Here is a 114,670-nt window from a genome sequence, read left to right on the forward strand (position 1 = left end):
AAAGCGTGGTCACCACCATGCACGACATTCGCTCGGGCTCTCATCGGGTCGCCGACATCGTCGGCACCATCGACGCCATCGCCTTCCAGACCAACATCCTGGCGCTGAACGCCTCGGTGGAGGCGGCGCGTGCCGGCGAGCACGGCCGCGGCTTTGCGGTGGTCGCCGAGGAAGTGCGCAAGCTGGCCAGCCGCTCGTCGGAGGCGGCCCGCGAGATTCGCGAGCTGATCGACGCCTCGCTGAATCAGGTCGGCTCGGGCACCGAACTGGTGGATGAGGCCGGCCAGGTGATGCAGGAACTGGTCACCTCAGTCGCTCGCGTCAGCGACATCATGGACGAGATCGCCTCGGCCACCAGCGAGCAGAGCCACGGCATCGGCCAGGTCAACGACGCCATCAACCAGATGGAACAGGTGACCCAGCAGAACGCCCAGATGGTGCAGCAGGCCGCCTCGGCCTCCAACCAGCTCGAGGCCGAGGCCAGCCGTCTGGCCGCCACCATGAGCCGCTTCCAGCTGGCCGACAGCGGGGCCGATGCCGACCACAGCCAGGACGAACTGGCCCGCTGGATGCCGGCACTGCGATCGAGCCAGCGCGACGCCGAGGCCAGCCGCCACGCCGGGCAAAGACCCGGAGCCGGCCAGACCAACAGCAACACCAGTACCAGCACCAGCCAGCACGACAGCAGCAGCGACGACGAGTGGGAGTCGTTCTGACGACCTCACTCCGGGCTGCCCGGGGTCGCCCCTAACGACCCCGGGCAGCGCCCGCGACAACCACACAAGAAAACGACCATGCAGGGGGCAAGATGCGAAACAATCAACCGACCACCCAGCGGGAATTCGTGCTCGACGACGATCATTTCCTGATCTCCCGCACCGACCTCCAGGGCCGGATCACCTACGCCAACCCGGCCTTCGTCGAGGTCAGCGGCTTTGCCCGCGACGAACTGATCGGCGAACACCATAACGTGGTGCGCCACCCCGAGATGCCGCCGGCCGCCTTCGCCGACCTGTGGAAGTGCCTGCAGGCCGGCAGGACCTGGCAGGGGCTGGTCAAGAACCGCCGCAAGAACGGCGACTACTACTGGGTCAGGGCCAGCGTCTCGCCGCTGGAAGAAGGCGGCGAGGTGGTCGGCTACGCCTCGGTGCGGGTCAAGGCATCTAGCGACGAGATCGCCCTGGCCGAGCGCGCCTACGCCGACTACCGCGCCGGCAAGCGCCGCCCCCGCTACGCCCTGCGCCAGGGCCAGCTGCGCCGGCGCGGGCTTTTCGGTGCCCTGGGACGACTGAACCTCAAGAGCATGAAGGCGCGTCTGATCGGGCTGATCGGGGTGGCGGCGGTGCTGCTGGCGGCCAGCGGTGCGATCGGGCTCTACGCCGAGCGTCAGTCGGTGGGCTATTTGGCGTCCATCCACCAGGACGGCCTGCAGGACGTGGCCAGCCTGCAGCGCATGGATCAACTGATCACCCAGGGGTATTCGTCGCTGGTGGGCAAGGAGCGCATGGCGCTGATGGACAAGCGTGAGGAGCACGCCGCCGAGCTTTCGGTGATCCAGCAGAGCCTCGGCGGACTGTGGGAGCGCTATCGCGAGCGCGAGGTCAACCAGACCGCCCTGGCCGACATCTTCGAGCGCCAGCTCAATGAGTACCTGGAGAACTCCCTGGGCAAGTCGATCGAGATCCTCACGGGTGAAGACAGCTACGAGGTGTTCGTCGCCCTGCCCAACCACATCGGTGTGGTAGAGGCCGAGGGCAAGGCGCTGTCCGACCGGGTCACCACTTTGATCCAGGACAAGCAGGCCGCCGCCAACGCCCTGGCGGCAAAAGCCAGCCAGATGCAGCAGACCATGCTGATGGTGCTGGCCGGGGTGCTCGGTGCGGGCCTTTTGCTGCTGGTGCTGATCGGTGGCCTGACCCTGCGTGCCATGCTCAAGCCGCTGCGCGAAGTGGAGCGTTTCAGCCTGCAGATCGCCTCAGGCAACCTGGGCGCCGAAGTGCCCAGCGCCCGGCGCGACGAGATGGGCCGCGTGATCGCCGGCCTCGACGTGATGCGCAAGAGCCTCGGCAGCATCATCGGCGACGTCAACAAGGCCATCGGCCAGGTCACCCCGGCGGTAGCCGATATCGCCAGGGGCAACGAGGACCTGTCGGCGCGTACCGAGCAGCAGGCGTCGTCGCTGCAGCAGACCGCCGCCAGCATGGAAGAGATGACTACCACCGTCGCCCACAACAGCGACAACGCGCGTCAGGCCAGTGGTCTTGCCTCGGACAACGCCGAGCGCACCCAGGCCACCAGCGAGCTGATGCAGCGCCTGGTGGGCAACATGGGCGAGATTACCGAGGGCTCGCGCAAGATGGCGGAGATCATCTCCACCATCGATGCCATCGCCTTCCAGACCAATATCCTGGCGCTGAATGCCTCGGTGGAAGCCGCCCGGGCCGGCGAGCAGGGTCGTGGCTTTGCGGTGGTGGCCGGCGAGGTGCGCAAGCTGGCCGGCCGCAGCGCCGACGCCGCCAGCGAGATCCGTGGGCTGATCGACGACGCCAACCAGCGGGTCGACGGCGGGGCCGAACTGGTGCGCCAGGCCGAGGCATCCATGACCGAGGTCATGGAAGCCACCACCCGGGTCAATGACATCATGGCGGAAATTACCGCCGCCTCCAACGAGCAGAGCAACGGCATCGTCCAGATCAACCAGGCGGTGACCGAGATGGACCAGGTGACACAGCAGAATGCCGCCCGTGTCCAGACCTCCGCCGCCGCCGCCTACCAGCTGCGTGCCCACAGCGAGGCACTGGCCTTCGCCATTCGCGCCTTCCGCCTGAAGGGCTCGGCCCAGGAAACGGTGAGCGAGAAGCGCGAGCGTCAGGAACCACGGACCGACGACAGTGCGCCGCGACGCGAGCCGGCGCCCGCCGCCCAGACACACCATGAGGAGTGGGAAGCCTTTTGAACGAGCCCCTGGCACCACCAGGCAGCTGGAGCACGAGCGAGGGGATCCCCTCGCTCGAGCGTGACCTGCTGCTGACCGAGCGCGACTTCAGCCGCATTCGTCAGCTGATCCATGAGCGGGCCGGCATCGTGCTGGCCGAGCACAAGCGCGAGATGGTCTACAGCCGTCTGGCCAAACGCCTGCGCCATCATGGTCTGACCCGCTTCAGCGACTATCTGGAAAGACTCGAACGACGTCCGGATGCCAGGGAATGGGAGGCGTTCACCAATGCCTTGACCACCAATCTGACGGCCTTCTTCCGTGAGGCCCACCATTTTCCGCTGCTGGCCGAGCACGCCAGTGGTCGTACCGGCGGTTACCGAGTGTGGTGTGCCGCCGCCTCCACCGGCGAGGAGCCCTACTCCATCGCCATGACGTTGAGCGATGTCTTCAGCGGCAATACCAGCAAGTTCGAGGTCATCGCCACCGATATCGATACCGACGCCCTGGCCCGGGCCCGCGCCGGGGTCTACAGCATCGAGCAGCTCTCGCGGCTGGATGAGGGCCTCAAGCGGCGCCACTTCCTGCGTGGCAAGGGCCGCCACGAGGGCATGGCGCGGATTCATCCCGACGTCAGCCAACGTGTTGCGTTCCAGTCGCTCAACCTGCTCGCCCCGAGCTGGGGCATGGAAGGCAAGTTTGACGCGATCTTCTGTCGAAACGTGATGATCTACTTCGACAAGCCGACCCAGACGCGGATCCTCGAACGCTTCGCACCGCTGCTCAAGCCCGACGGCCTGCTGTTCGCCGGCCATTCGGAGAACTTCTCCCAGATCAGCGACGCCTTCCGTCTGCGTGGCCAGACCGTCTATCGACTGGCCGGACGCTGAACGACGCCTAAAGATCCCTCCCCGGCAGCCGATAACACAGATACTGGCCCATCCCCCTAGGAGAGCTGCTTGAGCGCCCCCAAGATCAAGGTGTTGTGCGTCGATGACTCGGCCCTGATTCGCAACCTGTTGAAGGAAATCATCCAGTCCCAGGCGGACATGGAGGTCGTGGCGGTGGCGCCCGATCCGCTGGTGGCGCGGGATCTGATCAAGCGCCACAACCCGGACGTGCTGACCCTGGACGTGGAAATGCCGCGCATGGATGGCCTCGACTTTCTCGAGCGGTTGATGCGGCTGCGCCCGATGCCGGTACTGATGGTGTCGTCGCTGACCCAGGCCGGCTCCGACATCACCCTGCGCGCACTGGAGCTGGGTGCGGTGGACTTTGTCGCCAAGCCGACCCTGGGCATCCGCGACGGCATGCTCGACTACGCCAATGACATCGCCGCCAAGATCCGCGCCGCGGCACGCTCGCGCCCCCGCCAGACGCGCCCGAACCAGGAGCCGCCCAGGCGCCTGTCGGCACCCATCATCGGCAGCGAGAAGCTGGTCGCCATCGGCGCCTCCACCGGCGGTACCGAGGCCATCCGCCAGGTGCTCGAGCCGCTGCCGGCGGCGAGCCCCGCCATCATCATCACCCAGCATATGCCCGGCGGCTTTACCCGCTCCTTCGCCGAGCGCCTGGACCGGCTGTGCCAGATCTCAGTCAAGGAGGCCAGCGACGGTGAGCGCCTGCTGCCCGGCCACGCCTACATCGCCCCGGGTGACATGCACCTGGAGCTGGCCCGCAGTGGCGCCAACTACATCGCCCGACTGCACGACGGGCCGCCGGTCAATCGCCACCGCCCCTCGGTGGACGTGATGTTCGACTCGGTGGCACGCCTGGCGGGCGCCAACGCGGTGGGCGTACTGCTCACCGGCATGGGCAAGGACGGAGCCGCCGGCCTTGTGAAGATGCGCCAGGCCGGCGCTTCCACCCTGGCCCAGGACGAAGCCAGCTGCGTGGTGTTCGGCATGCCGCGGGAAGCCATCGCCCTGGGAGGGGCGGACGAAACCGTCGCCTTGCCTGAAGTGGCGCCGAGGATTCTCGCGCTGGTCGCCGCCGCTGGCCGTGCCCAGCGCGTCTGATGGTCGCCCAGGGAAGGGCGTATTCGCTCAAGGAGTTCACCGTGTCACTACTACGCAATATTCGCCTGCACACCCTGATGATCGTGATGCTGGCCAGTCTGCTGGTCGCCTCGGTCATCGGCCTGGGGATCGGCATGCTGAGCAGTCACAAGGCTGCCGACACCCTGTCGCTGCTCAACCGCATCAACGTCGAGCAGCTCAACGCGGTCAATCGCGGTGACGCCCTGCTCAACGAGGCACTGCTGGAGATCGAGGTCGCCGCCACCAGCCAGCAACTGGATCGGCTGGACAAGGCCCAGGAGCTGATCGTCAGTGCCGAGTCCCACTTCGACCGTTTCGCCGCCGTCCCCCGCACCCCCCAGGGCGAGGCCGTCGGCGGGCGCATCGAGGACCGCTACCCGGTGGTCATGGACGGCGCCGTCAAGCTGATCGAGGCACTGCGCGATGGCGACAGCGAAGGCTTCGAGGCCGGTAGCCTGGCGCTTGCCCCCGAACTTGCCGAGCTCAACCAGGCACTCGATGCGTTCAGCAGCTACGCCGACGCCCGCGGCAACACCATCGTCAGCGACTTCGAACGTCAGTCACGCCTTGACCGCGGGCTGGAGCTGGCGGCCCTGGCGATGATCCTGCTGGCCATCGCCGGCGCCTACCTGCTGTTGAAAAGCCTGGTGATCAAGCCGCTGGCACGGGCGGTGGAGAGCCTGGACGCCATCGCCCACGCCGACCTGTCGCGACCGATCCAGGTGCGGGGCGACAACGAGATCAGCCAGCTATTTCGCGCCATGCAGGAAATGCAGCACAAGCTTGGCCAGACCGTCAGCGAGGTTCGCCGGGGCGGCACACGCATGGCCAGCGGCAGCCACGAGATCGCCTCGGGCAATGTCGATCTGGCGACCCGCACCGAACAGCAGGCGGCCTCCATCGAACAGACCGCCGCCAGCATGGAGCAGCTCACCACCACGGTGTCCCAGAACGCCGACAACGCCGGCCAGGCACGCCATTTGGCAAGCCAGGCTTCAACCACCGCCGAGCAGGGTGGCCAGGTGGTCAGCCAGGTGGTGGAGACCATGGAAACCATCAGCCAGGACTCGCGCCAGATCAGCGAGATCACCGGGATGATCGACGCCATCGCCTTTCAGACCAACATCCTGGCGCTCAACGCCTCGGTGGAGGCGGCACGGGCCGGCGAACAGGGCCGCGGCTTCGCGGTGGTCGCCGGCGAGGTCCGCAGCCTGGCCAGTCGCAGCGCCGAGGCCGCCGGTCGCATCAAGTCGTTGATCGAGACCTCCACCAGCCGCGTCGACGGTGGTACCCGACTCGCCCGCCAGGCCGGCGAGACCATGGCAGAGGTGGTCAGCTCGGTGCGCCGGGTGCTCGACATCGTCGACGAGATCGCCGTGGCCTCCCGCGAGCAGAGCGACGGCATCGGACAGATCGGCCAGGCGGTAGTACAGATGGACCAGACCACCCAGCAGAACGCCTCGCTAGTGCAGCAGGTGTCACGCGCCGCCGAAGACCTGGCACTGCAGGCGCGCCAGCTGGCCGCCGAGGTGGAGGTGTTCCGCCTGCCAGCAGGGCTCGAGACAGATAGCCCCGTGGCGCTGGCAAGCGCGCCGGGGCAGTCGCTGACCGCGAGCACCGGCAGCGTCCCTGACGACCTCGATGACGATGGCCGCAGCACAGACAGCAGCGATGGTCGCCGCGAGCCCGAGGCCCGCGCGAGCCAGCGACACGACGAAACCGAATGGGAGGCCTTCTAGGCCTCCCCCAAGCGATAACGACGACGAGGACCCGTATCAATGGCCGACAAGAACATGCGCATCCTGGTGGTGGACGACTTTCCCACCATGCGCCGCATCGTGCGCAGCCTGCTCAAGGAGCTGGGCTTCACCAATGTGGAAGAGGCCGAGGACGGCCAGGACGGCCTGGCAAAACTGCGTGAAGGCGGTTTCGACTTCGTGGTCTCCGACTGGAACATGCCCAACCTGGACGGCCTGGAGATGCTCAAGGCCATCCGTGGCGACGATGCCCTGAAGTCACTGCCGGTCCTGATGGTGACCGCCGAGGCCAAGAAGGAAAACATCATCGCCGCGGCGCAAGCCGGCGCCAACGGTTACGTGGTCAAGCCGTTCACCGCCGCCACCCTCGAAGAAAAACTCAACAAGATCTTCGAAAAGCTCGGTATGTGACGCCCTGGCGCCACGAGGAGACAACGATGACACAACAGCAGATCGCCAGCGCCGCCCCCGGGCCCAACGCCCAGGGCGACGACCTGGTCCAGCGCATCGGCCAACTGACCCGCATGCTGCGTGAAAGCATGCGCGAGCTGGGCCTGGACAAGGAGATCGAAAAGGCCGCAGAGGCCATCCCCGACGCCCGTGACCGCCTTAGCTACGTTGCCACCATGACCGAACAGGCGGCAGAACGCTCGCTCAACGCCATCGACCGCGCCCAGCCGCTGCAGGATAGTCTGAGCGAACACGCCAAGGCGCTGGACGATCGCTGGCAGCAGTGGTTCGACGCCCCCAAGGAGCTCGACGAGGCCCGCGACCTGGTCAGCGACACCCGTGCCTACCTGACGATGGTGCCGGAGAACACCCAGGCCACCCAGAAGGAGCTGCTGGAGATCCTGATGGCCCAGGACTTCCAGGATCTGACCGGCCAGGTGATCAAGCGCATGATGGACGTCATCCGCGAGATCGAGGACCAGCTGGTGCAGGTGCTGATCGACAGCGTGCCCGAGAGCGAAGCCCGTGAAAGCCTGCGCCGGCGCAACGAGGATTCGTTGCTCAACGGCCCCCAGGTCAAGCCTGAGAGCAGCGACGTGGTGGCGAGCCAGGACCAGGTCGACGACCTGCTCGACGAACTGGGTTTCTAGCCGCCTCGCCGAGGGCCGCGCGCCTACCATCCCTTCCCGGGATCAGACAGGGCTTCCCCCATCAGGGGGTAAGCCCTCTTTCTCGTCACCTTTTCGGGCCTTTGAACTGGCCTGCCCAAGGGACAATGGGCCATACCAGAACTTGTGCCCGTTGATCCCCCATGGCCGACAGCTCCAGCGATCAGGAAAAGACCGAAGAGGCCACCCCGCGACGCCTTGAGAAGGCGCGCGAGGAAGGCCAGGTAGCGCGTTCGCGGGAACTCGCCACTTTCATGCTGCTGCTCGGCGGCGTGGTCGGGCTGTGGTCCATGGGTGCCATGCTCTACGGCCAGCTGGGCAGCGTGATGGAGCAGGCCTTCCTGTTCGAGCGCCGCGAGGCCATGGAGACCATGCCGATGCTGTCCCAGGCGCTGGACCTGGGCAGTCGCACCCTGCTTAGCCTGATTCCGCTGTTTCTGCTGCTGACCCTGATCGCGCTGGTGGCGCCGGCGCTGCTCGGCGGCTGGCTGGTATCGGCCAAGGCACTCAAGCCCCAGGCGTCGAAGCTGAACCCGGTCAAGGGCCTCAAGCGCATGTTCTCCACCCACGCCCTGGCGGAGCTGGGCAAGGCCATCGCCAAGTCGGTGCTGGTGGGCGGTGTCGGCCTGGGCTTCGTCTACCTGCATCGGGGCGAGGCGCTGAGCCTGATGGAATTGCCCATCGCCGCGGCGCTGGCGGCATCGATGAAGCTGGCCGCCGAGGCCAGCGCGCTGATGGTGCTGACCCTGGTGGTGGTGATCCTGATCGATGTGCCCTACCAGCTATGGAGCCACGCCAAGAAGCTGCGCATGAGCAAGGAAGAGATCAAGCAGGAGCACAAGGAGTCCGAGGGCGACCCCCAGGTCAAGGGCCGCATCCGCCAGCAGCAGCAGGCCATGGCCCGAGGCCGCATGATGAGCCAGGTGCCCGACGCCGACGTGGTGGTCACCAACCCCACCCACTACGCGGTGGCGCTGAGCTACCGCGAAGGCAGCATGGGCGCACCACGGGTCGTCGCCAAGGGCGCCGACGCGGTGGCCGCGCGCATCCGCGAGCTGGCCGGTGAGGCCGGCGTGCCACTGCTCGAGGCGCCGCCCCTGGCGCGCACCCTGTACCGCCACGTGGACCTGGATCGCGAGATTCCCATGGAGCTCTACACCGCGGTGGCCGAGGTGCTGGCCTGGGCCTTCGGCCTCAAACGCGCCGCCAGCGAAGGCGAGACACCGCCGCCCGCCCCAGAATCCATCCAGGTGCCCGCCGAGCTGGCCGTGGCCGCCTCCACGCCAGAGCGCAATGTGACAGCAGACGAGAGACAACCATGACCCCAGCGCCTGACCACAGCGCCATCGCCAGCCCGGCGGGAGACCACGGATGAAGCCGTTGTCCCAGTACCTGACCCGCCGCGACTGGATGGCCGAGATCCCGATGAAGGTGCTGGCCGGCCCGCTGTTGATCATCATGATCCTGGCGATGATGATCCTGCCGCTGCCGCCCTTCGCCCTGGATCTGCTGTTTACCTTCAACATCGCCCTGGCGGTGATGGTGCTGCTGGTCAGCATGTTCACCGAAAAGCCGCTGGACTTCGCCGCCTTCCCTGCGGTGCTGCTGTTCACCACCCTTCTGCGGCTATCGCTCAACGTGGCCTCCACCCGGGTGGTGCTGATGAATGGCCACGAAGGCGGCGACGCCGCCGGCAAGGTCATCGAGGCCTTCGGCCAGTTTCTGGTCGGCGGCAACTTCGCGGTGGGTCTGGTGGTGTTTTTGATCCTGGTGATCATCAACTTCATGGTCATCACCAAGGGCGCCGGGCGCATCGCCGAAGTGGGCGCACGCTTCATGCTCGACGCCATGCCGGGCAAGCAGATGGCCATCGACGCCGACCTCAACGCCGGTCTTATCGGCGAGGAAGACGCCAAGCGGCGGCGCGCCGAGGTGGCCCAGGAGGCCGACTTCTACGGTTCCATGGACGGCGCCAGCAAGTTCGTGCGCGGCGACGCCATGGCCGGCCTGATCATCATGGTGGTCAACGTGCTGGGCGGGCTGATGATCGGCCTGATGCAGTACGACATGGCCTTCTCCGACGCCGCCCGCACCTACATCCTGCTGACCATCGGCGACGGACTGGTGGCCCAGATCCCGGCGCTGGTGATCTCCACCGCCGCCGGCGTCACGGTGTCCCGGGTCAACACCGACCAGGACGTCGGCCAGCAGATGATCAGCCAGCTGTTCGTCAATCCCAAGGTGCTGATCCTGGCGGCCGGGGTGATGGGCCTGCTGGGCCTGGTGCCGGGCATGCCCAACCTGGTGTTCCTGCTGTTTACCGTACTGCTTGCGACCCTGGCCTGGTGGCTGACCCGCCAGTCCGAGAAGCGCCTGGTCGAAGAGCAGGAAAGCGCCGCCCCGGCGCCCCCCCCGGAAGCCCCGGAGGCGAGCTGGGACGACGTCCAGCTGGTCGATACCCTGGGCCTGGAGGTCGGCCACCGGCTGATTCCGCTGGTCGACGCGCGCCAGCAGGGCGAACTGCTTGGCCGGATCAAGAGCGTGCGCAAGAAGTTCGCCCAGGAGGTCGGCTTCCTGCCACCGGTGGTGCATATCCGCGACAACCTGGAGCTGGAGGCCTCCACCTACCGGGTCACCCTGAAGGGCGCCGAGATCGGCCGCGCCGAGGCCTGGCCCGGGCGCTGGCTGGCCATCGACCCCGGCCAGGTGTCCGGCGAGCTGGACGGCACCCCGACCCAGGACCCGGCCTTCGGCCTGCCGGCGGTGTGGATCGACGCCAGCCAGCGCGAACGCGCCCAGGTCTACGGCTACACCGTGGTCGACGCCAGCACCGTAGTCGCCACCCACTTGAACCACCTGCTGCACCGCCACGCCTCCGAGATGCTGGGGCGCCAGGAGGTGCAGAAGCTGCTCGACAAGCTCAGCGCGGAGCAGAAGTCGCTGGTCGAGGAGGTGGTGCCCAAGGCGCTGTCGCTGACCGCCTTCACCCGGGTACTGCAGCAGTTGCTGGACGAGGACGTGTCGATCCGCGATCTGCGCACCATCCTCGATACCCTGGCCGAGCACGCGCCCCATCAGCAGGACCCCAGCGAGCTGACTGCCCTGGTGCGCATCGCGCTCGGCCGCGCCATCACCCAGCAGTGGTTCGCCGGACAGGAATCGCTCAACGTCATCGGCCTCGAGCCCCAGCTCGAACAGGTGCTGCACCAGGCCATGAACGGCAACGGCGCCCTGGAGCCGGGCCTGGCCCAGACCCTGATGGACCAGACCGAGGCGGCGCTGGGCCGCCACGAGGCCACCGGCGAGCCGCCGGTGCTGGTGGTCACCCCGAGCCTGCGCCCGGTACTGGCACGCTTCCTGCGCCGCCGTCTGCGCCACCTGGTGGTGATGTCCCAGGCCGAGATCCCCGACGACCGCATGCTGCGCGTCACCCATCAGGTCGGGGGAATGTGACCATGCTCCCAGCCTTGATCCTTGCCCGGAGAACCCAGTGTGCGCCGAGACGCCTGGCGACACTCGCCCTGCTGGCGCTGTGGCTGATCGCCGCCGGCGCCCAGGCCTTCCCCGGTGCCTGGACCGCCAACGCCCCGCGCATGACCGTCGCCTCGAGCCAGCTCGATCAGTCGTCGCGACCGCTGACGCCGCCCTCCGCCAGCGTCGAGGGCGTGATCGAGCGGGTGGTGTGGCGCTACCACGCAGCGCCTGGCGCCCGCCTGCAGGGTCGCCTGTGCCAGGGACAGCGCTGCCTGCGCCTGAAGGCCGCCCGCGGCAGCACCGAACACTTCGCCGGCCTCGACGCCGCCGGCTCCTTCGTCTTTCGTTTTCGTCTCCTGGATGGTGAATCGCCGCTCGTTGTCGACGGCATGAGCGTGATCGTCAACCACCGTTGAGGCTGTCCCAGAGGAAAGTGCCATGTACACCGCACAAGGCAGAATGGAGCATCAGTCCCAGCTCGAAGCCTACCTCCCCATGGTGCGTCGCCAGGCCCTGGCGCTGCAGGTCAAGCTGCCCGCCGGGGTCGACCTGGATGACCTGATCCAGGCCGGCATCGTCGGCCTGCTGGAGGCGCTGGGGCGCTTCGATGCAAGCCAGGGCGCCCAGTTCACGACCTTCGCCAGCCAGCGGGTGCGCGGCGCCATGCTCGACGAACTGCGCAGCCGCGACTGGCTGCCGCGCAGCGTACGCCGCCAGGCCCGGGCACTGGACGAGGCCACCCGCGAGCTGCAGCAGCGCCTCGGCCGCCCCCCGGAGGAACACGAGATCGCCGAGGCGCTGGACATGGACCTGGTCAGCTACCGACGCCTGTTGAGCGACGTCAACAACGGCCAGCTGATGCCCTTCGAGGAATTGCTCGCCGAAGGCAACGAGCATCGCTTCAGCGACCAGATCGGCATAGCGCCGCTGGCCGAACTGCTCGACGGCGAACGCCGCGAGGCGCTGGTCGCCGCCATCGCCGAGCTGCCCGAGCGAGAAAAACTGCTGATGGCGCTCTACTACCAGGAAGAGCTCAACCTCAAGGAGATCGGCGCCGTGCTGGGAGTCAGCGAGTCCCGGGTGTGCCAGATCCATAGCCAGGCGGTGAGCCGACTGCGCGCGCGATTAAGCGAGCACTAAGCCACCCCGACCACATAGCGATGAAAACGAAAAAAGAAAAGTGGCGGAAAAACGGTAGGTTAGAAAGAACGACCAGGCTGTCCCATAGCCATCTCTTATCAGGATTATCAGGCCATTCAATTTATCCAATTGCTCGTTTCTGCGTAAGGTGAGCCCTGTCTTCAGACAATACACCCATCGCTCAAAGGAGACGGGAATGTCCCTGATCAACACCGAAGTCAAGCCGTTCAAGGCCACCGCTTACCACAACGGCGAGTTCGTCGACGTCTCAAGCGACGACATGAAAGGCCAGTGGAGCATCGTCTTCTTCTACCCGGCCGACTTCACCTTCGTCTGCCCGACCGAGCTTGGTGACCTGGCGGACAACTACGAAGAATTCAAGAAGCTGGGCGTCGAGATCTACAGCGTCTCCACCGACACCCACTTCACCCACAAGGCCTGGCACGACAGCTCCGAGACCATCGGCAAGCTGCAGTTCCCGATGATCGCCGACCCGACCCTGACCATCTCGCGCAACTTCGAGGTGCTGATCGAGGAAGACGGCCTGGCCGAGCGTGGCACCTTCGTCATCGATCCCGAGGGCAAGATCCAGATCGTCGAGATCAACGCCGGCAACATCGGCCGCAACGCCGAAGAGCTGCTGCGCAAGGTCAAGGCTGCCCAGTACGTCGCCGCCCACCCCAACGAGGTGTGCCCGGCCAAGTGGAAGGAAGGCGAAGAGACCCTGGCGCCGTCCCTGGACCTCGTCGGCAAGATCTAAGCCTTGTCCGCAAGATCTGGCACTTGACCGAAAGTGTCTTGAGCAAGATGTGACTGCGCCAAGGCAGACTGACTCAGCCTTAGTGTCCCTTGTCGCAGTCACGGCGCCTCGCTAGAGGCGCCCGTCACCCCTGAGGTGACACCCTTTTCCCCACCGGGTCGTTCGTCTCGGTCGTCCTACCAGTCGCTTATGCGAGATCGGGCCCTTTTCAGGGATTGAGGGGCCCGGTGGGGATTCTGCGGCCCAATGATCGGCCAGTTCGCCGATACCGGCACTACGCCCCCGCCGCAGACCACCATTTTCCGATTTTTATCAGGATTGCCGCTGTCATGTTGGACGACTCTCTCAAGCAACAGCTGAAAGCCTATCTCGAACGTGTCACCCGCCCCTTCGAGCTTGTCGCCACCCTCGATGACGGCGACAAGTCCAGGGAACTCCACGGCCTGCTCAGCGACATCGCCGCGCTCAGCGACCACATCAGCCTGTCCACCGAAGGCACGGACCCACGCACGCCGTCGTTCGCCCTCTATCGTGATGGCGCCCCCACCGGGGTGGTGTTCGCCGGCATCCCCATGGGTCACGAGTTCACCTCGCTGGTGCTGGCACTTCTGCAGGTCGGCGGGCATCCGCCCAAGGCCAGCGACGAGGTGATCGAACAGATCCAGGCGCTGGACGCGGACATGCACTTCGAGACCTACTTCTCGCTGTCCTGCCAGAACTGCCCGGACGTGGTCCAGGCGCTGAACCTGATGGCCATCCTCAATCCGCGGATCTCCCACGACGCCATCGACGGCGCCCTGTTCCAGGACGAGGTCGAGGCCCGCGAGATCATGTCGGTGCCGAGTGTCTACCTCAACGGTGAGCCCTTCGACCAGGGCCGCATGACCCTCGAGCAGATCCTGGCCAAGGTCGACACCGGCGCCGAAAAGCGTGAAGCCGAGAAGATCAGCGCCAAGGAGTCCTTCGAGGTGCTGACCATCGGCGGCGGTCCCGCCGGCGCAGCCGCCTCCATCTATGCCGCGCGCAAGGGTATCCGCACCGGCGTCGCCGCCGAGCGCTTCGGCGGCCAGGTGCTCGACACCATGGCCATCGAGAACTTCATCTCGGTGCAGGAGACCGAAGGGCCCAAGCTTGCCACCGCGCTTGAAGAGCACGTCAAGCAGTACGACGTCGACATCATGAACCTGCAGCGTGCAGAAGCTCTGGTGCCGTCAAGCGAGCCGGGCGGCGAGCACGAGGTGCGCTTCGCCTCCGGCGCCAGCCTGCGCACCAAGACGCTGATCCTGGCCACCGGCGCCCGCTGGCGCGAGATGAACGTGCCCGGCGAGGCCGAGTACCGCAACCGCGGCGTAGCCTACTGCCCGCACTGCGACGGCCCGCTGTTCAAGGGCAAGCGCGTCGCGGTCATCGGCGGCGGCAACTCCGGCGTCGAGGCGGCCATCGACCTGGCCGGCATCGTCGCCCACGTGACCCTGTTCGAGTTCATGGACGAGCTGCGTGCCGACGCCGTGCTGCAGAAGAAGCTGCGCAGTCTGCCCAACGTCGAGATCATCTCCGGTGCCCGCACCACCGAGATCAACGGCGACGGCAACCGCGTCACCGGCCTGAGCTATGAAGAGCGCGCCAGCGGCGAGCTCAAGCAGGTCGAGCTGGAAGGTGTGTTCGTGCAGATCGGCCTGGTGCCCAACACCGAATGGCTCAAGGACTCGCCGATCGAGCTGTCCGAACGCGGCGAGATCGTCACCGACGCCCACGGCATGACCTCGGTCCCCGGCATCTTCGCCGCCGGCGACGTCACCACCGTGCCCTACAAGCAGATCGTCATCGCCGTGGGGGCAGGTGCCACCGCCGCCCTCGGCGCCTTCGACTACCTGATTCGTCAGTAAGGTCGAGCCCTCGACCACGACAAAGCCGCGTTCCCTGAAGACACCGTCTGGCTTCCCTGGCCGCGGTGTCCACGACCAGGAAGGTCGTGACTAGCCTGCCGCCCTTCGGGGCGGTTTTTTTTCGTCTATTGATCGCCGTCCACTAGTACGCCGTAGCATCACGATGGTGTGTCACGGCACCCTGCTTGACGACGGTCGACATCACTTCAGCGCATCTCCGACACAGGACACATGCCGCCGCCCTTCGGGGCGGTTTTTTTTTGGCCTGTTGGTCGTGCAGGAGAGACCAATGTCAGTTCGATGGTGTCAGTCGATGTTCGACCATGGCACTTGCGCGACCCGAATGTCAGCGGTAGACAGCTTGCCTACGGCGTCGGCTTCGCTAGTTCGACGGCGTCAGCCGGTTTTCGACCATGGCACTTGCTCCGCTGATGTCCGGAAGGCACTCGCCCTGGGCGAGTCGCTCGAGGATGCGTTCTTCCTGGCGCTGCAGTTCCAGGGTGTGGTCGATCACCGCGTCGACCTCCGAGGGCGGCAGCACCACCACTCCATTCTCGTCGGCCAGCACCACGTCACCAGCGGATACCACCACCCCACCGACGCTGACCGGCAGGTTCATGGCGCCGCCCTGGTCGGCGAGCTTGGTGGTCAGCGACGAGACACCGCGGCTCCACACCGGGAAGCGCTTTGCGCGCAGGGTTGCAAGGTCAGTGGCGGTGCCGTCGATGATCACCCCGGCCAGTCCCAGGCGCGAGCCGACTTCGGTCAGCACCCCGCCCCAGCAGGCGTGACGACGATCGCCCTGGCGATCGATCACCAGCACATCGCCGGGACGCAGAAGGCGCATGGCGTGGTTGAGCAGGGTGCCGTCTCTCGGCGGCAGCGACAGGGTCACGGCGACCCCGGCCACCCGCACCTCGTCGAGCTGGCAGCGGATCTCGGGGTCGATGAAGCCCTCTTCGCGGAAGTGGCCGATGGTGGCGGTCTCGCACTCGAGCAGGCGCTGATGGCGGGCGGGGTCCAGCGGGGCGGGCAGGTCGGCGATGGTGTACACAGCGTTTTTCCTTATATCAGGCTCGGCAGCCAGGTGATCAGTCCCGGCACCCAGTACAGCATCAGCATGCCGAACAGGAAGCACAGCACGATCGGCCAGGCGGCGGCGTAGATGGTCGGCATCGACACCGAGGGTGCCCCGCCCTTGACCGCGAACAGGTTGTAGCCGAACGGCGGGGTCAGGCTGCCCACCGCCAGGTTGATCAGAAACAGCGTCCAGAACCACACCGGATCGAAGCCGTAGGCCTTGACCAGCGGGGCGTAGATCGGAATGACCACCATCATGAAGGCGATCTGGTCGATGAACATGCAGGCGACCAGCGGGATCAGCATCAACAGCAGCAGCATCAGGCCGGTGTCCAGATCCATGGCGGTGGCGGCGGCCACCAGCCCGGAGGTGGCACCGGTAAAGGACAGAAGCTGACTGAACAGCTTGGAGCAGGCCAGGATGGTGATGATCATGGCGCTGATCGACAGCGACGACAGCAGCGCCTGGCCGGCCATCTTGAGGCTGAACTTGCGGTAGTAGAAGGCCACCAGAATGGCCCCGAGCACGCCGGTGGCGGCGGACTCAGACGGCGTCGCCACCCCCAGCATCATCAGCCCCAGCACCGAGAAGATGATGATCGAGAACGGCGCCATGTTGGCCAGCGCCCGACCGCGCTGGCGCCAGTTGCCACCCCCCGAGTCGTCCACCGCCGGTGCCCGCGACGGGTCCAGCATCATGCGCACCACCACGTAGGTCACGAACAACCCGGCCAGGAGCATGCCCGGAATGATGCCTGCGATCAAAAGGCGAGCGATGGAGACGTCGACCATGGAGCCGATGATGATCACCAGAAGGCTCGGCGGGATGATCGGTGCAAGGCCGGCGCCGCCGAGGATCAGGCCGATCGACAGGCGGTCGTCGTAGCCACGCTGCTGCATCGTCGGTAGCGCCGAGCGGCTGAGCATGGCGGTCACCGCCAGGGCCGAGCCGGACAGCGCGCCGAACAGCGTCGACAGGGCCACCACGAAGAAGTACAGGCGGCCCTTGATGCGTCCCATCAGGGTGTCGAGAGAGTCGAAGATGACGTCGATGGAGCCCGAGCGGAACAGCAGCTCGCCCATCAGCACGAACAGCGCGATGGTGGTCAGCGTCTCCGAGGTGACGGTGTCATAGACGCTGTTGGCAAACAGGCCGAAGCCGGCGCTGCCCATCAGCCAGAAGGTGCCGGCCACGTTGATCGCCAGAAAGGCCACGAACACCGGCACGCCGAGGGCGAACAGCCCCATCAGCAGGGCGACGGCCAGGCCCAGGGTGACATACCACTCCATCGTCTACGCCTCCTGCCGTGGACTTTCGCTGGGCCACTCGACGGTGGCGGGCAGCAGCGCGCGCCGCAGAAAGTGCAGCGCGGTATTGGAAAAGCCGTAGCCAATAAAGCTCGACACCCACACCTTGGGGATATCGAGCCCCATAGCGGTGGTGGTGCCGCTGGCCAACTGGCGAAGGCTCTCGCTGATCAGCATCCAGGCTGCCAGCGCACACACCGCCGCGGTCAGCAGCGAGGTGAAGCGCTCGAAGCCCTGTCGACGGGCGGCGGGCAGGCTGTCCTGCAGCACGCTGATGGCGATGTGCCCACGGGTCCGGGCGAGTTCCGGCATGGCCAGGCTGGCCGACAGGCACAGACAGTAGGCGACGATGGAGCTCGACCACAGGGTCGGGGCGTTGAAGAAGTAGCGGGCCACCACTTCGATCCAGAAACACACGACGATGCCACACAGGGTGGCACCGCCGAGGTAGAAGCCGAATCGCGTGAGGCCATCGTGCCAACGGGCAATGGTAGCCAGCATGGGAGCGATCCGATCAGGGGGTCATGTCGTTGCTTTCGGCGATCTCGCGCATCTTGGCCACCGCCTCCGGCGACTTGTCGAGGCCGAGCTGCCAGATGCCTTCGGTCACCAGTTCGTCGAGACGCTCGGCGTCTTCCGGGGCGAACTCGGTTTCGTGCATGCCGAGCTCCCGCAGGCGCGCCCATTCCTCGACCGCCAGTTCGTCGAGCACCCCGGCGATCTCGCTTTCCAGCGCCTCGCCCTGGGCCAGCAGCACCGACTGCTGCTGCTCGTCGAGGCCATTGAAGGTGTCGAGGTTCATCAGCAGGTAGGTATAGGTCTGGCCGAAGGTGGGCTTGGAGAAGTAGCCCGCCACCTCGTGCCAGCCAAGATCCTCGACGCCGTTGAGGCCCCAGGCAGCGCCGTCGATGACGTTACGATCCAGTGAGGAGTAGACGTCGCCGCTGGACATCAGCACCGGTGTGCCACCCAGGCCCTGGGTCACGTTGGTGTAGGTGGGGCTGCCGCGCAGACGACGTCCCTCGAGGCCCGGCGAGCCTTCGATGGGTTCCTTGAGCACGTACTGGAAACCGCTGGAGCCGAGCGGCGGAATCGCCAGCAGCTTCAGGCCCAGCTCGTTGTAGTGGCTGTCGATGAAGTCCCACAGGCCAGACTCGCGGGTCTTGGCAGGATCGACGAAGACCCCGTCCATGGCCGCACCGACACCGGTGGTGTTGGTGTGGTAGGCGCCGTGGGTGTAGAGCAGATCGAACACCCCCACCGAGACCGGCTGCAGCTGTTCGAACGGCGGCACCACGTCGGGGCCATTGAGGCTGATGGAGACCTCGCCGTCGCTGGCGCCCTGGACCTTGTCGATGTAGCGCTGGGCGACTTCACGGGTGTAGGCCGAGGTCAGGTCGTAGCTCGACAGCATGCGCAGATCGGTGGCCTGGGCTTCGGGTGACAGCGCCGACAGTGAAAGGGCAGACAGCGACAGCGCGGACACGGTCAGGATGGAGCGGGAGAGTCGGGACAGGGAGCGATTCATGGTCTTCCTCGCGTTTATGGTTGTTATCATCCGTGGCCGAGGCGGGATGCGTCCGGCAGAAGGATCTTCGATACCACTTCAATCTAGTCAGGCCGACACACCGGGGTCAATGGAAAGGCACCGATCGAGTTTTTCGATTTTTAATATGTAGAATTTACGGAACTTATACAACAAAATGAAAATATAAAAACCAGAAAAATAAAGAGCGCTATCTTGTGAAAAATCTCGTATTAAAGGGCTATTATCTCGAAGTGTTTTACGCAAAACATGATGAGACAAAACCCCAATAACTCCTGATAAACTATATAATACAATGACCTATATAAAACACCTTCTTTCGTATAGACGCCCGCCCAGCTCCATCGTCGTTATTGCCACAGGCGACAATTTCGACACCCTATCGGCCACCTTTCAGCAGAAGAACAACTCTTTCCAGCAAGAAGGGATCGGCTCGCCTGGCCGGTTACCCTCGACCAGGCCGAAGCTGGCAGGAGGTAACCCATGCCCGGCAACGGCCGACGGTGTATTCTCTGACAACAGCTTGGCCAACCATACACAGGCCAACATCAGGGCGACTTCGACGAGGACAGATCGTCCCCACGAGCACCTCTTGCTGACAGAAAAGAAAGGAGCCGGTGATGCGGCCGATTCACGACACCCTGGACTGGAACCTGCTTCGGACCTTTATCGTCATCGTGCAGGAAGAGAGCGTGAGCAAGGCGGCGGTGCGCCTGTACCTGTCTCAGCCGGCGGTGAGCCTGTCGCTGAAACGGCTGGAAGAACGGCTGGGCCAGAAGCTGATCGAGCGCGACAGTCATCGCTTTCGGGTGACCCAGGCGGGTCAGCTGGTGTACCGCGAGGCGGTGGATATCTACGCCAATGTGGCACGCCTGGCGGCCTCGGTGGGGGAATCGGACCCGGAGGTGGCCGGCCACGTCTCGCTGGCCTTTATCACCGGTATCCAGTGTCGCTTTCTCGATAGCGTGCTGGCGGCCTTCCATCGTCGCTATCCGCAGATCACCTTCGAGATCGAGGACATGTCGAGCCAGGAGGTGCAGCACGCCCTGTCACAGCGCCAGAGCGCGCTGGGTATCTGCCTGGCACAGAGCTGCCCGGACAACCTCGACAGCCAGGTGCTGGCGCGCCAGCGCTATCGGCTGTACTGCGGGCGCAGCCACCGCCTGTTCGGCCGCGACAGCCTGCCCATGGAAGAACTCAAGCAGGAGGCCTACGTGTCCTTCGGCAGCGAGCAGCTCGACGGGGTGCTGTCGCCGCTGGCGGTGTTCCGCGCCCAGCACGGCCTCAAGGGCCCGGTGGTGGGGCAGTCCAGTCGTCTGCAGGAGATCCAGCGCATGGTCATGGCGGGCTGGGGCATCGGCTGCCTGCCGGAGCACCTGGTGGCCCGGCAGGTGGCGGACGGCGAGCTGTGGCCGCTGCCGCCCTACGACGGCGTGGCCGGCATCGACCTGCACCTGATGTGGCACCGCGAAGGCCGCGCCAGCGTGGCGGAGACAACCTTTATCGAGTTCTTCCTCACCAGCATGGCCAAGGTGCCCATGGAGCACCGCCTGACCACCGGTATCGACGTGGCCGACGCCGCCCAGGCGCCCCTCGCCTTTGACGATATGCCCTGACGAACGAGGATTGGAGCTGAGCCGGGTACACCGACGTCGCCGGTCCTCCCCATTCCACCAGCAAGACTCTTTGCACAGGTGTCTCCTGGGTCGTTTCGCGTTTGCACCAGAACGCGCCCTGCCCGCCCCTCGTCGATAACGCCTGAACTCAACATTTTGCGGCACATCTTGGACGACATGGATGTTTCTGATGTAAGCCCCCTCTGAAAGCACCTTCCGCCTGCTGTCCCGGCCTCGCCTCGCCAGTAGGATCCTCCAGAGTCGGACCACGGCGTCGTTCAGGGAGGATCCACCGTGCCATCTACCCTCGTTCCTTCATCCCCATCTCATGAGCTGCCATCGGTATCTGGCGACCAGCCAAACGTGACCGGAGGGCACTGAGGATGGATGACGGCATGATCCCCGGGCAAAGGCCCTTTCCCACCGAGGCCATCGCGGACACTGGCCAGCGCCCGGCCGTGCCGACCGAATTCACCGCCGATGAGCACGGGGGCGGCCTTATCCCCCTGAGGGAACACCTCAACCATCGCCGGGTGATCACCGCCGAGCCCTACAGCGAAGGTGAGACCCCGGAAGCCGTGATCATGATGGACGTGGAGGAGGGATCCGTCACGGTACTCGACGTGGTCGTCCAGGCCGCCTACATGCTGCCGGTGGTCGGTAACGTCATGGCCATCGGCGACGTCGCCCGCGACGTGGTTGACCTCGATGGCAACGACGCAGACGGCACGCCGAACTACCAGAACGTCTGGCTCTGGGCGGTGCTGGTGATCGACGCCATCGGTCTGGTGCCCGCCTTTGGCAACGCCTCCCGACCTGCACGTGCGGGGATCCGCGAAGGCATACAGGCGTTTGCCCGCGGTGAAGGCGTCGACATCGCCGCTCAGATTCTGGTCAACCAGGCCAGCGGTGCGGCGATGGATTTTCTGGCAGAACTCGAATCCAAGCTCGAGGAACAGAAACCGAAGCTGTTGCGCGAAATTGACACCATCGTCGGCAAACTCGCCGAGTTCATCAACAACCCCGCTTCGAGTACCATCGCGGCCTGTGGTACACCCGCGTCACCGACGCCGACGGCGTGGTGACCTTCTACCGCTACAACGATCACAACCAGATCGAGTCGATCACTCACCCCTTCCACCCGGCGTTGGGCAGCGAGCACTGGCGCTGGGACGAGCACGGCCGGCTGATCCGCCATATCGACGGCGAGGGACGCACCACCCACTATCGCTATGACGACCAGGGTCGGCTGATCGAGACGGTCGATCCCCAGGGCCTGAGTACCCGCATCGACTACGACGACAAGGGCCTGCCGGTGCGCGTCACCGAGCCTGACGGACGCGAACGCTCGCTGCGCTTCGATGAACGCGGCCTGCCGCTGCAGGAAATCGCCCCGAGCGGGCGTGTCACCACCTTCCGTCACAACGCGCGCGGCCTGCCCACGGCGATGACCGACGCCGCCGGCAACACCTACCAGTACCGCTGGAACGACCAGGGTCGGCTGACCAGTGCCAGCGACTGTTCACGCAAGACCACCCAGTTTCGCTACGACCATCGCGGCTGGCTGATCGAGCGCCGTGACGCCGCCGGGCATCGCACCCATTACACCCGCGACGCCACCGGCCTGCTGCTGAGCGTCGAGCACCCCGACGGCGCCATCGAGCACTTCTCCCACGACGGCGATGGCCGGCTGACCCAGTATCTCGACCCCACCGGGCAGCGCACCCGCTATCGCTACAATGGCAAGGGCCAGCCGATCGAGCGCCGCGACCCCATGGGCCAGCGTTTCGCCTACCACTACGACCGCCTGCTGCGGCTCTCGGCGCTGACCAACCAGAACGGCGACCGCTGGCAGTTCCGCTATGACGGCGGTGGCCGACTGATCGAGGACACCGGCTTCGACGGGCGCACCCGCCACTACCGCTACGACGATGGCGGCGCCCTGATCGAGCGTCGCGAAGGTGAGCTGGTCACCACCTTCACCCGCGACGCCATGGGCCGGGTGCTGGAGCGCGAGAGCCAGCGACCGGGCCAGCCCGCGCTGACCACCCGCTACGGCTACGACCCGCTGGGACGCCTGACCCGCGCCGCCAGCCGCCACAGCGAGACGCGCTTTCACTTCGACACCGCCGACAACCTGATAGCCGAGGTGCAGCGTCATCAGCTGCCCAACGGCGGTGACTACTCCAGCGTCACCCGCCACACCCACGACGCCCTGGGCAACCGCGAGACCACCACCCTGCCCGACGGTCAGACCCTGGCCTGGCTGCGCTATGGCTCCGGCCATGTCCACGCCATGACCCTGGACCAGCGTGAGCTGATGGCCTTCGAGCGCGACGACCTGCATCGCGAGGTGCGCCGTCACCAGGGCAGCCGCGAGGTCGAATCACGCTTCGACCCGCTGGGACGCCTGATCGAGCAGCATATCCGTACGCTAGAGCCGCCCGATGCGGATGGACCCGGACATCCCGCCGGCAAGCACCCCACCGTCAGGCGTCAGTGGCACTACAGCGCCAACGGCCTGCTCAGCCAGGTGGACGACAACCTGCGCGGCACCACCCGCTACGGCTACGACCCACTGGGCCGGCTGCGCCAGGCAAGCGCCCCAGGGCTTGAGGAAGTGTTCGCCTTCGACCCGGCCGGCAATCTGGTCGATCCCGTGCCGCCAGAACGAACCAGCGAAAGCGGCAGCAACACCCCGCCCTCCGACGCCACCCGCTGGCTACGCGAGCGTCCCCGCGATCACCTCGACCACGGGTCCGAGGAGCGCATTCGCCTCGATTACCCAGGCGCACCAGCCAGCCTGTCGCCGGCCATGGGCAACCTGCTCAAGCGCTACGCCGGTACCCACTACCACTACGACGCCAGCGGCAACCTGACCCGACGTATCGCCCCCAGCGGCGAGACTTGGCACTACCAGTACGACCCCGAACACCGGCTGATCGAGGCCTGCCACTACCCCCATGCACCCGCCGCGGGCGATGACACCCTGCCGCGCATGCGTGCCCGCTACGCCTACGACGGCCTCGGCCGACGGGTGTGGAAAGAGGTGAACCGCCAGGGCCAGCCCAGCGAGCTGACGGTGTTCAACTGGGACGGTGACCTGCTGCAAAGCGAAGAGCGTTTTGTCGGTGGCCTGCCGCCGCTGTTTCGCCCCGAACGGCTCGAACTGGCCCGCGAGAACCCCGAGCGGCCTCACTCGCTACCCATCGCCCAGCGCTGCCATCGGCTCGAGTACCCCAGCCTCACCCCCGAACGGCGGGTAATCTACCTGTTCGAACCCGACAGCTTCGTGCCCGCCGCCAAGCTCGAGAACCGCTTCGAGGCCGTCCACACCCGCAGTGGCACCGGCGCGGTGCTCTACACCGAACACCAGCCAACCGAGCCGACGCTCTACAGCATCCACACCGACCACCTCGGCACCCCGATGGAGCTGGCAGAATGCGACGGCAAGCTCGCCTGGGTCGGCCACTACCGCGCCTGGGGCAAGCTCACCCAGGCCAGTGACGGCCACGGCAATCCCAGCACCACCGACAACCCCCTGCGCTTCCAGGGTCAGTACCTGGATGAAGAAACCGGGCTGCACTACAACCGCCATCGGTACTATGATCCAGAGACGGGACGCTTCACCACCCAGGACCCGATAGGACTGGCCGGCGGCGAAAACCTGTACATGTACGCCCCCAATCCGACAGGATGGGTGGATCCGCTGGGGTTGAGTCGGTGCTCTTGTGCTGAAGGTCACGGGCCAACTGTCGGAGACCTCAGAAGATCAGGACAGAAAGATGCACACCACATAATTCAAGATGCGGCTGTACGCGATATACCTGGCTACAAGACTAATGATGCGCCTGGCTTTCAATTACCTGGGCCTGCATCATCTGTTGGATCTTCTCATCACACAGCTACTCAAGTTCAAAGACAGGCTGGAGGTGGAACATATGGAGCGGAAAGAAGAATCGGCTACAAGGCTCTGCGCAGGGCTGGAGTGAGTCAAGATGAGGCTCGAAATTCCATCCTTAGAGCAGATGACTACTTTCGCAGCATCGGAGTGGAACACACAACACAAACACGCATCCCAGGAAATCGCCGGTAGATAATCATGTGCAACGCTGAAAGAAAAATCAGAGATGAGCTTCAAGAAGTCATTTCACTTCTTGTGCAAAAAAAGTACATAGAGCTGGAAGAAAAATCCGGAGGAAATCGCTTAAAAGCATATGAAATAGAAAGTGCTATCAACGAGTATGGCTGTGATCTAGCATATCCCCCAGAGCGCGAATTTGACTCTATAAACATGATTGAGGTTTTTGACTCAGATCCGAGACGGTGGTCTGTGCGTTTTGACCTATGGTCAGAACAAGAAGGAAAATCAGACTTAAGCATAGAGCTGACAATAATTGAAGCAAGCAATAAAAATACAGTCGTTGAAATTGATGATATACACGTCCTTTGATGGACTCTTCGTCTTCGGATGTGGGGTTTAACTTGGAGAATACCGTGAACTTTGCCGGCGGCGTCCGGGAAGTAGGACGGCGACAGCGCCTCGGTCAGCCGTTGCCAGGGCACCACGGCCTCCATCTGGGCCAGGAACCGCTCGCGACGGGTGACCTTCTTCTTGTTCTGGTGCTCAGCCTAGGCGAAAGAGATCTGCTTCATCGGTTGGCTCTGGTCAGACGGTGGCAGGAAAGCCAGATTCTACCCCGCCGATGGCTGCAAGGCCGCTGTGGCGGGATTTATGCAGCGTTTCCCTAGGTATCAGGTCCCGGATGATTAATTACACGCTTGGTGAATAGTTCAGGACGCCTTTTCTGCCAGTCCTTCATTGCAGCAATCGGGGCCTGGTGCTTCAAGGCCTTTTGCGGAATGTGGTGATTGTACAGCCAGCAGTAGCGCTTTAACGTCTCTTCCAGATCCTCTCCGGAAACATAGCGGCGAGTCGCCAATACGTCACTGATATGGCCATTGAAGCGCTCGACCATCCCGTTGGTTTGTGGATAGCCCGGTCGAATCAGACGGTGCTCCACGTGGTGCTCCGCACATGCCTGGTCAAATGGATGCTGGCCGGTAGGCTTGCGCTCTCCACCCGAGGTGAAACGATCGGTAAAGCTCTTACCATTGTCCGTCAGCACCTTTTGGATCTTGAACGGGGCCTTCTCAACAACCCGATGGAAAAAGGCTCCAGCATCGCTTGCCGCCTGGCTGGATCGCACCTCCAGATAGACCCAGCGCGTAGCTCGGTCGATGGCAACGTACAGATAGCGGCGCTGCGTCTCATCAGGCATCTGCGGCAGATATTTGATATCGATATGGAGGTAGCCCGGTTCGTAGTCTCGAAAGGGCTTGGGCGTTTCCTTCTTGCCCTCCTGATCCCTCTTAGCCAATTGGGCCAAGGTGGGCACCTGGCGGCGTTTCAACATCCGGTGGAGCGCCGCTCTGGATAGCGTGGGGTGCAAGAACTCCCGGGCGACAACGAGCAGGTCGTCGAGCCCGAGACGAAGGAATTCGCGTGCCGCAATCAGCACCTCTTCCTGCTCGTGGTTGAGCGTTGCATTGAGGTTGTGACGGGTGTGGGGGCGATCATAGACATCATCGCGGTGCCGCCACCGACGTATCGTCATGTCACTGACACCAAAGCGCTCCGCCAGCGCCGTATCGGTAACGTGAGCGGGAGCCGCCTGGATCTCAGCGCGGATCTTCGGGGTTGTAGTGGCTTGCTTATGAAGCTTGATGTCCACGGCAATGCTCCTAGATGAATTGACGGAGAAGCCCTCGGGCGGCTATCAACCCGCCTCATTCATGGGGCAGGCCTGAAAACGAAGATAGCGGATGGTATTCTCTTAAAAAATCAGTGAGTTCCGCCAAGAACCTGATCAAAGAGAGCCATCCGCTATGGGTGAAAGACTATCCACCTGGATTCCCTCTTGCAACCGCTCGGTCCGTGTCGAGCTGAGCGGCCAACGAACCACGAGTGATAGCGGCGCGCTGTTGCTCCGCGAAGCCCTCGATCGCAGTGGCGTTATCGATGCGCTGGAAGACAATCTGGTTGACCCGCGCAATCCGCTACGTGTTCGTCACTCGCTGGCAAGCCAACTGCGAACCGTGATCTTGCAGCGTGCGATGGGGTGGATCGACCTTAGTGATACCGACACGCTCCGTCATGACCCGCTCTGGCAACTTGCCTGCAGTGATGCTCGCGGGCTGGCCCCGTTGGAGCAAGATCGGCCATCTCAAGCCACGCTGTCGCGCTTGCTGAACTGCCTCGGTCACAGCGACAACATCGATACCCTGCACGAAGGACTGATGCGATTGGTGGTTTGGCGTCTGGTCTCGCTGACCAAGGGCGACATCCCGAAGCAGTTGACCCTGGATGTCGATGGCTTGCCGATTGAGGTCCACGGCCACCAAGGGGGCTCAGCGTTTCACGGGCATTATCAGGCACGGATCTACTCACCGCTGATCGCTTCACTGGCCGAGACTGGCGACATGGTCGGCGGCCTACTGCGCGAAGGTAACGCCGGCCCAGCCGAGGATGCTGATACCTGGATACCACACCTGGTCAAGCGGCTTAGCGCGAGCACCGGAGCCCAGGTGCGGGTTCGCATCGACGCAGGCTTCACCGACAACGCAACACTGGAAGCCCTGGAAGATCGGGATATCGAGTACCTGGGCCGGCTGCGTAGCCACACGGGACTGCAGACGCTAGCAGAACCGTATTTGAAACGCCCGCGTGGCCGCCCGCCTGAACAACCTCGGGAGTGGTGTTATGACCTGTCCTATCAAGCCGGCTCATGGCCTGCGCCACGACGCGTGGTGCTGGTGGTGCAGGAACGTCCCGATGATCTGTTACTGCACGCCTTCTTCCTGGTCACCAACCTCGGCAAGGTCGAGTGGCCGGCCAAGAGGGTGCTGGCACTCTATCGCAAGCGTGGCAGCGCTGAGGCGCACATGGGCGAGTTGAAGTCGACACTGGACGTGCATCTGTCCTCGACCGATCGCGGCGCCTCGACGGTTCAACAGGTGATGGCCCGCAACACGGTGAATCTCTTGCTGAGCCTCTACGCCTATCAAGTCCTGCATGGGCTGCGACGGCTGCTGGAAAGCCAAACACATCAGGGGTGGAGCCTGGCGCAGATGCGTGAGCAGATCCTCAAGGTGGCGGCGACACTCTCGCTGCATGCCCGACGCGTCACAGTGCACCTTGGCGCCGCCGCCGACAAATGGTGGCCGACATTGCTAAGGGGGTTGCCACGGCTATCCGCACTGGTCTGAGACTGGTCATCATCACACTCTCATTCGTCGACAGAGCAGCCGTATCCGAAGCTGTCAGGCACGGCTACGCCGAAGCCAGATGATGATACAAAACTGCGATAAGGACGCCAACAGAAGGTCGATTTAGTTATAAGAAAACCGGCGACCATGCGGCCGCTCAACGGTAAAGAGGGCCGATGCCGAGATTTTCCGGCGCAGCAGGCTCATTCAGCACTCAGATGAATGAGGCGGGATCAAGGGATAACTCCTTTTAGTCAATTGAGCATCCGAGACACTACACTTAGATTCATTCACTCCCAAACCTCGAAGAGCCATACTCAAGCAAAAACCAGAACCATGCCCACTCAAAATACATACTTATCACAAAGCACAAGAAAGCAACATTAACCAACATCCAAAAAAAAGCATAGCGATTCCTCTTTTTATCAACAAAACTTTTCTCCCTACTTATCACTTTTCCAGTATCAATAATCCTATCCAAATCCTTAGGATCAAGTAAGTCCTCATACCGCCCCCTAATAGCCCTATATTTTTCAAGAAGCCTATTTCTATCGGAATTAACCTCCATTAACGAGACAAATAAATACACGCACGAAAAAACAAACAGAAAAACACTAACCTGAACAACCTCAAGTGTAAAAGCATTTGACTCATTGCTCCGGGCAATAACCCTAAGTAAAAAAACACTAATCAGAAATGTGGCAAAAGACCAAATCCCTGTCTTAAACATTGAAAACATGTTTTTTGTTATTTCTGAAGCCTTATCCGACTGAGATTGCATAAATTCTGATATTTTATTTTTAATATCAATATACTGCTTCACATTCTCCTTAAGATAAAGATCATACCCTGACCTAATTGATCTTGAAGTCCCTTTTTCAATCGACAAAATAGATTCACTTTCTAAATGAATCGACATGACATTTCGGGCAATACCTATTTTGTCAGAAAAATTTCCACCCAAATACACCCATTTATATATTTCTCTCAACTCGTCACCATTAGCCCCCAAAACATCTGATAAACCAACCACCCCAGACACTGTCTTATAGCCCTTAAGATTGTAGCTAAGCGAACTCTCTTCCACCAAAGAGAAGTCCGATAGGAAAATAACTAAGGAAAATATAGAAAGCTCATAAAAGTGCTTGCTCAGGCTTTCTGGAGCCTTGCCTTTAAGTATAAAAAAATCTTCCGGCAAGAAATCGAACTGCGAAGAATTGGCAAAATGACCACACTTATTTCTATTATCAATAGCCTTGTGCCTTTCCAGCTCATCACCAGGGGAAATTGATATATCTTGAGCCACTGATGAGAAAGATAAAGAGCGTGTCTCAAATGGTGAAACATCACTCCAAACCTTAACATTACCGAGACCAGAGGAAATATATCTCGACCAAAGAGAGAACCTTCCCTCCAAACCCAATTCACTTAAATAGGACGAAAACGCACTGATTGAGAATATATTTAGTGGTCCGCCTTCTGGCTTTACAACTCTCAGCTCAACTTTTACCTTTCCGCCATCTCCAGCCACATCCTCCAGCTCGTCAAGCTTTTTATTGATATCATCAACACTGCTCCCTGAAACATAAATTGGCTCACTGTACTCTACCTCAAATATAAGGTTGACTTCCATGCCAGCATCAACGGCTTCCACCAACCTTTTTTCGAGCAGGAGCCTCTTCTCTGATGGTATGCTATCAATATTAACGCCAAAAATATCTGCCTTACATATTTCAGGATTTTCTGAAACATTCAGTGCTGGGTTAGCGGTCACACTCTTAAAAACGTCATCCAGAAAAGACATAGGGCTCAACCCCCACTCCTAGGATCTCTACTCTTAAACTCTTCGTAACCAGCATCAGAATATATTTTAACAAACTTCCCCTTGCTGTCTTCGTCAGCACTAATCTTCGTCCTCAGATCCTCCACCTCACCACTAATCCTTAACTCAAAGTTCTGATCCAAGAATATCTTTTTTATTATTTTTGCTTTAATCACACCTGGGGCAATGTCAAACTGCGTTTCAAAAGGTTTGTAGGATGACTCGGGCAGTTTTCTGAATGCATCCAAAAAACCAGGGAACTTCTCTTTAAAGACCTCGGACTCTGGCTTATGCTTTGCCACTTTTTCAACCAAATCGTCGAATGCTAAAGACTCCTCATTCCTAAAATGACCAACAATTTCGTTTCTTAAAAACCAGTAATCTACCGAAGAAACTTTTTTGACTTCTCGATTCAGAAGCCTTTCTATAGACTGGAATGCATTCTTTGTATTAGTTTCCGAATCCGTTAGCTGAGCTGCAACAAGAAAATAGCGATACCAGTACTCAGATATGGTTGGCTTGCTATCAGACAAAATTAGCTCTTCACAAACTTTTTCGTTATTAAACGTCGCCACAGCCGTTTTTTGTAAGCGCGCCTTAGATGCAGGAAGCCCACTCTTCAACTCTAACTCAGACTCATCAAAAAAATCGTCATCGTCAATTTTTGTTATTACAAACTTCACCTTCCCCTCGTGCTTGATTTTTATTTGTAGCAGCCCCCCCCTTCGAACCTTTGTTCCGAGCTTATCAACCCGTTCCTGAACATCTGCCTCAATGTCATAAAGTTTCTTAGCTATCTCAGACGACTTATCGCCCCAATCTCCCCCATCCAAAATATCGACAAGCGAAGAAGCAACCAGCTCTCCCATACTTTGAAATCTAAAATACCTTGCCCTAGAGCTTTCAAACAGCTCCTTAAGGACTCTTTCAGCGTACTTTTTCAACCCAGAAGCTGACCCATCTACAGCCAAAACAACTGGGCCAACCTCTTGAAGATCAACTCTATGAAGCGAATACTCCAAAACATCAATGTCAGCCATGCCTAACCCTTGTTTTCCAGACTCAATAAATCATAGCAAATCACCTCTAACAAACAAGCAGCAGGCAAGAAGAAATACTCCAAATCAACAGCCTATATTCCTTGCCAGATCTAACTTTTTAGCGATAGTCAATACTGCCTCGAGCTCTGAGCAGCCCTGCTCGCGCATCACCCGCATGCGCTCGGCCTTCTCCTCACCCCGCCTTATTCATGGGGCACCCGAGTTCGACAGTTATAAGCGTAAGCTATTGATTAACCTGAAAACGCCTTTTCAAAATTGCCACTACAAGCGCGATACGCTCGGTGCCGGCAGGCCAATCGCTTCGAAAAGATCACGTTGTTCAGGCTTCAATTTGGTCAGGCCGCTCGCTGTCTCGCGACGGAGAAGCAGGACCTGGTGGAACTGAATCTTGCGGGCAATTTCTAGTGCCCGTGTCGGCGAAAGCCCGTAATCACTGGCTTTCAGTCGCAACCGCAGCACGCGGTGAAGCACCAAGGCAAGGAAGCAGATCAGCGCATGCGCACGGATGCGGTCCGGCAACCGATGGTAAACCGGCGCAATCTCGATATCGCTCTTCAGCACTCGGAATCCGCGCTCGATATCCGCGCTCGATATCCGCCAGCGCTCGGTAGCGCTCGACGATTTGCTCAGGCTCGTGATCCGCCATGTTAGTGACCATCAGCAGCTTGCCATCCATCATCCTGGCGCGATCCAGCGCACGTTGATCAAGCACGTAGTTGAATGTTTCGGCAGTCAGGTCGACTTTGAGAATATGGCCGAGATGAGCGTCAGAGACGGCCTTGTGGAACCTGGCCGTCACGCCGGGATCGGAGAGCTTTCTGCCACGATAGCGGCGTCCGGCATCCTGGTTATCCAACTTTTTAAACCACTGGCGCGCATCGGCCTGAAGCGCCTCAATCTTCTGATCCCGTGCGGTTGTCTGAACCGAGGCAGCTTCTGGCCGGTGCGCCACGATCAGTCGATGCCCCTGCCAGGCTATCTCGCCATAAGCTTCGCTATCGGCGTCCAGGCAGTGTGTCTGATGAAACGCCTTCAATAACTCGTCGAACTCACCGTAGCGGCGGCCCGGCACGGCCAGGATGAATTCCAGGGCCTGCCCCTCGATACGCACCGCGGACAGGGCTTGCAGGTTGTCTAGTGATAGCAGGCCTCGGTCAGCGACGAGCACGACGCGCCGTACCTTGAACCGCTGGGTGACGGTCTTGATTGTTGGCAGCAGTGTCTTGGTTTCCGCGATGTTGCCGTCGAATACCTCGTGATGAATCGGAAGGCCTTCTGCCGTCTGGACGACGCCCAGCATGAACTGGCGAGCGATGCCGCCTTCCTTCGAGGGCCCGTAGTGACGTACATCACCCTCGACCGATGTCTTGCCTTCCGCTCGGATCGTCGTGAGATCGTAAAAGACGATCGACAGATCCTGATCGATCAACGGTTTGAGTTGCTGTGCCAATACATCATTGAGATTGAGCGCCTCACTGCAGTCCGCCAAGGTGTCCATGGTGCGCAACAGGTGCTGATGACGGATCGAGGCCGTGTCGACATCAGGCACCAGAACATCCTCCAGCCAACGCAGCACACCGAGTTTTGAATCGGGATCACAGAGGCGGTTGAACACCATGATCCGCAGTAATCGCTCGGCATCGAACTGTCGCTTGGTACGTAGTACGCGTCGGAAGGCGTCATCCAATCCAAGCTCTTTCCAGAGTGACGTCAGTAGCCATGTATCGCCAACGGAGCGCGCCGGCGCGAAGTCAGCTTCGCCGGTGCCTTCTTCAAGCGTTGGCTGGCCGGACACGCGTAACAGACCATTGATCAGCGCGCTGGACTCCCCGGCCGTGACGGCCTCGAGGCGACCCAACGTCGCGATCACGCGTTGGCGAGGTTTGCCGGCCTCTTCGCGGAAAGACTCAACGAGTTTCACGTAGCGACGCGGGCCGGATTTGGTGACTTTAACGAACATGTCATCACCATAGATCGCCTATCTCAATACTGGCAAGGCACTAAGTGTCAGGTCCCGGATGATTAATTACACGCTTGGTGAATAGCTCAGGACGCCTGTTCTGCCAGTCTTTCATCGCAGAAATGGGGGCTTGGTGCTTCAATGCCTTCTGCGGGATGTGATGATTGTACAGCCAGCAGTATCGTTTTAGCGTTTGCTCCAGGTCTTCTCCGGAGACATAGCGACGCGTCGCCAAGACGTCACTGATACGGCCATTGAAGCGTTCGACCATTCCGTTGGTTTGAGGGTGGCCCGGTCGAATCAGGCGGTGCTCCACTTGGTGCTCTGCACATGCCTGGTCAAACGGATGCTGTCCGGTGGGCTTGCGCTCTCCACCAGAGGTGAAGCGATCCGTGAAGCTCTTGCCATTGTCCGTCAGCACCTTTTGGACCTTGAACGGGGCCTTCTCAACGACCCGATGGAAAAACGCTTCAGCATCGCTTGCCGCCTGGCTGGAGCGCAGCTCCAGATAGACCCAGCGCGTAGCTCGGTCGATGGCAACGTACAGATAGCGGCGCTGCGTCTCATCAGGCATCTGCGGCAGATATTTGATATCGATATGGAGGTAGCCCGGTTCGTAGTCTCGAAAGGGCTTGGGCGTTTCCTTCTTGCCCTCCTGATCCCTCTTAGCCAATTGGGCCAAGGTGGGCACCTGGCGGCGTTTCAACATCCGGTGGAGCGCCGCTCTGGATAGCGTGGGATGCAAGAACTCCCGGGCGACGACGAGCAGGTCGTCGAGCCCGAGACGAAGGAATTCGCGTGCCGCAATCAGCACCTCTTCCTGCTCGTGGTTGAGCGTTGCCTTGAGGTTGTGACGGGTGTGGGGGCGATCATAGACGTCATCGCGGTGCCGCCACCGACGTATCGTCATGTCACTGACACCAAAACGCTCCGCCAGCGCCGTATCGGTAATGTGAGCAGGAGCCGCCTGGATCTCAGCGCGAATCTTCGGGGTTGTAGTGGCTTGCTTATGAAGCTTGATCTCCATGGCAATGCTCCTGGATGAACTGACGGAGAAGCCCTCGGGCGGCTATCAAAGGATAGCTCCTTTTGGTCAATTGAACATCCGAGACACCACAACTAAGGAAAAAACGTGTCACTACAAGAAATTTCACTCGGATACGCTAAGCCACTGAATTCTTAGGGCTCCGGTGTCGATTTCAGGCCAAAATCGGCCTGGAAGTGTCGAACTCGGGTGCCCCTGCTCAGCGAGTCTTCAGAGGCTTTAATCCGTCGCTACACGGGCCTGGACCAGGGCGCTGGCGCGTCTTTCTTTACCGGCGTTAGCGCGGCTTATGCAATGGCACTAGCGCGGCTTATGCAATGGTGCTATCGCGCCAGGGCAGCCTCGCGGATGGCGCTCAGGCGCTTGCCCGGGGCGATGCCGTCGGCCTCGTAGCGCAATTCGATCAGCGCCGGACGGCGTTCACGCTCGGCGAAGGCCAGGGCGCGCTCGAAGGCGGCGTCGAAGTCCTCGTCACGCTCGACGATCTCGCCCAGGCCACCGTAGGACTCGACCAGGGTGGTGAAGGCCGGGTTGGTGAAGGTCAGGGCGATCTCGCGGCCGGGGAAGTCGTTTTCCTGGTGGGCACGGATGGTGCCCCACATGCCGTTGTTGAACAGAAGGATCACCAGGCCGACGTCGTACTGCAGCGCCACTCCCAGCTCCTGCAGGTTCATCTGGAAGCAGCCGTCACCGGCGAAGCACACCGCCGGGCGGTCGGGGTGCTCGAGCTTGAACGAGATCGCCGCCGGCAGGCCGTAGCCCATGGAGCCCACCGTCGGCGCCAGCGAGCTGCCGAGCCCAGCGAAGCGCACATAACGGTGGGCGTACAGCGCATAGTTGCCGGCCCCCACGCTGATGCAGCCCTGGCCATCCAGGCGACGATCGACGCTGGCGGCGACCTTGTCGAGACTCAGCGGCCCCGGGGCCGGCTGGGGCTCAAGCGTCGCCAGGTAGTCGGCACGCGCGGCGCGGGTCTGGTCGGCCCAGCGCGGTGAGGTGTCCGGCGCCAGTCCCTCCAGGGCGGCGGCGAAGCCCACCACGTCGGCGTTGATGGCAAGCTCGGCATGATAGACCCGGCCCAGCTCTTCGGGATCCGGGTAGACGTGCACCAGCGTCTGGCGCGGGGTCGGCGACTGGATCCACGAGTAGCCTTCGCTGGTGGCCTCGCCCATGCGGGTGCCGACGGCGATAAGCAGGTCGCTATGCTCAAGCCGCTCGCGCAGGGCGTCGTCCATGGCGAAGCCGACGTGGCCGACAAAGCGCGGGTCGCGCTGGTCGAAGCACTCGAGCCGGCGCCAGGCCACCCCCACCGGAAGCTCGAAACGTTCGGCGAAGGCCGCCATCTGGGCCTGAGCCTGTGCCGTCCAGCCGCTTCCACCGATCAGCAGGAAGGGCCGCTCGGCCTCGGCCAGACGCGTCTTGAGCGCCTCGAGCTGAGCCGCGCCGGGGTGGGAATGCAGCTTGGCCATGGGCTGGGCGTCGGCCACCTCGGCTTCGCCCCACAGGGTGTCTTCCGGCAACGCCAGCACCACCGGACCGGGACGCCCGCTGGTGGCGACGCGATAGGCCCGGGCGATGTACTCGGGGATACGATCGGTGGCGTCGATCTGGGCGACCCACTTGGCCATGGGGCCGAACATGCGGCGGTAGTCGATCTCCTGGAAGGCCTCGCGCTCGACGAAGTCGTTCCCCACCTGGCCGATGAACAGAATCATCGGGGTCGAGTCCTGAAAGGCGGTATGCACCCCGATGGAGGCGTTGGTGGCCCCCGGGCCACGGGTCACGAAGCAGATGCCCGGCTCGTTGGTCAGCTTGCCGTAGGCCTCGGCCATGTAGGCGGCGCCGCTTTCCTGACGGCAGACGATGGGCTCGATGGCGCCCCGATGCTCGTTGAGGGCGTCGATGCAGGGCAGGTAGCTTTCCCCCGGCACCAGGAAGACCCGGCGGGCGCCGTGGGCGCGCAACTGGTCCATCAGGATCTGGCCGCCATTACGGCGCGCAAGGGACGTGGTTGGCGAAAGCGTGGAGGCTGGCAGGCTCATGTCAGGGTTCTCGATATCGTTGTTGGTGGTAAAGACGGTTCAGGCGTCTGTCAGGGCCCGGTGCAGCGGGGCGATCTGTTCGGGCAGCACCACGCAGCGGGCACGAAAGCCCCGCGCCATGGCCCACTTCAGGTCTTGCTCGAAGCCCTCTCGATAAGGCCAGGGGCCGTCGATGGCCAGACACTCGGCCTTGGCGCAGGCGTCGACGAAGCGCTGGCGCCAGGGCGCCAGGACGCTGGCCCGCTCGCCTGGCTCGGCGGCGGCGGCGATGCCCAGGTCACGCGACAGATCGCCACTGCCGAGAAGCGCCGCGCTTACCCTCGGGCTTGCCTTGAGGATCTCCGCTGCGGCGCCCACACCGGCGGCGCTCTCCAGCGTCGGTATCAGCGCGGTACATCCCTGTTCGAGGCCGACGCGACGCTCTTCGCGGGCCAGCGCCAGGGCCAGCAGCACGATGTCCATGGAGGACTCGACCTGGGGCAGGAAGATGGCGGCTGGTCGTGCCCGCATCAGCGCCGCCAGCTCGCCCTTGCCGCCCTGGGTCAGCGGGTTGATGCGCGCCATGGGCAGCCGCTGGTGCTGCCGACAGCGCTCGGCGAAGGCGACAAAGTCGTCGCAGGCCCGGCGGCGATCGGCGGCCGGGGTGAACTCCTCCAGGTCGACGATGATGGCCTCGGCGCCGCTATCCAGCGCCTGGTCCAGGCGTGCCGGGTCATGCCCCGGCACGAACAGCCAGCTGCGACACTGGGCCAGGGACGAAGGAGTCGGAATCAAGGACGCCATGGGTCACTCCATCAGGTTCGGCAGGAACAGCACGATGTCGGGCACGAAGGTGATCAGCAGCAGTACCGCGACCATCGCCCCGAGCATCAGCCCCAGGTAGCGCAACGACTCCATCACGCTGATTCCGGCGATGCGGCAGGCGGCCATCAGGTCGACCCCCAGCGGCGGGGTGTTGGCGCCGATCGCCAGGTTCACCGTCAGCAGCACCCCGAAGTGCACCGGGTCGATGCCGTACTGCACCAGCAGCGGCATGACGATGGGGGTGATGATGATGATGATGGCGATGCTTTCCATGAAGGAGCCGAGCACCAGCAACACCACGGTCAGCAGCAGCAGTACGCCGTAGCGGCTGTCGGTGATCTCGCCGATCAGTGTGGCGATGGCCTGGGGCACCTGTTCGTAGGTCAGGCCCCAGGCGAACATGCCGGCGGCACCGATGATGACCAGAATGGCGCCGGAGGTCTCCGCGGTGGCGATGACACTGTCGACGATGTCCCGAAGGCTCAGGCTGCGATAGACCAGGGTGCCGACGATCAGCGCATAGACGATGGCCGAGGCGGCGGCTTCGGTGGGGGTGAAGACGCCGAAGCGGATGCCACCGATGATCAGCACCGGCACCAGCAGCGCCGGCAGGGCGGCGATAAAGGCACGCTTGCGCTCGCCGGGCTCGGGCCGGGTACCACCGGACCAGCCGTTGCGGCGTGACACATAGATGGCCACCCCCACCAGCGCCAGGGTCAAAAGCAGGCCGGGAATCACGCCGCCCATGAACAGCTTGCCCACCGAGGTGTTGGAGGTGGTGCCGTAGACGATCATCACGATGCTCGGCGGGATCACCGTGCCGATGGAGCTGGCGGTGCCCACCAGGGCGCTGCTGAAGCCGCGGTGATAGCCGCTGCGCTGCATCGCCGGCAGCAGCATGCTGCCGATGGCGATGACGTCGGCAACGCCGGAGCCTGACAGCGCCCCGAACATCATGCAGGCCAGCACCGCGACCACCGCCAGGCCGCCGCGGATGTCGCCCACCAGCGCCATGCACAGGCGCACCAGACGCTGGGTCAGTCCGGCGTGATTCATCAACTGGGCGGCCATCACGAACAGCGGAATGGCCAGCAGGGTGAAGCTCTCCATGCCCGCCACGAACTGCTGGGCAGAGACCATCATCGGCGCCGCGCCGAACATCAGCAGATAGGACAGCACCGCCAGGATCAGGCCGAAGGCGATGGGAATGTCGATCAGGATCGCCAGGGCGAAGACGCCCACCAGGGTCAAGGCACCAAGGGTCATGAGGCGTCCTCCTGTGGCAGCGGCTGGCGCGCCAGCAGATGGTCACACTGCGCCAGCGCCATGCCGGCGCAGCACACCGGCACCGACAGATACACCAGTCCCGCAGGCAGCTGCAGCGCCGTGGTCGTCTGGCTCATGGTCAGCCAGGCCAGGTCCCAGCCGGCCTTGGCCAGCAACAGCAGCATCACCAGCAGCAGCAGGTCGGTGGCCCGGGTGATCCCTCTGCGAACGGCGGGGGAACTCACCAGCAGCGGCATCAGTCCGGCGCTGAGGTGGCTGCGCTTGTAGGTGCAGGCCACACCGGCCAGCAGCGCGGTCCACACCAGCACCAGCTGGGGCAGCTCTTCGGCCCAGTGGGGCGGCGCCCCCACCACCCAGCGCATGAACACCGAGTAGGCGACCAGCGCCGCCAGCAGGGCGGCGCCGATGCCGGCCAGCGCCAGGCACAGGCGCGAGACGAGACGCGCCACGGGATGCAGCAGGCCGTGCACGGTCATCGCGCTCACTGCCCTTCGCGATAGCGCTTCACCAGCGCCATCAGGTCGCTGCCGAAGACGTCTTCGTAGTCGGCCCAGACGCCCTGGACGGCGGCATTGAACGGCGCGGTATCGACCTCGTTGACGCTCATGCCTTCGGCCTCGAGCTCGGCCACCAGGCGCGAGTCGTCCTCCTGGGTCATCCGGCGCTGTTCGTCACGCCAGTCGTCGGCCAGCTGCTGGACCGCCGCCTGGTCGTCCTCGGACAGGCGCTGCCAGACGTTGTTGGCGACGGTCAGGCAGGCCGGTGCCCATACGTGTCCGGTCAGCGAAACGTAGTCCTGGACCTCGAAGAAGGACGAGGAATGGATGATCGACAGCGGGTTTTCCTGGGCGTCAAACACCCCCTGCTGCAGCGCCGAGTAGAGCTCGCCGAAGGACAGCGGAGCCGGGCTTGCGCCAAGCGCGGTGAAGGTATCCAGTCGCATCTTGTCCGGGGTTACCCGGATCTTCAGACCGGCCAGGTCCTCGGGGGTCTCGACCGGGCCCTGGTTGTTGGTGACGTGGCGGAAGCCGTTCTCCCACCAGGACAGGATCTTCATGTTGTAGTCGGAGGCGATGGCTTCCAGCGCCTCGCCCAGCTCACCGTCGTAGGCGGCGTAGGCGTCCTGGCGGTCCGCCCAGGAGTAGGGCAGCTCGACGATGCCGAAGCGGGCGTCCAGCGGCTGGAAGGAGCCGCAGCCGATCACCCCGGCGGGCACGCTGCCGATCTGCATGCCTTCGACCATGGTCTTTTCGTTGCCGAGCTGGCCGCTGGGGAAGACCTGGAAGTTGACGCGACCCTCGGTGGCCTCGCGCACTTCGTCGGCGAAGCCTTCAGCGGCGATATGCCAGCTATGGGTAGGGGCCAGCACGTGGCCGAGCTTGATGTCGAGGGCCTGGGCCGAGGTGGAAAGACCGGCGAAGGCGCCAAGCGCCAGCAGGGGGAGCATCCTGGAGGTCATGGGGGTACCCGTTGAGTCGTTGTGATTGTGATCTGGGCCCGCCACCGCTTTGTTGACGGCAAGACAGGCGTCACTTGAGACTCGGCCAGGTAGGCGTATTAGACAATTTTCAAGATTTTATGCTTTGCATAAGCCTGATTTATGCAAAGCCATTGGACAGTGGTCAGGGTGGCCCTTCGACAGGCCTCGGGCGGCAACCACAAGCGCTTGCAGACACTTCTTTAACGCACTGTTCAAGAACCATTTTTCTGGCGCAAATGGGGGCATTTGCGGTTGTGATTGGCGCCGTTGACGGCTCCACGGCGATAGTCAATCCAGCGTGGTGGTCAGCGTCGAGGCTGGCGCCAGCGTAGGATGAGAACCACCGCCCTGTCGGCCAAGAATTACAAGGAGCCCCTATGCAACTGCCCTCTCTGATCGAGATCCCCAACGGTGAAAAGGTCACCCCCACCTTCAGCGACGCCGAGATGCAGGGCCGCCTAGCCCGTCTGCGCCAGCACATGGCCGAGCAGCAGGTCGACGCCGTGGTCCTGACCTCCTATCACAACATCAATTACTTCAGTGACTTCGTCTATTGTCGCTTTGGCCGCGACTATGGACTGGTGGTGACCCAGGAAGGCTTTACTACCGTCACCGCCAACATCGACGGCGGCCAACCGTATCGGCGCAACCGTCTGGGCGACAACATCGTCTACACCGACTGGCAGAAGGACAACTTCTTCAAGGCCATCATGCGGCTATGCGAAGGCAAACGACGCATCGGGGTGGAGTTCGACCATCTGACCCTGGCCAACCGCGACAAGCTGGAAAGCGCCCTTGGCGAGGTGGAGCTGGTCGACATCGGCGTACCCACCATGCAGATGCGCATGATCAAGTCCGCCGAAGAGATCGCACTGATCCGTCAGGGCGCGCGTATCGCCGACGTGGGCGGTGTCGCGGTACGCGACGCCATCGCCGCCGGGGTGCCCGAGTACGAAGTGGCGCTGGCCGGCCAGAGCGCCATGGTGCGCGAGATCGCCAAGACCTACCCGCAGAGCGAGCTGATGGACACCTGGGTGTGGTTCCAGTCCGGCATCAACACCGACGGCGCCCACAATCCGGTCACCAGCCGTCGCGTGCGTCCCGGCGACATCCTGAGCCTGAACACCTTCCCGATGATCTCGGGCTATTACACGGCGCTGGAGCGCACTCTGTTCTGCGAGCACGCAAGCGATGCCCATCTGCGGCTGTGGGAGATCAACTGCGAGGTCCATGAGCGCGGACAGCAGCTGATTCGCCCCGGCGCCCGCTGCAGCGACATCGCCCACGAGCTCAACGAGATCTTCGCCAGACACGACGTCCTCAAGTACCGCACCTTTGGCTACGGGCACTCCTTCGGCACCCTGAGCCACTACTACGGCCGCGAGGCGGGTCTTGAACTGCGCGAGGACATCGACACCGTACTGGAGCCCAACATGGTGGTGTCGATGGAGCCCATGCTGATGATTCCCGAAGGCCAGCCCGGCGCCGGTGGCTACCGCGAGCACGACATCTTGGTGGTCAAGGAAGACGGAGCCGACAATATCACCGGCTTCCCCTACGGGCCGGCGCATAACATCGTGGGTTGAACCGATCCGGCGATCACCGGCCGGGACGTGACATGGGGGGCCGCTCGCCCCCCATGTCGGCGAGCCCGGCCCTGAGGTAGTCCAGCACGTGGTGCGCCGCCACGGACAGCTCGCCGGTCTGGTAGTGCAGGCCGAAGGTGACGCGCCCAAGCTCGGGCAGCCGATCCGCCCCATCCACGCAGTGCAAGTGGTCGGGGCTGACGCTGCGCGCCAGGGCGGTCACGCCCAGGCCCTCCTCCACCGCGGTGAAGATACCGAGCAGGCTGGTACTGGCGTAGCTCACCCGATAGGGCATCGCCCTGGCCCTCAACGCCGCTTCCGCCGCAGAGCGGTACAGGCACCCTAGGGGATAGGTGACCAGAGGCAGCGGCGCTTCACCCTCCAGCAATGCCGTGTCGCCGACCACCCAGACCAGGTCATCTACCCGGATATCCCGAGCATCGCGATCATCGTCGACCCTTTCCGGCTCCATCACCAGGGCGATATCGTAGTGGTGCCTGTGAAAACGCTGGAGTATGACCCTGCTGATCTCACAGTCGACCTCGACCTCGATATTGGGGTAGACCCGCGCCAGATTCCTCAGCACTCGCGGCACAAATGCCAGCTCGAAATCGTTGGGAATACCTAGCCTTACCTTGCCACTGACGCCCCCTCCGCAAAGCTTCTCCACCAGCCGGTCATTGATCGCCAGCATGGCCCTGGCTTCCTGGTAGAGATAGTCACCATCCTGGGTCATTTCCAGCTGACTTCCGCGCAGAAACAGGCGAGTACCCAGCATCTCCTCGAGCTTCTTCATCTGCAGGCTGATGGCGGGCTGGGAACGCCCCAGGCGCTCTCCTGCCGCGGTAAAGCCTCCCAGCTCATTGATGGTCACGAAAGTACGCAATAACTCACTCGGTATCGTCTTCAACCTGGGGCCTCATTGGCATAGATCATGCATCGATTTGTCGTTCTTATTGGTCGCATCAGCGGCAAGAAAATACCTTGAATCTGTCGATGGAAATCGACGCTACCTCTCGACGACTGCCGATTGTCGACGTCCAACAACAAACAATAGAGGCTTCCTCATGAACTCCTGGGTATTGACCACCTTTGCCATTCTAACGCTCTACATGCTGATTCACACCGGTGCAGCCTACCTGCGTCGAGAACTCAAGGCCCGCCAACCGAGGTGACGCACATGGACTCCTTTACCCTGTTCAATTGGGCGCTTCTGCTGATGACCTTCGGCCTGATGCTCTATCTGGGCTACCTGTCCTCGCGGCGCATGCACAAGGATGACGCCGCCGGCTTCCTGGTCGCCGGGCGCTCGCTGGGGGCCTTCGTCGGTGCCGGTACCATCGTCGCCACCGGATTCAGCGGCTGGGGCTTCATGGGCTCGCCCGGGGTCACCTACCAGTTTGGTGCCATCGAGGTGCTGGGCAACTTCTTCTTTGCACCGGCGATGGTCATCGCGGTGCTCTACTTCGCCCGCTTCATGCAGCGCAAGGCGATCGAGATGGGCAGCAACACCATCCCCGAGTACATCGGCCAGTCCCACGGCGGCGGCGCCATGGGGCGAGTGCTGCAGGCGGTATCGGCGATCATCACCGTGGTGCTGCTACTGGTCTTCCTGACCAGTCAGATCAAGGCGGTGGGGCTTCTGGGGGCCAGCTGGCTGGGCATCGAGCTCGACCAGAGCGCCATGCTGATGGTCGGGGTGATCATCCTCTACACCATGCTCGGGGGGCTGGCCGCGGTGGCCTGGACCGACACCATCATGGTCTGGGGCATGGCCCTGGCGGCGGTCATCATCGTCATCCAGATGCTGACCACCATTGACGTGAACGAGTGGGAAAGCGGCTTGAACGCCATCGACCCGGAGCTGTTGAACCCGACCAACGGGGCCCACTACGGCGCCTCCAGAGGCAACGTCTTCCTGGTCCTGCCCTACGCCTTTCTGTTCGCGGCGGTGCTGCCGTTCATGGCGATCCGCTTCCTGGCCTTCAAGCCCGAGGTAAAGCTGCACAAGGTCGGTATCTACGTCGCGGTGCTCGGCGGCCTGCTCAGTCTGATTCCGCTGGTCGGGCTCTACGTCAGGGTCAAGCTGCCGGGACTGGCGGACCCCGACAGCGCCATGCCGGTCTATCTCGAGCAGTTCATGCATCCGGCGATCCAGGGCGTCATCACCTTGTTCATCATCTTCGCCATGAAGTCCACCGCCAACTCCCTTTTGCACACCGTGGCCTCCAGCGTCTCCCACGACCTGCGCCTGGCGATCTTTGCCGAACGCCAGCCTTCGGCACGGCGCGTCCTGGGCCTGAACCGGGCCGCGGTACTGGTGCTCGGCGTGCTGGCGCTGCTGATGATGCTCTACGCACCGCCTTTCATGCTGTCCTGGCTCGGCATCCTCGGCACCGGCACCCTGCTCGCCAGCCTGATCGGCCCGGTGTTCATCTCGACCTTCTGGCAGGGCTCGGCCTGGGGGGCGCTGGCGGCCATGCTCGGCGGCTTCTTCACCAGCGGCTACATGATGCTGTTCGCCGATGTGGGCTGGTTGATCGGTCCGCTGACCGGCTGCGTGGTGTCGTCGGCTCTGTATATCGGCGTGACCCTCGTCGGCCGTAGCCATCGCGCCCATGCCCGCCATCCGAACGCATCCCTCCCTGACCACCCTGCTTGACCGAAAACATCCCCCGACTCGCCTTCAGGACTAGAGCTCTGAGGTTCGGGTAAAAAGACAGGCCGCCCTCCGGGGCGGCCATTCTCGTGAAACCTCCGTCATCCAGTGAATATCTGGGTCAAACCTGAGCATCAGGGCCGAGAACCCGCTGCTCTCATGACCCAGATCACTGGTGCGAAGCGCTTTAGCATATTCCTCTCAACTTGACGCTTTCATGGGTCGATAACCCTGGCATCGCTGCTAATCGGAGGCAGTCTGAGCGATGAGCAAGCCAGGAAATGACTTCGCTCATGCCATGACTGCCGGTTGGCCCCTCCCAGCATGAGCCCTCTGCCAATGACATCACTCCTTGATCGCCTGACCATGGGAAGAAAGTTCTTCCTGGTGCTTTTCTTGCCGCTGCTTTCCATCCTGTGGATGACGCTCTCCACGGTGCTGGAACGTCAGGCGGTCGTCACCCGGATGGACAATCTTCAAGAGGTGGCGATCCTCGGGCGACATTCGGCCAATCTGGTGCACGAACTTCAGCGCGAACGGGGGATGACGGCCGCCTTTCTCAGCAGTCAGGGCCGCAACTATCATACAGAGCTACCGGTGCAACGTGAGGCGACCAATACCCAGGCCGAATCATTTGACCGCTACATCGCTGACATCGATTTTTCCCACCACGACCCTCGAATCGAAGCACAGGTCGATCTGGCAAAGCGTCTGCTTGAGGAGAAGGATGACCTACGGCGCAAGGTCGATGGTCTCGACATATCTGCCGAAGCATCGACGGACGCTTATACCAACATCAACGAGGCGCTGATCGATATCGTCGCCAAGCTGACCTTTGGCGTCGATCAGGGAGAAGTCGCCCGTCAGCTGACGGCCTACTATGACCTTTTGAACATCAAGGAGCTGGCCGGCATAGAACGGGCGGTACTGGCGGCATCTTTCAGCGCCGACGCGATATCGCCAGCAATGTTCAGGAAGCTGCTTTCGTTGATCGTGAAGTCCGATGTGCACAAGAAGAACTTCTTCGAGCTTTCATCACCGAGGGTTCAGGAGGAGCTCAAGACGCTGACCGACAGCGCACTTGGCGAGCGTTTGAATGCCATGCGCAGCGTGGTCCTCGAAAAGGCCTCAAGCGGCGGCTTCGGTATCGATCACCAGGAGTGGTTCGAGGCCCAGACCGAGTATATCGATGGCATTCAGCAGATCTCCCGGTCGGCAGAGCAGTACCTTCTGGCACGTATTGGCGACTTGCAGAAAGCGTCCTTCAGCTACCTGCTCAAGCACGCCCTGGTCATGCTTGCCGTCCTGCTCGTCACCCTTGCCTTTTCGATCATCACCGCCCGCAGCGTGGTTCGCCCCCTCAAGGCTGCCCTGGCAGATATCCGCGAGCAGAAGGATGACCTGACCAAGCGACTGGCGGTCCCCGGCAAGGACGAGCTGTCGCAGCTTTACCGCGCCTTCAACGACTCGCTGAGCAATATTGCCAGCCTGGTGGTCAACCTCAAGAAAAGCGCCAGCGCCGTCGAGGCGGTCAGTGGAGAAATCACCCGGGGCAACCAGGACCTGGCGAGCAGAACGGAACAGCAGGCGGCCTCACTGATCCAGACCGCTTCCAGCATGGAGCAGATCACCGCCACCGTGAAGCAGACCTCTGATTCCGCTCGCCAGGCGCAGGAAATGACCCGTGAAGTCGCCTGCCGCGCCAACGACCTGAGCCAGACCGCCGCCCAGACCCGTACGGCCATGGAACAGATTCGCGACGCCAACCAGGAAGTCACCAGGATCGTCGAGGCCATCGACGACATCGCCTTCCAGACCAATATTCTGGCCCTGAACGCTTCGGTGGAGGCTGCACGCGCCGGCGACCAGGGTCGAGGGTTTTCGGTGGTGGCCTCGGAGGTGCAGAAACTCGCCAGCCGCTGCGCAGAGGAAGCCACCCTGATCCGCCGGTTGATCACCACCAGTACGCAGCGGGTCGACAAGGGTGAGCGACTGGTGACCTCCACCAGCGAGGCGCTGGTCACCATCTCCGAGCATGCCCAGCAGACGGCGACCCTGGTGTCGGAGATTTCCACCGCGGCGACCGAGCAGTCGCTGGGTATCGAACAGATCACTCAGGCACTGGCGCAACTCGAGGACGTCACCCAGCGCAACACCGGCCTGGTCGAACGCGTTGCCACCGCCAGCGAGTCCCTCGACAAGCGGGCTCGCGACATGGCCTCGCTGGTGGGCCGCTTCAAGGTCGATGTGCCAACGGCCCTTCACGCCACGTCAGAAGACGGGCCGCTTATCGGCTCACCCCAGGCCACCCTTGTCGACTGCCACGCATAGGCCCTACAGGTTCCCCGCCTTGCCGCCCTTCCGGGCGGCTTTTTTATCAGGCATGGAACCCATTCAAACAAAACCTCGTTTTATTTTTAATGAATCATCTTTGACAATATTGAAACGCAATTCTAGCCTTGCTGATGCCACCCCAGCACAACAAGGAACAACGCCGTGCTCGAACACGACCATCTCAGCCGTTTTCTCTCCCATCGCCATTCACTTTGCCAGCCCCTTTACCAGTCCCTTCGACACCCCCTTCGCAAGCCCCTGATCGTCGCGCTGTCGGCCCTGGCGGTCTCCTCCTTCGGTGTATCCTCCATGGCCGCCGCCGAGGGTACGCCACCGGCCCAGGTCTTCGACCTGACGACCTGGAAGTTGACCCTGCCCATGGACGCTGACGGCGACGACGACGTCGACGAGATATCGGTCGGCGAGCTTCAGTCCTATCAACATCCGGACTACTACTATCTGAACGACAACAATCATCTGGTCTTCGTGACCCCCAACAGCGCCTTCACCACCCCCAATTCCAGCAATGCGCGCACGGAACTGCGCCAGATGCTGGCCGGCGCCGACGACGCCTTCGGCCCCAAGGCACCTGAGCAGAACTTTGCCCTCGCCTCCCACCCCGAGGCTGACCACTACGCCCAGATCGGCGGCTACCTCGATGCCACGCTGCGGGTCGATCACGTCGCCGAGCGCACCGACAAGCCCGACCGGGCAGCGGCCTACTCGGTGGTCATCGGCCAGATCCACGCCGGCAAGGACGAAGCGGTGCTGGCCCAGGACAATGGCTTCGGCCACGGCAACGAACCGCTGAAGATCTACTACAAGAAGTTTCCCGACCACGAGACCGGCTCGGTGTTCTGGAACTACGAACGCAACCTCGAGAAGGATGACCCCGAGCGCATCGATATCAGCCACGCGGTGTGGGGCAACGACTGGAGCGGCAGCGAGGATCCGGGCGAGGCGGGCATCGCCCTGGGCGAGAGCTTCCGCTATCGGGTCGAGGTCAAGGACGACGTCATGCACCTGACCTTCGCGTCAGACGGCCACCCCACCCGCACCTTCGAGCAGAACCTGGCCGACAACGTCGGTCCCGACGGTGAGGTCGACGAGGCCGATCATCCGCAGGGATACGCCGGTGACTGGATGTACTTCAAGGCGGGGTCCTATAACCAGTGCAACACCAAGCCGGAATCTGGCGCCTGCCTGGGTACCGGGGTGTGGGAGACGGACCAGCAACACGGCGACTACGCCCAGGTCGTGTTCAGCGAGCTGGATAGCGGCCCGGTCGAGTAAGCGTCCAGCGAGCGCCCGGTAACGTCCACGCCAGAGAAGAGCAACGTCCACGCCAGAGAAGCGTAACGTTCACGCCAGGGGCGAAGCTGCCGCTCGCTCCTGGCCTACGGCGCTCGGCAACAAAGGCCGACTTGATCCAGATCAGCAAAGACGCTTTCGCCTCAAGGGCGAACTTCGGCAGAAAACCGTGCACTTTCAAGCATGTGCTCGTGCAGCAATGGGCAAATTCAACGGCAGTGAATGGCCCGATTCGAACGCTCGATGCCCCCCTGCCGACCTACCATCCAGACATGAAAAAGGGCCTACGACAGTGTCGTAAGCCCTTGAATTCTATGGCGCGCCCTAAAGGATTCGAACCTTTGACCTTTGCCTCCGGAGGGCAACGCTCTATCCAGCTGAGCTAAGGGCGCGCGGTGCCGCCTGAACCTGTCACGCGGCGAGCCATATCCTACCTTGCGCACCCGCTGGTGTCCACCCAAGGCCGTGCCCGAGGCCCGTGGCGCCACCTTCCCGGCGACGGGCGACATTTTCCCGTCTCGAGCGATCTCGCTATACTGCCGGCACAGCGTGACGCCCGGCGATAGGGACGATGGCCGTGCTCGGCGCCACCAACAATAACTTCCATCAAGCGACCGTTACAGAGGTGGTGAGAGTGAAATCCAGCAAGCTGATCATGGGGTGTCTGATCACCCTGGGCCTGGGCTCCGGCCAGGCGATGGCACAGGACGATGCCGAGCGTGACGCCATGGCCGAGCGCCTGGCCCCGGTAGGTTCTGTGTGCCTCGAAGGCCAGGAATGTGGCAGCGCCATGGCCGCCGCGTCAGGCGGCGGTGACGCCGCAGCGTCGGGCGGTGGCGTCGATGGCGAAGCCGTCTACGGCGGCATCTGCATGGCCTGCCACGATACCGGCGTCGCCGGCGCACCCAAGCGCGGCGACGAAGCGGCCTGGGCCGAACGCACCACCAAGGGCTTCGACACCCTGCTGGATCACGCTCTTAACGGCTTCAATGCGATGCCGGCCCGTGGCGGCAACCCGAACCTGTCCGATGAAGAAGTCCATGCGGCGGTGGCCTACCTGGTCGAGCCGGTGATGGAAGTGCCGTCAAGCGACGCAGGCGCCAGCGAGGCGGCCCCTGCCGAAGAGACAGCATCGGATGACAGCGCCGCTGCCGGTGAAGCAGCAGCAGGTGAGGACGCTGCCGCCACCGTTGCGGCTGGCGACGAAGCAGGTGGCGACGACGCCGCTGCGGCCGATGCCGGCTCTGCCGAGGTCGACCCGGCGGTGGCGGCCATCGATGGTGAAGCGGTATACGGCGGCATCTGCATGGCGTGCCATGAAGCCGGTGTCGCCGGCGCCCCGGTTCGCGGTGACGCCGCCGCCTGGGAGCCGCGCCTGGCCAAGGGCATGGACACCCTCTATGACCACGCCATCAACGGCTTCAACGCGATGCCGCCCAAGGGTGGCAACCCGAGTCTGTCCGATGACGAGATCAAGGCGGCCGTCATTTACATGACCCAGTAAATCGACTCACGCGATATAGCAGCGGGGCGCCCATGGGCGCCCCGTTTGCGTTGGTCTGCTGGCGAGGCCTGGTCCTGCACTCGGGTCGTGCCAAGCCTTGATGCCATCGGGCTTATCCACAGCCCATGGCGAGCCAGCGGCTGTGGATGGATTCAGTCCAGCAGCGAGCGCAGCCCGGCGATGGCGCTCTTGCCCCGCTCCTGCTTGCGCTCGGGGTCCTCCCGGTCGGCGCGTCCTTCCCACTCCAGATCATCCGGCGGCAACTCGTCGAGGAAGCGGCTCGGGGCGCAGTCCATCAGCTCTCCGTAGGCCTTGCGCTGGCGCGCCAGCGTCATGGTCAGGGTGCGCCGGGCACGGGTGATGCCGACGTAGGCCAGGCGGCGCTCTTCCTCCACGGTGCCGGCCTCGATGGAGTTGCGGTGAGGCAACAGCTCTTCCTCGAGACCCATCAGGTAGACGTGGGGGAACTCGAGGCCCTTGGAGGCGTGCATGGTCAGCAATTGCACACGATCCGAGTCATCTTCTTCCGCCTGTTGCTCGAGGATATCGCGCAATACCAGACGCGAGATCGCCGATTCCACGTCGTCGGTTTCGGTATCGGTGCTGGCGGTGTTCTCTTCCGGATCGGCCTGCATCGACTTCTCGAGCTGGTCGATCAAGATCCACACGTTGGCCATGCGCCGCTCGGCGATGGTGGGGGCGCTGGCGTTCTGGTAGAGCCAGGCCTCGTAGTCCATCTCGCGCATCATCTCGCGGATCGCGGCGATGGCATCACCCTGATCCATGCGTCGGCGCACGCCATCGATAAAGTGGGTGAACCGCGTCAGGCGCTCCACCGCGCGGGCCGGCAGCTGCTCGGCCAGCCCCAGCTCGTGACAGGCGGCGAACAACGAGACGCCGCGCTCGGTGGCGTAGTTGGCGAGCTTCTCCAGGGTGGTCGGGCCGATCTCGCGACGCGGCACGTTGACGATACGCAGGAAGGCGTTGTCGTCGGCCGGATTGATCAACAGCCGCAGGTAGGCCATGGCGTCCTTGATCTCGCCCCGGGAGAAGAACGAGGTGCCGCCGGACAGCTTGTAGGGAATCTGGTAGTGCTGCAGCTTCAATTCCAGCAGGCGCGCCTGGAAGTTGCCGCGGTAGAGCACCGCGAAGTCGCGCCATTCGGCGCGCTCCTTGATCCGGCGAGTCAGGATCTCGCTGGCGACCCGCTCGGTCTCGGCCTCCTCGTGGCGCGTGACCACCACCCGGATCGGATCGCCCTGGCCCATGTCCGACCACAGGGTCTTGTCGTAGACGTGGGGGTTGTTGGCGATCAGGGTGTTGGCGGCGCGCAGGATGGTGCCGGTGGAGCGGTAGTTCTGCTCCAGCTTGATCACCTTGAGCCGCGGAAAGTCCTCGCCCAGGGTCACCAGGTTCTCCGGCCGGGCACCACGCCAGGCGTAGATCGACTGGTCATCGTCGCCGACCACGGTAAAGGTCTGGCGCTCGGCCATCAGCATGCGCACCAGCATGTACTGGCTGACGTTGGTGTCCTGATACTCGTCCACCAGCATGTAGTGGATCTTGCGCCGCCAGCGAGCCAGCGCCTCGGGGTCGTCGCGCAGCAACACCACCGGCAGCAGGATCAGGTCATCGAAGTCCACCGCGTTGTAGGCCTTGAGGTGGCGAACGTAGGCCTCGTAGACCCGGGCGGCGTACTGCTCGTCTTCGGTGGCGGCGTGGGACAGCGCCTGGCCGGGCAGGATCAGGTCGTTCTTCCAGTTGGAGATCACTCCCTGGACCTGATTGATCTGATCGGCGTCGACCTGGGCGTCCTTGTTCATCAGGTCGCGCAGCAGCGCCTTGGCATCTTCCGGATCGAACAGCGAAAAACCCGGCTTGTAGCCCAGCGCCTTGAGCTCGCCGCGAATGATGTTGAGGCCAAGCGTGTGGAAGGTCGACACCGTCAGGCCGTGGCCTTCACGCCCCTGCAGCATCGAGCTGACCCGCTCCTTCATCTCGCGGGCGGCCTTGTTGGTAAAGGTCACCGCGGCGATGCGCCGGGCGCTCATGCCGCACTCCTGGATCAGGTAGGCGATCTTGGTGGTGATCACGCTGGTCTTGCCGGAGCCGGCCCCGGCCAGCACCAGGCAGGGACCGTCGATGAAGTGCACGGCCTCGCGCTGACGCGGGTTGAGGCCACGGATGCGTTCACGGATCGTCTTCACAGGTGCATTCATGCGTCGTCCTGGGCGCCGGGCTGGACATCGAGTCGCGCCGCGCCGTCGAAATCGAGTTGTCGCCAGGCCTCGAACACCAGCACCGCACAGGCGTTGGACAGGTTCAGGCTGCGGCTGTCCGGCAGCATCGGGATGCGCAGGCGCTGCGCAGGCGGCAGTGAATCGAGCATCGCCTGGGGCAGGCCACGGGTCTCGGGGCCGAACACCAGGGCGTCGCCAGAACGATAGTCGGGCTCGTGGTAACCACGCCGCCCGCGGGTCGAGACGGCGAAGACCCGAGAAGGCGAAACCTCGTCGATGAACGTCTGCCAGTCGGCGTGTACCCGGACCCGCGCCCACTCATGGTAGTCCAGCCCCGCGCGCCTGAGGCGCTTATCGTCTAGGGTAAAGCCTAACGGCTCAATAAGGTGCAGGCGAAATCCGGTATTGGCGCACAGGCGTATCAGATTGCCGGTGTTCGGCGGAATCTCGGGTTGATAGAGCACCACGTCGAGCATTGGACATCACCAGGATCGCGGCGGAGGACGATGTGAGGCAGGGAGATCACCGAGGCCCTCCTGGGAGGAAGACCTCGGCGCAAGGAAGCTATAGCGACTCAGGCGCTGACGCCGTAGCGTTCGCGGTAGGCGCGGATGGCCTCGGCGTGGGGTTTGAGGGTATCTCCCCCGCTCTGTTCGAGGTAGGCCAGCACCTGGTCGAGGCCGACGATGCTGACCACCGGGATGCCGAACTCGGCCTGCACCTGCTGGATGGCGCTCTTGTCGGTGTCGTCGCTGGCGCGCTCCTGGCGATCCAGCGCCACCACCACCCCGGCGGCCTGGGCGCCGGCGCCGTCGATCAACCCCATCACCTCACGGATCGCCGTACCGGCGGTGATCACGTCATCGATGATCATGATGCGACCGTCGAGTGCGGCTCCGACGATGTTGCCGCCTTCGCCGTGGTCCTTGGCCTCCTTGCGATTGAACGCAAAGGGCAGATCACGGTCATGATGGTCAGCCAGCGCCACGGCGGTGGTCGCCGCCAGCGAAATGCCCTTGTAGGCCGGACCGAACAGCACGTCGGCCTCGATCCCGCTTTGCTCGATGGCCTTGGCGTAGAAGCGCCCGAGGCGCGCCAGGGCGCGGCCGGTCTTGAACAGGCCGGCGTTGAAGAAGTACGGGCTCACCCGCCCCGACTTCAGGGTGAACTCACCGAAACTGAGCACGCCCTCGCCGATGGCGAACTCGATGAACTCCCGCTGGTAGGGATGAAGGCGCGCCGCGCCTGGCGGTTGAGGTGCCATGTCAGCCACGAGGCCTCCTGTCCAATTGCCTGGCCTTATCACGTTTTTCTCGACCGGCCATTTACCCAAACGTCGAAACGTCGGGTATCATACACGCGCGACGCAAAAGGGACCACGTATGAAAATCGCCACCATCAATGTAAACGGCATCCGCGAGGCCGTCGGTCGAGGCTTTCTCGACTGGCTCGCCAACCAGGACGCCGACGTTGTCTGCGTCCAGAACATCAAGGCCAAAAGCTTCGAGCTGGACGACAGCATTCTTTATCCTGAGGGCTACGAGGGTTACTTCCTCGACGCCGAACAGGACGGTTTCTCAGGGGTCGGCCTCTACTGCCGCAAGATCCCCAAGGCCATCATGTACGGCCTGGGCTTCCCCCAGTGCGACCATGAAGGACGCTTTCTGCAGGCCGACTACGATCGCTTCTCGATCGCCAGCTTCCTGATGCCCGACGGCAGCGATCCTGACGCCAAGCAGGCGTTCATGGCCCAGTACCAGGAGTACCTGTCGAAGATGGCTCGCAAGCGCCGCGAGTACATCATCTGCGGCACCTGGCACATCGCCCACAAGACCATCGATCTGGCCAACTGGGCCGACAACCAGACGACGCCCGGCTTCAAGGCCGAAGAGCGCGCCTGGATGGACCAGGTGTTCGGTCCCACCGGCTTCATCGACACCTTCCGCGAGATCAACCGCGACGGTGACGAGTACACCTGGTGGCCGGCGCTGGACCAGGATCAGCCGCGCTCCCGTCAGGAGGGCTGGCGCCTGGACTACCAGATCGTCGGGCCGAACTTCCGTCGCCATATCACCGACGCCTGGATCGACTACGACGCCACCTTCTCGGAGTTCGCGCCGCTGATCGTCGAGTACGACCTGCAACTGTAAGCCTCCCTTCGTCGCCGTCTGGCCCGGGTCCGGGGCCGGACACGAAAGCGCCGGCCCCTCAGGGGGCCGGCGCCTTCGTTCATGCGACTCATCTCGTCACGGCGACCGCTCAAGCGCGATTGCCGAGCGCCTCACGCTGGTGCTCGAACAGCTCGTTCCCGGCCTTTTCGGCCAGATCCAGCATGGCGTTGAGTTGACCACGGGTGAAGGTGCCGGACTCCGCGGTGCCCTGGACCTCGATCAGCTCGCCGGATTCGCTCAGCACCACGTTCATGTCGGTATCGGCGCTGGAGTCTTCCGGGTAGTCGAGATCCACCACCGGCTGACCGCGATAGAGCCCCACCGACACTGAGCTTACCAGCTGCGAAAAGGGGTCGGTCTTGATCAGCTTCTCGCGCTGCAGGTAGCGGATGGCGTCGATCAGCGCCACACAGCCCCCGGTAATCGAAGCCGTACGCGTGCCACCATCGGCCTGGATCACGTCGCAGTCCACGGTGATGGTGAACTCGCCAAGCTTCTTCAGGTTCACCGCCGCACGCAGCGAACGCCCGATCAGACGCTGGATCTCCAGGGTGCGGCCGCCCTGCTTGCCGCGTGACGCCTCGCGCCCGCTGCGCGAGTGGGTCGCCCTCGGCAGCATGCCGTACTCGGCGGTGACCCAGCCCTGCTTCTTGCCCCGCAACCAGCGCGGCACGCCGGCCTCGACGCTGGCGTTGCACAGCACCTTGGTGTCACCGAACTCGACCAGCACCGAGCCTTCGGCGTGGCGGGTGTAGTCACGGGTGAGACGAATCTCGCGGGTCTGGTCAAAAGCGCGTCCGCTGGGACGACGGATGTCCGTGGACATGGCACCTCTCTTGGTCGACACGCCTCTTGCCGCGGCATCACCTGGCGCAGCGAAGGGGACGACGTCGATCATGGAATGGAAAACGAAGGCCGCCCATTCTACACGCCTTGGCCGATGAATCGGGTACACTGCGCTCACCGGTGTCGAGCCCACCCTCGACGGCCCTGCGGCACCACCGTGCCCGACGCCAGGAATTCGCCAGGAAATCGCCAGGAGACCCGCCATGGTTCACAGCATGACCGCCTTTTCGCGCCAGGACCTCGAGGCCGAGTGGGGCAGCCTGCAGCTCGAGCTGCGCAGCGTGAACCAGCGCTACCTGGAGCCGCACTTCCGTCTGCCCGAGGCCCTGCGTGACCTGGAACCCGGCTTCCGCGACGCCCTGCGCAAGCGCCTGGCCCGGGGCAAGATCGAGTGCACCCTGCGCTTCGATGCCAGCGACAAGAGCGACAGCCTGAGCGTCAACCACGAGCGCCTCGCCGCCCTGTCATCGGCACTGGCCGAGGTACGCGCCACCCTGCCCGAGGTGCACATGCCCGACGCCCTGGCCATGCTCGGCCATCCTGGGGTGCTCGAAGGCGGAGGCCTCGATCTGGACGCGGTCAAGCAAGCCGCCAACCAGATGTTCAAACAGGCCCTGAATGACCTGGTGGAAGGCCGTGCGCGGGAAGGCGAGCAGCTCAAGGCGCTGATCGAGGAGCGCCTGGCGGCCATCCATGAGCTGGTGGCCGAGGTACGCGAAAGGATGCCGCAGATTCTCGAACGTCAGCGCACCCAGCTCGAGGAGAAGCTCGCCAACCTCAATGTCGAACTCGACCCCCACCGGCTCGAGGCCGAGGTGGTGCTGATGGCCCAGAAGGCCGACGTCGCCGAAGAGCTCGACCGCCTCGACACCCACGTCACCGAAGTCGGCCGCCAGCTTAAGCAGAAAGGCCCCATCGGCCGTCGCCTGGACTTCCTGATGCAGGAGCTGAACCGCGAGGCCAACACCCTGTCGTCCAAGTCCGTGGTCGCCGACACCACCCGCTGCGCGGTGGAATTGAAGGTACTGATCGAGCAAATGCGCGAGCAGATTCAGAACATCGAGTAGAATCCACCAAAGGCCATCAAAAACCATTAAACCACTGTTTTTAAATGAAAAAAGGTGCAAGAAGCCCACCAAGCTCCACCAACCTCCCCGGAAATCCAGATCATATAGGGGAGTAAAACGGGGAGAAAAAGCATTGCCTTTCCTCCCTCCGACACATACCCTTACAGATACTCCCCAACTATGTCGATCCGAGTGCATGACCGGGAGCAAGTGGGGGGGGTGCCCGCTGGCACTCTAAATGCCGTTGGAAAAAGGCCCACTAGGCGCCAGTGACGAGCTCATATGACATTAAGCCGACTATCTAGCCCAAGCCTAGCCCGAGTAGCTATCAAACGGTCGTTTGTTTTATTTTCCGCGGGGGACGAGAGGAAATAATGGGAAGCCTTACCGCCAAGAAGAGCCAGTCGCTTGTCAAGGAGGGTAAAGCAGGGCGCTACAGCGACGGCAACGGCCTATACCTGATGATACCGAGGAAAGGAACTCCTTACTGGATGTTGCGATACACGCTGTTTGGCAAGCGGCGTGAGATGACGCTGGGCAAACATGCCCACCTCTCTCTCGCCGAGGCTCGGACGAAAGCGGTTGAAAACCAGAAGTCTATACGCGAAGGCCTTGACCCCATCGAGGAACGCAAACGCGATAGCCAAGCCTTGATCAGGACAGTGGAGGACCTGTTTGCTGACTGGTACCCAGAGCTAGAGAGAAGACTCAAGCACCCAGCTATCCCAAAGCGGATATACAAAAAAGAAGTGGCGCCCCTCATCGGGGGTAGATCGCTGGATGCTGTCACCCCAATTGATATCAGTGAAATAATTAGAAGAGTAACAAATAGCGGTAGGCCGACAATAGCTAATGACACACTGATGTATCTTAAACAGATGTTCAACCACGCCATAAAACTGGGAATTTTAACTTACAACCCAGCATCCGCTTTCAACGTCAACGACGCAGGCGGTATTGAGAAAAGCCGCGATAGGGTTTTGAGCCTCGATGAGATTCGCAACGTTTTCCAAGCCTTCAGAGACAATAGCGACAGCTTCAGCCGCGACAACTACCTCGCCTGCGCGCTACTGCTCGTCCTGGGGGTACGTAAGACCGAACTTACCGAAGCCCAGTGGTCAGAATTCGACCTTAAGAACGCCCGGTGGAACCTGAGCGGTGAGCGCAGTAAGACAGGCGCCGGGATCGTCATTCCCCTCCCACCGCAAACCATCGGCTGGCTGGAAGAGCTCAAGATCCGTGCCTGCGGCTCGGACTATGTCTTTCCTAATCGCCGCAGCAGTAAGCGGGCCCACATGGGCAAAGACACGCTGAATCGTGCCATTGCCAAGCTATTTGGCAAGGAGCCTGGCAAGAAGCCGCAACCAGAGAACCGGATGGGCGATATCACCGAGTTTACTGTGCATGATCTACGCCGCACCTGCCGCAGCTTGCTCGCTGCCGTTGGTGTACCGGGGCATGTCGCGGAGCGTTGCTTGAATCACAAGCTCAAGGGCGTCGAAGGCATCTACGACCGTTACGACTACTTCGACGAGCGAAAAGAAGCGATTATCAAGGTCGCAAACCTTCTTGGCCCTGCAATAAATCTTCCCTAACTCACAACGTAAATTTCTACACACCAACGAGCTATGGTGATTTCTGGTGTACGGGAGGAGGTCGGAAGGGTGGCGTATCCTGTTGATTGATCACGACCAAGATCTCAATCAACACGAGTGGATACGCCATGACCGATTCTGCCCTCCGAGCCCTATCGCAGCCAGAACCCGAGGTCACCGTCAAGGTGCCCAAGGTACGGGACCGGAGTGGCGGCAAGGCCTGCTTCAACAGCACCCTGTTGCCGCCCTACCTGAAGCGGGCCCGCAGCGTCGAGGAGCTGATTCCCTGGCTCTATCTCAAGGGCATCTCCACCGACGATTATCAGGAGGCTCTGTCGGCTCTGCTGGGTGACCAGGCGAAGGGCCTGTCGGCCAACACGGTCTCGCGATTGAAGGCCCAGTGGTTAGACGAACGCAAGGCCTGGTGTCAGCGGGATCTGGCGGACCGCCGTTACGTCTACTGGTGGGCCGATGGCGTCTACAGCAACGTGCGTCTGGATGACCGCCTGTGTTTGCTGGTGATCGTTGGCGTCACGGCACATGGCCGCAAGGAACTGGTTGCCGTCGAGGATGGCCATCGCGAGTCGGAAGCCAGCTGGAAAGAGCTGCTCACGGGCCTGCGAGAGCGTGGCCTGACGGAATCCCCCAAGCTGGCGATCGGCGACGGTGCGTTGGGCTTCTGGAAGGCACTGAGCAAGATCTATCCAGCCACGGCGCACCAGCGTTGCTGGGTTCACAAGACCGCCAATGTGCTGAACAAGCTGCCCAAGTCGGTGCAGCCCAAGGTCAAGGCCGACCTTCACGAGATCTGGATGACTGAGACGCGCGAGGCAGCCCATCAGGCCTTCGACCGCACGCTGAAGCGCTTTGGCGCCAAGTACCCCCAGGCGATGGAATGCCTGGCCAAGGATCGGGATGAACTGCTGGCGTTCTACGACTTTCCGGCAGAGCACTGGGTGCACATCCGCACTACCAACCCGATCGAGTCGACCTTCGCCACGGTCCGTCTGAGGACGAAGCGCAGCCGGAACTGCGGCTCCCGGGATACGACCCTGGCGATGGTCTTCAAACTGCTCCAGACTGCCCAGAAACGCTGGAGGCGGATCAAGCACTTCCAGAAGTTGGAGCTGGTCGTCAGCAACGTCAAGTTCCAGGACGGGGAGCAGGTAGCCGATCAATCAGACAGGAATGCGGCCTGACCGCCATCCACCAGATTTGACGATAACTCCAAAACGAGCAGCAACAGGCTCATTGCTTAACACAGGTTCCGATGGGCTGTAGGGCCAAGGTGCATTGAGTACGCTCTGAGTTTCGGGGTCGTGAAAGAGCGACTTCACAGTGACCGGTGGCTCATCATCGTGTGATGCATTGGGAAACGAAAAAGAAGGTCCTGTATCGGGCATAGGTGAAGTCTCTGCGGCATCATCAAGCTCATCAGAAGCCACCTTCCTAGCTTGCTCACGCCAATGCTCACTCAGGCCAAACCTCTGCCGCCGGTGCCTGGTACTAGCTCCCTCGTGTCCCACTGGATGAGACTCGTGGTTATCCTGACTATGATCCGTCATTCCCTACCTCGTGCCTTTTCGCCATCGAATATCTCGCAAAGCCTATCACACGGACCTCTGGCACCCGCTCTTCCCGATCCCCCTCGTTAGCGGTGATACCTCAGGCTTCTCAAGCTAGGCGACTACACGGCCGAGACAGTAGAGGCGACTTATCGTCTCGATCACCACCCTCTTTCCCACGAAATGGCGCTGAGCGGCCCAGAGCCGCTTTTATGCTGTGAGATACGGAAATCATTAGGTAGCGACATAAAACGCCGCACAAGGCGGCACGGCGCAATAACGTCGCCATCTCTATCCACAGCCCACTAACTTGGGAGGCCAAGCATGAAATTTTCACCCAACAGACGTATCAACTCCATCATGGAAGCCCTGCTGGCCCCCAACAGTTGTCAAGGTCTTCGCTGCATCGCATGTCGGAGTTCTTCAAGACTGTAAGTTTCAAGAGATGGCTGCATGGAATGTCAGAAGCTGGCAGCACCACAACGACGAGCCCCTGCATGACCTACCAGTCATGCAGGGCGGCGATCAGCGGGCACGACACCTTCCCTTGATGCACATGGCATTCATCGACCAGCCGGGATAAGGCGACCTCGATGCGGGTCAGATCAGCCAGCCGGGCGCGCACGTCGTCAAGCCGCTGTGACGCCAGTTCCGCCGCCTCGCTGCAATGAGCACCATCCTCCAGAGCCAGTAGCTGCCCGATCTCGTCCAGGCTGAATCCCAGCCGCTGCGCCGCTTTCACGAATTTCACGCGCGCCACGTCGGCGCTGCCATAGCGCCGGATGCCGCCAGGAGGGCGCTCCGGCGTCGGCAACAACCCCCTGTGCTGATAGAAGCGGATCGTTTCCACATTGACCCCGGCCGCTTGGGCAAAGGTGCCGATGGTCAGATTTTCCGGTGCCTCATTCATCGAGCTTGACTCCGTAGTTGACTACGGAAGTAACGTTAGCGTATCGACCAAGAATTCAGAAGGACAATCTCATGCCGGAATCCAAGAACGGTCGTGGTGCCCTGGCAGCCGGCGGCCTCGCTGCGATCCTCGCTTCGACCTGCTGTCTCGGGCCGCTTGTGCTGGTCGCACTGGGCTTCTCGGGCGTCTGGATCGGCAACCTGACGGCCCTGGAACCCTATCGCCCGTTCTTCGTGGGAGTGGCACTGGTGGCGTTGTTTTTCGCCTGGCGCCGAATCTACCGGCCTGCCACCGCTTGTAAGCCAGACGAAACCTGCGCGATGCCACAGGTTCGCACGACGTATAAAGCCATCTTCTGGATCGTCGCTGCCTTGGTGCTGATCGCGCTGCTGTTTCCTTACCTCCTGCCCCTGTTCTATTAAGAGGAGATCACTATGAAACGACTCGCTGCCTGTATTGTGCTTTCCGCGACGCTCGCTACGTCGGCCTGGGCCGCCCCGCAGACCGTGACGTTGTCGGTGCCGGGCATAACCTGTGCCGCTTGCCCTCTCACCGTCAAGGCCGCCCTCAACAAGGTAGACGGCGTCTCGCAAGTCGATGTGAGCTACCCGGATCGTGAGGCGGTGGTCACCTTCGACGATTCACGAACGTCCGTCGAAGCATTGACCGAAGCCACCACCAACGCCGGCTACCCCTCATCCCCGACACCCTCGGAAGCGGATCGGGAGTGACCATGAAGAACCCCAAGACCCTGCTGCGCGCAAGCGTGATTGGCACCGTCCTGATGGCGCTGTGCTGCTTTACACCCATCCTGGTGATCCTGCTTGGCACCGTTGGCCTGGCGGCACTGACCGGCTATCTGGACGTGGTGCTGCTTCCTGCCCTGGCCTTCTTCATCGGCCTGACCCTCTATGCGCTATGGCGCAAGAAGCAATACGACGCCTGGGGTGACAACGCCTCTACCGATTCAAGGAATTCCCCTCATGAGTGATGACAAGAACCCGCACATCGCGGTGATCGGCAGCGGTGGAGCCGCCATGGCGGCGGCTCTAAAGGCCGCCGAACGCGGCGCCCGCATCACCCTGATAGAACGCGGCACCCTCGGCGGCACCTGCGTCAACACCGGCTGTGTACCTTCCAAGATCATGATTCGCGCGGCCCATATCGCCCACTGGCGCACGGAAAGCCCCTTCGATGCCGGCCTGAGCAGCCAAGCGCCGGTGGTAGATCGGGCCAAGCTGCTCGAGCAGCAACAGCGGCGTGTCGAGGAACTGCGCGATGCCAAGTATGAAAGCATACTCCGCGCCCACCCGGCCATCACGGTCCTGAAGGGGGAGGCGCGGTTCGTCGATGCCCATAGCCTGACGGTCACGCTGAATGAGGGCGGCGAGCAAACCGTCCGCTTCGATCGCGCCTTCATCGGCACCGGCGCCCGACCGGCAGAACCGCCGGTGCCGGGCCTGGCCGATACCCCATACCTAACCTCCACCAGCGCACTGGCCCTGGACACCCTTCCCGAACAGCTGATCGTGATCGGGGCCTCGGTGGTGGCCTTGGAACTGGCCCAGGCCTTCGCCCGGCTGGGCAGCCGGGTCACGGTGCTGGCCCGCAGCCGTCTGCTCTCCCAGGAAGACCCGGCGGTGGGTGAGGCCGTAGAGGCAGCCTTCTACTGCGAGGGCATCGAGGTGCTCAATCAGTCCCAGGCCAGCCGCGTGGACTATACCAATGGCGAGTTCGTGCTGGACACCAACGCCGGGACCCTTCGTGCGGACCAACTGCTGGTGGCCACCGGACGGACACCCAATACCGAGGCCCTGAACCTGGCGAGCATCGGCGTGGAAACCGTGCGCGGGGCGATTCTGGTGGATGAGCACCTGCAAACCACGGTACCGAGCCTCTATGCCGCCGGTGACTGCACCGATCAGCCGGAGTTCGTCTATGTCGCCGCCGCCGGGGGCAGTCGGGCCGCCGTCAACATGACCGGGGGCGATGCCACCCTAGACCTCAGCGCCATGCCGGAGGTGATCTTCACCGATCCCCAGGTGGCCACCGTCGGCCTCACGGAAGCCCAGGCACTCGAGCAGGGCTTTGACGTGGAGACCCGCGTGCTCGATCTGGAGAACGTGCCGCGTGCGCTGGTCAATTTCGACACCGGTGGTTTCATCAAGATGGTGGCCGAACGCGACTCGGGGCGGTTGCTGGGGGTGCAGGCGGTGGCGGGGGACGCCGGCGAGCTGATCCAGACGGCAGTGATGGCACTCCGCGCGCGCATGACGGTACAGGCCATCGGCGATGAGCTGTTCCCCTACCTGACCATGGTGGAAGGCCTCAAGCTCTGCGCCCAGACCTTCACCAAGGACGTGACGCAGTTGTCCTGCTGTGCGGGGTAATGATTTCAATATTGCATGAAATCAATGTTTCATCTAACGTTGAATCATGGACCAATATGATGATGACCTCGTGGCAGCCAAGCTAGCCGCTCTTGCTCACCCCGTCCGCCTGGCGGCCATTCGTCAGCTAGCGGCGGCAGGGCCTGCCGGCCTGGCGGCAGGCAAGCTCGCCGAGCGGCTGGGTACGGCGCCGAATGCACTGACCTTCCACTTGCAGAAACTCGCGGTCGCAGGCCTGGTTGCGTCGCGCCGTGAGGGCCAGTTCGTCTATTACCGCGCGGAGTTCGACGCCTTGCTGGCAATGACGGACCACCTGGTCGGCGCTTGCTGTCGTGAGTCAGACGCCAGCTGTGGCCCCCGCTGCCCCACCTCCGGCAGCCGGTAAGGTGCCGCCGGTTTCTCAAAGATCACTCATCAACGTCATCAAGAGGAGCGCAAGATGATCCAAACCACTCGCGCCAAACCTTCTTGGCTCAGGTCTATCGGCATCGGCATCGCGGTGTCGGCGCTGACCGCCATCGTGATGGTGACATTGCTGAAAGCCGGCGTATCGCCCTTCCCGCAGCCACCTTCCCTGGCCTTCGCCGAGACTCTGCTAGGGCGGTCTCTGCCGTTGCCAGTCGGCCAGCTCTTCCATACGGCCTACGTGACTTTCTGGTCGGGGGTGTTCGTGCGCTATTTCCCGCGCAAGACCCTACCGACCGCGCTGGGCCTGGCCGCCGTGCTATGGGGGGTGATCCTGGTGGTGTTCTTCCCCGTGGTGGGCTGGGGGTTCGCCGGCCTGGCGATCGGTCCCCAGCTGATCCCGGCGTCCGCCCTGCCGCACCTGCTGTTCGGCCTGCTACTGTGGGGACTGGACCGCTACGTTGCCAAGCCGTCTCACGCCTGAGCCCGGAGATCTGCCATGCCAACGATCGATACCGCGACCCTGCGGGATTGGCAGCGGCGGTACCGGAACGTCGCCCTGGTGGATACCCTGCCGGCCGCTGCCTTCGCCAAGGGGCACCTGCCGGGGGCCATCAACATCGTCTCCGACGATATCCTGGACGAGGCGCCCCGACGGCTTCCCGACAAGCAGGCGACCATCGTCGTGTACTGCGCCAGCGAGGACTGCTAGCGGGCCGGCCGTGCCGCCGAGCGCCTGACCCGCCTCGGCTACACGGCGGTCTTCCACTATGTGGGCGGTAAACGGGCCTGGCAGGCCGACGGGTTGTTACTGGAACACTGAGAGGGACGCTTGCCCGTGCGCGACTGGATGGAACGGCAGCAATCCTGGATCTATCTACTCTTTATCCTGGCGGGCCTGGCCATCGGGCTTCGCCAGCCAGACGCGACTGCCCGGCTCGAAGCCTTCCTCTGGCCGCTGCTTGGTGGGTTGCTCTATGCCACCTTCACCCAGGTGCCGCTGACGCGGATCGGCCAGGGCTTTAAGGGTTGGCGCTTCCTGGCGGCGCTGCTGCTCGGTAATTTCGTGGTGATTCCCATGGTCCTAGGTGGGCTGATGGCCATGTTGCCTCTGAAGCCCGCCGTGCAGGCCGGCGTACTACTGGTGCTGCTGGTCCCCTGCACCGACTGGTTCATCAGCTTCACCCACCTAGGCAAGGGCGATGCGGGCCGAGCCATTGCCGCCACGCCGGTGCTGTTGCTCATGCAGTTGCTGGCTTTACCGGTCTATCTCTGGCTCTTTCTGGGCGCGGAGTGGTTCCAGGCAGCGATCAGCACCCACCTCCTCAGCGCCTTCGCGGGATTGATTCTCACCCCCTTGGCCCTGGCCTGGGTGACCGAGCGGCTGGCCGAGCGTCACCTCAATGCCAGACGGTGGGTTCATGGCCTGGGCCTACTGCCCGTACCCCTGCTGGCACTGGTGGTCTTTGTCATCGCGGCCTCCCAGGTGACGACCGTGGCCGGCCTCGGCGGGGTCTTGCTGCAAGTGCTGCCGATCTTCGTCGCCTACCTGGCCTTTGCCGCCATCCTGGGCAAGACCCTCGGCAGGCTCTTCCGGCTCTCCGCGCCATCAGCCAGGACTCTGACCTTCAGCTTCGGCACACGCAACTCCTTCGTGGTGCTACCCATCGCCCTGACGCTGCCCGATGCCTGGCAAGCCGCCGTGGTGGTCATCGTCTTCCAGTCGCTGGTCGAGCTGTTCGGCATGGTGGTGTACCTGAGATGGGTGCCAGGCAAGTTGATCCCGGAGCCCTCTCACACATAGCCCTTGCAGCTCCCCATCCAATTTCCAGGAGTAAAATGTGATCGAACGTGGTGTTCGGCTGCCTCAAGGCGCAACGACGAACCTTGCACCGTACTCCTAGCCAAGCCCCCCTCGGCAGCCCCCTGAACCGTACCGATCCTCTACGGAAGATAGGGGCGATGGACAGTGACTACTCAGGCACCGCTGGCAAGCCTTTCGAGGTCGGCAACCACGGCCTCCATAGGATCGCTGTCGCGGATCAGCAGGCGCGCCTCTCCCTGATCATTGAAGGCGAAAACAGCGCTGGAGTGCGACACATCATAGTTGCCTTCGCTGTCCTCTTCGCCATACCCGTAGGTCACCCGATAGCGGCGTGTCAGTTCATCGAGGGCCGCTTTATCCCCCGTGAGGCCGATGAACTGGGGGCCGAAGGCATCCGTGTACTCTCGCAACGTCTCGGCGTCATCGCGACGAGGGTCGACCGAGACGAAGAGCACCTGAATGTCGTCGCGCGCCGCCTCATCCATGCGTTGGGTGGCGGCGTCGAGGCGCGCGAGGGTGGTGGGACAGACATCGGGGCAGTGAGTGAAGCCGAAGAACAGCAGAGTGCTCTTGCCGAGGAACTGATCGGCGTTGACGTCTTTGCCGTTCTCGTCGACAAGCTCGAACGCCAGGGGAGGCATGAGCCCCGAGATATCCTTGGTCTGCCAAGGCGGCTCGCTGCAGCCCGCAAGCCATAGGGTCACGAATAGTGCCATGATCCATCGGTGCATCCTGCTCCCCCTACTGTGCTGTCGGCGCCACGGCGCGGAAGGTGACACGCTGTCGCTGCTCGCCGGCGAAATGAAGGTTCACCTCGATGTCGTCACTAACAACGAGGGGGCGAGTCCGTTTCATGAGCATGAGATGATAGCCCCCCGGTGCGAACTCGATCTGCTCCCCCGCTGCCAGTTCTAATTGGGCGACGGGTTGCATACTGGTGATGCCATCCTGATTGACAGTGCGATGCATGGTGACATTGCCGAAAGCGGGGCTATCCGCTCCTGTCAGGGTGACGCCCTTCTCACTGGTATTCGTGAGGGTGAAATAGCCTGCCGCGGGCAGGTCCCCGGGCAGAAGCCGAAGACGCGCCTCGCTGACCTGCAGTTCGGCAGCAGCCACCGTGCCGGGCGTCGCGATCAGCAGCAGGAAGGCCCAGCACCAGCGTTTCGCCAGGCGCGGCAGACTAGCGTGTGGCGTGAGAGACATCAGCGGCATCCTCCTTGCGGGCGTCACGGAACAGAAAGCTGAGAATGATCAGAACCCCAATGGCACTCATCATCGAGGCGGGAATCCAGGTCAGCAGGCCGCCGAGGAGTTGGTCAGTCAGAGGATCCAGCGGCCAGGCGCGACCGCAAACCTCGTAGACATCGAAGATCACGTCGCGACTGAAGGTGATATAGGCGCCCAGGAGAATTTGCGGGGGGATCACCGCCAACAGGATGGCGACACGCTTGCCATAGCCGAGACCGCCTTGTTGCGGCGAGCGGCGATCCAGGATCAGCCACCAGAACAGCAACCCATCCAGCGCCATGCTCCAGTTCATCACCTGATAGAGATCAGCGCTGAGCATGGCGTCGAAGTGGATCTCGGGAATCAGCCAGAAATAGATCAGCCCGACGAACAGTAGGGGGGCGATCAGTGGATGCTGCAGAGTCCGATAAACAGGACGCAGCAGGCGCGCGGCCAGGCTCCACCCGGGGAAGGGTCTGATTCGAGTCGGCAAGCCGTCTGCCAGTACCGGCAAGGGGGCGGCCAGGGCGATCAGGAGGGGGCCGGCGTGATGCAGCACCAGGTGCTGGGCCCGATGGGTAAAGAACATGTACTGGGCGAGGTAGTCGTAATGAGTCTGGGTGACGCCATAGATGGTGGCGACACCCAGCAGGTAGGCCAGGATTCGGCCCGCGCCGGTGGCCTCGCCGCGCCGTCTGCGCTGCCGCAGGCCTCGCAGGTAGAGCACGATGGCCAGCAGGCAGCTCGCCGACCAGGTCAGTGAGAACTCCCACGGCAGCAGGTAGCCCAGAGCGACGTCGAGCTCGATAGCCCTTCCCTCCCCAGAATCGGCACGCCAATGGTGAGCTTAGGAGCCCGCCGCACCATGCGGCAAGGTGGGCCTATAAACGCAGGCAAAGCCAGAGCCCGCACCTCGGTGCCTGGTAGGCGAGGAAGGCCGAGCCCCAACGCACCGCCAGTGGCCATGCAGAGGGCGATAGACCTTGGATAAGCCACGACCGAGTCAGCTCACGAGACTGACAAGACTCGCCATGTCGTCGTCATGGCCTACGCAGCGCGATTTCTGCGTAGATACCCTTGTAGCCAGTGTCGTGCTTTCTATCCGGTTCCGGCGCCGGCTTGGGGTTCAGGGACACCATGCGACCGCTGGGGTCATCCAATAGGCCGCGAAGCTGTCCATCATCGAAGCTCAAGCCCTCGACACCGCGTTGGTTGAGGCGTGTGACGGTGTCTTCCAACGCGGACATGCTGTGCCCTTCTTCTTCCAGCGGCGGGAATGCCTGAACCAGCGGCTGCTCTTCCTCCCAGCCGATCTTGATGGGTTGGTTGACGACTTGGACCTGGGTGTTCGGTGGCACGCGGTCGAAAATCGACTCGATGTCCTCAGGGAACATGCGAATACAGCCACGGCTGGCACGCATGCCGATACCATCCGGCTGGTTGGTGCCATGAATCAAGTAACCGTCGAAACCCAGGATAATGGCATGATCCCCCAGTGGATTATCCGGACCCGGAGGCACCACGCTGGGCGCCTTCTCACCGCGTGCCCTGGCTTCACGCTGGACCGACTCGGGTGGGTACCAGGCAGGGTTCTCGATATTCATGGTGGTTTCGGTGACACCGAGGGGGGTACCGAAGCCTTCACGACCGATGCCGATGGGATAGGTCTCAACGCGTGGCGTTTCACCATCGTCAACCTCCGGATAGTAGTAGAGGCGCAGCTCGGCGATGTTGATGACGATCCCGGTGCGCTCAGCATCGGGCAGGATGAAGCGCCCGGGTATGGTCACCTCGGTACCCTCGCCGGGAATCCAGAGACTCACATCCGGATTGGCGCGCACGATCTCCCTGTACCCCAGGTTGTGTCGCCTGGCGATATCGAGCAGGGTATCTCCTCGATCATCCACAGTTATGCGGTAGGTGTCGCCGATCACATTGCCTTCCTCAGGCAGCGGATAGTGGCTGCGGGGCCACTCGTTCTCCTCTTCGGCCTGAGCAACGCTAATGAGTGCCAGCCAACCGACCAGCACCCCCACCACTGAGCGTGCTCGGAGCTGCCACCATGGACCTTTCCTCGCTGTACTAGAGTGACGTTCCGATAAAGCCATTATTCTCTCCCTTTTCGACTGGACTATTATCATCCAGACCGACGTGTGTTGAGTTTCCATCCAAGCAGCACCAGTAAGGCGGCCAACACCCAGGTCGGCCAGCTACCGGTACGTGTGAACGGTGTGTTCCCCACCATGGGCAGCGCCTCGCCGCGGAGGCTCGTCGCCAGGAACTGTGGTGCGCGGGCCGTGACACGGCCCTGAGTATCGACGATGGCGGTCACCCCGTTGCTGGTGGCGCGGATCAGATAGCGGCCGTTCTCCAGGGCGCGCAGGCGGGCCATCTGCAGATGCTGCAGGGGGCCGATGGAGCGTCCGAACCAGGTGTCGTTGGAGACCGTCAGCAGCAGCTCGGCGTCGCGCGCCTGCTCGGCCACCCGGTCGGCATAGATGATCTCGTAGCAGATGGCGTTACCGATGGTGGTTCCGGCGGCGCGCAGCGGTTCCTGATCGTCGGTGCCAGGCGTCATGGTGGGCATGGGCAGGTCGAAGAAGGCGATGGTGCCGGCGAGCAGGCTCTCCAACGGCAGGTACTCGCCGAAGGGCACCAGGCGCGCCTTACGGTACTTTCCCTCGGCGTTACCCAGGCCGATCACGCCGTTGTAGTAGTCGCCGCCGTCGCGCTGCAGGATGCCGGTGAGCAAGGCGGTGTCGGGGGCGAGGTTGGACTGCACCCGCTCCAGTATTGGCCGGGCCTCCTCCTCGAGCATCGGCAGGGCCGCCTCGGGCCAGACAACCAGGTCGAGGTCGTTGGACTGTGCAAGGGTCAACGCCGTATAGATACTGGCCGCCTCGCGCTGCCCCTCGGGAGTCCACTTGATCGCCTGATCCAGGTTGCCCTGCAGCAGGGCGACCCGCAGCGGCTCGCCGGCCGGGAAGGTCCACTGGGTCGGCAAGGCCATCGGGGCTAGCCAGAGAACAGCGATGGGCGCCGCGGCCCACCAGCGTCGTCTCAGCAGTTCCACGCCCAGGGTGCCGGTCAGGGCGGTGATCAGCGACAGCAGATAGACCCCGCCCACCGGGGCCCAGGCCGCCAGCGGCGAGTCTACCTGGGACGTGCCCAGCAGCAGCCAGGGAAACCCGGTAAACAGCCAGGTGCGCAGCCACTCGCTGAGTACCCAGATGCCGGCGAAGCTGAGGAAGGCCAGGCGTGGGCCCGTGACGCGGCGATAGAGCCAGAAGGGGACGGCGAAGAACAGCGCCAGGCTGGCCACGAACAGGCCGGTGAGGAAGAGCGCCAGGGGCGCCCCCGTATAGCCGTAGTTGTGGATCGCGACGAAGACCCAGGAGGCACCGGAGCCGAACAGGCCCACCCCATAGCACCAGCCGCGGAGGCCGGCCTGAGCGGGTGTCAGGACATGGATGCCGGAATAGACCAGTGCCACCGCCACCGGGCCCAGCCACCACAGCGCAAAGGGCGCGGCGCTGAGAGTGGTCAGTCCCCCGGCGGTCAGGGCCAGGAAACAGCCGAGGGCCGGAGAGATCCGGCCGGCAAGCGTCATGTACCGGACTAGCAGGTTCTCTGCATCCATGCCGTTACTCAGACGCTCTGGGGGAGGGACGCTCACGTAAGGCCGCAATCGCAAAGGCGATGACACCCAGGAACAGGGCGATATCCGCCAGGTTGAAGGCGGGCCAGTGCCACTCATGCCAGTAGACGTCCAGGTAGTCTACGACATACCCTCGTACCAGGCGGTCGATGCCATTGCCCAGCGCGCCACCCAGCATCAAGCTGTACCCCAGCGCCTCCAGACGGGGCCTGGGCCTGCACAGCAGGATCGTCAGGACAATAGTCACCATCCCCGTCAGGCCCAAGAAGAGATAGCGCTGCCAGCCGCCTGCATCGGCGAGGAAGCTGAAGGCCGCTCCCGTGTTCCACCAGTGGCCCCAATTGAAGAACGGGGCTAGCGGGATGGTCTGGCCATACGGCATCAGCGCCTGCACCAGCCCCTTGATGGCCTGGTCGGCCAGGCCGACCATAACGGCCAATGCCAACCAGTACCAGCGGCGCGGCACTGTCGGTATCCGCTCTGTCCTCATGACGTGGCTTCCTGGTAGCGCGGGCTTGCCGAGCCAGTCGTGGCATTATTGCCTGGCGAGAAGCGATAGCCCAGCAGCCGCATGGCGTTCAGGGTCACCAGCACGGTGGCGCCGGTATCCGCCATCACCGCGATCCACATGCCGGTGATGCCCAGCGCCGTGGTCACCAGGAAGATGGCCTTCAGGCCCAGCGCCAGGGCGACGTTGGTCTTGACGTTGCGCAGCGTGGCCCGGGACAGGGCGATCAGCTCGGCGATGCCGCCGACGCGGTTCTTGAGCAGCGCCGCATCCGCGGTTTCCAGTGCCACATCCGTGCCGCCGCCCATGGCGATGCCCACCTCTGCCGCGGCCAGCGCCGGCGCATCGTTGATACCGTCGCCCACCTTGCCGACTGGGCCTCGGCCGGCGGCCTGCCAGTCACGAACGCGCTGGGCCTTTTCCTCGGGCATCAGCTCGCCATGTGCCTCGATGCCCAGGCTGTCACCGATGGCCGCGACGGTACGCGCATTGTCACCGCTGAGCATCACCGCCTGCACGCCCAGGCGCGACAGCGCCGTCAGCCCCTCCCGGGCATCGTCGCGAGGTTCATCGCGCACGGCGATCAGGCCCAGCGGGCGCTCGCCTTCGACCAGCACGGCGAGAGTCTTGCCGGCGTGTTCCAGCTCGGCGATCCGAGCGGTCAGATCGTGATCGAGGGCGGCCTGCTCTGCCAGGTGGCGGGGGGTGATCAGGCTCAACTCACGCCCCTCGACCCGACCGGAGACCCCTCGGCCCGACAGGGCGCGGCTCTCACTCGCCAGTGGAAGGGAAAGGCCCAACTGCTCAGCGTGGGCGAGGATGGCCGTGGCGATGGGGTGGCTGGAGTCACGTTCCATCCCAGCCGCCAGCCTCAGGATCTCTTGCGTGCCCTGGCCAGTGGCCCAGTCCTCCACGTCGGTGACCTTGGGGGTGCCGGCGGTGAGGGTGCCGGTCTTGTCCAGCGCCACCGTCCGCAGCTTACCCAGCTGTTCGAGCACCGCGCCGCCCTTGATCAGCAGGCCCCGCCGGGCGCCCGCCGAGAGGCCGGCAGCGATCGCCGCGGGGGTTGAGATCACCAGAGCACAGGGACAGGCGATCAACAGCAGGGCCAGGGCGCGATAGATCGATTCCGACCAGGCCATGGTCGAGACCAGCGGCGGCACCACCGCCATCAGCAGGGCGAGCCCCACCACCGCCGGCATGTAGTAGCGAGCGAAGCGGTCGATGAAACGTGCCACCGGCGCCTTGGCGGCCTGGGCCTCCTCCACCAGGCGGATGACCCGTGCGATGGTGTTGTCCTCGGCGCCGCGGGTTACCTCCACCTCCAGGGCGGCATCGAGGTTGACCGTGCCGGCAAAGACGTCGTCCCCCGGCGCCCGCGTGCGGGGCACCGACTCCCCGTTGATCGGTGACTCATCCAGGTCGGATTCGCCGGTCAGAATACGTCCATCGCAGGGCACGCGGTCGCCCGGTCGCACCAGGACTCGCTGCCCAGGCGTGAGCGAGGCGGCCGAGACCTCACGGGTATCCCCATCCTCCATCAGCCTCGCCGTGGACGGCGTCAGGTCCGCCAGGGCCGAGATGCTGCGTCGCGCCCTCGACGCGGCCACCCCCTCCAGCAACTCGCCTACGGCGAACAGGAAGACCACCACCGCCGCTTCGGCGGCGGCATTGATGGCCAGGGCCCCCAAGGCGGCGATGCTCATCAGCATCTCGATGGTGAAGGGGTTGCGCATCTTCAGCGCACCCCAGGCGCCTTGTGCAATGGGCACCAACCCCACCAGGGTGGCCGCTACGAAGGGCCAGTTGCCTAGGCTAGGCCAGACCAGGCGGAGAACGAAGGCCAGAGCCAGCAGCCCCCCCGTGACGAGCACCAAGCGTCCCTTGGCGGTCTGCCACCAAGAGGCCGGAGCGGCATCCGCCTCATCTCCCTCATCATCGGTGGCAAGCTGGTAGCCGAGCTCGTTAAGGATCCGCTCGATCGCCTCATGAGAAGGCGTCGTATCCTGTTGAGGGTGAATCCTCACCGATCCGGTGACCGAACTGGCCGACACCTCCCCGATGCCCTCCAGGCGGCCCAGAGCGGCCTCTACCTTGCGCTCGCAGCCGCCGCAGTCCATGCCTTCCACCTGCAGTGTCAGCGTCGACGGGATGGTGCCTTGCGTTGGTTCGGTCATGGCGCTGCCTCTCCGAATGTCTTAATCTTGTCCGGAAGCATAATCCCTGTAGCAACTACAGGTTCAAGTCATGCAAGAGGAGCATCAGGATGCCGGAGATTAGCCATGCCATCGGTATCGGGGAGTTGGCTCGCCGTACCGGCTGCCAGCCTGAAACGGTGCGTTACTATGAGCGCATCGAGCTGCTGGAAAACACCTTACGGACTGAAGGGGGTCAGCGTCGCTACGACGAGCGCGCCGTCAGACGGCTGACCTTCATTCGCCATGCCCGGGACTTCGGCTTCTCGGTGGATGCGGTACGTGAGCTACTGGCGATGTCCGACCAGCCCGACATGTCCTGTCAGGAGGTCGATGCCGTTGCCAAGCATCACCTGGAGGAAGTGGAGACACGTCTGCAGCGGCTCTCGGCACTGCGTGACGAGCTCAGGCGGATGGTGAGCCAGTGTGATGGGGGGAAAGTCGAAAGCTGCCGGATCATCGAGGTGCTGAGTGATCACCAGCTGTGTATCAGTGAGACAGCCCACAAAGGCGCTCACGACTTTGGGTAACCTCCTGCGCGTCCCAGCGTGCCCTAGTTGAGACATTCAGGAGCAGCATGATCACCATGCTCCATTGAGACTCCCAGGGTCGCCTTGTTCTGGTGACCGCTGCGATGGTCTCGGGAGTGATCTCATGGCCAATGACATACACCATCACGCCGGCGGTGAGGCTGCCTAAAAACCCAGCGTGACTGTCGAGATACCTTCCATAACCCCTTCCCGGGTGAAGCGATTGCCGCTGAGGCGGTAGGGTCTCATGACGATAGGCAGATCGTGCCCACCGAGGCGGGTTGCATCGCAAGCCCGCCTGGTGGCTTATCGATTGTCCAATGCGGCCAGATCGGGAGCAGCGGACGTTCCAATGTTTTTTTGCAGACGTGTCCGAGCCTCGAAAAGTGCGCTGCGATACTCCTGGCGTGTGGGTGACTCACTCAGAAGGATGAGCTGCCCTTCCTCGAGAGGATCCACGGGGCGGTCATCCACTCTCACCTCGTAGTGCAGGTTGGGCCCCGTGGCGAGTCCGGAGGCCCCTACCTCACCCAGTTTTTCGCCGGCCTTGATGGAGTCCCCGACCGCCAGCCTGGCGACGAACCGGCTGAGGTGCGTATAGCGACTGATGGTGCCCGTCTCGTGCTCTATCTCGACGACACGACCATAACCTCCCCGGCGACCGATGAAGGAAATGCGCCCCCGTGCGGTGGCCATGACCGGGGTGCCGCGAGGCGCGGCAAGATCGATACCGTCATGACGTCGGACCTCTCCGGATACGGGATGGCGCCGGTTGCCGAAGGGAGATGTCAGGCGTGCGCCGAGAACCGGAATCTGCAAGGAGTCCAAGAGGCTACCATTTTTAAATAGCATCACGGTGGTTCTCTGGTCCGCCGGCCACAGCACCTCCAGCCGCTCCCCCTGGTCAACCAACCTCATATAGGTCAGACGGGGAGGCCCGACTCGAGTGCCATCCTCACGGCGATCTTCTTCCCACAGTAATTGCAGGCGCTCGCCCCCCGCGATATCACGGCGTGTGTCCATGAGTCCGCCCAGCAGCATGTCAAGCTCTGCTGCGAAACGCCTGGGTATCTCCTCAGCCTCCAAGGCGGCATAGAGTGACGTCTTGACATCTACTTCACGACCCAAGGTCAGGGTGTCGAGGCGAGGCTGGACAATGCGCGTCGACGGACGCTCACCCAGGGTGACGACGTACTGAATACCCGAGTCACGCTCGATGGCCACCGACACCGGCTGTCCCGTCGCCATAGAGGTGAAAGTGATACGATCTCCGGGCAGCAATCGTCTCGGGTCGAACCTGTTCGCCAGCGAGGTCGCCGCTTGGGTGCGCATCTCGGCATCCACGCCAAGCTGCTGCAGCAGTGCGTCCAGGGTATCCCCTGGTGCCACAGTGAGCTCTTGGGCGACGCGACCTTGTGCCCTGGCCGATACCGGCTTGGCCGGTGATAATCCGGCACGCTCTTGCCAACGGGCTTCAGCCAACACGGGGCTCAGGACCATCAGTCCCGCTAGCAACCAGCGTCGTGTCATGATGCATCCCCTTCGCCGGAGACCTCGGCTACCTCACGGTTAACGGCGTCGACCAGCTCCTGCATGCCGAAGGGGTCCAACAGCTCGCCATTGACGAAGAAGGTCGGCGTCTTGCTGATCTGGTTGGCCTCGACGTCAGCCTTGTCCTGGTCGAAGACCGCCTGTACCTCTGGTGAATTGAGCTGCTCTTCGGCTGTGGCTCTGTTCAGTCCGGCCTCGCTGGCGATCTCCATGATCGCTTCCTCATCGACACTGCCATGAGCCGCCCACTGGCTCTGCCGAGCCAGCAGCGCCTCCAGCACCGGTTGGAAGGCATCCTGGCGCCTGGCCACTTCGAGCACGCGAATGGCGGTTTCGGATACGTCTCCGTGGAAGGGGGTGTAGCGCACCACCAGCCGCACCTTCTCGGAGTAGGCTTCCAGGATGCGTTTGGTCAGCGGATAGAAGGCACGGCAGGCCTCACAGGCCGGGTCGAAGAACTCCACGACCGTCACCGGTGCCTCTTCCGATCCTAGGACCGGCGAGTGCGCGCGCACCAGCGAATTCTCGGCCTGTGCACCCTCTCGGCTCGCCGTCTCGGCGCCCATGCCCAACAACGAGGGCCTCGACACGATCACGATGATGGCCGTCAGCATCAACGCTCCGGCCAGGATAAACGTCGCCTTTTTGTACATTTTTCTCTCAACTTCAAAGAGTTAGGTTTAAAAAAGCTCAGGATACTGCTGAGTGGAGCTCAGCCGCTGTTGGGTGCCTAAGTCGGCGAATAGTGGCGTGTTATCCATGCCCATAAAGGTTGGCATCCTGATGTGCATAATCAATATGCTCGAATTCCAAGCTGGAGTGGCCAATGCCAAAGCGCGCTTTCAGCTGAGCTTTGATATCCGCCTTGATCGCCTCGAGCTGCTGCCAGCCGGCTTCCGTCGTCACCACGTGGCAGTCAAGCGCGGCGGTATTCTCCTGCATTTGCCATAGGTGAACATGATGCACATCCTCAACCCCTTCGACGCTGCGCAGGAGATCAATGACGGATTGACCATCGACATCGGGTGGCGAGCCCAGCATCAGTGTCCGGATAGGGGTACCTATCTCCGTAAAGGCAAGATAGAGAATATAGAGTGCAATACCGATCGTAATCGCGGGGTCTACCCAACGCATGTCATACAGCAGAATCAGTGAGCCCCCGATGATCACGGCGATGGACGCAAAGGCATCAGACAGGTTGTGCAGGAAGAGGGCGCGGATATTGACGCTATGTTTTTGCATCGACCAGGTGAGCAAGGCCGTTAGCGCATCGACAAGAAGAGCGACAATGCCAATGATAACGACTATCCAGCCCTGAATCTCTGGCGGGTCGATCATGCGCATGAAGCCTTCGTAAATTAGATAAATGCCAACGATAATGAGGGTGGTGTAGTTGATCAGCGCTGCGACAACCTCGATTCGGCCATAGCCAAACGTCATCTGTGAGTCGGGCGGTCGTCTCGCGATCTTGCGGGCAGCAAACGCAATGACAAGCGCAGCCATGTCGGAAAAATTGTGCAGCGCATCCGCGATCAGCGAGAGGCTTCCCGCCAGAATGCCCCCAACGATCTGGGCAAGGGTCAATATCCCGTTGGCCCAGATGGCGATACTCACCCGACGGTCACCAGAGGTGGGGGCAAGATGGGGATGATCGTGATGATGTCCCATGCGTCATCCTTGTGGTGTCACCTGATGACCCAGCAGTATAAAACCTATAGCAACTCAAGCTTCAAGCCCGAACTCTGTTGAAGGCCGAGCCGGGGTTAGGAGTACGGAACTTTGCATAGTGGGCACTGTACCAAGTTGGCTACCATGTTCCATGCCCCCGGAAGGAGCCCATTGTGATACCCAAGCCTTACTCGCACGCCTGGCTGATGAGCTTAGCTTTACTGCTGATGGTGGCAACGCCAGCCCTCGCCGAGCCACAGCTGCCGGACTTCACGGAACTGGTCGACGAGGCCGCGCCGGCCGTGGTCAACATCTCCACCTCCCGCAAGGTCGAGAGGTCCATGACGTCCTCACGGCAATTTGGGGGGCAGGAGGTGCCGGAGATCTTCCGTGACTTCTTCGACGACCGCTTCCCGATGCCACCTGGCGGTGCGCCCAATCGCAATGAAGAGCCGCGTCGGTCACTGGGGTCGGGCTTCATCTTCGATCAAGACGGCTACATCATGACCAACGCGCACGTGGTCAAGGAGGCCGACAAGATTCTGGTGCGCCTCAACGACCGTCGCGAACTCTCGGCCGAGCTGGTGGGGGCCGACGAGAAGACCGATGTGGCGGTCCTCAAGGTCGAGGCGGATAACCTACCCACCCTGCAACTGGGCAACTCCGACAACCTCCAGGTCGGCCAGTGGGTCGCCGCCATAGGCTCACCCTTCGGCTTCGACCACTCGGTGACGTCCGGGATCATCAGTGCCATCAACCGCACCCTGCCCCAAGACGTCTACGTTCCCTTCATCCAGACCGATGTGGCGATCAACCCGGGCAACTCGGGCGGACCACTGTTTAACCTCGACGGTGAGGTCGTGGGCATTAATTCCCAGATCCTGACCCGTAGTGGAGGCTACATGGGCCTCTCCTTCGCCATTCCCATTGATGTGGCACTGGATGTGGCCAACCAGCTCCGTGAAGAGGGGTACGTGAGCCGCGGCTGGCTGGGCGTCAGCATCCAGCCGGTATCCAAGGACCTGGCGGAGTCCTTCGGCATGGAGCAGGCCGAGGGTGCCTTGATTGCCCAGGTCGAGCCCGGCAGCCCTGGGACAGAAGGCGGCCTCAAGGCCGGTGATGTCATCCTTGAGGTGAACGGCCAGGAAGTGGACCACTCCACCACGCTGCCGCGCCTGATCGGTGAGACGGCCCCCGGCGAAGACGTTGATCTCTCCGTGTTGCGCGATGGTCAGCAGGAGACCATCACGGTGGAAGTTGGCGAGTGGCCGGATGCCGGCCCCGGTCAATCCGATGGCGACCCGGTTCGACTGGGCATCGCGGTTCAGCCGTTGAACGACATGGAGAAGCGTCGGCTTGGCATCGATCACGGGGTGCGCATCGTCAAGGTGGCCCCCGCCGGACATGCCGCTGCCGTCGGCATTCGCCCCGGCGATGTGCTGGTCAGACTGGGCCAGCAGCCGGTAGAGAGTCCGGAACAGCTGAAGGAGATGCTGACCCGCCTGCCAGATGATCAAGCGGTGCCTGTTCTGCTCAACCGCGAAGGCCGCACCTACTTCGTGGCCCTGCGAGTGGGCAATGGTGACTAACCGCGACTGAGTAGCGTTCAATACATCAGCACAGCGGCGCCCTGGCGAACAGGATCGCTGGGGCGTTTCTTCAGACTCTCGTACATTCTAGGCTCTGTCCGAAAAGTCGGCGAGCGAAGGTTAGACAAGGCAAAAATCGGTGAGACAGCGCAGCTTACGGGGTGTAAATGAGCATGTTGATCCGATTTTTAACGCCGTATTACCGAGCGTAGGCACTTTTCAGACAAGCCCTAATGCACGGCTGGGGGGGGTATCCGGATTTAATGGTTGATGCGTCAACCTACTGTTGGTGCATGCTTCCCTCGCTAATTCCAGCAAGAACCCCACACGCCTCAACTTCCCGGCCATCGTTGCAACTCGCTCTCAGTGAAACGAGTTGTTTCTCAAGCGCCTGTAGAGCGGTTATCTGCGAGCGCACGTGAGAGATGTGATCATCGAGCAAAGCGTTCACGGCGGCACAAGGTTGGTGAGGGTCGTCCTGATACCTCTGTAGCTCGTGAATCTCTGCTAGCGACAGGTCCAGGATTCTGCAGCGACAAATGAAAGCCAGCCGCTCACCATGTTCCTCGGTATAGACACGGTAACCGTTCTCCTGCCGTTCAGGCGACGGTAACAGGCCCTGTCGTTCATAGAAGCGGATCGTCTGTGTATCGACCCCTACCAACTCTGCCAACTGACCAATACGCACCAAGCTCCTCCTCAACGGATTCTCTCCGCTCTGTTGACCTTATAGTGACTATATGGTTTTAAATGATAGCCCGATAATATTCAAGTGGAGTCGTATCATGAGCAAAACCTGTGGAGCCCCCTGTGACGGCGATGCGACGCCCATAGCGGATACCGATATGCGTCGCTCCTCCGAAGCATCGGGGAAATGGGTCAGCGTTTATGCCGTGCCGAAGATGGACTGTCCATCGGAAGAGCGAATGATTCGCCTTGCCCTGAACGGCTTTGAGGAGATTCGGGTGCTGTCCTTCGACTTGTCGAACCGCCGATTAGAGGTCGTGCATGACGGCGAGGTCGAGCCCATCACCGCAAAACTGACAACCTTGGGGCTAGGAGCCTCGCTTCAGGAAACGGCCGCTGCCGATCCTGAGTCGATCAAGGCGGTCGGTGACACGTCGGCCTCTGCCGCGCAGGAGTCCGGCACCCTGCGTTGGTTGCTCGGTATCAATGCGGTCCTGTTCGTGGTGGAAATGACGGCCGGCCTGATCGCGCACTCCACCGGCCTGATTGGAGAATCCCTAGACAATTTTGCCGATGCGGCCGTGTACGGGCTCGCCCTGTATGCGGTTGGGCATAGCGTAAAAATGCAGGTGCGTGCCGCGCATCTTGCAGGTGTGCTCCAACTGATTCTGGCGGTTGGCGTACTCGCAGAGGTGGTCAGGCGCTTTGTATTCGGTAGCGAGCCTGAATCGCTGATGATGATGGCTATCGCATTCGTCGCATTGATTGCCAATACCAGTTGTCTGCTGCTGATATCCAAACATCGAGAGGGCGGGGCGCACATGAAGGCAAGCTGGATATTCTCGGCCAATGACGTGGTGATCAACCTGGGGGTCATCACCGCCGGCGCCTTGGTCGCGTGGACCGGAACCAATTATCCGGATCTGATTATCGGCACCATCGCGGGGGTCATTGTGCTCAACGGTGCCAGGCGCATTCTGGCGCTCAAGGGTTAAATAATGTCTATTAATAGCTATTCAGTGGCCTGCTGAGCCAGTTCACCTAGCAAAGTCACCTCAAGCACGACGCCAGTGTTGCGAAGACACTCTGGAGCCTGGTGGCCTCCCTCGCCACGGGCAATGGCGCGCGTCCGATCTGGACGCCTTTCGTCAGGATCCGGTCACGGCGAAGCTGCTGGGCATCGAGACCGTGCCGGCGAGAGGCCGCCTCGGCAAATACCTGGTACGCATGGGGACGGTCCACCTCGACGCGCTCCAGAGCATCGCTCGCTACTGGGCAAGGCACTTGGCGCCGCCGATCCTGGACTATCAGGTCAAGACCCTGAGCTATGTGCCAGTGTTCGTGGATGGCACCGCCATCGAAGTGGATGGCCAGTTGTTCGGGGAATCGCCTCATTACACGCGAGCTTGATCAGCGGGGAACAGCAGCCCCCCAGAAATTGAAGCCAGCGAACCTCGGGGCCTTCGAAAGATAGCCCGTCTCCATCCGCTGGATACCGAAGCCTGCGTGCCCGATAAGCTCGGGTATGTCGCGGTTGAGATGGCAGCCCCCCGCCACTCTGCGCCACAGGGGATTGATACGGCGCTGCCACTGGCGTACGGCTTCGTCGGGCGCCGTGCCGTGTTCGCAGAACAGCAGTTGGCCATCCGGCTTGAGCACGCGACGCATCTGCTCCAACGCCCGGTGCCAGTCCGGAATCGTGCACAGGGTGTAGGTGAGCACTACGGTATCGACACTGTTGTCGTCGAGAGGGACCTCCTCGCCCGGCAGGTCCAGCCAGCGCACCTCGAACTGTGCGCTGGCGACGTTGTGGCGGGCCTTGCGTCGCATGCCTTCGGAAGGCTCGAGCCCCCAGACCAGCTCGACCCGGTCCGGATCGTAGTGGGGAATATTGAGCCCGGACCCCATACCCACCTCCAGAACACGGCCCCGGGCTTGCGGCACCACGGCCGCCCGCTGACGATCGACCACCGTGTTGCCACACGCCAGGTGGAGGAAATGCGGCAGAACACGATTCTCGTAGAAGGACATCTGTATCGTCATCCCGTGTGGTTGCCAGGTGATCGAAATACGGTGTGATCGAAACCAGACCGGTTCGTTATGCCACCACCTTGAAGTAGCGCATCATACCGGCATCCTCATGCTCCATGGTGTGGCAGTGGTACATGTAGAACCCCTCGAAGTCCTTGAAGGTCAGAGCGATGCGCACCCGTTCCTCCGGGAACACCAGCACCGTGTCATGCAATCCCGCGTCGATGATCCCATCGTGCAGGTCCGTCTTGCCGCCCGCCGATATCCGCTCCTGAACCAGGAATTGCAGTCCATGAACGTGCATGGGGTGCGGCATCATGGTGTTGTTGACGAACTCCCAGATCTCCGTCTGCGCCAGCCGGACGATCTCGTCATCTGCCACCGTCGCGCCCTCCATCTGCCGGCCGTTGATCGTGAACCCCTGCATCATGCGCATGCCCAGCTCGAAGCGGCGTACTGGCGTATCGGCCTGAACCGGGGAGGCCGGCAGGTCTTGAGCCAAGCGTTCCGGCAGGGTTTCCGCATCGTTCGCCCGTGCGACGACGGCGAAGGTAACTAGCGAGAGCCGCTCGCTTCCCATCATGTCGCGCATCATGCCTCGATCCATCATCTCGCCCATTCGATCACCCATCATCCCTCGATCCATCATGCCGCCCATTCGATCGCCCATCATGCCCCGGTCCATCATGTCGCCCATTCGCTCGCCCATCATGCCGAGTTGGTACTCCTCGCTCACCAGCTGTACGGACTCTCCCGGCTCGGTGTCGCCAAAATCGACCCACAGATCGATCCGTTGGGCCGGCGCCAGTGTGACCGAGCGGCGCCGCTCGGGCTTGGCGAGCAGGCCACCGTCGGTGCCGATGACGGTCACCGCCCGGCCATCGCTCCAGGCCAGCTTGTAGATGCGCGAGTTGGAGCCGTTGAGCAGGCGCAATCGATATGGCTGCGTGGACACCTCGCGTCGCGCGTCCGGGTGGCCGTTCACCAGTACCCGCTCCCCGCGAAAGCCCTGCATGCGGGTCATCATCGCCCCCATGCCACCATCGTCGATGTACTGAAGCTCATTGCCATTGCTAAAGGTGCGATCCTGCAGGATGAGGACCAGTTCCCGCTCTCCGTCGGGGAGCTCCAAGGCACGCTCGGCGTCGTCGTTGATGATCAGTGGACCGGCAAGGCCGGCGTAACTCTGAAAGCCAACCCGGCCACCATCGGGGCCGTGAGGATGGGGGTGGTACCAGTACAGACCGGCACGATCCACGACATCGAAGGCGACCGCCATGCTCGTCGCTGGCGCGATCGGCAGGCGCGGTTGACCATCCACGTCCGGTGGTACGTGCAGACCATGCCAATGCACGGTGGTGTCTTCGGGGAGATCGTTGTCGATGCGTACCCGCAAGCGCTGACCACGACGCAGGCGAATCAATGGCCCCGTATAACTCTCACCCACGGGCGTCAGGGTATCTTCAGGCCCGACGATTCGCTCGGCCGTGTAGCGCCAGACGTCGCTCGGCGCACCGGGCAGGATAGCCACCTTGTCGGGACGGGCTCGCACACGCAGGTCGACGTCGAAGGGCCCCTCCATGGCCGTTGACGCGGACGCCGCCCGCAGAGCGGGGCGATATCTCCCGGTCCATACCCCGGCCCCCACCAGGGTCGACAACGCCGCCACACCGCCGATGCGGCGCAATACGCTACGTCGCTGCAGGTCGACATAAGCCATGATGCTCCCCCTCCTCTATGGTTGTCGGCGGCCCCGGCTCATAGCTTGGCGGCGCGTAGCCGCAGTGCGTTGGCGATGACCGAGACCGAGCTCAGGCTCATCGCGGCGGCGGCGTAGATGGGACTGAGCAGCCAGCCGGTGAACGGAAACAGCGCCCCGGCGGCCAGAGGCACCCCCAGGCTGTTGTAGACGAAGGCGAAAAACAGGTTCTGGCGGATATTGCGCATCACCCGGCGACTGAGATGCCGGGAGCGAACAATGCCGGAGAGATCCCCTCTCACCAGAGTCACCCCCGCGCTCTGGATGGCGACATCGGTCCCCGTGCCCATGGCGATACCGAGGTCAGCCTCGGCCAGGGCGGGGGCGTCATTGACGCCGTCGCCGGCCATGGCGACCACGCGCCCGGCCTCGCGATGCTCGCGCACGATACGCCCTTTATCTTCCGGCAGTACGTCCGCTTCAATTTAGTCGATACCAAGTTGGCGCGCCACGGCTTCGGCGGTGGTACGGTTGTCGCCGGTGAGCATAACCAGGCGCAGGCCATCCTCTTTGAGCGTCCGGATCGCCTGTGCGGTGGTTTCCTTGATCGGGTCCGCGACACCGATGAGTCCCATGACCTGATCATCGGCCACCAGGAACATCACGGTTTGCCCTTCGGCTTGCAGCGTCTCGGCACGCTGCGTCCATTCCCGCGCCTCCACACCACGTGTTTCGAGCAGCCGGGCATTGCCAAGCGCAAGCTCGCGTCCTTCGACCCGACCGGTGACCCCCATGCCGGTCACCGCCTCGAAATCGCTGGCATCGCTCAGCTCGACATGATGCTCTTGCGCAGCACTGACAATGGCCTCGGCCAACGGATGTTCGCTGCCTCGCTCGAGGCTGCCGGCAAGTTGCAGCAACTGCGCTTCATCACTGCCGGAAACGGGCTTGAGGGATACGACCCGGGGTTTACCCTCTGTGAGGGTGCCGGTCTTGTCGACGACCAGGGTGTCGACTTTCTCGAAACGTTCCAGTGCCTCGGCATTCTTGATCAACACGCCCGCCCGGGCCCCGCGACCGACCCCAACCTGGATCGACATCGGCGTCGCCAAGCCGAGCGCACAGGGACACGCGATGATCAGCACCGATACCGCGGCGATCACCGCGTAGGCCATCGCCGGCGGTGGCCCCCAGATCCCTCAGGCAATAAATGCCAGGATCGCCACGATAACCACCGCGGGGACGAAATAGCCGGCGACCACATCGGCAAGCCGCTGAACGGGCGGCTGCGAACGCTGCGCTTCGGCCACCATTTCCGCGATCTGCGAAAGCACCGTGTCCTCGCCGACCTTGTCGGCGCGCATGACGAAGCTGCCCTGACCACTCACGGTGCCGCCGATGACCGTGTCGCCCTCGCGCTTCTCGACGGGAAGGGACTCCCCGGTCACCATCGACTCGTCCAGCGTGCTGTGGCCTTCGAGCACCTCGCCATCGACCGGCACCTTGTCACCGGGGCGTACCCGTAGACGGTCACCGGTACACAGCTCGTCGAGCGAGACCTCCTCGTCATTGCCCTCGGCATCGATGCGTCGTGCGGTCGGCGGCGCGAGATCGAGGATCGCGCGCAGCGCACTGCCGGTCTTCTCGCGGGCGCGGGCCTCGATCACTTGACCGAGCAGGATCAGCACGACGATCACCGCCGCCGCCTCGAAATACACGCCGACCGAGCCATCGGCGTCACGGAAAGTGGCCGGGAATATCCCAGGGGCGAGCGTGGCGACGACACTGTAGCCATAGGCCGCCCCCACACCGAGGGCGATCAGCGTGAACATGCTGAGGTTGCGTGTGACGAGGGACTTCCAGCCACGCAGGAAGAATGGCCATCCGGCCCATAGCACCACGGGCGTGGCAAAGATCAGTTCGATCCAGTGACCACTGCCGGCGGGCAGCACCTCATCCACCCAAGGGCCGATACCGGGCAGCACGCTGCCCATGGCGACGAACAACACCGGCAGCGTCAGCAGGCCGCCCACCCAGAAGCGTCGGAACATCTCGAGAAACTCGAAGCTGCGTTCCTCTCCGGAAACGCGGGTGAGCTCGAGTGCCATGCCACACTTGGGGCAGTCGCCGGGCTCATCCTGCCGCACCTCCGGATGCATGGGGCAGGTATACTGGACCCTCGACGACGGTTGCGGCTTGACGGGTTCCAGCGCCATGCCGCACATGGGACACTCCCCCGGCTCCTCGCTCTCTACGCCAGAACACATGGGGCAGAAATAATTGGCCTTGCCACTGGGCTTCGACGCAGCCGCCGAGGTGGCGGCAAGCACGGCGCCTGGATCCTCGCGAAAGTGCTCGGCGCACTGCTTGCTACAGAAATAGTAACGCTCACCGCGATGCTCGACGCTCTCCGTCGAGGCGGGATCGACGCTCATGCCACAAACGGGGTCTTTTTCCATGAAGAACCCTCCATTGTACAAAAGGTTTCTGTTGCGTGGTCGGTGGCGTTTCTCCTCGCTGATATGAACAGGTTACACCTTGCCACCGCCGCCGACCCGACTATCCCAGTGTCGCCAGCGAGGGAAACCAGTCGACCATGATGCTGGAAAGCCGCGTCATGGTGCCCGAGACGATGGCGATGCCCATCAGGATAACGATCGTGCCGGCGACTGGGCGAGCATAGGCGCTCCACCTACCCAGACTTTGCCGATGCAGGGCGAATCGATTGATCAGCAGGGTGCTGGCGAGAAAAGGCAGCGCCAGGCCCGCCGAGTAGGCGCTGAGATAGAGCATGCCGGCCTGGGCACTGGCGGCGCTGGAGGTGGCCATCAGGATGGCGCCCAGGATGGGGCCGATACAGGGCGTCCAGCCGATGGCGAAGGAGATCCCGAACACCGTCGCCGACAGCGGGGAGCCACCCTGGACGTTCGGTGTGAACTGAAGGGTGCGCTGGAACAGCGGCAACCGGAACACACCGGTCATGAACAGGCCCAGCACGATCACCGCCGAGCCGGCGACCCAGTTGAATTCCTGGCGATACCCCCGCATCAGCTGGCCGATACCACTGGCGCCGAGTCCCAACAGGATGAACACGATGCTGAAGCCGAAGACGAAGAAGGCACTGAGGATCAATGCCTCCAGGCGTCTATCGGCCTTGCCGGCACTCCCGCCCGTGACCACCGACAGGTAGGCCGGCAACAGCGGCAAGGTGCAGGGCGAGAAGAAGGAAACCAACCCGCCGGCGAAGGCGCCAATCAGACCGATAGAAGAGAGAGATTCCAAGGCGTTACGCTTCCTGGGGGGGGGCAAGGTGCTGGGCGCGAAGCAGCCTGGGGCCGGCCGCCTACTTCGGACATGGTTAGGCAGAGAATTCTAAGGGTTGCGCCTACCTCAAAGTCATCCATGAGTTAATGCCTTTTGATATAACGTAAAAGAATAGACTCCTTTCCTCGAAAGCCCTTGACCTTAAAGTTGACTTAAAGGTTATCGTGCGTAGTGCATCATCCGACACTTACCATAGATAAGGATAGTGAGATGACCCTACAGCTAGGGGAGATAGCTCCCGATTTCACGATCGAATCCACCGAAGGCACGCTTGGCTTTCATCAGTGGCTGGGCAAGGACTGGGCCGTACTGTTCTCGCACCCCGCCGATTATACGCCAGTCTGTACCACGGAACTTGGCGCGTTTGCCAGGCGAAAGGACGAGTTCGCCGCGCGTGGCGTCAAGCTGGTGGGGGTATCGGTCGACCCCCTCGCTTCTCACCACGACTGGGCGAAGGATATCGAGCAGACCCAGGGCGCGGCCCTGAACTATCCCCTACTGGCGGACGAAGACCAGGTGGTGGCGACGCTGTATGGAATGATCCACCCGAAAGCCGACCCCAAGGTGACGGTGCGTACCGTCTTCATTATCGATTCCGACAAGAAAATTCGCCTGACCTTGACCTATCCGCCCAGCACCGGGCGCAACGTCGACGAAATCCTGCGGGTCATCGACTCGCTTCAGCTAACCGACAAGCACAAGGTTGCAACGCCCGTCGACTGGCAAACCGGTGACGATGTCATCATCTTGCCATCGCTCACGGATGACGACGCCAGACAACACTTCCCCGACGGCTGGGATGCCAAGACACCCTATCTGCGGGTCGTGCGCCAACCGGACTAGTCGAAGTCACGACTCGTGACTCAGGCTGCCCGGCCCAGTCGGGCGGCTAGAAGCTCCGATTCACAGTGCGAGAGGTGAAGCCATGCAAACCCTCAGTATCGGTGAGCTTGCCGAACGTAGTGGGATCGCCAGTCAGGCGATCCGATATTACGAGAAAGAGAAGCTGCACAAGATTCGCGAGCAGATCAAGCATCTCTCGCAAATCGAGGCTGTGCTGTCCAAAACGCTTGAAGAATGTACAGGCGAAGGACCGATGCAGGAAGGCTGCCCCATCGTCGACGCCATCGCCGATAGGGACGAATGAGCGGCCTCGTCGCTTCTGGCAGTGTAACGCAGGAGTCCCGAAGCGCGCACGCTGGGCTGATGAAGAACCAAGTTGGGGGAGACCGCAATGGCGGAAAACGTCGATATCGAGATTCGGGGCATGTCCTGTGCGTCCTGCGTCGGACGGGTTGAGCGGGCCCTCGGCCAGCAGCCGGGCGTGATTAACGCTCAGGTGAACCTGGCCACACAGAAGGCGGCGATCCAGATAGAGGGAGGCTCCACGACGGCCAGCCTGCTCGACGCTATCGTAACGGCGGGCTATCAGCCGGTGGTGGAGAGCCTCGAGATTCCCGTCGCCGGCATGAGCTGCGGATCCTGCGTCTCGCGGATAGAACGAGCGCTCGGCAAGCTGCCCGGCATGGTGGAGGTGAGTGTCAATCTCACCACCCAGAAGGCCTTCGTCCGTTTCCTGCCGGGGACCGTATCGCTGGCACGCATTCAGCATGCCATCCGCGAGGCGGGCTATGAACCGCAGGAAACCGAGTCGCAGCAGCAGGCGGACGACGAGGATCGCGAGGGACGACAGCTTCTCCACCGGGTCATTCTCGCGGCAGTGCTCACCATCCCGGTGGTCATCATCGCCATGGGAAAAGTGATTCCCGACTTTGATGCGCTCTTGGCGAGTCTGATGCCGCATCGCGGCTGGATGGGCGTCGAGTGGCTGCTGACCACGCCCGTGCAGTTCTATGCCGGGGCGCGCTTCTATCGCGGTGGTTATGCCGAACTTCGACATCTCAACCCGGGCATGAACAGTCTGGTCATGATCGGCTCGAGCGCCGCCTACTTCTATTCGGTCGTCGCTCTGCTGGTACCCGGCTTTTTCCCGGCTGATACCGCCGTGAGCTACTTCGAGGCGGCGGCGGTGATCGTGACGCTGATCCTGTTGGGACGCTACTTCGAGCACATCGCCAAAGGCCGTACCTCCGAGGCGATCAAGAAGCTCCTGCAGTTGCAGGCGAAAACCGCCCGCGTCATCCGCGATGGCGAAGCGGTCGAGGTGCCGATCGAGGCCGTCGTGCCCGGCGATCGCATCCTGGCCCGCCCGGGCGAGCGTATCCCGGTGGATGGCATCGTTGAAGAAGGCCATTCCTTCGTCGACGAGTCGATGATCAGTGGCGAACCGGTACCGGTTGCCAAGCAGCAGGATGCCGAAGTCGTCGGCGGCACCATCAACAAGAACGGCGCGCTTACCTTCCGCGCCACTCGGGTCGGTGCCGACACCGTGCTGTCACAGATCGTCAAGATGGTGGAAGCGGCACAGGCCGAGAAACCCCCGATCCAGCAGTTGGCCGACAAGATCGCCGGTGTCTTCGTGCCCGTGGTCATCGCCATCGCCCTGATCACCTTCGGGGTGTGGTTCGCCGTCGGGCCGGCCCCGGCGCTGTCCTTCGCCTTCGTCACCACGGTGAGTGTGCTGCTGATCGCCTGCCCCTGCGCGATGGGCCTGGCCACCCCGACTGCGATCATGGTCAGTAGCGGCAAGGGGGCCGAGATGGGGGTGCTGTTTCGCAAGGGCGCGGCGCTCGAGACGCTGGCCAAGATGGATACCGTCGTGCTGGACAAGACCGGCACCCTGACTCAGGGTCGCCCCGAGCTGACCGACTTCGAAGTGATCGAGGGGCACGAGAATGAGGTGCTGCGACTGGTCGCGGCAGTGGAAGCCCAGAGCGAGCACCCCATCGCCGATGCCATCGTGCGCGGCGCCCAGGCGCGTGGACTCGAGCTGCCGGCCGTCAGCCATTTCAGCGCCGAGCCGGGCTACGGCATCGAAGCCGACGTCGCCGGTCACCGGCTTTACGTAGGGGCCGATCGCTACATGAACCGGCTCGGGATTGGGCTCGGCAAGGCGGAAGAGCGCGCCAAGGCGCTTGCCGAGGATGCCAAGAGCCCCCTCTATGCCGCGGTGGACGGCCGACTCGCCGCGGTCATCGCGGTGGCCGATCCGCTCAAGGAGGGCTCGGCCGAAGCCATTTCAGCACTCAAGGCGCTGGGGCTGGAAGTGGCGATGCTCACCGGCGACAACCGCGCCACCGCCGACGCCATCGCCCGACAGGTCGGCATTCAGCGCGTACTCGCCGAGGTGCTGCCTGACCAGAAGGCAGACGAGATCAAGCGACTACAGGCCGAGGGCGGTAAGGTCGCCTTCGTGGGCGACGGCATCAACGATGCACCGGCGTTGGCACAAGCCGACGTGGGCATCGCCATCGGCACCGGGACGGATATCGCCATCGAGGCCGGCGACGTAGTGCTGATGCGTGGCGACCTGAGGGGAATCGTCAATGCCGTGGCGCTCTCCAAGCGTACCCACCGGACCATCATCGGGAATTTCGTCTGGGCCTATGGCTACAACGTGGCGCTGATCCCCGTGGCGGCGGGCGTGCTCTATCCGTTCATCGGCGTATTGCTCAGCCCCATGCTGGCGGCAGCCGCCATGAGCGTCTCCAGCGTCTTCGTGTTGACCAACTCGTTGCGGCTACGCCGCTTCACGCCGGATATCGATGACGCTTCGCCGGTGACGGGCGGTGAACCCCAGGCGGTTCGGGCCCGCCAAGTCTGAGTAGCAAAATTTAATAGGAGACCAAGATGATGGGAAGCGAAGCATGCACGTGGGGGATGGCAGGGATGGGGCTCATTTCCATCCTGCTGATTATCGCGCTGGTGTTTGGCGTCGCCGCGCTCGCCAAGTATCTGTTCTTCGGAAAGAAGCGTGATAGCTGACAGCCCATCGCTACAAGCAGGCACGATTCCGGGGTTGATCAGAGAGCGACAAAGAGACCGTTCATGAAGAAAATCATCTATTCCACTTATTGCCTTGTTATTGCAGGGCTGTTCGGTCTCATTACGCTCCCCGCTCTGGCGAAGGAAACGGGGGACGATTCGCTTGAAGGCCACCAGGCCATTAGTACAGCCGCTACTGGAGCCCCCCTACCCGCATCGATTACGGCATTATTGGATCAAGGACTCAAATTCCATGGAACCTTTAATGCCCCTGGAGATATACAAGGTTATGCCTTGTCCTATGATAATGAGCCCGTGGCGGCTTATATTCCCTCCACTTCCGACCACGCCATCATCGGTACCTTAATTGATCCTCAGGGCAACGCTGTAATGGAACACCAACTTCAAGCTCTGGTGCTGGAACCGATGCTGGAAGCTACCTGGAGCGCGTTCGAGGACACTCGCTTCATTCCGGAAGGTCCTGATAGTGCGTCACATATCGTGTATACGCTGACCGACCCCAATTGTCCCTACTGCAATGCGCTGTGGAAGAGCTCACGGTCTCTAATCGATCAAGGTGAGCTTCAGCTTCGTCATGTGCTGGTCGGCGCTCTGTCAGAGGATAGTCTCCGCAAGGCGGCCGCGATCCTTGAGTCGAATGCCCCAACCAAAGCCCTCGAAACCCATGAATTGAACTTCCGCAATGGCGGCATCAGTCCGGTAGTGCCGTCGGAGGAGAGTCGAGCGCTTCTTAGGCGGCATGCCCAGCTCATGCGCGAGGCCGGCGCCACGGGAACGCCGACCAGCTATTACCGCGATGATGAAGGTAATGTGCAGCGCATCAATGGTGCGGTGTCGACCGACCGGCTTCGCAACATATTAGGTGTCGAATGACGCGCCATAACGGCACAGGAGTGACATGAGATGTCACCTCACACAACTGAGATGAGTATGGCAAGTACGCTCGGTGTAAAACACAGGCTCATGTTGGGAGCTTCTGTGCTGATTGGCTTGGTGATCCTCTATTGGATCCTAATGGAGACCGGTGCCTTATCGACGCTCACCAATAAGCAGGCCCTGCGTGAGTGGGTTGGCCAGTTGGGGGTCTGGGGGCCATTGACCATTATCGCCATGATGATAGCGGCCATAGTCATGAGCCCGATACCCAGTGGGCCGATAGCCATGGTGGCCGGTGCGATCTACGGCCCTCTATGGGGGACGGCGTATGTGGTCATCGGTGCTGAGGCCGGCGCGTTGCTCGCCTTCGGCATCGCTCGCCTGCTCGGCTATGAGGTGATCCATCGCTGGTCGCGTACTAGTCCCATCCTCAACTGGCTGGGCAAAGAACGCTCTCAGACGGGGTTGATGCTCGTCGTATTCGCATCGCGATTAGTGCCATTCATTTCGTTTGATGCCGTCAGCTACGCGGCGGGCCTTACACCACTGGCCTTCTGGCGATTCTTGATTGCCACGCTGGCTGGCGTACTTCCGACGGCGTACCTGATCGTCATGTTCGGCGAAGTCCTGATTACCGCCGACTCCCGCGTTCTCACGGTCGCGTTGATACTGCTCAGCGGTATCACGCTCCTGCCGCTCTTGGCGAAACTCGTTTGGGCCCTGCATCGAAAGCGACGGACTAGCTCCAATTGACGGCTGCCGATGCCGATTGCCTCGTCCCAAGAAATCACGCGACTCAAGCCGGAATCACCATGCTCGTCAAAATCATTCCTGAACTCGGTCTCTTCGCGCTGATCATGGCGCTGGGCCTGGCGTTTATACAGGCGTTGGTTCCGTTAGCGGGTGTCACGCTCCGCCGCCCACTCTGGATGGCCTTCGCCGAGCCCATGGCAGGGGGGCAGTTCGCCTTCTTGCTGGTGGCCTATGCCAGCCTGACCGCGAGCTTCCTGCTCGACGATTTCAGCGTGTCCTATGTGGCCAACAACTCCAACTCGATGCTGCCGTGGTATTACAAGCTCACGGCGGTGTGGGGGGGGCACGAAGGCTCGGTGCTGCTATGGAGCCTGATCCTCAGCGGCTGGGGCTTCGCCGTCAGCCTGTTCTCGCGGAACCTGCCGCGTGACATGCTGGCCCATGTCCTGGGGGTCATGGGCATGGTAAGCACCGGATTCTTGCTGTTCATCCTGATCACGTCGAGCCCTTTTGAACGTCTGCTGCCGGGAGTGCCTCAGGACGGCGCCGATCTCAACCCGCTGCTACAGGACGTCGGGCTGATCTTCCATCCCCCCATGCTCTATATGGGCTATGTGGGCTTCTCGGTAGCTTTCGCCTTTGCCATCGCTGCCTTGCTGGGAGGGCGGCTCGATGCCGCCTGGACACGCTGGGTGCGGCCCTGGACCAATATTGCCTGGGCCTTCCTCACCACGGGCATCGCGCTGGGTAGTTGGTGGGCCTACAACGAGCTGGGGTGGGGCGGCTGGTGGTTTTGGGACCCCGTGGAGAACGCTTCGTTCCTGCCTTGGCTGACCGGGACGGCGCTCATCCATTCGCTGGCAGTCACGGAAAAGCGTGGCACCTTCAAGAGCTGGACCGCCCTGCTGGCGATCTTTACCTTTTCGCTGTCGCTGCTGGGCACCTTCCTGGTGCGCTCCGGGGTGCTGACGTCGGTGCATGCCTTCGCCAATGACCCGTCACGGGGCATTTTCATTCTGGCACTGCTGGGGTTCACGGTGGGCGCTTCCTTGCTGATCTTTGCCCTGCGTGCGCCGCGGATGAGCGGCAATGTGGGCTTCGGCTGGTTGTCTCGTGATGCGCTGTTGCTGATCAACAATATCCTCTTGGTCGTCATGACCGTGACCGTTTTGCTGGGCACGGTCTATCCGCTGATTCTCGATGCCCTGGGGCTGGGCAAGATCAGCGTCGGCCCACCGTACTTCAATACGCTATTCGTGCCGCTGACCGTGCTGCTGTGTGCCTTCATGGGGCTAGGCCCCGTGGCGCGCTGGAAGCAGATGGCGGGGCGCGAGTTGATGCGCCGACTACTTCGGTCCGGCATCGCCGCGCTGATCATGGCGGCGGCGGTGCCGTTCCTCTACGGCGGAGAATGGAACGCCGCCGTGGCGCTGGGACTGGTCATGGCCCTGTGGGTCGTGCTGGCGTTGATCCGTGACCTGTTCGACAAGACCCGCCATGCCTCCTCCCCCCTGGCCGGCTTGCGCAAGCTGTCGCTGGCGCATTGGGGCATGGTAGTCGGCCATCTGGGCATGGCCATCACCATCGTGGGCGTGGCCATGGTGTCGAACTATGCCATCGAGCGTAACGTACGTCTTGCCGTGGGGGAGCGTGTCGAGATAGGCGGTTACAGCTTCACCATGACCGACCTGAGCGAGCGCCGCGGTCCCAATTTCCTGGCCGATACGGCAGCCCTTGAGGTGGCACGTGATGGCCAGCATGTCACCACCCTACGGCCCGAGAAGCGATTGTATATTGCCCGCGGTCAGCCCATGACCGACGTCGCCCTTCGCCCTGGGCTGCTGCAGGACATTTACGTGGCGCTGGGCGAAGACTTGGGTGACGGTGCCTGGGCCATGCGAATCCAGATCAAGCCGTTCGTACGCTGGCTCTGGCTGGGGGCGTTGTTGATGGCCACTGGCGGTCTGCTGGCGGTGGCGGACCGTCGCTATCGGCGTCAGCGCTCAGTGGCAGCTGACTCCACTCTCCTCCGTGAGGTCCATACATGAAACGGCGACTGTTACTGCTTTTCCCCTTGCTGGTTTTCCTGGGACTGGGTTTCTTTCTCTACCGAGGCTTGGCCATGGATCCCAGTGCCCGCAATTCGGCACTGCTAGCCCAGCAGTTTCCTGCCTTTTCCCTCTCGACACTGAAGGATCCCGGTGCCCGGGTCGATGAGTCGCTGTTGCACGGGCAGGTCACGCTGGTCAATGTCTGGGCCGAGTGGTGTCCGACCTGCAAGGAGGAAATGCCCCAGCTGCTGACACTCGCTGAGCGCGGCGTGCGCTTGGTCGGCATCAACTACAAGGACACCCGCGTCAAGGGGCGGGAGTTTCTCGACGAGTTCGGCGACCCCTTCGAAGTCAATATCTTCGATCCGGATGGCGATCTGGGGTTCGAGCTCGGCGTCTACGGTGTGCCGGAGACCTTCCTCGTCGATGCCGAGGGCATCATTCGCTATAAGCACACGGGCTATATCACTCCCGAGGATGTCGAACGTGTCGTGCAGGAGGTGGGCAAATGGCGTTGATGACCCGGGCCGGCCTGCTGTTGCTCTTGTTGATAACGTCGGTCCCTGTGCTGATGAGATGGTCTCCTCCCACTCCAAGCCGGCGTCGTAGTGCGCCAAGATAGAGGTGACGTCCACTATCTGCATGAGCAGGAGAAGACCATGAATAAGCATAAGACAATCGGCATTGATCTGGCCAAAAGCAGCTTCTACCTGGTGACACTCAACTCGCAGGGCAAGCGTGAAGGAAAGACCAAACTCACTCGTACCAAGCTACTGAATTTCATGGTTCAACAACCCGTGTGCACGGTGGCCATGGAAGCCTGTGCTTCCTCTCACCACTGGGCTCGCGAGATTCAAAAGCTCGGTCATCGTGTCCAGCTCCTACCGGCTCAACATGTCAAGGGGTATCTTCGCGGCCAGAAAAACGATTACAACGATGCTCAAGCGATAGCCGAAGCCTGCCAGCACGGCACTATCCGGCCCGTGGCTATCAAGACTATTGAGCATCAAGATGAGCAGACCTTTTTGCAGATGCGCAGGCACCTGTCGGCAGAGCGCACGCGATTGATCAATCACGTGCGCGGGCTACTCGCAGAATATGGCTTGGTGCTGAAGCAAGGACATAGCGTCTTGAGAAAGGCACTACCCGATATCCTGGAAGATACGCGCAATGATTTGACCGATAGAATGCGCACCTTGCTGCATCGCCAGCATTTACGGCTGATCGCTGTGGACGAGGAGTTAGCTTGGTATGATGATCAACTGAAGCATGACACCCGACAGGACGCCGTCTGCCAGCGATTACTAAAAATTCCCGGATTTGGCCCCATTGTCAGCAAAGCGGTCAAAAGCTGGATGGGCGATGGCAAGCAGTTTGCTCGCGGACGTGATGCATCGGCCGCCTTGGGGTTGGTGCCCAAGCAATTTAGTACGGGCGGCCGGAATGTACTACTCGGCATCACGAAACGGGGCGACCCCTACGTTCGAGGCCTGGTTATTCATGGCGCCAGGGCTGCTGTCAGGTGTGCTGCAGGAAAAGATGACGCTCTTCATCAGTGGATCAATCGTCTCGTGGCTACCCGCGGCGTTAACAAGGCCACTGTCGCCTTGGCCAACAAGTTAATTCGGATCGCTTGGGTGGTCATCACTCGTGGTGAGAATTACTGTGTAAAACCAGCCACCGCAGCATAAAAAACCATTTTGGATGGAAGAACTGTAATCGTCCAAGGCGAGGTAACCGCCCACCAGTCCCAAGGTTGCGTAGGCAACAGGCACGATGAAAAACAGGTCAGACCGGCATACTGAAAACCTGATAACCGCAGAGGCAGCCAATGCCGAAGTGCTGATAAGGACGGTATGCGCGAATGTCTCATCAAGGCCAGAAGCCTCAGGCTTCAACAACAGGCCGGATATATGAAAGCCAACCTGTCCCTTTCTTCAGCCTGAGGCCTTGCAAGCCGGGAGGAGACCATATATGGCGGATTCGGCTATCGAGGTGCGTGACTTCGAGAGGCCAGTAATGGCCGAGCGCTATCGTGATCTTACTGCCTCATTGCGCTGCCCCAAATGCGATGCCCAGGCCATCGACAGCTCGGATTCCCCGGTGGCTGCCGACATGCGCGAACGCGTTGCAGATTTGTTACGCGAAGGGCGATCCGATAAAGAAATCCTCGATTACATGGTCGCACGCTTCGGCGAATTCGTGCTTTATAACCCGCGACTCGACGAGCGTACCTGGCTGCTATGGGGATTGCCGTTCGTGCTGGTGATGATCGGGGGGTTTATCGTGGCGGTCTTCGTCAGCAAACGAAAGCATGCCCAGGTTCGAGCGCTCAGCGCCGAGGAGCGCGAGTACCTCAATGCCCTGTTTAACCGCGAGGGGAGCGAATGAATCTGCTCTGGTTGGGCATCGCCCTGTTACTGTTGCCTGCCCTGTGGCTCGTGATCCTGCCGCTGAGACGGACCCGCCCGCTGCACGATGCTCAGCAGGCCTTCGAAACCAAGCAGCGCACCGATGCCCAGAACGTGGCGGTCTATCGTCAGCGCCTGGCCTCGCTGGAAACGGCCCATGCACGCGGCGAGCTCGACACCGCGCGAGTCGAGGAGGGTCGGCTGGAGCTCGAACGCAGCCTGCTCGAGGATACCCAGGTACGCCGACGCACACCGCTCAAATCCCCCCAGGCCGGACGGTTGTTGGTGCCGCTGGTGATGGTGGCGTTGGTGGTGGCCAGTCTGCTCTGGTATCAACGGGAAGGCGCCGAGGGCGATCTGGCACTGTATGCCGTGCATCAGGAGGTGCGCAACTCGCCTTACGGCTCGCTGGCGATGCTGATCGAGCGGCTCGAGGAGCAGGCCAAGCGACAGCCGGACAATCCCAAGGTGTGGATGTCGCTGTTTCCTCTGTACCGGGACAGCAATCGGGGACGTGATGCCATCGCCGCGCTTGAGCGCCTGATTGAGCTGGAGGGTCGACAGCCTTCCCTGCTGGCGCAATTGGCACAGATCCAATTCTTCGTCGCCAATCGCTCGATGACCGAGGAGGTCCAGGCACTGGTCGACGAGACCCTAGACAAGGATCCGCGTCAGCCGACGGTGCTCGGCATGCTGGGCATCCATGCCTTCGATCGCGCCCGCTATGAAGAGGCTATCGATTACTGGCGACGCGCGATCGCCGGCTTCGACGACCCCGGCTCGGCGGAAGCGCTGCGGGAGGGCATTGCCGTGGCACAACAGCGCCTGGACGCCTCGTCCGACCAGGTCGATGCCCATCAAGCCGCGCAGGACGGCGCGTCGCTCGCGGTCAGGGTCGGCCTCGCCGAATCGCTCCGCGAGCGGGCCGCGCCGGGCGACACGGTGTTCGTCATCGCCCGCGACGTGGCTGGTGAATTGCCGCCACTGGCGGTGGAGCGGGTCACGGTTAGCGACCTGCCACTCAAAGTGACCTTGGGCGACAACGATGCCATGACACCCCGAGCGCGACTCTCCCAAGTCAATGAGGTGCGCCTGACGGTGCGCGTCTCCGCATCGGGCGAAGTCACCCCGCAGCCAGGCGACCTGATCGGCGAGGCGGGACCGGTGACACTCGGCGAGCCGGACTCCCCGGTCGAAGTCACCATCGGCCGCGTCGTCGAGTAATGCAGACCTATCGCAACCTAATCCGGCAACATCCATTGTCTGCCAAAACATAAGGAAGACTCATGCTGCAGTATCCGCAGATTGATCCCGTGGCCATTTCCCTTGGTCCCGTGCAGATTCACTGGTATGGCCTGATGTATGTGGTCGGGCTGGCCGCCGCCTGGTGGCTAGGGCGTCGTCGAGCCCATCGCCTGGGTTTGAGTCACGATGATATCGGCGATCTGATTTTTTACGCTGCCGTGGGGATCATCTTGGGTGGCCGCCTGGGCTATGCGCTGTTCTATGGGCTCGACCAGTTGCTGGCCAACCCCTTGTGGCTCTTCAGGGTCTGGGACGGGGGCATGAGCTTCCATGGCGGCCTTGCCGGTGTGCTCATCGCCGCCCTGCTGTTTGCCCGCAAGCATCGCCTGGCTTTTTTCCAGCTGACCGATTTCATCGCCCCGCTGGTGCCGATCGGCCTGGGCGCCGGGCGCCTCGGCAACTTCATCAATCACGAGTTGCCGGGACGTATCAGTGACGTTCCCTGGGCCATGGTCTTCCCCCCCATGATGGGGCTGGGGCCGGAGCCGCGGCACCCTTCAGCGCTTTATGAGTTCGCCCTGGAAGGCGTGGTGCTGTTTGCCGTGCTATGGTGGCTGTCGCGCCGACCGCGCCAGCGGGGCCTCATCTCCGGGCTGTTCCTGGTGCTGTATGGCGCCTTCCGCTTCACCGTGGAGTTCGTGCGCCTGCCCGATCCTCACCTAGGGTTCGTCGCCTTCGGCTGGCTGACCATGGGGCAGCTGTTGACCCTGCCGATGCTCATCGCGGGGCTGGCTCTGGTTGTCTGGTCAATGCGTCAGCCAGTGGATAGGGCGAAAACGGCGACGGCCTCATGAACACGGCCTTCACCTTTCTGCTGGTGCTGCTGTTCGTCGCCACACCGGTAGCGGCCCGTGGAGAGTTTCCCGCGGGCAGTGGCAAGAGCTCCCCCTTCGGTACCTCGGCTCAACGGGAATTCCTGGCGACTAAAGAAGCCTTCCGGGCCAGCGCCTGGCGAGACGATAGGCGGCTCTACGTCGGTTTCGTCATTGCCGAGGACTATTACCTCCACCGCCATCGGTTTGCACTGGAAAGTCGCTCTCCGGGCGTCAGTTTCGGTGAGCTGGCAATTCCCCCCGGCGAACCCATGGTGCACGCGTCTCTGGGGGAAATCGAGGTGTTCTATGACCAGGTGGTATTCAGTGCGCCCATCGAGGCGAGCGACACCGCTGCCGAGCCGCTGGCCATCACGGTGACCTTTCAGGGGTGTTCCGACCTGGGACTCTGCTATCCGCCCGAGCTGGTCGAGCTCGACGCGCTGTACGGTTTCCCCTCCGGCAGCCTTCGATTCTCCTCCTCGTGATACTGGGAATAGCGAAGAAGGAGCGCCTTGATTGGATCCCACCGACCTCAGCCTGCCGCCGCTGGCGGCGGCCTTCGTCTTCGGCCTGCTCGGAGGGGCGCACTGCATCGGCATGTGTGGCGGGATCATGAGTGCCCTGACCTTTGCCGTGCCCTCCAGCATGCGGCAGCCGGGACGCCTGGCCGGCCTGCTGCTCGGCTACAACCTGGGCCGCATCAGCAGTTACATGATCGCCGGCGCTCTGGTGGCGCTACTCGGCTCCGTGCTCAATCATGCCCTGGACGGCATCGCCCTGGTGCTGCGTATCCTGGCGGCGGTCATGCTGATTCTGATGGCGCTGTATATCGCCAACTGGTGGAAGGGGTTGCTACGTATCGAAGCCCTGGGTCGCTCCCTGTGGTGGCGTATCGAACCGCTAGGTCGAGGCTTGATGCCCGTCGTGAAGGTACCCCAGGCCTTCGCGCTGGGCTCGATCTGGGGCTGGATGCCCTGCGGGCTGATCTATTCAATGCTGGCCTGGAGTCTGGCCGTAGCCGAGCCGCTACGCGCCGCGGCGATGATGGGGGCCTTCGGGCTTGGCACCCTCCCCGTCGTCCTGGCGACCGGTATGGCTGCCCGGCGCATCTCGCTATGGATTCGCCATCCAGCGACCCGCACGCTGGCGGCGTTGCTGATCATCGCGTTTGCCGTCTGGCAACTCTGGCATCTGCACTCCATGACCGGCATGGACGATATGGCCAGCATGGCGCCGTCGCATCACTAATGGCAACCGCACGGGCCATCCGTCACGATAGCCGGTTGTGCCGATCCCAGCGATTCGATCAGTTGCTTCAGGCTAGGGGCCTCGGAACCATCATCATGGTCGATGCTTTCCAACCATCGCGCTATCGCCTGGAGTTCATGGATCCGCGAGCGAATGTAGCGCCCTTGTTCAGCCAGGGGAGCGTACGTATCGCTAACCGGAGGCATGTCGTGCTCCGCCCAGGTCAATATCTGCTTGATGTCTGGGAGACCGACTCCCAAAGAGCGAAGGCAATTAATGAGACGCAGGCGACCCAGTGCCTTCTCGTCATAGAGTTGATAGCCGTTGCGCGAGTCCCGTTGCGGTCGTAACAACCCCTCACGGGTGTAGTGGCGTACCGTTTCCGCAGTGACCCCACCAGCCCGAGCCAGTTCAGTGACTCGCATTGTCTTTTCCTCACCTGCCCGTTTTCAGACAGCCTACAACCGTGAGGCCGCCCAAAGGTCAAGGTATGGCTGTAGCGTTCAACTGGTGGCCTGCTGCATAAAGCGGGAACGCAAAAAATAAAGTCTTGACCTTGAAGTTGGCTTTAAGGATATCTTTCCAGCAAGCAGCGCTGCTGCCAGGTAGAAATCCAAGCCAGGCCTTCTATCAGCCTTGCTGGTGGAAAGGTGATTCCCAGAAAGATTGAGGAGAAGTGTCATGCGGAAACGTCACACAGCAATCTTGACTGCCGCCATCATCGTCGCCAGCAGCTTCGGAGCCGGCTCGCTTCTTGCGCAGGAAGAGAATCAGCAGACGCCAATGGAGGGCGACATGATGCAGGAGGGCAGCATGCACGACATGATGGGAATGATGCGTGAAATGAATACCATGATGAAAAACTGCAATGCCATGATGGAAAATATGCAACAAGGCCATGAAACCGACAGCAACACCTGAAGTGGCACTGGCCGGGGCTGCTCCGCATAGGAGCAGCCTTCGTTAGAACTGGGTAACGCGAAGGGAGGACGGTACGTGAAAAAGAGCTGTATACACCACTACTCGTCTTGGCATTGATGCCCAGTTCTCCTGTCTTTTCCCATTCCCTCGAAGATACCGAGGAAGAGCTGCAAGAGTGGGAACGTTACGCCCAATTCATCGACCAGCCATCGCCGGAATTTTCGTTGAATAATACAGACAGCAATGGCGTGTCGTCTTCCGACTTGGAACAAAGCGTCGTGGTGCTCAATATCATCCACTCGCGCTATCAAGAAGCCTGCCCGGTGCATATGAACCTGATTGCCGAGGTGCAAGAGCGAGTCAACGATACCGGCCTACGAGATGATGTTGAATTTATCACCATCGCTACCGACAGCGAGGACTTTGCCGGCACGCACAACAACATGCGGGCCTACGGTGAAAATTTCGATCTGGACCCCGCCAACTGGCGGTTTCTTTATCGAAGCGAAAATGAGTTTGTCGACACCACACGCCAGGTCGCGGAAGCCTACGGTCTGAAATTCGACGATGTGGCCGAGGGCGTCCAGGCGCATGGCGTTGTGACTCATGTCATCGACCAATCAGGACGGATACGGGCCCGCTTTCATGGGCTCAAATTCGATCCGGAGCACCTAGTTTACTATGTAAAGGTGTTGGCAGAAGGACCCGAGACATTATCCACCGGTGTGTGGGATCGCATTCGCCATACTGTCGTCAACACCTTCGATTAATGCCGCGAGAGTATAGCCGGCCTAGCTGCCGAACGTTCTCGTGAACTCTATGGAGCCTTAGCGTATGAAACACTGGAAAGCGCTGACCATCGCTTCTCTATTGACCTTCCCCCTGACAGGGTTGGCAGCCGAGACGTCGGCAACCCTCTACAAGAACCCCAACTGTGGCTGTTGCGCCGAATATGCCAAGTATCTCGAACGAAACGGGTTCGAAGTGGAGACAATCGATACTCACGATCTCGCGAAGATGAAAGCCGAACACGATGTTTCCGAGAAACTGCAGGGTTGCCATACCACGCTCATCGACAACTATGTCTTCGAGGGCCACGTACCCGTGGAAAGCGTCACCCAGGTACTCGAAGAGAAACCTTTCATCAAAGGCCTGAGCGTACCCGGAATGCCACTTGGCTCACCGGGGATGTCGGGCGAGAAACAGGGCCCACTGGAGGTTTACACCCTGGCCTTTCAGCCGACCGATACCCCTGAAGTTTACGCCACCCACTGAAGGTGAGCCTTGGTCATGAGACAACTGATCGGGACCAGTTGGGTAGCGGTGGCATTGTGGGGAATGATCACCTCTTTGGCCGTCGCCGAACCACCCAAACGTGTGGGGCCGAATGGGTTTCTTCTCTGGGAAAGCCCACGCGAGGTGTCGGAAATTAGCTTCGAGGCTGGCGACGGTACCCCGCTGACGCTGACCACTTTCGGAGGAAAGCTGATCCTGCTCAACATCTGGGCGACATGGTGTGGCCCTTGCCGCGAGGAAATGCCCACCCTGGATGCCCTCCAGGCTGAATTGGGTGGTACGGATTTCGAGGTCGTCGCACTCTCGATCGATCGCAAAGGCATCGAGGTCGTCAACGAATTCTATCAGGAGGTGGGGATCGAGCATCTCGCTCCCTACGTCGATCCAACCGGCATGGCCAGCGCGAACCTCAGTGCCGTGGGTATTCCCACGACGCTTCTGCTCGACCGCCAGGGCAGGGAGATCGGACGCCTGGTCGGGGAGGCCGAGTGGGATACCCCTGAAATGATCGACTTTCTTGCCGAAACCATAGAAACCACCCAGGAGGACGCGCCATGAGTTGCTGTGACGACAAGCCCCAAAAGGGCCAAGAGAAAGCCGGACTGAAAGGCCTGGTAACAGGCCCACGCCGCTGGATGCTGCTGGGCGCTGTGGCGGTGGCTGGTGGTCTTGCCATGGGCTGGGATCAACTGGTCCTGCTGGGCATCGCCCCTATCCTGGTGACCCTGTTGCCTTGCCTCGTCATGTGTGGAGCAATGTGTATGCTGAAATGCAAGGACAAGAAAGGCAAGGCTACCGAGCCGGGCGAAGCCCCTGACGTCCAAGCCAACGTGGAAGCCTCTACCGCGGTAACCACGGAGACGGCATCTGCCAATCGCCAAGCAGCGGATCACCAGGTGCCATCCGAGCGCCCCGACTCCAAGCTCCAAGCCTAGCCACGGGATTAAGGGGGGATGTGGGAAGTTGCCAATATCGGCCTGGCCACGGCCTTTCTGGCGGGCCTGACCTCGTTCGCTTCGCCCTGTGTCTTGCCGCTCGTGCCTAGCTATCTCTCCTTCGTGGCCGGGCGCTCGCTGGGGCAGATACGGGAAGCGGACCGGCGGGAGCGGCTCCGGGTATTGACCCAGTCAATATGGTTCGTGCTCGGGTTCTCCACGGTATTCCTGATGCTGGGTGCCAGTGCCACGGCCATCGGTCGCCTGCTGCTGGTCTACCGCCAGGAAGCCAACCTGGTCGGCGGTATCATCGTCATCCTGTTCGGTGCCTTCATGACCGGGCTCATTCCGCTGCATTGGTTACAGCGAGAATGGCGATTTATCGGCAGGCTTAAGGAAGCGGGCGGGGGGCCCAGTGCGGCTTATCTGCTGGGTGTGGCGTTCGCGTTCGGCTGGACCCCCTGTATCGGCCCGATCCTGGGCGCCATTCTGACCGTCAGCGCCTCGACGGCCAATGCCCCGAGCGGAATGGCGTTGCTCGGCATCTATTCGCTGGGCCTGGGGGTGCCCTTTCTGTTGACGGCGGTGTCACTCGATCGCTTCCTGCAACACCAGAAATTTCTGCGCCGCTGGGGCCGGGTCACGCATCTGGCGGCCGGGCTGATCATGATCCTGATGGGCATCTTGATGATCACCGGCAAACTGACCGAGCTGTCCTATTGGTTATTGCGCACCTTCCCGGCGCTAGGCAGCATCGGCTAGCCATTATTCGAGGAAATATTGCAATGAACAAGATCACGAGTCGCTTCTGGCGTGCCCTGTCACTGACGAGCTGGGTCATGGCCAGTCTGAGCTTCGTCAGTATGGCCGGGGCCGCCGAGGAAGCATTGCCGTCGCTGAGTTATGACCAAACAGGCGAACGGCTGCTCAAGGTCCAGGCCAACCAGCTTTTCGAAAGCACGGATGGCCGAGCGGCCTGGACGATGATTCCCTTGCCCGACGAAGTAGCGGAGGGACGGTTGGTGACGGTATCGGCAACCGCCGAACAGGCTCTCTATATCGCGGGCCCCTCGATCGGAGTGCAGCGCAGCATCAATCAGGGAGAAAGCTGGCACGAGATCGATGAGGGTCTGCCTAGCCAAAACGTTATCGCATTCACCGTGCATCGTAACCAGCCAGAAACGCTTTATGCTGTTGTCGTCGATGACGGCCTCTACCAGAGCGAAGATGCCGGCACGACCTGGAAGAAGATGGATAGCGGTCCTGCCCAGGCCGTTCGTCGGCTCGTCCACTCCGATATGGAGGGGAGCATGCAGACTGGCTGGCTCTATGCGGTGTCCGACGATGCGGTTCGCCTGTCGATGGATTGCTTCTGCGGCTGGCGACCGACCGGGGAGCTCGATGCCGGCAGGGTCTATGATCTGGCCTACAAGCTCGACGATCCCGAACACGTCTATGTGGCCACGGAGCAAGGCCTGTGGCGCAGCGACAATGGCGGCCAGGAGTGGCAGCAAGTAAAGGGTGATGGCCCGACGTTCGTCACGCTTACGCTTGCGCCGCAGGGAACGCTCTATGCCCTGGATCGCGAGGGGGAGCTCATGCGCAGCGAAGATCAGGGCCAAACCTGGACACCCCCCGATGCGTAAGCGCTGGATCCTCGTCACAACGTGGCTGCTGATGAGTGCCGCCTGGCAGGCCATGGCGGGGGGTGGCCCCTCTTCGCGCGATACCTCTCGGCTGGAAGAGGGAGAAAGGATCTACCAGCAGTACTGTGCCAGCTGCCACGGCAGCGAGGGCGAGGGCCAGCCGAACTGGGAGCGCCAGAATGCCCAGGGCGAATTGCCCGCTCCCCCTCACGGGCCGGAGGGGCATACCTGGAAACACTCCGATGCGATGCTCTACCGAATCGTCGCCGAGGGATGGCGCGATCCCTGGAACAAGACCGAGAGACTCACCATGCCGGCCTTCGAGAATGTCCTGACCCCCGCCGAGATCCGCTCCGTGGTGAACTATCTCAAGACGCTATGGACGCCGGAGCAACGACGTCATCAGGCGGAAGAAAGCGAGGGAGCCCCATTTCCGTCGCAGAGTGATTAGCTGTGGGGCTAGGGAAGCGCTGCGTAAACACCTCCGCAGCTGACGGAGAGTCAACCGCAGGGTAAAACCTGGCTTTCTTGCCACTGTCTGACCAAAGCCAACCGATGAAGCAGATTTCTGTCGCTCAGGCTCAGCAACAGAACAAGAAGAAGGTTCCCCGCAGCGAACGGTGTCTGGGAAGCCTTGAACAGGACATCATGCACGCCCCCAAGGTCAGTAGCGGCATTTTCACCACTACGCTGCTGACATTACTCTCAATACCAGCCCAGAGATGGTGGACATTTTATCGCACGCACGAAGCCCCCTGCGAGAGCGTCACCTTGAGCTGATTGTGGTAGGTTTGCATTTGCTCTCAGCTAGGACTGTCTCTCTCCTACCAGATGGGGAGTAAGATGGGTAGGAACAAACAAAAAACTATGCACAAAATAAAACCAACCAACTGTTTTATAAATAAAAAAACATCAAATTACATCTTCAGATTCAGAATATTGAGTGAGGGCCGCTGTATCCGCCAAGGCCAGCCGAGCGCTCAGCACAGAAGACGTCTTGACCCTGGCTAGCGAATCTACTAGCATGATAGTCAAGTGGATTGGGAGTTCCCGGTCGGCGCTACAGCCTCGGTGGTTTCATCGGGGCTTTTCGCTTTTTTGTGTACATGCTTAGGCTTATCAAAAAAGCCGGCAAGCGCAAACACTTTTCAGACAAGCCTTAGCGATACGAACTCAGGTTTCCGGATAGACCTTCATACCCCTTCCCTCGTATCCATCTCCTGCATCTTCCCGGCCACCATCGCAATAGAACTTCTTTTTCAGTATATCAAACGCTTTGTTTCTCTGTTCTTTTCTAATAACTTTTAGACCGATAGGACGGGCGACGAGGTCCGCAAGCTGAAGTCCTGAAGACATGGTCTTTTTGTCGGAAAACACCACGTCAAATGGCAGTTGAATCCCTGCCTGATTGCTTCCATCACAGATCCGACGAAATTCCAACTCCAGTTCTCTATCTTCTTTTTTCCCTCGACACTCAACCACTACGTGAGTCTTTTTATTTTCCTCACCTTTTTCCTGAAGAAATTCGTACAAAGTTTCCATACAGAAACGTAAAGCAAGACGATATGGGTTTGATTTATTACCATTCTGCTTCTTCAGTTCCCGCTTATCTATAGTACAGCTAATAAGGATAAAATTGCTTTTTTCTACGATGCCAGACAGCCCCGTCATGAACTGGTTCTTATGATCTCGATTTTTGAAAAAACTAAATGCTCCTTTTTCCTTTCGAATCTCATGCTCATGCAAAACCACTTGATCATGCCCAAAATAGTTGAACTTGAACTTTTCCAAAGAAGGAACAATTGCTTCACTATAATGACGCTTATGAAAAACACAAAAGGCTAGAACAAAGACTGGATAGTTTGGATCAATACTTGAAAGACCATGATCGCCACTTTCGTCTACATATACGATATATTTCCCGAATTCATCATGCATTTCATCAGATGACTCTGTACTAGATCTCGAAACATTAACATTTTCCTCACTGAACTCGAAAAGGGGAAGTTGACCCGCCTCACCATCCTTCATCTCTACCACCTCTCTTCCGCACCAAGCTCTAAAGGAACTTCCATCTCTCTAATCCAAAATACTACTATCAAACGCCATCCGCTTCGGCTTCCTTAACTCCCAGCGAAAGTTTCTCTGCCAAGTGATTGCGGAAGGCCAAGATAGAACAGCGCCTTCACTCCCCCCCGACCGATCAGTTGCTTGAGCAAGGCTCAGGAACAATGACGCAGCGACCTGCGCAAGCAACACAGACTCCATAGCAGATCACCCCAGATGCTCGATCAACTCGCTGATCAATTCGCGGTGCTCGCCGTGCCAGTGGTAGGCCACATAGGCCTTTAGCTCGATGACGGGCGCATCCTTGACCACGAACAGCCGCTGCCGGTCACACCAGGGGGCGACGATGTCCTGGGGCAGGTAGGCGGCGCCGCCACACTCAAGAAGCAGGCCGAGGGCGATGCGGCCGCTGTTGACTCTGCCGCGCGCCAGTTGGCGCTGCGGAAAGCTGCTCTCGTGGATGCTGGCAAACGCCGTGCCCCACTCGACCCGGATGTAGCCTTCGCCCACCGCCTGCTCGGCGCGTCTATCCGGCTGGCTTGAGACCATCACCAGCGGGATGGTCGCCACCTCCTCGACCCCTACGCCACTGATGCGCGGGGTGTCGTAGAGGAAGCCGACGTCGACCATGTTGCGCTCCAGCTTCTCGACCACCCGCAGCGGGGTGCTCTCTTCGGCGCGAACGCCCAGGGTCGGGTAGGCGCGATAGATGGTGGCGAGCCAGTCCTGCAGGAAGATATCCCAGAGGCTGGCGACCCCCGCCACCACCAGACGCCGCTGGTGCCGCTCGCTCAGGGCGGTGTCCTCGTAGGCTCGCTCCCAGGCGTCGAGCAGAAAGCGGGCGTGACGCTCCATGCGCTCCCCGGCAGGGGTCAAACCGATGTGGTGATGGCCGCGGCTGAACAGCGACAACCCCAGCTGCGCCTCGAGTTGGCGTATACGTGCGCTGACCGTCGAGGGCGAGACACAGAGGCTCTCTGCGGCCTTGCCGAAATTGCGCAGCCGGCTGACCTCGAGAAAGGTCTTCAGCAGTTGGGTATCCACGGCTCACCTATGCGGTTTTTTTGTTCGTGAAGCGCAAAAAATTTTGTTTTTCAGGATACCCGCATTTCTCTAGGCTTGCCCGACCCCCTACTTCTGCCCACCTGAGGTTCCGCCATGGCGTCGTCCCCCAAGCGTTATCTGCCCTTCCTGCGCTGGAGACGTGGCCTCGACCGCCGCACCCTGTCGGCGGACATGATGGCGGGCCTTACCGGCGCCATCCTGGTACTGCCACAGGGCGTGGCCTATGCCTTCATCGCCGGGCTGCCACCGGAGGTCGGGCTCTACACGGCGATCGTCGCGGCCACGGTGGCGGCGCTGTTCGGCAGTTCCTGGCACATGATCTCAGGCCCCACCGCGGCGCTCTCAATCGTGCTGGCCAGCGTGATCGGCGGCCTCGGCACGCTGACACCCGACCAATACCTGGGAGCGGCGCTGACCATCACGCTCCTGGTCGGACTGATCCAGCTGGCCATGGGGCTCTTGCGCCTCGGCAATCTGGTGAGTTTCATCTCCCACACGGTGGTCATCGGCTTCACCTCTGGTGCGGCCATCCTGATCGCCACCAGTCAGATGGAGCACCTGCTTGGCGTGTCCATCGACGCTCAGGGATTCCTGGCCGAGCTGTCAGCGCTGTTCCGGGCGCTGCCGGATATCAACCTCTACGCATTGGCCATCGGGCTGATCTCGCTGATCACCTCGCTGGTAGCACGACGCCTCCATCGTCGTAGTCCTCACCTGCTGCTGGGCCTGGCCGCCGGCAGCCTGGCCTGCTGGTTGATGGATGGCGCCGCCCACGGTGTGGCGCTGGTCGGCACCCTGCCTGGGACCCTGCCACCCGTTACGCTGCCCGAACTGACGCCGGACAGCCTGCGCGTGCTGACCTCCGGCGCCTTCGCCATCGCCCTGCTGGGGCTGATCGAAGCGGTATCCATCGCCCGCGCCATTGCCCTGCGCTCGCGTCAGGTGATCGACGGCAATCAGGAATTCATCGGCCAGGGCCTGTCCAATATCGTGGGGGGCTTCTTCTCCTGCTACGCCAGTTCGGGCTCCTTCACCCGCTCCGGTGCCAACTATGACGCAGGCGCCCGCACCCCGCTGGCCTCGGTGTTCGCCGCCCTGCTGCTGTCGCTGATCCTGATCTTCGCCCCGGGCATCACCGCCTACCTGCCGCTACCCGCCATGGCTGGAGGCATCCTGCTGATCGCCTGGAACCTGATCGACGTCCCGCATATCGTCCATCTGGTGCGCGTCAGTCGCCACGAGGCGATGGTGCTGGTCGCCACCGTCTCCGCTACCCTGCTCGTCGCACTGGAGTTCGCCATCTATATCGGCGTGCTGCTGTCACTGGTGCTCTATCTAAAGCGCACCTCGCGCCCTACCGTCATGGAAGTGGCGCCGCGCCAGGATCATCCCCGGCGGCTCATTCGCAACGTCAGACGCTACCAGCTCGAGCAGTGTCCACAGCTCAAGATACTGCGCATCGACGGCTCGCTGTTCTTCGGCGCCACCGACCATGTACAGCGGCATCTTCGCGCCTTCACCGCCGAGCCGGGCTCCCGTGCGCTGATCATCGGCAAGGGCATCAATTTCATCGACACGGCGGGCGTGGAGATGCTGCTGCAGGAGGTCCGTCGCCTGACGGACCAGGGGGGCGAGCTGATGATCAGCTCGCTCAAGGGTACGGTGATGGATGAGCTGTGCCGTCGCGGGGATCTGAAGAGAATCGGCGAAGCGCGCTTCTTCGAGACCACCGAGGCGGCCATTGCCTCCATTACCCCGGCGCTGGATCCAGACGTCTGCCAGGGCTGCGCCAAACGCGTCTTCGGCGAGTGCGCGTCGAAGCCATCTCCTGAACTCGGTGTCCTGGCAAGCCAGGTCTGATCAGCGCCGGACCGGGTGGACGAAGCAGCGGAGCCGCTTCAGGCTCCGAGGACGTCCTTCAGCGCCGCCAGACAGGCGTCCACTTCGAATGGGGTGTTGTAGTGGGCCAATGACACCCGGGTAACCGAGGGCAGGCCCAGTGGGCGCAGGATATTGCCGGAGTAGGCGTCGTCCTTGCGGGCGTGGACGCGGATGCCACGCTCGCCAAGCTCGGCGACGATCTCCAGTGCGTCTCGGTCCTTCACGCAAAACGAGACCGCCCCCTCCCGCCAGGGCGAATCCGCCTCGCCGATCAGGGTCACGCCGGGCAGGTCCCTGAGTCCGGTGACACCATCGGCTCCGTCGATCAGCCGACGCATCAGCGCCGCCTCCTGGTCATGCATGGCCTGGCCGGCGGCCAACAGCCGCTGCCGGCGCTCGCTCTTGTCAGTGAAATGTCCTCCCAACCACTCGAGATAGCGGACCATCTCGTGGGCGCCGGCCCAGGCGGCAGGATCGCGGCTACCGAGCTCCCAGGCGTCTTCCGGCTTGCCCGCCAGGCGGTCGTGATCGGCGCAACTGAGTCGCGGCGAGACCCAGGCGTAGCCGTCGTTGAACGGGCAGAACACCTTGTACAGCGACACCGCGTAGGCATCGACGCCGTAGCGCGATACCGACAACGCACCATGGGGGGCATGCTGGATGCCATCGACGATGATGTAGCAGTCCGGTGCGATGACGCGAATCGCCTCGGCGATGGTGGCCACGTCCTGGGTCATGCCGGTCACCGGGCTGGTGTGCAAAATGGTGGCCACACGGGTCTCCGGCGTCACGACGCGGGCATAGTCCTCGGCGGTGGCGCGCCCCTGATGCGGATCGAAGGGCACCGTCAACCGCTGCCTGCCGGTGCGCCTCGCCCACTGCGCGGTGGCATCAAAGGTGGCGGGATGCTCGAGCTCACAAGCAACGATGTTGCCCCCCGCTGGCGCGGCATTGGCGGCGGCGCGAATCACCCGGAACAGGCACTCGGTGCCGGTCTCGCCGCCAAACACGGTGCCGTCCTCCACCCCCAGCAGGCTGGCCATGGCGTCGCGACCGTCATCGATCATGCACGAAATGGCCCGGGAAGCGTCATTGTCGCGATGATCGTTGTCCGGCAGCGCGGCCACTTCTGCCATGCGTGCCACCACGGCCTTGAGCGTCAGAGATCCGCCGGCGTTCTCGAAGAATATCCGGGGGCCGGTGTAGGGGCAGCGGTCGACGTGGTGAAAGCGAGCGCGCACCTGACTCATCAGGGCGTCGTCAAATACCGCCACGCTGGCCTTGCTGGAAGGCTTCAATGTGTGCATCTGATCGGTCCTTGGTGGAAGCGGAACAGCGAACCTCACCCCCAGCCGGGCGCCAGAACGAGGCAAGGGACGCTACCCGATCCTTCCTGGTTCGTCCGGAGTTATCGAGAAGCTTGCTTATAGTAGTACGCCCTGGCTGACCGGATGGCAAAAATGCAGCACACTGGGCGCCTGAACTTTGGTCGATCCAACGTTACCGTTCGAGCGACATCGTGATAATCTGTCCCTTGAACGACGGCCGTAAATTGACGCTATTTCACCTTTCACAATGCTCAACCATCCCGGTGATTTTCCCCTGATGATGGGCGAGCCTTCTGGCGAGACAATGCCATGACGAGTGACGCCACCTCCGCTGCACCATCCAAGCCGGAAGCCCTGGCCGAGGAGCTCGTCTATGACCGCATCGTCGACGCCCTGATCGACAAGCGTCTGCGTCCTGGCGAGCGTTTGAATGAGGCCAAGCTCGCCAGCGCCTTCAAGACGCCGCGTAGCCGGGTGCGTCGCGCACTGAACCGACTGACGTCGGAACGCCTGGTACGCTTCGAGATGCACCGGGGGGCCTTCGTCTCGCTGCCATCGGTGAAAGAAGCCTACGATATCTTCGAGGCGCGGCTGCATATCGAGGGCGCGGTAGCGCGGATCGCCTGCGAGCGCATCGACGCCGAAGGTATCGCCACCCTGCGCCGCCACCTGGCGCTGGAGCATCAGGTGTTCGAGGAGCACCAGCCCAGCGTCAATCGCATCTCCGGTGACTTTCACCTGATGCTGGCGGAGCTGACCGGCAATGACGAGCTGATCGCCATCGTGCGTCCGATCATTCGACGCTTCTGCATCATCCAGTCGCTCTACGAACGCTCCACCGGCGTGCTGTGCCTGACCCACGAGCACCAGACCCTGGTCGATCTGATCGAAATGCGCGACGCCGAGGGCGCCGCCGCGTCGATGATGGAACACTGCCGACACATCTTCTACAGCCTGGACCTGTCCGAGCGCCGCCGCGCCGAGGCCAACATCTACGATATCGACATCGACGATCCGCTGGGCTAAAGGGCCGGCCAGGCCGAAAAACCCGCCTAAGCAGGAGACAAGGCCGGCCCTGAGCCAGAGACATGCGTAGCAGAAAAGGGGCCAGAAGCCCCTTTTCTGCATTTCCACGACGTCATTGCCAGCTTCTGGCCCACGCCCTCAGAGTGCGGCGTCCAGCGCCTCGATCAGTCGGTCCACCTCGGCCTCGGTGTTGTAGTGCACCATGGACACTCGCACCACGCCCTGGATGTCCATCAGACCGAGGTCCTCGGTCAGGCGACGGGCGTAGAAGTCGCCGTAGCGGATTCCTACCTTGGCCTCGTCGATCTTGCGCACGATCTCGTCAGACTGATGCCCTTCCACGGTAAAGCTGATGGTCGCGACGCGATGTTCGATATCGGCATCCCGCCTCCCGATGATGCGAACGCCTTCTTTTCCAGAAAGATAATCGAGCAGCTTCTTGCTCAATATCGCTTCATGCTTGGCGATGGCATCGAAGGCTGTTTCCAGCTTTTTCCGCTTATCACCTTCACCATTATCGCCCGTCAGCGAGGTCAGATAATCCAGGATACCGGTGGCGGCGTAGGTTAGCTCGTAGTTGGGATTTCCTGGTTCCATCTTTCCTGGAATCTGCTCACGCGTGAAGAAGTGATGATAGATATTATCCAGCTCCAGCAGGCACTCCTTTTTCACATAGAGCACCGCGTGGTGGGGGCCGAATACCTTGTAAAGACTGAAACCGTAGTAGTCGACATCCCAGTCCTGGACGTCGATGGCTCGGTGGGGGGCGAAGGCCACCCCATCGACACAGATGCGAGCACCGGCGTCGTGGGCCATGGCAGCGATCCGCTTGATCGGATTGATGGTGCCGAGCAGGTTGGAGACGTGGGTCACGCAGACCAGACGAGTGCGCTCGTTGAGCAGTTCCGCCAGGGTATCCAGCTCCAGCTCCAGGGTCTCGGGATTGCAGTTCCAGAAGCGCAGCTTGACGCCGCGCTGCTCGAGGCGCATCCAGGGGCCGACGTGGCTCTCGTGGTCGGTGTTGGTGACAATGATCTCGTCGCCCGGGGCGAACTGGCTGGCCATGGCGTCGGCCAGCAGGCGGAACTGGATGGTCGAACTGGGACCGAACACCAGCTCTTCCACGTGGCGAGCATTGACCAGCGTCGCCACCGCCTGGCGACCGGCGTCGACCTTGGCCTTGGAATTCTGGCTGGGGGCGTAGCTCGCGCCGAGCTGCACGTTGTCGCCCAGCAGATAGTCGCTGATGCGTTCCACCACCATCTTCGGCACCTGGGCGCCGCCGGCGTTGTCCATGAACACCCAGTCGCTTTCAAGCGAGGGAAACTGGGCTCTGACGTGTGTCAGATCAAGGCGAGCGTCTGAGGATGAATCGAGTGACATGGGAAGTCCTTGAATAGGGGTCGAGAGGCGATACATGGACGTCGAGAGACAAGGCTGGGGCGAAACAAGCGCCGGCCAGCAACCGAACAGGCGCCACGACTCAGTGAGCCAGCACCGACTGGAAAAAGGCGCGGGTTCGGTCTTCCTGCGGCGCCGAAAATATCTGTTCGGGAGCGCCTTCCTCGACGATCTGGCCGGCCTCCATGAAGATCACCCGGTCGGCGACATGGCGGGCGAAGCCCATCTCGTGGGTCACCAGCAGCATGGTCACGCCGGTGCCGGCCAGGGTCTTGATGACGTCGAGCACCTCGCCGACCATCTCCGGGTCCAGCGCCGAGGTGGGCTCATCGAACAGCAACACGCGCGGTTCATTGGCCAGCGCCCGGGCGATGCCGACCCGCTGCTGCTGACCGCCGGACAGGGCGCTTGGATACTTGTACATCTGCTCGGCGATGCCGACCTTTTCCAGCAACTCCTTGGCCCGCGCCTGGGCATCCCCTGGGCTCATGCCACGCACCCGGATCGGTCCCAGGGTCACGTTCTCCAGCACCGTCATGTTGGGAAACAGGTTGAAGCTCTGGAACACCATGCCGACGTCCTTGCGCACCTCGATCAGCTCGGGGCCGGGCTGGACCCGCACGCTGTCGACGTAGATGTCGCCGGCGCTGTAGGCCTCCAGATGATTGATGCAGCGGATCAGCGTCGACTTGCCGGAGCCCGACGGGCCGAGGATCGCCACCACCTCGCCTTCGCGTACCTTGAGGTCGATGTTCTTGAGGGCGTGGAAGTCGCCGTAATACTTGTTGACCCCTTCGAGCGAGATGATCGCTCTGGACGCCTCGGGCAGACCAGCCTCGAGCGGGGGAAGGGTAGTGCCCTGGGTAGTACCCTGGGTTGTCCGGGTTTCATTGATCATGGCAGTTCTCCTGTCAGGCCCGGCCCTGGGCGAAGCGTTTCTCGAGCAGACCGACCAGGCGCACCAGTGGCAGCAGCACCGCCAGGTAGAGTAGCGCCGCGCCGATCAGCGGTGTCGGGTTGGCCGCCAGCGCCTGGGCCTGGGTGGCCTGCTTGAGCAGGTCGGGCATGGCCACCACCGAGGCCAGGGCGGTGTCCTTCATCACGTTGATGCAGTTGCTGGTCAGCGGCGGAATAATCAGCCGGATCGCCTGGGGCAGGACCACGTCGCACATCACCCGATACTGGCTAAGGCCGATCGACTGGGCGGCCTCGAACTGGCCCCGTGGCACCGCCTCGATACCGGCGCGGTAGATCTCGGCGGCGTAGGCGCTGGAGATCATGGTCAGGGCGGTACAGGCCGCGGCGAACGGTGACAGGGTGATGCCGACGAACGGCAGCGCGTAGTAGACGATGACCAGCCACACCAGCACCGGCAGTGAGCGAAAGACGTCGATGTAGGCGATGGTGAGAAAACGCAGCGGCTTGGGGCCGTAGAGGCGCAACAGCGCCAGGCCCAGTCCGCCGATCAGCCCCAGCAGAATGCTCAGAAAGCCCAGCATCAGGGTCATGCCGAGCCCCTGCAGGAGCATCGGGAAGGTGCGTACCAGCACCTCCCAGTTGAAGAATGTCTGGACCAGGTCCATGGATCGTCTCCACGATCGAGGGTAATACGCTGGCCGCGGCGGTCACCGCCGCGGCCACGGGACTTGCTGGGCCAGGTTTACTGGGCGGAAGGCATATCGCGCACTTCGACGGTGCTGGTGCCGGCATCCGGAGCGGCGCCGAACCAGGTCTCGTGCAGCTCGGCGACAAAGCCTTCCTGCTTGAGTTCGCTGATCACTTCGCTGGCCTTGGCGGCAAGCTCGGCGTCCTTGGCGAACATCATCGAGTACTGCTCACCGCTGGGGATGCGGCTGACCACCTCGAGGCTGGGCTTGTCACGCACGTAGTACTGCACCGCCGGAATGTCGGAGATGTAGGCATCCAGGCGGCCGCTGGACAGGTCCAGCATGGCCGGCTGCAGGCCTTCATAACGACGGATTTCCTTGATGCCGTACTGCTCCTGGTTCTCGCTGGTCCAGATGTCGCCGGTGGAGCCGGTATCGACGCCGACCACCTTGCCGTCCAGGTCCTCGAGCCCGCTGATGCCCTTGCTGGTGTGGGTCGCCAGGGACTGGTCGCTGTCGTAGTAGGGCTGGGCGAAGGACACCGACTCCAAACGCTCGTCGGTGATGGTGATGGAGGACACCGCCACGTCGATACGCCCGGACTGTACCGCCGAGAACAGGCCATTGAACGGAATGTTGCTGATCTCCACCTCGTCGTAGCCCAGGCGGCTGCCGACCTCGTTGACCAGGTCGATCTCGAAGCCGACGTAGTCACCGCTGTCGTCCTGGAACTCCCAGGGCAGGTTGCCGATGTTGGCACCGACCTTGAGGGTTTCGGCCATCACGCCGCCTGCTGCCAGGCCGGCGGAAAGGGCGGTGGCCAGCACCAGGGAACGCTTGGAGAAGGTCTTGTAGGAAAGGCTCATGGGATATTTCCTCTGGTTATTGTCGTTGTTGCGGGTACAGCAGAAAACACGGGGTTCATCGGCGACGTCAGACGACGCCGGTCGCTTCACCTTCTCGGGCAAGCCAGGCCCGGGCGATCTCTTCACGGGTGGCGAACCATACGCCCTCGTGGGCCTGGGCGTAGGCGATAAAGTCCTTGAGCGCGCGAATCTTGCCGGGGCGCCCGACCATGCGCGGATGCAGGCCGACGGACATCATCCTGGGGCCGCGCGCCGACTCCTCGAACAGCACGTCGAAGCCTTCCTTGAGGTTGTCGAGAAACTCGCGCCCCGAGGTAAGCCCAGGAGAAAGCCAGAATCGGAAGTCATTCATGTCGGTGGTGTAGGGCACCACCAGCTGACGACTGCCCGCCACCTCGGTGAAGTAGGGTACGTCGTCGTTGTAGGCGTCGGAGTCGTAGAGGAAGCCACCCTCTTCCACCAGCAGGCGCCGGGTACGCACGCTGGGTCCGTAGCGGCAGTACCAGCCCACAGGGCGCTTGCCGGTGGTGGCGGTGATCGACTCGATGGCGAGGCGGATGTGCTCGCGTTCCTCGTCTTCGCTGAGGCGAAAGACCTCCTCCCAGCGATAGCCGTGGCTGCAGAATTCGTGGCCATCGGCGCTGGCGACACGGGCAACGCGGGGGTTCTGCTCCAGCGCCACCGCGCAGGCAAAGAAGGTCGAACGCACGTCGGCCTCGCGCAGGATGTCGAGGATGCGCCAGATGCCGACCCGCGAGC

The 114,670-nt window shown here is 62.1% G+C and carries 104 protein-coding genes, 1 tRNA gene and 4 pseudogenes (2 of these 109 cut by a window edge); 63 read left to right on the top strand and 46 right to left on the bottom strand.

The window, feature by feature from the left end; translation table 11 throughout:
* The 13 genes from NFI08_RS04695 to ahpF form a co-directional block, all read left to right on the top strand.
* Positions 1-716 carry the final stretch of a methyl-accepting chemotaxis protein gene (locus NFI08_RS04695; RefSeq protein ID WP_349587611.1) on the top strand. Its footprint begins 1,045 nt before the window's first position, so the window shows 716 of its 1,761 coding nt (coding positions 1,046-1,761); its start codon lies beyond the left edge, outside the window; its stop codon occupies positions 714-716.
* A 92-nt stretch (positions 717-808) separates the two neighbouring features.
* Positions 809-2,956, top strand: a complete 2,148-nt coding sequence (locus NFI08_RS04700) for a methyl-accepting chemotaxis protein (RefSeq protein WP_124804592.1) — start codon at positions 809-811, stop codon at positions 2,954-2,956.
* Positions 2,953-3,825 (top strand): CheR family methyltransferase, encoded by an 873-nt coding sequence (locus NFI08_RS04705; RefSeq protein ID WP_124804591.1) that lies wholly within the window; start codon positions 2,953-2,955, stop codon positions 3,823-3,825. Before NFI08_RS04700 ends, NFI08_RS04705 begins: the two co-directional genes overlap by 4 nt.
* A 69-nt stretch (positions 3,826-3,894) precedes the next feature.
* Positions 3,895-4,953: a protein-glutamate methylesterase/protein-glutamine glutaminase gene (locus NFI08_RS04710; RefSeq protein WP_045992355.1), complete on the top strand. Its 1,059-nt coding sequence runs from the start codon at positions 3,895-3,897 to the stop codon at positions 4,951-4,953.
* A gap of 41 nt (positions 4,954-4,994) precedes the next feature.
* Positions 4,995-6,713, top strand: a complete 1,719-nt coding sequence (locus NFI08_RS04715) for a methyl-accepting chemotaxis protein (protein ID WP_240184208.1) — start codon at positions 4,995-4,997, stop codon at positions 6,711-6,713.
* Between the two features lie 39 nt (positions 6,714-6,752).
* Complete coding sequence (cheY, locus tag NFI08_RS04720) at positions 6,753-7,142, top strand: chemotaxis response regulator CheY (protein WP_045992353.1); 390 nt, start codon at positions 6,753-6,755, stop codon at positions 7,140-7,142.
* A gap of 26 nt (positions 7,143-7,168) precedes the next feature.
* Positions 7,169-7,831 (top strand): protein phosphatase CheZ, encoded by a 663-nt coding sequence (gene cheZ, locus NFI08_RS04725; protein ID WP_108132025.1) that lies wholly within the window; start codon positions 7,169-7,171, stop codon positions 7,829-7,831.
* 161 nt (positions 7,832-7,992) lie between these two features.
* The gene (flhB, locus tag NFI08_RS04730; protein WP_108132024.1) at positions 7,993-9,171 is read left to right on the top strand and encodes a flagellar biosynthesis protein FlhB; all 1,179 of its coding nucleotides are present in this window, start codon (positions 7,993-7,995) and stop codon (positions 9,169-9,171) included.
* Positions 9,172-9,220: 49 nt separating this feature from the next.
* Entirely contained in the window at positions 9,221-11,302 is a 2,082-nt protein-coding gene (gene flhA / locus NFI08_RS04735) for a flagellar biosynthesis protein FlhA (protein WP_349587619.1), read from the top strand.
* 2 nt (positions 11,303-11,304) lie between these two features.
* Complete coding sequence (locus NFI08_RS04740) at positions 11,305-11,739, top strand: flagellar protein FlhE (protein WP_349587621.1); 435 nt, start codon at positions 11,305-11,307, stop codon at positions 11,737-11,739.
* A gap of 22 nt (positions 11,740-11,761) precedes the next feature.
* Positions 11,762-12,463 (top strand): RNA polymerase sigma factor FliA, encoded by a 702-nt coding sequence (locus NFI08_RS04745; protein ID WP_349587624.1) that lies wholly within the window; start codon positions 11,762-11,764, stop codon positions 12,461-12,463.
* 196 nt (positions 12,464-12,659) lie between these two features.
* A complete protein-coding gene (gene ahpC, locus NFI08_RS04750) occupies positions 12,660-13,223 on the top strand; it encodes an alkyl hydroperoxide reductase subunit C (protein WP_045992348.1) in 564 nt (187 codons plus the stop codon).
* Between the two features lie 329 nt (positions 13,224-13,552).
* Entirely contained in the window at positions 13,553-15,109 is a 1,557-nt protein-coding gene (ahpF, locus tag NFI08_RS04755) for an alkyl hydroperoxide reductase subunit F (RefSeq protein ID WP_349587627.1), read from the top strand.
* 382 nt (positions 15,110-15,491) lie between these two features.
* On the opposite strand, the gene NFI08_RS04760 is transcribed toward ahpF, so the two are convergent.
* The 4 genes from NFI08_RS04760 to dctP are packed head-to-tail and all read right to left on the bottom strand — an operon-like array spanning position 15,492 to position 19,025.
* Complete coding sequence (locus NFI08_RS04760) at positions 15,492-16,163, bottom strand: RraA family protein (RefSeq protein ID WP_349587630.1); 672 nt, start codon at positions 16,161-16,163, stop codon at positions 15,492-15,494.
* Positions 16,164-16,174: 11 nt separating this feature from the next.
* Positions 16,175-17,479, bottom strand: a complete 1,305-nt coding sequence (locus NFI08_RS04765; RefSeq protein ID WP_349587633.1) for a TRAP transporter large permease — start codon at positions 17,477-17,479, stop codon at positions 16,175-16,177.
* A 3-nt stretch (positions 17,480-17,482) separates the two neighbouring features.
* On the bottom strand, positions 17,483-17,998 hold the full coding sequence (locus tag NFI08_RS04770) for a TRAP transporter small permease (protein WP_349587636.1): 516 nt from the start codon (positions 17,996-17,998) through the stop codon (positions 17,483-17,485).
* A 13-nt stretch (positions 17,999-18,011) separates the two neighbouring features.
* Positions 18,012-19,025 carry a TRAP transporter substrate-binding protein DctP gene (gene dctP, locus NFI08_RS04775; protein ID WP_349587639.1) on the bottom strand — a complete coding sequence of 338 codons (1,014 nt, stop codon included), beginning with the start codon at positions 19,023-19,025 and terminating at the stop codon, positions 18,012-18,014.
* Positions 19,026-19,663: 638 nt separating this feature from the next.
* Here dctP and NFI08_RS04780 point away from each other — a divergent pair.
* From NFI08_RS04780 to NFI08_RS04795, 4 genes are all read left to right on the top strand, one after another.
* Complete coding sequence (locus NFI08_RS04780; RefSeq protein ID WP_349587642.1) at positions 19,664-20,659, top strand: LysR family transcriptional regulator; 996 nt, start codon at positions 19,664-19,666, stop codon at positions 20,657-20,659.
* 383 nt (positions 20,660-21,042) lie between these two features.
* Positions 21,043-21,744: a hypothetical protein gene (locus NFI08_RS04785; protein WP_349587645.1), complete on the top strand. Its 702-nt coding sequence runs from the start codon at positions 21,043-21,045 to the stop codon at positions 21,742-21,744.
* On the top strand, positions 21,738-24,755 hold the full coding sequence (locus NFI08_RS04790) for an RHS repeat-associated core domain-containing protein (RefSeq protein ID WP_349587647.1): 3,018 nt from the start codon (positions 21,738-21,740) through the stop codon (positions 24,753-24,755). Before NFI08_RS04785 ends, NFI08_RS04790 begins: the two co-directional genes overlap by 7 nt.
* A gap of 6 nt (positions 24,756-24,761) precedes the next feature.
* Positions 24,762-25,112, top strand: coding sequence for a DUF7668 domain-containing protein (locus NFI08_RS04795; protein WP_349588797.1), 351 nt, complete (start codon positions 24,762-24,764; stop codon positions 25,110-25,112).
* 71 nt (positions 25,113-25,183) lie between these two features.
* Here NFI08_RS04795 and NFI08_RS04800 read toward each other — a convergent pair.
* Together NFI08_RS04800 and NFI08_RS04805 are read right to left on the bottom strand one after the other, a co-directional pair.
* Positions 25,184-25,315: pseudogene (locus NFI08_RS04800) on the bottom strand (IS5/IS1182 family transposase); the annotation flags it as partial.
* Positions 25,316-25,407: 92 nt separating this feature from the next.
* Positions 25,408-26,394: an IS481 family transposase gene (locus tag NFI08_RS04805; protein ID WP_349587650.1), complete on the bottom strand. Its 987-nt coding sequence runs from the start codon at positions 26,392-26,394 to the stop codon at positions 25,408-25,410.
* A gap of 154 nt (positions 26,395-26,548) precedes the next feature.
* Here NFI08_RS04805 and NFI08_RS04810 point away from each other — a divergent pair, with 154 nt between their 5' ends.
* A complete protein-coding gene (locus NFI08_RS04810) occupies positions 26,549-27,928 on the top strand; it encodes an IS1380 family transposase (RefSeq protein WP_349587653.1) in 1,380 nt (459 codons plus the stop codon).
* A gap of 286 nt (positions 27,929-28,214) precedes the next feature.
* Here the strand turns inward: NFI08_RS04810 and NFI08_RS04815 are convergent, their stop codons facing one another.
* From NFI08_RS04815 to NFI08_RS04855, 9 genes and pseudogenes are all read right to left on the bottom strand, one after another.
* Complete coding sequence (locus NFI08_RS04815; protein WP_349587656.1) at positions 28,215-29,732, bottom strand: hypothetical protein; 1,518 nt, start codon at positions 29,730-29,732, stop codon at positions 28,215-28,217.
* A 5-nt stretch (positions 29,733-29,737) separates the two neighbouring features.
* Positions 29,738-30,790 (bottom strand): hypothetical protein, encoded by a 1,053-nt coding sequence (locus NFI08_RS04820; RefSeq protein ID WP_349587659.1) that lies wholly within the window; start codon positions 30,788-30,790, stop codon positions 29,738-29,740.
* 282 nt (positions 30,791-31,072) lie between these two features.
* Positions 31,073-32,771 (bottom strand): annotated as a pseudogene (locus NFI08_RS04825) (IS1634 family transposase).
* Positions 32,772-32,811: 40 nt separating this feature from the next.
* The gene (locus NFI08_RS04830) at positions 32,812-33,798 is read right to left on the bottom strand and encodes an IS481 family transposase (protein ID WP_349587662.1); all 987 of its coding nucleotides are present in this window, start codon (positions 33,796-33,798) and stop codon (positions 32,812-32,814) included.
* A gap of 341 nt (positions 33,799-34,139) precedes the next feature.
* Positions 34,140-35,858, bottom strand: a complete 1,719-nt coding sequence (locus tag NFI08_RS04835; RefSeq protein WP_349587665.1) for a thiamine pyrophosphate-binding protein — start codon at positions 35,856-35,858, stop codon at positions 34,140-34,142.
* 39 nt (positions 35,859-35,897) lie between these two features.
* Entirely contained in the window at positions 35,898-36,641 is a 744-nt protein-coding gene (locus NFI08_RS04840; protein ID WP_349587668.1) for an HpcH/HpaI aldolase/citrate lyase family protein, read from the bottom strand.
* Positions 36,642-36,644: 3 nt separating this feature from the next.
* Positions 36,645-37,928 (bottom strand): TRAP transporter large permease, encoded by a 1,284-nt coding sequence (locus NFI08_RS04845; RefSeq protein WP_349587670.1) that lies wholly within the window; start codon positions 37,926-37,928, stop codon positions 36,645-36,647.
* Positions 37,925-38,425: a TRAP transporter small permease gene (locus NFI08_RS04850; protein WP_349588761.1), complete on the bottom strand. Its 501-nt coding sequence runs from the start codon at positions 38,423-38,425 to the stop codon at positions 37,925-37,927. The genes NFI08_RS04845 and NFI08_RS04850 overlap by 4 nt, the downstream gene beginning before the upstream one ends.
* Positions 38,426-38,430: 5 nt before the next feature.
* Positions 38,431-39,408, bottom strand: coding sequence for a TRAP transporter substrate-binding protein (locus tag NFI08_RS04855; RefSeq protein WP_108450094.1), 978 nt, complete (start codon positions 39,406-39,408; stop codon positions 38,431-38,433).
* Between the two features lie 398 nt (positions 39,409-39,806).
* On the opposite strand from NFI08_RS04855, the gene NFI08_RS04860 reads away from it, so the two are divergent.
* The gene (locus NFI08_RS04860) at positions 39,807-41,015 is read left to right on the top strand and encodes a M24 family metallopeptidase (protein WP_045992100.1); all 1,209 of its coding nucleotides are present in this window, start codon (positions 39,807-39,809) and stop codon (positions 41,013-41,015) included.
* 13 nt (positions 41,016-41,028) lie between these two features.
* On the opposite strand, the gene NFI08_RS04865 is transcribed toward NFI08_RS04860, so the two are convergent.
* Positions 41,029-41,925, bottom strand: coding sequence for a LysR family transcriptional regulator (locus NFI08_RS04865; RefSeq protein WP_222516290.1), 897 nt, complete (start codon positions 41,923-41,925; stop codon positions 41,029-41,031).
* Positions 41,926-42,195: 270 nt separating this feature from the next.
* Here NFI08_RS04865 and NFI08_RS04870 point away from each other — a divergent pair, with 270 nt between their 5' ends.
* The 3 genes from NFI08_RS04870 to NFI08_RS04880 all read left to right on the top strand — a co-directional run bounded on the left by NFI08_RS04870 (position 42,196) and on the right by NFI08_RS04880 (position 47,301).
* A complete protein-coding gene (locus NFI08_RS04870; protein ID WP_222568638.1) occupies positions 42,196-43,677 on the top strand; it encodes a sodium:solute symporter family protein in 1,482 nt (493 codons plus the stop codon).
* Between the two features lie 336 nt (positions 43,678-44,013).
* Positions 44,014-46,005: a methyl-accepting chemotaxis protein gene (locus NFI08_RS04875; protein ID WP_349587674.1), complete on the top strand. Its 1,992-nt coding sequence runs from the start codon at positions 44,014-44,016 to the stop codon at positions 46,003-46,005.
* A gap of 165 nt (positions 46,006-46,170) precedes the next feature.
* Positions 46,171-47,301, top strand: coding sequence for a polysaccharide lyase family 7 protein (locus tag NFI08_RS04880; RefSeq protein WP_349587676.1), 1,131 nt, complete (start codon positions 46,171-46,173; stop codon positions 47,299-47,301).
* Positions 47,302-47,634: 333 nt separating this feature from the next.
* Here NFI08_RS04880 and NFI08_RS04885 read toward each other — a convergent pair.
* A tRNA-Arg gene (locus tag NFI08_RS04885) sits at positions 47,635-47,711 on the bottom strand.
* A gap of 242 nt (positions 47,712-47,953) precedes the next feature.
* On the opposite strand from NFI08_RS04885, the gene NFI08_RS04890 reads away from it, so the two are divergent.
* On the top strand, positions 47,954-48,823 hold the full coding sequence (locus NFI08_RS04890) for a c-type cytochrome (RefSeq protein ID WP_349587679.1): 870 nt from the start codon (positions 47,954-47,956) through the stop codon (positions 48,821-48,823).
* Positions 48,824-48,975: 152 nt separating this feature from the next.
* Here NFI08_RS04890 and rep read toward each other — a convergent pair whose 3' ends face one another.
* The 3 genes from rep to pyrE all read right to left on the bottom strand — a co-directional run bounded on the left by rep (position 48,976) and on the right by pyrE (position 52,327).
* Positions 48,976-51,042, bottom strand: coding sequence for a DNA helicase Rep (rep, locus tag NFI08_RS04895; RefSeq protein WP_108132000.1), 2,067 nt, complete (start codon positions 51,040-51,042; stop codon positions 48,976-48,978).
* Positions 51,039-51,539: a tRNA (uridine(34)/cytosine(34)/5-carboxymethylaminomethyluridine(34)-2'-O)-methyltransferase TrmL gene (trmL, locus tag NFI08_RS04900; RefSeq protein ID WP_349587682.1), complete on the bottom strand. Its 501-nt coding sequence runs from the start codon at positions 51,537-51,539 to the stop codon at positions 51,039-51,041. Before trmL ends, rep begins: the two co-directional genes overlap by 4 nt.
* Positions 51,540-51,637: 98 nt before the next feature.
* The gene (pyrE, locus tag NFI08_RS04905) at positions 51,638-52,327 is read right to left on the bottom strand and encodes an orotate phosphoribosyltransferase (RefSeq protein WP_045992106.1); all 690 of its coding nucleotides are present in this window, start codon (positions 52,325-52,327) and stop codon (positions 51,638-51,640) included.
* A 118-nt stretch (positions 52,328-52,445) separates the two neighbouring features.
* On the opposite strand from pyrE, the gene NFI08_RS04910 reads away from it, so the two are divergent.
* Complete coding sequence (locus NFI08_RS04910) at positions 52,446-53,213, top strand: exodeoxyribonuclease III (RefSeq protein ID WP_045992107.1); 768 nt, start codon at positions 52,446-52,448, stop codon at positions 53,211-53,213.
* A gap of 109 nt (positions 53,214-53,322) precedes the next feature.
* Here NFI08_RS04910 and rph read toward each other — a convergent pair whose 3' ends face one another.
* On the bottom strand, positions 53,323-54,060 hold the full coding sequence (rph, locus tag NFI08_RS04915; RefSeq protein WP_045992108.1) for a ribonuclease PH: 738 nt from the start codon (positions 54,058-54,060) through the stop codon (positions 53,323-53,325).
* A gap of 223 nt (positions 54,061-54,283) precedes the next feature.
* Between rph and NFI08_RS04920 the strand changes: the two genes are divergently transcribed.
* The 3 genes and pseudogenes from NFI08_RS04920 to NFI08_RS04930 all read left to right on the top strand — a co-directional run.
* On the top strand, positions 54,284-55,147 hold the full coding sequence (locus NFI08_RS04920; RefSeq protein ID WP_045992109.1) for a YicC/YloC family endoribonuclease: 864 nt from the start codon (positions 54,284-54,286) through the stop codon (positions 55,145-55,147).
* Between the two features lie 374 nt (positions 55,148-55,521).
* Positions 55,522-56,742: a tyrosine-type recombinase/integrase gene (locus NFI08_RS04925; protein ID WP_349587688.1), complete on the top strand. Its 1,221-nt coding sequence runs from the start codon at positions 55,522-55,524 to the stop codon at positions 56,740-56,742.
* 170 nt (positions 56,743-56,912) lie between these two features.
* A pseudogene (locus tag NFI08_RS04930) lies at positions 56,913-57,941 on the top strand (IS256 family transposase); the annotation flags it as partial.
* A gap of 868 nt (positions 57,942-58,809) precedes the next feature.
* Here NFI08_RS04930 and merR read toward each other — a convergent pair.
* Positions 58,810-59,217 (bottom strand): mercury resistance transcriptional regulator MerR, encoded by a 408-nt coding sequence (gene merR, locus NFI08_RS04935; RefSeq protein WP_045993860.1) that lies wholly within the window; start codon positions 59,215-59,217, stop codon positions 58,810-58,812.
* Between the two features lie 71 nt (positions 59,218-59,288).
* On the opposite strand from merR, the gene merT reads away from it, so the two are divergent.
* The 8 genes from merT (at position 59,289) to NFI08_RS04975 (ending at position 63,816) form a co-directional block, all read left to right on the top strand.
* A complete protein-coding gene (merT, locus tag NFI08_RS04940; RefSeq protein ID WP_045993861.1) occupies positions 59,289-59,639 on the top strand; it encodes a mercuric ion transporter MerT in 351 nt (116 codons plus the stop codon).
* 12 nt (positions 59,640-59,651) lie between these two features.
* Positions 59,652-59,948: a mercury resistance system periplasmic binding protein MerP gene (merP, locus tag NFI08_RS04945; RefSeq protein ID WP_045993862.1), complete on the top strand. Its 297-nt coding sequence runs from the start codon at positions 59,652-59,654 to the stop codon at positions 59,946-59,948.
* Positions 59,949-59,950: 2 nt separating this feature from the next.
* On the top strand, positions 59,951-60,208 hold the full coding sequence (merF, locus tag NFI08_RS04950) for a mercury resistance system transport protein MerF (RefSeq protein ID WP_045993863.1): 258 nt from the start codon (positions 59,951-59,953) through the stop codon (positions 60,206-60,208).
* A complete protein-coding gene (gene merA / locus NFI08_RS04955) occupies positions 60,201-61,607 on the top strand; it encodes a mercury(II) reductase (protein ID WP_502881026.1) in 1,407 nt (468 codons plus the stop codon). Before merF ends, merA begins: the two co-directional genes overlap by 8 nt.
* 70 nt (positions 61,608-61,677) lie before the next feature.
* Positions 61,678-61,992, top strand: coding sequence for an ArsR/SmtB family transcription factor (locus NFI08_RS04960; RefSeq protein WP_201771152.1), 315 nt, complete (start codon positions 61,678-61,680; stop codon positions 61,990-61,992).
* A 54-nt stretch (positions 61,993-62,046) separates the two neighbouring features.
* Positions 62,047-62,496, top strand: a complete 450-nt coding sequence (locus tag NFI08_RS04965; RefSeq protein ID WP_108450084.1) for a hypothetical protein — start codon at positions 62,047-62,049, stop codon at positions 62,494-62,496.
* Between the two features lie 15 nt (positions 62,497-62,511).
* The gene (locus NFI08_RS04970) at positions 62,512-62,724 is read left to right on the top strand and encodes a rhodanese-like domain-containing protein (RefSeq protein ID WP_052704443.1); all 213 of its coding nucleotides are present in this window, start codon (positions 62,512-62,514) and stop codon (positions 62,722-62,724) included.
* Between the two features lie 126 nt (positions 62,725-62,850).
* Complete coding sequence (locus NFI08_RS04975; protein WP_348827295.1) at positions 62,851-63,816, top strand: arsenic resistance protein; 966 nt, start codon at positions 62,851-62,853, stop codon at positions 63,814-63,816.
* A gap of 173 nt (positions 63,817-63,989) precedes the next feature.
* On the opposite strand, the gene NFI08_RS04980 is transcribed toward NFI08_RS04975, so the two are convergent.
* From NFI08_RS04980 to NFI08_RS05010, 7 genes are all read right to left on the bottom strand, one after another.
* Complete coding sequence (locus NFI08_RS04980; protein WP_240184316.1) at positions 63,990-64,553, bottom strand: SCO family protein; 564 nt, start codon at positions 64,551-64,553, stop codon at positions 63,990-63,992.
* 25 nt (positions 64,554-64,578) lie between these two features.
* Complete coding sequence (locus NFI08_RS04985; RefSeq protein WP_035470183.1) at positions 64,579-65,043, bottom strand: copper chaperone PCu(A)C; 465 nt, start codon at positions 65,041-65,043, stop codon at positions 64,579-64,581.
* Positions 65,021-65,794 carry a cytochrome c oxidase assembly protein gene (locus NFI08_RS04990; RefSeq protein ID WP_071211138.1) on the bottom strand — a complete coding sequence of 258 codons (774 nt, stop codon included), beginning with the start codon at positions 65,792-65,794 and terminating at the stop codon, positions 65,021-65,023. The genes NFI08_RS04985 and NFI08_RS04990 overlap by 23 nt, the downstream gene beginning before the upstream one ends.
* Positions 65,795-66,107: 313 nt before the next feature.
* Positions 66,108-67,175 (bottom strand): L,D-transpeptidase family protein, encoded by a 1,068-nt coding sequence (locus tag NFI08_RS04995; RefSeq protein ID WP_349587700.1) that lies wholly within the window; start codon positions 67,173-67,175, stop codon positions 66,108-66,110.
* Positions 67,176-67,204: 29 nt separating this feature from the next.
* Positions 67,205-68,677, bottom strand: a complete 1,473-nt coding sequence (gene lnt / locus NFI08_RS05000; protein WP_157033094.1) for an apolipoprotein N-acyltransferase — start codon at positions 68,675-68,677, stop codon at positions 67,205-67,207.
* A 34-nt stretch (positions 68,678-68,711) separates the two neighbouring features.
* Entirely contained in the window at positions 68,712-69,215 is a 504-nt protein-coding gene (gene lspA, locus NFI08_RS05005; RefSeq protein WP_035470171.1) for a signal peptidase II, read from the bottom strand.
* Complete coding sequence (locus NFI08_RS05010) at positions 69,212-71,410, bottom strand: heavy metal translocating P-type ATPase (protein WP_035470168.1); 2,199 nt, start codon at positions 71,408-71,410, stop codon at positions 69,212-69,214. The genes lspA and NFI08_RS05010 overlap by 4 nt, the downstream gene beginning before the upstream one ends.
* 89 nt (positions 71,411-71,499) lie before the next feature.
* On the opposite strand from NFI08_RS05010, the gene NFI08_RS05015 reads away from it, so the two are divergent.
* Entirely contained in the window at positions 71,500-71,958 is a 459-nt protein-coding gene (locus NFI08_RS05015; protein ID WP_045993872.1) for a MerR family transcriptional regulator, read from the top strand.
* Positions 71,959-72,264: 306 nt separating this feature from the next.
* On the opposite strand, the gene NFI08_RS05020 is transcribed toward NFI08_RS05015, so the two are convergent.
* From NFI08_RS05020 to NFI08_RS05030, 3 genes are all read right to left on the bottom strand, one after another.
* Positions 72,265-73,488 carry a M23 family metallopeptidase gene (locus tag NFI08_RS05020; RefSeq protein WP_197037084.1) on the bottom strand — a complete coding sequence of 408 codons (1,224 nt, stop codon included), beginning with the start codon at positions 73,486-73,488 and terminating at the stop codon, positions 72,265-72,267.
* Positions 73,485-74,123, bottom strand: coding sequence for a DsbA family protein (locus NFI08_RS05025; protein WP_349587706.1), 639 nt, complete (start codon positions 74,121-74,123; stop codon positions 73,485-73,487). Before NFI08_RS05025 ends, NFI08_RS05020 begins: the two co-directional genes overlap by 4 nt.
* 139 nt (positions 74,124-74,262) lie before the next feature.
* Positions 74,263-75,177 (bottom strand): cation diffusion facilitator family transporter, encoded by a 915-nt coding sequence (locus NFI08_RS05030; RefSeq protein WP_045993874.1) that lies wholly within the window; start codon positions 75,175-75,177, stop codon positions 74,263-74,265.
* Positions 75,178-75,383: 206 nt separating this feature from the next.
* Here NFI08_RS05030 and NFI08_RS05035 point away from each other — a divergent pair, with 206 nt between their 5' ends.
* Positions 75,384-76,766: a DegQ family serine endoprotease gene (locus NFI08_RS05035; protein WP_045993875.1), complete on the top strand. Its 1,383-nt coding sequence runs from the start codon at positions 75,384-75,386 to the stop codon at positions 76,764-76,766.
* A gap of 280 nt (positions 76,767-77,046) precedes the next feature.
* Here the strand turns inward: NFI08_RS05035 and cadR are convergent, their stop codons facing one another.
* A complete protein-coding gene (gene cadR / locus NFI08_RS05040) occupies positions 77,047-77,454 on the bottom strand; it encodes a Cd(II)/Pb(II)-responsive transcriptional regulator (protein WP_045991695.1) in 408 nt (135 codons plus the stop codon).
* A gap of 97 nt (positions 77,455-77,551) precedes the next feature.
* Between cadR and NFI08_RS05045 the strand changes: the two genes are divergently transcribed.
* Positions 77,552-78,448 carry a cation efflux transmembrane domain-containing protein gene (locus NFI08_RS05045; protein WP_045991694.1) on the top strand — a complete coding sequence of 299 codons (897 nt, stop codon included), beginning with the start codon at positions 77,552-77,554 and terminating at the stop codon, positions 78,446-78,448.
* A gap of 193 nt (positions 78,449-78,641) precedes the next feature.
* Positions 78,642-78,863: a hypothetical protein gene (locus NFI08_RS05050; RefSeq protein WP_108131996.1), complete on the top strand. Its 222-nt coding sequence runs from the start codon at positions 78,642-78,644 to the stop codon at positions 78,861-78,863.
* On the opposite strand, the gene NFI08_RS05055 is transcribed toward NFI08_RS05050, so the two are convergent.
* The 4 genes and pseudogenes from NFI08_RS05055 to NFI08_RS05070 form a co-directional block, all read right to left on the bottom strand.
* Positions 78,864-79,484, bottom strand: a complete 621-nt coding sequence (locus NFI08_RS05055) for a class I SAM-dependent methyltransferase (RefSeq protein ID WP_349587712.1) — start codon at positions 79,482-79,484, stop codon at positions 78,864-78,866.
* 67 nt (positions 79,485-79,551) lie between these two features.
* A complete protein-coding gene (locus NFI08_RS05060; protein WP_035470148.1) occupies positions 79,552-81,204 on the bottom strand; it encodes a multicopper oxidase family protein in 1,653 nt (550 codons plus the stop codon).
* 38 nt (positions 81,205-81,242) lie between these two features.
* Positions 81,243-83,642 (bottom strand): annotated as a pseudogene (locus tag NFI08_RS05065) (heavy metal translocating P-type ATPase).
* Positions 83,643-83,742: 100 nt separating this feature from the next.
* The gene (locus NFI08_RS05070; protein WP_124804560.1) at positions 83,743-84,465 is read right to left on the bottom strand and encodes a cytochrome c biogenesis CcdA family protein; all 723 of its coding nucleotides are present in this window, start codon (positions 84,463-84,465) and stop codon (positions 83,743-83,745) included.
* 252 nt (positions 84,466-84,717) lie between these two features.
* On the opposite strand from NFI08_RS05070, the gene NFI08_RS05075 reads away from it, so the two are divergent.
* The 14 genes from NFI08_RS05075 to NFI08_RS05140 all read left to right on the top strand — a co-directional run bounded on the left by NFI08_RS05075 (position 84,718) and on the right by NFI08_RS05140 (position 97,872).
* A complete protein-coding gene (locus NFI08_RS05075) occupies positions 84,718-85,350 on the top strand; it encodes a peroxiredoxin (RefSeq protein ID WP_045991690.1) in 633 nt (210 codons plus the stop codon).
* 82 nt (positions 85,351-85,432) lie between these two features.
* On the top strand, positions 85,433-85,654 hold the full coding sequence (locus NFI08_RS05080; protein WP_349587718.1) for a MerR family DNA-binding transcriptional regulator: 222 nt from the start codon (positions 85,433-85,435) through the stop codon (positions 85,652-85,654).
* Between the two features lie 87 nt (positions 85,655-85,741).
* The gene (locus NFI08_RS05085) at positions 85,742-88,231 is read left to right on the top strand and encodes a heavy metal translocating P-type ATPase (RefSeq protein ID WP_349587721.1); all 2,490 of its coding nucleotides are present in this window, start codon (positions 85,742-85,744) and stop codon (positions 88,229-88,231) included.
* Positions 88,232-88,257: 26 nt separating this feature from the next.
* The gene (locus tag NFI08_RS05090) at positions 88,258-88,392 is read left to right on the top strand and encodes a hypothetical protein (protein ID WP_275886765.1); all 135 of its coding nucleotides are present in this window, start codon (positions 88,258-88,260) and stop codon (positions 88,390-88,392) included.
* Between the two features lie 63 nt (positions 88,393-88,455).
* Positions 88,456-89,286 (top strand): thiol:disulfide interchange protein DsbG, encoded by an 831-nt coding sequence (gene dsbG / locus NFI08_RS05095; RefSeq protein WP_348827301.1) that lies wholly within the window; start codon positions 88,456-88,458, stop codon positions 89,284-89,286.
* A 57-nt stretch (positions 89,287-89,343) separates the two neighbouring features.
* Positions 89,344-90,042, top strand: coding sequence for a TVP38/TMEM64 family protein (locus tag NFI08_RS05100; protein WP_349587726.1), 699 nt, complete (start codon positions 89,344-89,346; stop codon positions 90,040-90,042).
* 59 nt (positions 90,043-90,101) lie between these two features.
* Positions 90,102-92,090 (top strand): heme lyase CcmF/NrfE family subunit, encoded by a 1,989-nt coding sequence (locus NFI08_RS05105; RefSeq protein ID WP_348827303.1) that lies wholly within the window; start codon positions 90,102-90,104, stop codon positions 92,088-92,090.
* Complete coding sequence (locus NFI08_RS05110) at positions 92,087-92,611, top strand: DsbE family thiol:disulfide interchange protein (RefSeq protein ID WP_031217685.1); 525 nt, start codon at positions 92,087-92,089, stop codon at positions 92,609-92,611. Before NFI08_RS05105 ends, NFI08_RS05110 begins: the two co-directional genes overlap by 4 nt.
* Positions 92,612-92,752: 141 nt before the next feature.
* The gene (locus NFI08_RS05115; RefSeq protein WP_349587730.1) at positions 92,753-93,784 is read left to right on the top strand and encodes an IS110 family RNA-guided transposase; all 1,032 of its coding nucleotides are present in this window, start codon (positions 92,753-92,755) and stop codon (positions 93,782-93,784) included.
* Between the two features lie 283 nt (positions 93,785-94,067).
* Complete coding sequence (locus NFI08_RS05120) at positions 94,068-94,484, top strand: cytochrome c-type biogenesis protein (RefSeq protein WP_349587733.1); 417 nt, start codon at positions 94,068-94,070, stop codon at positions 94,482-94,484.
* Positions 94,481-95,728, top strand: coding sequence for a c-type cytochrome biogenesis protein CcmI (ccmI, locus tag NFI08_RS05125; protein WP_349587735.1), 1,248 nt, complete (start codon positions 94,481-94,483; stop codon positions 95,726-95,728). Before NFI08_RS05120 ends, ccmI begins: the two co-directional genes overlap by 4 nt.
* Before the next feature lie 62 nt (positions 95,729-95,790).
* Entirely contained in the window at positions 95,791-96,603 is an 813-nt protein-coding gene (gene lgt, locus NFI08_RS05130) for a prolipoprotein diacylglyceryl transferase (protein ID WP_124804555.1), read from the top strand.
* Positions 96,600-97,109 carry a protein-disulfide reductase DsbD N-terminal domain-containing protein gene (locus tag NFI08_RS05135; protein WP_349587738.1) on the top strand — a complete coding sequence of 170 codons (510 nt, stop codon included), beginning with the start codon at positions 96,600-96,602 and terminating at the stop codon, positions 97,107-97,109. Before lgt ends, NFI08_RS05135 begins: the two co-directional genes overlap by 4 nt.
* A gap of 31 nt (positions 97,110-97,140) precedes the next feature.
* Entirely contained in the window at positions 97,141-97,872 is a 732-nt protein-coding gene (locus NFI08_RS05140) for a sulfite exporter TauE/SafE family protein (protein WP_108450074.1), read from the top strand.
* On the opposite strand, the gene NFI08_RS05145 is transcribed toward NFI08_RS05140, so the two are convergent.
* Positions 97,869-98,297, bottom strand: coding sequence for a MerR family transcriptional regulator (locus NFI08_RS05145; protein ID WP_083970235.1), 429 nt, complete (start codon positions 98,295-98,297; stop codon positions 97,869-97,871). The genes NFI08_RS05140 and NFI08_RS05145 overlap by 4 nt on opposite strands.
* Before the next feature lie 256 nt (positions 98,298-98,553).
* Between NFI08_RS05145 and NFI08_RS05150 the strand changes: the two genes are divergently transcribed.
* From NFI08_RS05150 to NFI08_RS05185, 8 genes are all read left to right on the top strand, one after another.
* A complete protein-coding gene (locus tag NFI08_RS05150) occupies positions 98,554-98,793 on the top strand; it encodes a hypothetical protein (RefSeq protein WP_045991679.1) in 240 nt (79 codons plus the stop codon).
* A gap of 116 nt (positions 98,794-98,909) precedes the next feature.
* Complete coding sequence (locus NFI08_RS05155; protein WP_124804653.1) at positions 98,910-99,563, top strand: SCO family protein; 654 nt, start codon at positions 98,910-98,912, stop codon at positions 99,561-99,563.
* Positions 99,564-99,627: 64 nt separating this feature from the next.
* The gene (locus tag NFI08_RS05160; protein WP_035414165.1) at positions 99,628-100,068 is read left to right on the top strand and encodes a DUF411 domain-containing protein; all 441 of its coding nucleotides are present in this window, start codon (positions 99,628-99,630) and stop codon (positions 100,066-100,068) included.
* A 15-nt stretch (positions 100,069-100,083) separates the two neighbouring features.
* On the top strand, positions 100,084-100,647 hold the full coding sequence (locus NFI08_RS05165; protein WP_071211088.1) for a TlpA family protein disulfide reductase: 564 nt from the start codon (positions 100,084-100,086) through the stop codon (positions 100,645-100,647).
* Complete coding sequence (locus NFI08_RS05170) at positions 100,644-101,024, top strand: hypothetical protein (RefSeq protein ID WP_185696437.1); 381 nt, start codon at positions 100,644-100,646, stop codon at positions 101,022-101,024. Before NFI08_RS05165 ends, NFI08_RS05170 begins: the two co-directional genes overlap by 4 nt.
* An 18-nt stretch (positions 101,025-101,042) precedes the next feature.
* The gene (locus tag NFI08_RS05175) at positions 101,043-101,786 is read left to right on the top strand and encodes a cytochrome c biogenesis CcdA family protein (protein ID WP_045991676.1); all 744 of its coding nucleotides are present in this window, start codon (positions 101,043-101,045) and stop codon (positions 101,784-101,786) included.
* 23 nt (positions 101,787-101,809) lie between these two features.
* Positions 101,810-102,670, top strand: a complete 861-nt coding sequence (locus NFI08_RS05180; RefSeq protein WP_349587746.1) for a WD40/YVTN/BNR-like repeat-containing protein — start codon at positions 101,810-101,812, stop codon at positions 102,668-102,670.
* Positions 102,671-102,701: 31 nt separating this feature from the next.
* Positions 102,702-103,121: a c-type cytochrome gene (locus NFI08_RS05185; RefSeq protein ID WP_249742927.1), complete on the top strand. Its 420-nt coding sequence runs from the start codon at positions 102,702-102,704 to the stop codon at positions 103,119-103,121.
* Between the two features lie 722 nt (positions 103,122-103,843).
* On the opposite strand, the gene NFI08_RS05190 is transcribed toward NFI08_RS05185, so the two are convergent.
* Positions 103,844-104,701: a DUF3800 domain-containing protein gene (locus NFI08_RS05190; RefSeq protein ID WP_349587750.1), complete on the bottom strand. Its 858-nt coding sequence runs from the start codon at positions 104,699-104,701 to the stop codon at positions 103,844-103,846.
* 243 nt (positions 104,702-104,944) lie between these two features.
* On the bottom strand, positions 104,945-105,781 hold the full coding sequence (locus tag NFI08_RS05195; protein ID WP_045991673.1) for a LysR family transcriptional regulator: 837 nt from the start codon (positions 105,779-105,781) through the stop codon (positions 104,945-104,947).
* A 114-nt stretch (positions 105,782-105,895) separates the two neighbouring features.
* Between NFI08_RS05195 and NFI08_RS05200 the strand changes: the two genes are divergently transcribed.
* Entirely contained in the window at positions 105,896-107,662 is a 1,767-nt protein-coding gene (locus NFI08_RS05200; protein WP_349587753.1) for a SulP family inorganic anion transporter, read from the top strand.
* Positions 107,663-107,700: 38 nt separating this feature from the next.
* Here the strand turns inward: NFI08_RS05200 and NFI08_RS05205 are convergent, their stop codons facing one another.
* Positions 107,701-108,990: an aminotransferase class V-fold PLP-dependent enzyme gene (locus NFI08_RS05205; RefSeq protein ID WP_349587756.1), complete on the bottom strand. Its 1,290-nt coding sequence runs from the start codon at positions 108,988-108,990 to the stop codon at positions 107,701-107,703.
* A 330-nt stretch (positions 108,991-109,320) separates the two neighbouring features.
* On the opposite strand from NFI08_RS05205, the gene NFI08_RS05210 reads away from it, so the two are divergent.
* Positions 109,321-110,037 carry a GntR family transcriptional regulator gene (locus NFI08_RS05210; protein WP_349587759.1) on the top strand — a complete coding sequence of 239 codons (717 nt, stop codon included), beginning with the start codon at positions 109,321-109,323 and terminating at the stop codon, positions 110,035-110,037.
* A gap of 138 nt (positions 110,038-110,175) precedes the next feature.
* Here the strand turns inward: NFI08_RS05210 and NFI08_RS05215 are convergent, their stop codons facing one another.
* The 5 genes from NFI08_RS05215 to NFI08_RS05235 all read right to left on the bottom strand — a co-directional run.
* Positions 110,176-111,420: a cysteine desulfurase-like protein gene (locus tag NFI08_RS05215; RefSeq protein WP_349587761.1), complete on the bottom strand. Its 1,245-nt coding sequence runs from the start codon at positions 111,418-111,420 to the stop codon at positions 110,176-110,178.
* Between the two features lie 100 nt (positions 111,421-111,520).
* Positions 111,521-112,267 (bottom strand): amino acid ABC transporter ATP-binding protein, encoded by a 747-nt coding sequence (locus NFI08_RS05220; protein ID WP_502881052.1) that lies wholly within the window; start codon positions 112,265-112,267, stop codon positions 111,521-111,523.
* Positions 112,268-112,349: 82 nt separating this feature from the next.
* Positions 112,350-113,021 carry an amino acid ABC transporter permease gene (locus NFI08_RS05225; RefSeq protein WP_108131989.1) on the bottom strand — a complete coding sequence of 224 codons (672 nt, stop codon included), beginning with the start codon at positions 113,019-113,021 and terminating at the stop codon, positions 112,350-112,352.
* A gap of 77 nt (positions 113,022-113,098) precedes the next feature.
* Positions 113,099-113,911, bottom strand: coding sequence for a transporter substrate-binding domain-containing protein (locus tag NFI08_RS05230; RefSeq protein ID WP_213229512.1), 813 nt, complete (start codon positions 113,909-113,911; stop codon positions 113,099-113,101).
* Between the two features lie 67 nt (positions 113,912-113,978).
* A protein-coding gene (locus NFI08_RS05235; RefSeq protein ID WP_108131988.1) for an allantoinase PuuE crosses the window boundary here: on the bottom strand, positions 113,979-114,670 show its 3' portion. The gene runs 223 nt beyond the window's last position; the window shows 692 of its 915 coding nt (coding positions 224-915); its start codon lies off the right edge, out of view — the gene reads right to left on this strand; it ends in the stop codon at positions 113,979-113,981.

Origin of the sequence: Halomonas sp. EF61 (genome assembly GCF_040147045.1) — a bacterium.
Lineage (GTDB): Bacteria > Pseudomonadota > Gammaproteobacteria > Pseudomonadales > Halomonadaceae > Halomonas > Halomonas litopenaei.

What these genes read in the sequence shown, in the direction of transcription:
- cheZ (WP_108132025.1), top strand. Translation starts at nt 7,169, where the DNA reads ATGACACAACAGCAGATCGCCAGCGCCGCCCCCGGGCCCAACGCCCAG.
- NFI08_RS05045 (WP_045991694.1), top strand. Translation starts at nt 77,552, where the DNA reads ATGAGCAAAACCTGTGGAGCCCCCTGTGACGGCGATGCGACGCCCATA.
- NFI08_RS04985 (WP_035470183.1), bottom strand. Translation starts at nt 65,043, where the DNA reads ATGTCTCTCACGCCACACGCTAGTCTGCCGCGCCTGGCGAAACGCTGG.
- flhB (WP_108132024.1), top strand. Translation starts at nt 7,993, where the DNA reads ATGGCCGACAGCTCCAGCGATCAGGAAAAGACCGAAGAGGCCACCCCG.
- NFI08_RS04850 (WP_349588761.1), bottom strand. Translation starts at nt 38,425, where the DNA reads ATGACCGTGCACGGCCTGCTGCATCCCGTGGCGCGTCTCGTCTCGCGC.
- ahpC (WP_045992348.1), top strand. Translation starts at nt 12,660, where the DNA reads ATGTCCCTGATCAACACCGAAGTCAAGCCGTTCAAGGCCACCGCTTAC.
- NFI08_RS04870 (WP_222568638.1), top strand. Translation starts at nt 42,196, where the DNA reads ATGGACTCCTTTACCCTGTTCAATTGGGCGCTTCTGCTGATGACCTTC.
- NFI08_RS04875 (WP_349587674.1), top strand. Translation starts at nt 44,014, where the DNA reads ATGACATCACTCCTTGATCGCCTGACCATGGGAAGAAAGTTCTTCCTG.
- dsbG (WP_348827301.1), top strand. Translation starts at nt 88,456, where the DNA reads ATGAAGAAAATCATCTATTCCACTTATTGCCTTGTTATTGCAGGGCTG.
- lgt (WP_124804555.1), top strand. Translation starts at nt 95,791, where the DNA reads ATGCTGCAGTATCCGCAGATTGATCCCGTGGCCATTTCCCTTGGTCCC.
- NFI08_RS04835 (WP_349587665.1), bottom strand. Translation starts at nt 35,858, where the DNA reads ATGAGCCTGCCAGCCTCCACGCTTTCGCCAACCACGTCCCTTGCGCGC.
- NFI08_RS05180 (WP_349587746.1), top strand. Translation starts at nt 101,810, where the DNA reads ATGAACAAGATCACGAGTCGCTTCTGGCGTGCCCTGTCACTGACGAGC.
- NFI08_RS05075 (WP_045991690.1), top strand. Translation starts at nt 84,718, where the DNA reads ATGACCCTACAGCTAGGGGAGATAGCTCCCGATTTCACGATCGAATCC.
- NFI08_RS05115 (WP_349587730.1), top strand. Translation starts at nt 92,753, where the DNA reads ATGAATAAGCATAAGACAATCGGCATTGATCTGGCCAAAAGCAGCTTC.
- NFI08_RS05170 (WP_185696437.1), top strand. Translation starts at nt 100,644, where the DNA reads ATGAGTTGCTGTGACGACAAGCCCCAAAAGGGCCAAGAGAAAGCCGGA.
- NFI08_RS04995 (WP_349587700.1), bottom strand. Translation starts at nt 67,175, where the DNA reads ATGGCTTTATCGGAACGTCACTCTAGTACAGCGAGGAAAGGTCCATGG.
- NFI08_RS04820 (WP_349587659.1), bottom strand. Translation starts at nt 30,790, where the DNA reads ATGGCTGACATTGATGTTTTGGAGTATTCGCTTCATAGAGTTGATCTT.
- NFI08_RS05185 (WP_249742927.1), top strand. Translation starts at nt 102,702, where the DNA reads ATGAGTGCCGCCTGGCAGGCCATGGCGGGGGGTGGCCCCTCTTCGCGC.
- NFI08_RS05215 (WP_349587761.1), bottom strand. Translation starts at nt 111,420, where the DNA reads ATGTCACTCGATTCATCCTCAGACGCTCGCCTTGATCTGACACACGTC.
- NFI08_RS05090 (WP_275886765.1), top strand. Translation starts at nt 88,258, where the DNA reads ATGATGGGAAGCGAAGCATGCACGTGGGGGATGGCAGGGATGGGGCTC.
- NFI08_RS04830 (WP_349587662.1), bottom strand. Translation starts at nt 33,798, where the DNA reads ATGGAGATCAAGCTTCATAAGCAAGCCACTACAACCCCGAAGATTCGC.
- lnt (WP_157033094.1), bottom strand. Translation starts at nt 68,677, where the DNA reads ATGACGCTTGCCGGCCGGATCTCTCCGGCCCTCGGCTGTTTCCTGGCC.
- merT (WP_045993861.1), top strand. Translation starts at nt 59,289, where the DNA reads ATGCCGGAATCCAAGAACGGTCGTGGTGCCCTGGCAGCCGGCGGCCTC.
- merF (WP_045993863.1), top strand. Translation starts at nt 59,951, where the DNA reads ATGAAGAACCCCAAGACCCTGCTGCGCGCAAGCGTGATTGGCACCGTC.
- NFI08_RS05155 (WP_124804653.1), top strand. Translation starts at nt 98,910, where the DNA reads ATGCCCAGTTCTCCTGTCTTTTCCCATTCCCTCGAAGATACCGAGGAA.
- NFI08_RS04920 (WP_045992109.1), top strand. Translation starts at nt 54,284, where the DNA reads ATGGTTCACAGCATGACCGCCTTTTCGCGCCAGGACCTCGAGGCCGAG.
- NFI08_RS04780 (WP_349587642.1), top strand. Translation starts at nt 19,664, where the DNA reads ATGCGGCCGATTCACGACACCCTGGACTGGAACCTGCTTCGGACCTTT.
- NFI08_RS04770 (WP_349587636.1), bottom strand. Translation starts at nt 17,998, where the DNA reads ATGCTGGCTACCATTGCCCGTTGGCACGATGGCCTCACGCGATTCGGC.
- NFI08_RS05210 (WP_349587759.1), top strand. Translation starts at nt 109,321, where the DNA reads ATGACGAGTGACGCCACCTCCGCTGCACCATCCAAGCCGGAAGCCCTG.
- NFI08_RS04700 (WP_124804592.1), top strand. Translation starts at nt 809, where the DNA reads ATGCGAAACAATCAACCGACCACCCAGCGGGAATTCGTGCTCGACGAC.
- merA (WP_502881026.1), top strand. Translation starts at nt 60,201, where the DNA reads ATGAGTGATGACAAGAACCCGCACATCGCGGTGATCGGCAGCGGTGGA.
- NFI08_RS05030 (WP_045993874.1), bottom strand. Translation starts at nt 75,177, where the DNA reads ATGGGACATCATCACGATCATCCCCATCTTGCCCCCACCTCTGGTGAC.
- NFI08_RS05205 (WP_349587756.1), bottom strand. Translation starts at nt 108,990, where the DNA reads ATGCACACATTGAAGCCTTCCAGCAAGGCCAGCGTGGCGGTATTTGAC.
- NFI08_RS05020 (WP_197037084.1), bottom strand. Translation starts at nt 73,488, where the DNA reads ATGACACGACGCTGGTTGCTAGCGGGACTGATGGTCCTGAGCCCCGTG.
- NFI08_RS05200 (WP_349587753.1), top strand. Translation starts at nt 105,896, where the DNA reads ATGGCGTCGTCCCCCAAGCGTTATCTGCCCTTCCTGCGCTGGAGACGT.
- NFI08_RS05055 (WP_349587712.1), bottom strand. Translation starts at nt 79,484, where the DNA reads ATGTCCTTCTACGAGAATCGTGTTCTGCCGCATTTCCTCCACCTGGCG.
- NFI08_RS04765 (WP_349587633.1), bottom strand. Translation starts at nt 17,479, where the DNA reads ATGGAGTGGTATGTCACCCTGGGCCTGGCCGTCGCCCTGCTGATGGGG.
- NFI08_RS05175 (WP_045991676.1), top strand. Translation starts at nt 101,043, where the DNA reads ATGTGGGAAGTTGCCAATATCGGCCTGGCCACGGCCTTTCTGGCGGGC.
- NFI08_RS05010 (WP_035470168.1), bottom strand. Translation starts at nt 71,410, where the DNA reads ATGACCGAACCAACGCAAGGCACCATCCCGTCGACGCTGACACTGCAG.
- NFI08_RS04910 (WP_045992107.1), top strand. Translation starts at nt 52,446, where the DNA reads ATGAAAATCGCCACCATCAATGTAAACGGCATCCGCGAGGCCGTCGGT.
- NFI08_RS04810 (WP_349587653.1), top strand. Translation starts at nt 26,549, where the DNA reads ATGGGTGAAAGACTATCCACCTGGATTCCCTCTTGCAACCGCTCGGTC.
- NFI08_RS05035 (WP_045993875.1), top strand. Translation starts at nt 75,384, where the DNA reads ATGAGCTTAGCTTTACTGCTGATGGTGGCAACGCCAGCCCTCGCCGAG.
- NFI08_RS04970 (WP_052704443.1), top strand. Translation starts at nt 62,512, where the DNA reads ATGCCAACGATCGATACCGCGACCCTGCGGGATTGGCAGCGGCGGTAC.
- NFI08_RS04965 (WP_108450084.1), top strand. Translation starts at nt 62,047, where the DNA reads ATGATCCAAACCACTCGCGCCAAACCTTCTTGGCTCAGGTCTATCGGC.
- NFI08_RS05080 (WP_349587718.1), top strand. Translation starts at nt 85,433, where the DNA reads ATGCAAACCCTCAGTATCGGTGAGCTTGCCGAACGTAGTGGGATCGCC.
- cheY (WP_045992353.1), top strand. Translation starts at nt 6,753, where the DNA reads ATGGCCGACAAGAACATGCGCATCCTGGTGGTGGACGACTTTCCCACC.
- NFI08_RS04980 (WP_240184316.1), bottom strand. Translation starts at nt 64,553, where the DNA reads ATGGCACTATTCGTGACCCTATGGCTTGCGGGCTGCAGCGAGCCGCCT.
- NFI08_RS05060 (WP_035470148.1), bottom strand. Translation starts at nt 81,204, where the DNA reads ATGGCTTATGTCGACCTGCAGCGACGTAGCGTATTGCGCCGCATCGGC.
- NFI08_RS05105 (WP_348827303.1), top strand. Translation starts at nt 90,102, where the DNA reads ATGCTCGTCAAAATCATTCCTGAACTCGGTCTCTTCGCGCTGATCATG.
- ahpF (WP_349587627.1), top strand. Translation starts at nt 13,553, where the DNA reads ATGTTGGACGACTCTCTCAAGCAACAGCTGAAAGCCTATCTCGAACGT.
- NFI08_RS05025 (WP_349587706.1), bottom strand. Translation starts at nt 74,123, where the DNA reads ATGCTGACGGCCATCATCGTGATCGTGTCGAGGCCCTCGTTGTTGGGC.
- NFI08_RS05100 (WP_349587726.1), top strand. Translation starts at nt 89,344, where the DNA reads ATGGCAAGTACGCTCGGTGTAAAACACAGGCTCATGTTGGGAGCTTCT.
- NFI08_RS04860 (WP_045992100.1), top strand. Translation starts at nt 39,807, where the DNA reads ATGCAACTGCCCTCTCTGATCGAGATCCCCAACGGTGAAAAGGTCACC.
- NFI08_RS04785 (WP_349587645.1), top strand. Translation starts at nt 21,043, where the DNA reads ATGGATGACGGCATGATCCCCGGGCAAAGGCCCTTTCCCACCGAGGCC.
- NFI08_RS05150 (WP_045991679.1), top strand. Translation starts at nt 98,554, where the DNA reads ATGCGGAAACGTCACACAGCAATCTTGACTGCCGCCATCATCGTCGCC.
- NFI08_RS05160 (WP_035414165.1), top strand. Translation starts at nt 99,628, where the DNA reads ATGAAACACTGGAAAGCGCTGACCATCGCTTCTCTATTGACCTTCCCC.
- NFI08_RS05190 (WP_349587750.1), bottom strand. Translation starts at nt 104,701, where the DNA reads ATGAAGGATGGTGAGGCGGGTCAACTTCCCCTTTTCGAGTTCAGTGAG.
- NFI08_RS05085 (WP_349587721.1), top strand. Translation starts at nt 85,742, where the DNA reads ATGGCGGAAAACGTCGATATCGAGATTCGGGGCATGTCCTGTGCGTCC.
- merP (WP_045993862.1), top strand. Translation starts at nt 59,652, where the DNA reads ATGAAACGACTCGCTGCCTGTATTGTGCTTTCCGCGACGCTCGCTACG.
- NFI08_RS04925 (WP_349587688.1), top strand. Translation starts at nt 55,522, where the DNA reads ATGGGAAGCCTTACCGCCAAGAAGAGCCAGTCGCTTGTCAAGGAGGGT.
- NFI08_RS05145 (WP_083970235.1), bottom strand. Translation starts at nt 98,297, where the DNA reads ATGCGAGTCACTGAACTGGCTCGGGCTGGTGGGGTCACTGCGGAAACG.
- dctP (WP_349587639.1), bottom strand. Translation starts at nt 19,025, where the DNA reads ATGAATCGCTCCCTGTCCCGACTCTCCCGCTCCATCCTGACCGTGTCC.
- ccmI (WP_349587735.1), top strand. Translation starts at nt 94,481, where the DNA reads ATGAATCTGCTCTGGTTGGGCATCGCCCTGTTACTGTTGCCTGCCCTG.
- NFI08_RS05110 (WP_031217685.1), top strand. Translation starts at nt 92,087, where the DNA reads ATGAAACGGCGACTGTTACTGCTTTTCCCCTTGCTGGTTTTCCTGGGA.
- NFI08_RS05165 (WP_071211088.1), top strand. Translation starts at nt 100,084, where the DNA reads ATGAGACAACTGATCGGGACCAGTTGGGTAGCGGTGGCATTGTGGGGA.
- NFI08_RS05135 (WP_349587738.1), top strand. Translation starts at nt 96,600, where the DNA reads ATGAACACGGCCTTCACCTTTCTGCTGGTGCTGCTGTTCGTCGCCACA.
- NFI08_RS05120 (WP_349587733.1), top strand. Translation starts at nt 94,068, where the DNA reads ATGGCGGATTCGGCTATCGAGGTGCGTGACTTCGAGAGGCCAGTAATG.
- NFI08_RS05230 (WP_213229512.1), bottom strand. Translation starts at nt 113,911, where the DNA reads ATGAGCCTTTCCTACAAGACCTTCTCCAAGCGTTCCCTGGTGCTGGCC.
- NFI08_RS05225 (WP_108131989.1), bottom strand. Translation starts at nt 113,021, where the DNA reads ATGGACCTGGTCCAGACATTCTTCAACTGGGAGGTGCTGGTACGCACC.
- flhA (WP_349587619.1), top strand. Translation starts at nt 9,221, where the DNA reads ATGAAGCCGTTGTCCCAGTACCTGACCCGCCGCGACTGGATGGCCGAG.
- NFI08_RS04840 (WP_349587668.1), bottom strand. Translation starts at nt 36,641, where the DNA reads ATGGCGTCCTTGATTCCGACTCCTTCGTCCCTGGCCCAGTGTCGCAGC.
- NFI08_RS04745 (WP_349587624.1), top strand. Translation starts at nt 11,762, where the DNA reads ATGTACACCGCACAAGGCAGAATGGAGCATCAGTCCCAGCTCGAAGCC.
- merR (WP_045993860.1), bottom strand. Translation starts at nt 59,217, where the DNA reads ATGAATGAGGCACCGGAAAATCTGACCATCGGCACCTTTGCCCAAGCG.
- lspA (WP_035470171.1), bottom strand. Translation starts at nt 69,215, where the DNA reads ATGAGGACAGAGCGGATACCGACAGTGCCGCGCCGCTGGTACTGGTTG.
- trmL (WP_349587682.1), bottom strand. Translation starts at nt 51,539, where the DNA reads ATGCTCGACGTGGTGCTCTATCAACCCGAGATTCCGCCGAACACCGGC.
- rep (WP_108132000.1), bottom strand. Translation starts at nt 51,042, where the DNA reads ATGAATGCACCTGTGAAGACGATCCGTGAACGCATCCGTGGCCTCAAC.
- NFI08_RS04855 (WP_108450094.1), bottom strand. Translation starts at nt 39,408, where the DNA reads ATGACCTCCAGGATGCTCCCCCTGCTGGCGCTTGGCGCCTTCGCCGGT.
- NFI08_RS04740 (WP_349587621.1), top strand. Translation starts at nt 11,305, where the DNA reads ATGCTCCCAGCCTTGATCCTTGCCCGGAGAACCCAGTGTGCGCCGAGA.
- NFI08_RS04795 (WP_349588797.1), top strand. Translation starts at nt 24,762, where the DNA reads ATGTGCAACGCTGAAAGAAAAATCAGAGATGAGCTTCAAGAAGTCATT.
- NFI08_RS04815 (WP_349587656.1), bottom strand. Translation starts at nt 29,732, where the DNA reads ATGTCTTTTCTGGATGACGTTTTTAAGAGTGTGACCGCTAACCCAGCA.
- NFI08_RS05015 (WP_045993872.1), top strand. Translation starts at nt 71,500, where the DNA reads ATGCCGGAGATTAGCCATGCCATCGGTATCGGGGAGTTGGCTCGCCGT.
- NFI08_RS04845 (WP_349587670.1), bottom strand. Translation starts at nt 37,928, where the DNA reads ATGACCCTTGGTGCCTTGACCCTGGTGGGCGTCTTCGCCCTGGCGATC.
- pyrE (WP_045992106.1), bottom strand. Translation starts at nt 52,327, where the DNA reads ATGGCACCTCAACCGCCAGGCGCGGCGCGCCTTCATCCCTACCAGCGG.
- rph (WP_045992108.1), bottom strand. Translation starts at nt 54,060, where the DNA reads ATGTCCACGGACATCCGTCGTCCCAGCGGACGCGCTTTTGACCAGACC.